This is a genomic window from Labrenzia sp. 5N (genome assembly GCF_012395805.1).
GTDB classification, from domain to species: domain Bacteria; phylum Pseudomonadota; class Alphaproteobacteria; order Rhizobiales; family Stappiaceae; genus Roseibium; species Roseibium algicola.
The window spans coordinates 112857-227177 of sequence record NZ_JAAZTM010000004.1 but is presented as its reverse complement, the minus strand read 5'-3'; the positions used below and the strand labels follow the sequence as shown (position 1 = coordinate 227177).

The following is a 114321-nucleotide window of genomic DNA, read 5'->3' as shown; positions in this document are numbered from 1 at the left end:
CTGCCCGGTGCCAGTACATCCGTGGTCACCGAACAGAGTTGGATGCAGAATTAGACTTCCTGAAGGTTGTCAGCAGCGGACTTGCCGGAGCGGCGGTCCTGGACAACTTCAAAGCTGACCTTCTGGCCTTCGACCAGGCTGCGCATGCCTGCGCGCTCTACAGCGGAGATGTGCACGAACACGTCGGCAGCGCCATCTTCCGGCTGAATGAAGCCAAAGCCTTTGGTGGTGTTGAAGAATTTTACGGTACCTACTGGCATAACGATTTCCTTTCAATCGGTCATGGTAGTTTGCGCGCCTCACGGTATGCGGGGCGGCGCGGTTAGGTCGACGTTGATGGGAAGATCGTTCAGAACACGGTAAACCGCGCAGTCACAAAGTTCGACAAACAATATCGATGAACGTTACCTAAGTTGAAACCGTGTCGAAAACAAGGCGCATTTCCTGTTTCTTTGAAAAGAATTTTTGCGACGATGTAACTTAGCAATAATAATTCGTTTTGATCCGATTTCAGGATCGTTTTGGCCGATGACCGGGCATATCGGCTGGGTGCAGGCCCAGGGGTAATAACGGAATTCCGGTTAATGGACGTAGAACCTGGCAATTGGCGAAGGCGCAGGCGGTAGTTCTGACAGGTTTGTTTTACCAGCCTTCTTTTAGGTGCTACAAAGACGCGAAGTGTTTTTCCAAAGTGAGTTCAGAGACATACATGTCCCAGGCGCTGGAAATTTCGCTCCTTGGGGAACTGCGCGTCAGGGCCATGGGGCAGGAAATTGTTCTGCCGGCCTCCAAGAAGGCACGGGCGCTACTTGCGTTTCTGGTTGCGACGGGGCGGCCGCATCGGCGTGAGCGATTGTGTGAGCTGTTCTGGGACCTTCCGGACGATCCAAAAGCGGCGTTGCGCTGGGCACTCAGCAAGCTGCGGCGGGCGGTCGATACGCCGGACCGGTTGCGCATCATCGCCGACCGCGAGCGCGTCCAGTTCGATGCTGAGGGCATCGGTATCGACATTCTCGATATTCACGCAAGGCTTCGGAACCAGGCAGGATTGCTTGGCGTCACCGAGCTTGAGGACATGGCAACGCGGCTCGGGAATATGTTGCTGGACGGCCTGGACGGTGCCGGGGACGAGGCTTTCGATGCCTGGCTGACGGCTGAACGCGAAGACGTCCATCTGGCACAGGTGGAAGTTTACAGGCGTCTGGCAACCCACAAGGATATTGGACCGGCTGCCAGTCGGAAGTGGCAGCGACTGTGGCTGGAAGCCGACCCGGAAGGCGCAGAGGCGCACCAGCGGATGCGAAGTGATACGTCGCCGGCAGGCCTTCAGCGGGTCACTTCGACCTCAGGTCTTTCGTCTGACCACGTCGTGCTTGCCGAGACGAGTTCGGCCGACCCGGCAGACAGGGTTCGCAAGGCCCGTGCCCATGCGCTCAGAGCGCAGAATATCGGATTTTGCGACGTGGCAGACGGCACCAGGATCGCCTATGCGAGCATCGGGTCCGGCCCACCTATTCTGAAGGCGGCCAATTGGCTGAACCACCTGGAGTTCGACTGGTCGAGCCCGATCTGGGGCAGAAGCTTTGCAGAGCTCTCCCGCGGCCGCACGTTGATCCGCTACGACGAGAGAGGCTGCGGTCTGTCCGATTGGGATGTGGACGATCTCGGGTTCGACGCCTTTGTCGAGGATCTTGAGGTCGTTGCCGATACCCTGGGGCTGGAGCGGTTTCCGCTGGTGGGTATTTCTCAGGGCTGTGCCGTGTCGGTTGAATACGCCGTGCGTCATCCCGAGCGCGTTTCCGGACTGATCCTGATCAGTGGGTATGCTGCCGGCTGGCGATATCTCGCCTCACCGGAGGAACAGGCCCGCCGCGAAGCGGTGATCACGCTGACGGAACTTGGCTGGGGAACGGATAATCCGGCCTACCGGCATATTTTCTCGCAAACCTTCATGCCGGATGCCAGCGCGGAAACCCTGGACTGGTTCGACGATTTTCAGCGTCAGACAACCTCGCCGAAAAACGCGGCGCGGTTTCAGGAAGCCTTCGGCCGTATCGATGTCCGGCATCGCCTCGGGCAGGTAAAGGCGCCGACAATCGTTTTGCACTCCAGATACGATCAGCGCATTCCGCTGGAACTCGGCCAGGCTGTTGCGGCAGGCATCCCGGGGGCGCAATTCGTGGCACTGGAAAGCCGAAATCACATTCTGGTCGATCAGGAACCTGCCTGGCAGGTGTGCCTTGGTGCCATCCATCGCTTTCTTGAAGAGAACGGCATCTGATTTTGGCTCTTGCCGGAGGCGCATTCCGGCGGGGCAGAGCCGGGATATGATCTCCGTGCTCTGCCCGCTTTGCCGGCAAATGTCTCCTGTCAGGCGAATGGTCAGCGGCTAATGAACGGAGAGGAGCACTGCAGGCGCGAGCCTTGCCCGGATTGGAACGTGTTGTCGGAAACACGATAGGAGTTGTAGCGGCCAAAGCACCAGTCGATATGCCGTGTCACAACCGCATCGCGAGCGCCAAAAGCCCATTGGTGCTGATAGCCCTTGTGGTTGCTTTTTCCATAGCCACCGGCAAAGGCGGCAGGGGCGAAGGTCGTGGTTGCCAGGGCTGCGGCGGCAACGGCGGTGAAGATGGTTTTCCTGAACATCTGGATCTTCCTTTGGCTTGGTGAAGGCGAAGTGGTGTTCGCCTGTCCCTCTTACCTAGGAGAGATCATTCGCCAGGGCCTGTGACGCGCGACACTGCCCCGACATCGGCTGTCTGATGACAGCCAGCGCGTCCCGAGTTCTGGCCAAAACGGCTCTCGTGTTCCTCACACGAAGTCCGCGACGTCCTCCAGGCCTTCCCGGTTTCGGATGATCAGCCAGCCTTCCTTGAGGTCGATCAGGTCTGCTTTCTGGAACTTGCGCAGGCACCGGTTCACTGTCTCTCGCGTATTGCCGATCATCTCTGCGATTTCCGACTGGGAGAGCGACAGTTTGGTCAGCGGCTTCTCTTCAGTGCCGGGAGCGGTCACGGTGATGCGGAGCAGAAGGCGGGCGAGACGTTCCGGCAGACCGAGAAAACCGATTTCCATCATCCGTTCGTCCGACCGGCGAACGCGCTGGCAAAGCAGCTCGATCAGCCGGATGGAAAGAGCCGGATCGCGATTGAGCACTTCAAGCAGAGACCTCCGTTCAACCACAACCAGCTTGCAGTTGGTCAAGGCGCGCACGTTTGCTGACCTCTCGCCGCCATCGAGCAGGGCAATTTCGCCGAAGATGTCGCCGGGATGCAGTTCCGACAAGGTAACATCGCGGGCGCTGGGCGTCGGCATGCTGACGCGCACCGAGCCTTCCGCAATTGCCATCATGCTTTGCCCCGGCGTTCCCATGTCGAAAATGATATCGCCTGCGGTGTAGCGTTTGACATGTGCGAAAGCGGCCAGATCCTTGCGGCTCTCGTCATCCAGCGCTTCGAAAATAAAGCTCTGTCCCAGGAGCTTTTCCTTATTCAAACTCTCTTCGGTAGCCATATTCTCTCTTTCTCGTGTGATGCGAGCACCAGTACAACGGTGGTTACAACGGTTGTTGTGTCATACCATGGTGGTATCTCACGGCGATGCCTTACCTAAAATTGACAAGCCTATCGGGATTGCAATGTCAACAAGACGATTGAAATTGGCCGGAACCCTGATCGGGTTGATGCTCGCAGCGTCCTCCACGGCCATGGCGCAAAATGTGAACGGCTGCGAACGCACACAGGTCCAGGATCCGCCCAGGACTGTGTTTCAGTGCGCGAACGGTCTCGTGATCGAAGCAGAAGCAGCCAGTGCTTTCAACATCGACACCGCCGCAGGCGCCACGCGCCCGGAAGACGTCGATCTCGAAACCGATGCGATGCTGATCGAGGTCGAGCCGGGCAGTGGCCCGTTCCAGGTGCGAACCCCTCACGCCATTGCTGCCGTTCGTGGCACGATCTACGCAGTGGATGTCGGGCCGGAGCGCACGTCAGTCTTCGTTTTGCGCGGTCACGTGTCGGTATCCCGGCCGGATGGCAGCGATACGGTGCTGCTCGCAGCCGGTGAAGGAGCGGACGTCGCCCCGGGCCTTCCCTTCGCACCGGCCACATGGTCAGCGGAAAGGGCCGCAGGGCTTATGTCCCGTTTCGGTCAATGAAACTGAAGCTCTACGTCTGTCTCGTGGTCCTGGCGATGATCGTCGGGGCCGTCTCGGCAGGCTCCCTGGCGTTGGGCCATGTTGCCGGACGGGCAAGCGTGCTTGACCGGCTGGAAACGGTGCTTCTCGATCTTCGTATCCATATCAAGGGGCCGCGCGAAGCGCCGCAGGATGTGGTGATCGTGGCCATCGACGATCAGACGGTGGCCGCAGCCGGTCACTATCCGGTCGACAGGGTGTTTCTGACCAAGCTGGTTGACCGGATCCGGGCCGCGGGCGCCAAGGCCCTGGCCATCGACATTCTGCTGATGGGGAAATCGAACGAGGCAGCAGACGCCGGCCTTGCGACGGCGCTTGCTTCTCTGCCTACGGTGATTGCGGCCGGTGGCCAGTTCCCGCTTGAAAGGGCTGCGGCGGTACTGGTACCGGCTCCCGAAACCGAGCTGCGTCCGTTTGAAGCCTTCGCGGAAGCAGCCAGCGTCGGCCTCGTCAATGTCTCGACCGATGCCGGCGGCACACCGCGACATATCCCTCTCATTTTCAAGACCGACCAGGGGCTGGCCCCCTCGTTTGGCATGCAGGCTGTTGCCAGGTTTCTGGGCGCGCCTCCATCAGTGACTGCGGAAGGTATCCGGATTTCCGGGCGAGTGCAGTCGCTGGACCTGCAGTGGCAGCAGCCACTGAACTATTATGGCAAGGGCGGCACCATCAGAACCGTCAGCGCGCAATGGCTTCTTCAGGACGCCGCAGCCGCCAAGGCCGCTCTTGGCGGTCGCCTGGTGCTTCTTGGTGTCACCGCTTCGGCTGTCGGCGACCGGTTTTCGTCTCCGTTCGACCCTATCCTGCCTGGGGTGGAAGTCCTGTCGACGGGGATTGCCAACCTGCTGGACGGATCGGTTCTGCTACGCGACAGCCGGGTCCGCAGCTTCGATGCACTCGCTGCCGTCTCCATTACGCTACTGGGCATGGCCGTTGTCGTGTTTCTGCCGCTGGCCAGCGCAACCATCGTTTATCTGCTGCTTTTGCTGGGCTGGCTGACCGTCGTCGTCATCTGCTTCAACCAGGGCATCTGGCTCAACGCGGCATTGCCGATTGCGGCAAGCGTGCCGCCGGTTGTCGCGCTTGCTGTGCTGCGTGAGGGTTTCGAGTGGTTCCGGGTGCGCCGGCTGGTGGCGGCCCGGGAGGCTCTCAGCCGGTTTCAGGCGCCGGATCTTGCTCGGCGCATTGCCGATGATCCCGGCTTTCTGCTGGTCCCGCGGGAGCAGCCGGTTGCGATCCTGTTCATTGATCTGGCCGGATACACCGCCCTTTCGGAAAAACTGGGTCCTGCGCGAACCCGGGATGTTCTGAAGGCCTTTCATACGCTAGTCGTCAATGAGGCCGCGCGCAACAAGGGTCTGGTACTGGATTTCATGGGAGACGGGGCGATGATCGGATTCGGCATTCCGGACGCCGGACCAAAGGATGCCGCTGACGCCTGTCGCTGTGCCTTTGATCTCGTCGGTGCCGTGCGTGGCTGGATCCTTGCCTCCGGGCTCGACGCCGAAATTCGCGACGTACGCCTTGGCGGCCATTTCGGTCCGGTGGTGTTGTCGCGTCTGGGGCATGAGAACCAGCAGCAGATCGCGGCAACCGGCGACTGCGTGAACGTGGCCAGCAGGCTGATGGAAGTCGGCAAGTCACGTGGCGCTTCGATCGTCCTTTCCACCGCCCTGACGAAAGCCGCCGAGGCAGGTGGTGAGATGTTGGGAATGCCACCACGCAGGGAAGCCGTCGCAATCAGGGGACGCGTGCAGGAGCTCGAAGTTGCGCTCTGGACAGCGGACGAAGCCATGCCGGAGCGGCGCGCGCATTCTGCGACATACTGAATGTGCGCTGGGCGATCCCGGTTGGCCGAAATGCGGACGGGCGGAAGCTTTCTGCCACCGCCCGTTTGCTCCACCGGCCATCTGCTTGAGGGTTGCTCCGGCCAGTGGTCTGTCCGTTTCTGCGGACATGATGTAAGTAGCCCGTCTGGCCCCCGGAGACATGTGACGGCCATCACAGGCAAAAAGGTCTTCAGCCAAAGATCGCGACTTGCGATGCCTCGCGCTTGGCTCCGGCCTTTCGAAGCTCGTTTGCAGGAAAAATCGTCCCAAGCAATCTCTTCAATTTTGTCAGGCTATGGCCTACCGTGTGCTCCACCGCGCAGGAACCTTTGAGTCGCCTGCGGCCGGATCTTTCCAACCGCATTTGAGACGAGACCCTTCATGGCACAGCTGCCGAATTCCCTTGAAGCCCGCGACACGGCATTCCAGCTCCATTCCTACGCCGACGCCCGCCGTCAGGAAGAGACAGGCGCATTGGTGATCGAGAAGGGCGAAGGCATCTATGTGGAGGATATCAACGGCAAGCGTTACATCGAAGGCATGGCCGGTCTCTGGAGCGTTGCCGTCGGCTTCGGTGAAAAGCGCCTGGTCGATGCGGCCGCCCGGCAGATGGAGAAGCTGCCCTACTACCACACCTTCACCTACAAGAGTCATGGACCGTCGATCGAGCTGGCGGAAAAGCTGGTCGAGATGGCTCCCGTGCCGATGTCGAAGGCCTATTTCACCAACTCCGGGTCTGAGGCCAACGACACGGCAATCAAGCTGATCTGGTACCGGTCGAATGCGCTTGGCCAGCCGGAGCGCAAGAAGATCATTTCGCGCGTGCGCGGCTACCACGGTGTCACCATCGCTTCGGCCAGTCTCACGGGCCTGCCCAACAACCACCGCTCGTTCGACCTGCCGCTGCCGCAGATCCTGCACACCACCTGCCCGCACTACCGGACCATGAAAAAGGACGGTGAAAGCGAGGCGGATTTCGCAAAGCGCTGTGCACAGGACCTGGAAGACCTGATCCTGGCCGAAGGCCCGGAAACGATCGCGGCCTTCTTTGCCGAGCCGGTGATGGGCGCCGGCGGCGTGGTCGTGCCGCCGGACGGATACTGGCAAGCAGTTCAGCCGGTTCTGAAGAAATATGACATTCTCTTCGTCGCCGATGAGGTGATCTGTGGATTTGGCCGGACCGGCAACATGTTCGGTACGGAAACCTACAATCTGCAGCCGGACATGATGACGCTCTCCAAGGCTTTGTCGTCGTCCTACCAGCCGATTTCCGCGCTGCTTATCAACGACACGGTCTATCAGCCGATCGCGGACGAAAGCCACAAGATCGGCGTGCTTGGTCATGGTTACACCGGCAGCGGGCACCCGGTTGCAGCAGCTGTTGCGCTTGAAAATCTGAAGATCATCGAGGAGCGCGATCTGGTTGGCCATGTCAGAGCCATCGCACCGACCTTCCAGAAACGCCTTGCCGGCCTTGCGGAAAATCCGCTGGTAATCGAGACGCGCGGCATCGGGCTGATAGGTGCCGCGGAACTGTCGCATGAGGCGCTTGCGGCAACGCCCGGCGCGCTCGGCGCGAAAACCAATGCAATGTTCCACGACAAGGGCCTGATTTCGCGCAACATGCTGGACGCCATGGCCTTCTGTCCGCCACTGATCATTACCGAAGCCCAGGTGAACGAGTTGTTCGACATCGCAGAAGCCGGTCTCAAGGCAGTTCAGGAAAGCCTGTGAGCGATCACTACTCCATCCTTGGAACAATCTCGGGCACCTCGGCCGACGGTATCGATCTGGCGTGGATCGAAACCGACGGCCGGACGGTTGCCCGGTTCGGCCCTGCGGAAACGGCGAGCTACCGGCCAGAGACAAAGCGCCGGGTGCTGGAAGCTGCTGCGCGCAAGGGAACCGGACGCGACGACTGGCCGGAAATCGCCGCTGCGGTAACGCGCGACCATGCCGAGGCGATTCTGGGGTTTCTGGCAACGCACGGTCTCGCGCCGGATGCCGTGGTTTTTCACGGCCAAACGGTCTGGCACGATCCGGCCAAGGGCGAAACGGTTCAGCTGGGTGATCCTCAGTCTCTTGCAACGGATCTCAATGTTCCGGTGATCGGCGACGTTCGCCTGGCAGATATGGTGGCAGGCGGGCAGGGAGCCCCTTTGGTGCCGGTCTATCACCAGGCGCTCGCCAAGACACTGGTTGGCGAAGACAAGGAGCCCTTGTGTTTCCTCAATATCGGTGGAGTTTCCAATCTTACCTATATTGAAGGCGACAAGCTGCTGGCGTTCGATATTGGACCGGGCAATGCCTTCCTGGACGATTGGGTCCGCAAGCACGGTGCTGGCGACTATGACGCGGGCGGGGCGATCGCGGCAAGGGGCACGGTCGATGAAGATCGTCTTCAGGCAGCGCTCACCCATCCGTTCCTGGTCGAGCCGGGTCCAAAGTCCCTCGACCGCTACAGTTTTTCCGGCGAATTTGCTGAAGGTCTTGGCCTGGAGGATGGCGCTGCCACCTTGCTCGCTTTCACGGCAGCCGCTATTGCCAGCGCGGAAAAGCTTTTGCCGCGGGTTCCTCGGCTTTGGCTGGTCTGTGGCGGCGGACGGCACAATCCTGTTCTGATGAAAGCCTTGGCGAAGCTTCTTGCGGGAGATGTCGTGTCGGCGGACGACTACCGGATCGACGGCGATGCCCTGGAAGCCCAGGCAATGGCATTCCTGGGCGCGCGTTTGAAAGCCGGTTTGCCAACCACCTTTCCAGGCACGACTGGTGTCAGCCAGCCGGTTGTCGGCGGTAAACTGTTTACGCCCGGCACCTGAGCGTGCGTAGCAAGGCGCTTCTCCCGGTAATCGCAAAAACGCTTCTCTTCCGGAAGACATTGTTTCGGAAGGTCAAGCGATCCGAAAGCTGCAATTGCTTGCGCGAACCCCAGCTTGCCGCTAACCAGACATCATGAACGGATCTGAAATCTACCACCGGCTGATCGGCCTCATTGAAGAGCGGGTCTTGAAACCCGGCGACCGATTGCGCGAGGCAGACCTGGCGGAAGAATTCGGCGTCTCCAGAACGCCGATCCGCGAAGGCCTGAAACGGCTTGAGGCCCAGGGCCTCGCCGTGCACGAGCCCAACCGTGGCATGGTGGTGCCGACCCTTGATCATGGCCAGATCAACGAAGTCTACTTCATGCGGGAAGTTCTGGAAGGAACGGCCGCCGGACTTGCCGCCAAGCATGCGTCAAAGCCGGAAGTGGAGATCCTGCAGGATCTGGTCAGCGCCGATCGCAAGCGCATTGCGGACAAGGACAGCCTGGTGCGCTCGAACCGGGAGTTTCACCGCCGCCTGTGCCTGGCCTCGCACAATCGCTATCTGGTCGACCAGATCGACCACCTGCGCCTGTCGCTCATCCTGATGGCGGGCACGACGCTGGATACGCCGGAACGGCGCGAAACGGCAGTCGAGGAACATGCCGCAATCGTTGACGCGATTTCACGGGGCGACTGTGCCGCAGCAGAAGCTGCTGCCCGGCTTCACATTGCGCACGCACACAAGACCCGGCTGCAGCAGATCTAATCAGCCGGTCAGCAGACCGTTTGCCGAGCGCGTTAACAACATCAGTGCCGCGACAACCAGAACGGTGAATGTCAGGGCCATGCCTGCAATCCGGAATCTGAGCGGCTCCGGTTCCTGGCTGACGCTGTAGGCGTGCAGGGCCCTGCCGGTGAAAAGACCCACCCCAAGAGCCCAGAGCAGCCAGGGCGTGGCACCCGTCAGCTCCAGAAGCAGCATGAGTGTCAGCCCCAGCGGGGTATATTCTGCAAAGTTGCCGTGGGCGCGCATGCGTCTTTGCAAACCGCCATGGCCGCCATCGCCGAGGCCGATGCGTTCGCTCTTGCGCACGCCGATCACCCGAACACTCAGAAAAATGTAAAGCAGCGTCAGCAGGCCCGCGAAAAGCGGGGTGATGTAAAGCGCCATGTCGGCCCCTTGAAAGAGAGAGCCGGCAGCGCAGGTTCTGGCCGCCGGGGATGTTCAGCTTACGCCGGGCGGGAAAAGGCGGATCAGCATTCCACGATATTGACGGCCAGCCCGCCCTTCGAGGTTTCCTTGTACTGCTCCATCATGTCCATGCCGGTCTGGCGCATGGTCTCGATGCAGCCGTCCAGCGGCACGAAATGCGAACCGTCGCCACGAAGCGCCAGAGAGGCCGCCGTGACAGCCTTGACCGCACCAAGGGCATTGCGCTCGATGCAAGGGACCTGCACCAAGCCTGCAATCGGGTCGCAGGTCATGCCGAGGTGGTGTTCCAGGGCGATTTCCGCCGCATTCTCGATCTGCTCGTTGGTGCCACCAAGCGCTGCGCACAAACCGGCAGCCGCCATGGCAGAGGCCGAGCCGACTTCGCCCTGACAGCCAACTTCGGCACCTGAGATCGAGGCATTTGCCTTGATGATGCCGCCAACGGCTGCCGCCGTCAGCAGGAAGGTCCTGATGCCGGCCTGATCCGCGCCGGGGCAGTGATCAAGGTAATAGCGGGTCACGGCCGGAATGACCCCGGCAGCACCATTGGTCGGTGCCGTGACGACACGGCCTCCGGCAGCGTTTTCCTCGTTGACGGCCATGGCGTAGACGCCGAGCCAGTCGACCACGTTGTGCTCGAAAGGCGGGTTCGTACGGCCTTCGCGAATGAGCTTCTGGTAGATATCTGCGGCGCGGCGTTTCACTTTCAGGCCGCCGGGCAGAATGCCGGTCTGGGAAATGCCGCGGTTGATACAGGAATCCATTGCCGACCAAAGACGGTCGATGCCTTCTTCCACTTCAGCCTGGGGTTTGTCGCTGCATTCGTTGCGCAGCTTCATCTCGGCAATGGAAAGCTCCGCTTCCCGGCCCATCTCCAGCATCTGTTTGGCGTTGGCAAAGGGAAATGGCACATCCTGCTTGGCAAGCTCGTTGACCGGTTCGTTGCTTGTCTTGCGCAATTCGGATTCGCTGACCACGAAACCGCCGCCGATGGAATAATAGACAAAGGTGTCGATGACGGCGCCGGCAGCATCCAGAAGATGGAAGGTCATGCCATTGGCGTGCAGCGCCAGCGGAGGGCCATAGTCGAAGATGACATCCCGGGACGGTTCGAAATGCAGCTCCGGCAGGCCGTCTATCTTCAGCTTCTTGGTCTGCTCCAGCTCTTCCAGCATCGGGTCGACCTTGTCCGGATCGATGGAATCGGGCCTTGCTCCCAGCAGGCCGAGACACACGGCCTTGTCCGTGGCGTGGCCCTTGCCGGTGAAGGCAAGTGAGCCATGCAGGGTGACGGTCAGCCGAGTCGCACGGTTTTCCGCGCCGGACAGGCCCCGCACCCGGTCAAGGTAACGGTGAACGGCAACCATCGGGCCCACCGTGTGAGAACTGGACGGCCCGATGCCGATTTTGAAAATGTCGAAGACGCTGATGAACATCTCTTGAACCGCATATGTCAGATGCACCGGCCCTGCCGGCGCTTTGAGGTCACGCTAACAGATAGCGCCCGGATGTCCTCCATTCAAACGGGCATTTTTGTGTTATTTGCGACATGCGGCTGAAACAGACGTTTTCCCGTGCGGGTTGGAACCGGATCAAACGGTTCGCGGAAACAGTTGTTTGCGAAATGCCCCTTTGATAGCGTGCCGCTTCCTTTCAAATGCAACTATCCGACACAAGAGCTACTCATGACCTCGCAGCACCCGGCCGACACGGCAGATGTTCTGGCTTCCAAAAAACAGGCGTTTCAGATCCCGGACGGGGTCATCTATCTGGATGGCAATTCGCTTGGTGTGCTGCCGAAACACGTGCCCGCCCGCATTGCGCAGGTAATCAACGAGGAATGGGGCAACAGCCTGATCCGGGCCTGGAACACCCACAGCTGGATCGACCTTCCAGCCCGCACAGGTGACCGCATCGGCAAGTTGATCGGCGCACCGGCCGGGACGGTCGTCGCCTGCGACAGCACTTCTGTCAATGTGTTCAAGGTCCTTTCCGCAGCCCTGGCGCTGCGGCCGGAGCGCAAGGTCATTCTTTCCGACAACGGCAATTTCCCGACCGATCTTTATGTCGCCTCCGGCCTGAAGCAATTGCTCGACAAGGGACATGAACTGAAGGTTGTCGATCCGGAAGCGGTGAAGGACGCCATTGATGAAGACGTGGCGGTGGTGATGCTGACGCAGGTCGACTACCGCACCGGCCGGGTTCATGACATGGCGGATATCACCCGCGCGGCCCATGAAGCAGGTGCCCTGGCGATGTGGGACCTTGCCCACTCTGCCGGTGCGATCCCGGTCGATCTTCACGGGGCTGGAGCGGATTTTGCCGTTGGTTGCGGATACAAGTATCTGAATGGAGGCCCGGGTGCTCCGGCATTTCTGTATGTCGCCCCCGAGCACCAGGACAAGGTCACCTCGCCGCTGACCGGCTGGATGGGGCATGAGGCCCCCTTCGCGTTCGATCTCGACTACAGGCCGGTTTCCGGCATCAGCCGGATGACGGTCGGCACGCCCGCCATTCTTGCGCTTTCGAGCCTTCATGCGGCCCTTGATGTCTTCGAGGATGTCGACATGGCGGACATCCGCCGCAAGTCCGTTTCACTCAGCGAGTTGTTCATCGCTGAAGTCGAGGCCAAGTGCCCGCAACTGGAACTGGCCAGCCCGCGGGATCCGAATGCCCGCGGCAGCCAGGTCTCGTTCCGCTTCAAGGAAGGTTACGCCGTCATGCAGGCGCTGATCGACCGCGGCGTGATCGGTGATTTCCGGGCGCCTGACGTGATGCGCTTTGGCTTCACGCCGCTGTACCTGTCGCATCAGGACATTGTCGACGCGGTTGAGATCCTGAAGGATATTCTGGATACGGAAAGCTGGAACCGGCCGGAGTTCAAGACCCGCGCAAAGGTCACATAGCTGCGACGCGAACCTGGGCCTGCAGCATGTCGATAAACTGCTGCTCGGGCACCGGTTTGGAATAGAGGAAGCCCTGGAAACGGTTGCAACCGTTTTCAGACAGCCAGGCCCGCTGTTCAACGGTTTCCACCCCTTCGGCGACAACGCTGGCATCAAGCGCTGATGCCAGCGACAGGATCAGCTTCACGATGGCACCGCCGGTGGCAATGTCGTTCATGAACATCCGGTCGATCTTGATACCGTCGATCGGATAGTTGTGCAGATAGGCAAGGTTTGAATAGCCGGTGCCGAAATCATCGATAACGATCCGGTAGCCGGCGGCTTTCAGCTTCGTCAGGGATTCGTAGGCATGCGGAATATCGCCAAGCAGAACGCTTTCGGTGATTTCCAGCGAGATGTCGTTCGCATTGCAGCCGGTTTCCTTCGGCAGGCTCTGCATGCGTGCAACAAAGGTGGGGTCCGAAAGCTGCTTGGGTGAGACGTTCATCGACAGCGGTACGGAAACGTTCAGCAGCTTGAGCCCGGACTGCATGTAGGCAACATTCCGGCTGACCCAGGTGCCGATCTCGTTGATGAGGCCCGTTTCCTCGGCAACAGGCACGAAGTCGTCGGGACTGACCAGGCCTTTTTCGGGGTGCTGCCAGCGCAACAGGGCCTCGGCGCCGACAACACGTTGGGTGCGGGTGCAGGCAATCGGCTGGTAATACAGCAGGAATTCATTCTCGCGGATTGCCCGTTCGAGATCCTTCTTCAGGGACATGTGCTTGTCCCGGAGTTTGCGCATGAATTCCTTGTAGCGGACGCATTTGTTCTTCCGCTCCGACTTGGCCTGGTAAAGCGCAAGGTCCGCATGACGCATGAGCTGGTCGATGTCCGTACCGTCGGCCGGATAATGGGCATAGCCGATGCTCAGCCCGACATGACGAGGCTTGCCCTCAATCAGATGCGGACTGGTAAAGGCCTGCAGCAGCGCCTGTCCGAACCAGTCCGGTCGCGGGCTTTCGGGCGAGGACAGGTGGCAGATCAGAAATTCGTCGCCGCCAAGCCGCGCGACAATGTCGTTGTTTCCGGCCAGATCCTTCAGTTTGGATGCAACAAGCTGAAGAAGATGGTCGCCTGCAGCATGGCCAAGCGTGTCGTTGACCATCTTGAAGTCGTCCAGATCCACGAGATAAAGCGTTGCGATCAGGTTGTTGTCCTTCGCAGTCTGCCTCACATGCGACAGGCGTTCCTTCAGATAGGTCCGGTTTGACAGCCCTGTCAGCGCATCATGGCTCGCAAGATACTGGGCGCGTTCCTTGGTCTGGTGAAGCTCCGTGACATCGATCTCGCTCAGCAGAAAGGCAGGCTTTCCTGTTACGGCGTCATGGCAGCGGCGGATGGTGATTTCGTGCCAGCGCAGGCCGTCGCTCGTCCGGACCTCCGCCACGAACTTGGTCGTGGCTTTTTCCGTGAGGACGCCCATCACGTTCTTGGCGAGCACCTGATCGATGAAATGATCCCACAAGGTGCACGCGAGATCGGTGCAGGCTGCCCTCGCGGCCGTGTTGCGGTAAAGAGGTTGCCCGTCTTCGGAGAACAGCGAGATCATCACCGTGGTGTGCATCAGCGCTTCGGCGCTTCGGAGCGTTTCCGGCTGTTGCTCGTGATGCGGACGGCCTTCGCATAGCAGCGCCATACGACCGTCATTCAGCCGGATGCCGCTCATGACAACCTGCAGGACCTGAGCCTTGCCATTCGGATAGAGTGTCCAGATCTCCGAAAAGCTCACGTCATGCTTGGTGAAATCCTGCTGGTACTGCCGCAGGCGCTGTTCCACCGAATGGGACATGTCCGAGCCCATGTCGCGTGCCCGCAGCTCTTCCAGCGATTCGGCATCGGTAATCTCAAGCGCCTTGCGATTGGCCCACACAATACATTTCTCGTCGAAATCGAAAATCCAGATACCGGTGTCGAGACGATCGTAAATCGAAAAGATCAGCTCCTGATCCACCCTGCCGTCATCGAGTGTAAAAGGCAGGGACGCTTTCCTTTTTTCGGTTGCCCGCTGCGTCTGGGAAAGATCGGACATGTGTGACAGGGTCGTTCTCCGGGATGAACGCATTCGAAATCAGAAATCATGACGGACGAAGCCGCCAGTTCGTGTCTGGCAACGCAAATTTGCAACTTTGCAGAAGTGTAAGGAACGTGAATATATCATTCAATTTAAAATCGGGAAAACCGCTGACAAACTTAACGAGATCTGGTGATACTTTCAGTTTCTGAATTTAGAATAGTGCCGATAGATAAAACTTGCATCAAACGCCAACAGATTGTTGTGCGACACCTTGGATGCCGGATTTGAGCTTTCCCCGATTGCAAAAGGCCGTATCGCGCTGGTTTTGCGCCAGCTGACTGCCTGTCGCCGGCGTGTCCGCTCAGCTTTACAACACTTGCCAGCCATGGTTGTTTCAAACTGTCTGAAACGCGGCAATTGCCCTTCAGCAGGATATTTCAAGATGACGGATCTGTTCGACATCACGCCGCCCGTGCGGCCGGGTATGGCGGTCTATCCCGGCGACGCGCCTTATCGCAGCTCCTGGACGGCGACGATCTCAGGAGACTGCCCGGTGAATGTCGGCGAGTTTTCCATGTCGAGCCATTGCGGAGCCCATGCCGATGCACCCCTGCACTACGACCCGGACGGTCTGACGATCGATCAGCTTGATCTACATGATTTCGTCGGACCGGCCCGGCTGATCGATGCACGCGGTTCTGGTCCGCTTTGCCAGCCCGAAGAGCTGGAAGCGTTCCTTGAAGGCTGCCCGCCCCGAGTGCTTGTGCGGCTTGCCGAAGAACGAGACGTTACGGTCTGGCCGGCAGGCTACAGGGCTCTGGCACCGGAAACCATGAGCCTGCTGGCGGACGCCGGTGTCAAGTTGGTCGGCGTGGATGTGCCCTCCGTCGACCCGGATCCTTCCGAAACCCTGCCCAGTCACGGGATCGCCCGTTCCCGTGACATGCTGATTCTGGAAAATCTTGCTCTTTCTGCGGTGGAACCCGGTGATTATGAGTTGATTGCGCTGCCAATGAAGTTAGAAGGGCTGGACGCCGCGCCGGTTCGGGCCATTTTGCGCCCGCTCCGCTAATCCCGGGAAACGGGAAAGCGCGGCCGGAATAAGAAAAAGACTGACCGTTGGGAGCGGCAAGGAGCGTGAATGCTGGAGCTTGATCAGCTCGTTATGGATTTCAGCGGATTCCGGGCGGTGAATGGCTGCTCGTTCCACGTCGAGGAAGGCAGTATCACCGGATTGATCGGCCCGAACGGGGCTGGCAAGACGACGCTTTTCAACCTGATCGCAGGGGCACTGCAACCGACAAGCGGACGCATCCGGTTTCTGGGCGAGGACGTCACCAGCCTGGCCAGCCATGAGCTGTTTCACAAGGGACTGGTGCGGACATTCCAGATCCCGCATGAATTTCACAAGCTGACGGCGCTGGAAAACCTGATGATGGTGCCGCCGTCTCAGCCGGGCGAAAGCCTGTTTTCCAATTGGCTCGCCTGGGGGCGGGTGAAGGCTGCCGAGGCCGAGGTCGAGAAAAAGGCCTATGAGACCCTGGCGTTCCTGGAGCTGACGCACGTCGCGCACGAGCCGGCCGGCAACCTTTCCGGTGGCCAGAAGAAGCTTCTGGAACTGGGCCGCACCATGATGACCGATGCCAGACTTGTGCTGCTCGACGAACCGGCGGCGGGCGTCAATCGCACCCTGCTTCGCAAGCTCGAGACCAAGATCGAGATCCTGAACAAGGAGCGCGGCTACACGTTCATCCTGATCGAGCATGACATGGAAATGATCGAGAAACTCTGCGATCCCGTTGTGTGCATGGCCGAGGGCAGGGTGTTGATCCAGGGCGATTTCCAGACCGTGCGGTCCAATCCTCAGGTGCTGGAAGCCTATTTGGGCGAAACCACGGGAGATGCCGCATGACAGCGCTTCTTTCCATGGACGGCATCACCGGAGGCTATGGTGACGCCGACATCCTTCAGGACGTCTCCATGCATGTGGATGCGGACGAGATCGTCGTCATCGTCGGCCCGAATGGTGCCGGCAAGTCCACAGCCATGAAATCCGTTTTCGGTCTCCTGACCATCCGCGGCGGTCGCATGCTGTTCGACGGCGACGACATCACCAGTTGGGCTCCCAACCGCATCGTCCAGCGCGGCATCTGCTATGTCCCGCAGGTCGACAACATTTTCCGCGAGATGTCGATCCACGAGAACCTGGAGATGGGCGGCTTCCTGAAGAAGGGTGACCTCAGCGCTGCCTATGACCGGGTCTACACCCTGTTTCCGGACCTGAAGGAACGCCGCAAGACGCTTGCAGGGTCCCTGTCGGGCGGGCAGCGGCAGATGGTGGCGATGGGCCGGGCGCTGATGCTCGATCCGAAGCTTCTGCTTCTCGACGAACCGACCGCCGGGCTTTCGCCCAAATACATGGAACAGATCTTCCAGATCTGCCGGGACGTGCGCGACACCGGTGTCGCCATTCTCCTGGTGGAGCAGCACGCCAAGCAGGCGCTTGCCTTTGCCGACCGGGGCTATGTCCTGGCCGCCGGCAAAAACCGCCACGAAGGTAGTGGTGCCGACCTCTTGGCCGACCGTGAAGTCGCCGAAATGTTCCTGGGGGGCTGAGCGGTATGGATTTTCTTGAGCTCATCAATTTCTACGTCATTCCGGGCATCGTGCTCGGCTCGATCTATGCACTTGGCGCCGTTGGCATCACGCTGATCTTCGCCATCCTGCGCTACGCCCATCTGGCGCATGGTGATCTGGCGACGCTTGGTGCCTTCATTGCGCTAGCGGTTGTCACCGGTCTTGGCGTCTCGCCACTGCTGGCCTTGCCGATCGCCATCATCGCAACCGCCGCCGTTGCCGTCGGCATCGACAAGGTGTTCTATGAACATCTGCGCGAGCGGCCGAAAATCGTCACCGTGATGGCCTCGCTCGGCATAGCGCTTATGATCCGCGCCGTGGTGCAGGTGGTCTGGGGTGTCGATACGGAAACCTATTCCCGCGGCATCGTCCGTCCGGAAAATTATTTCGGCCTGCGCATCCGTGACCGTGAAATCCTGACGGTCATCGCCATGCTCGCGCTTGTCGGCGGACTGCAGCTGTTCCTGACCCGCTCCAAGTGGGGCAAGGCCATGCGCGCCATGTCGGACAACCCCAATCTGGCTTTGCTCTCTGGCATCGACAACAAGAAGGTCGTGATGCTGACCTGGGTGATTGCAGGTGGTCTGTGTGCTGCCTCCGGTGTCTTCCTCGGCCTCAACACGGAACTGAAGTCGCTGATGGGCTGGCAGATGCTGCTGCCGATGTTCGCTGCCGCCATCCTGGGCGGGGTCGGCCGGATCGAGGGGGCCGTGCTTGGCGGGCTGATCGTCGGTATCGCCGAGGAGCTGTCGGTTCTGGTGATCCCGAGCGAATACAAGGCCGCAATGGCCTTCGCCATCCTGTTGTTCATGCTGCTTGTGCGCCCGACCGGGCTGCTCAAGGGCAAAGTGCTGTAAGGGGAGGGAGAAAATGGAATATCTCGGTCTTCTCAACTACGCCCTCTTCATGGCGATCTTCATCGGCATCTACGCGCTGCTGGCGCTGGGGCTCAACATTCAATGGGGCTTTGCCGGTCTGTTCAACGCCGGCATTGCCGGGTTCTTCGCAGTTGGCGCCTATACCTCCGCGATCCTGACGACAGAACATGCCGACGGCCGTATCGGCGGCTTTGACATGCCGTTCTTCGTCGGCTGGATCGGGGCAATGCTTGCCGCAGCTCTCGTGGCCTGGCCTATCGGCAAGATCTGTCTGCGGTTCCGGTCCGACTATCTGGCGATTGCCTCCATCGGGATTGCGGAAATCATTCGACTTGTGGTCAAGTCCGAACCGGTGCTGACCAATGGTGCCCGCGGTATTTCCGGTATTCCGCGCCCTGCGGCGGAGTTTCCGTCACTGGCGCAGGAAAGCGCCTACATGGCGTCTCAGGCTGCCTATCTTGCCATTGTCATCGTCGTTCTGATTGCGGCTTACCTGCTGGTCGAGCGTCAGTTCAACGCGCCCTGGGGTCGCATGATGCGCGCCATCCGCGACAATGAAGGCGCCGCCAAGGCCATGGGCAAGGATGTCGAGTTCCGCCGCCTGCAGGCCTTCATTTTCGGCTCGGCCCTGATGGGGCTGGGTGGTGCGCTGTTCGCGCATTTCAACCGCTCGATCACCCCGGAAGCCATCGACCCGATGGTCGCGACCTTCCTGGTCTGGATCATGCTGATCCTTGGAGGCTCCGGCAACAACCGCGGCGCCATTCTGGGAGCTGCGGTGGTCTGGATCATCTGGTCGATGTCGGAAATCGCAACTGACCGCCTGCCGACGGAATATGCCATCCAGGCCAAATATATTCGCCTGTTCCTGATCGGCCTGATGCTGCAGCTGGTGCTGCGCTTCCGGCCGGAAGGCCTGCTGCCGGAACCGCTGAGAGGCGACCGGCGTGCAACAAGATCCGGTGCGGATCACACTTAGGTCCGTTCCTCAGGCTAGCTTCCCGGTATCGGGAGGCGGAGCCTCGAAAATCCAAACTCCCGGCGAAGACCGGAATAATGAGGAGGTACTTTGATGAAAACCAAGATTCTCGCGCTTGCAGCCGGTCTGATGACCGCAACCGCGCTGGCATCCGTGCCGGCAAAGGCCGATGTCAAGATCGGCTTGCTCGGTGGCATCTCCGGCCCGATCGCAGCCATGGCTCCGGCCATGATCGACGCCGCGCAGCTGGCCTTTCAGCAGGTCAACGAGCAGGGCGGCATCGGCGACGGCGAAAAGCTGGTCGGTGTTGTCGGCGACAGCGCCTGCAATCCGCAGAACGGCACTGATGCCGCAACCAAGGCCGTGAACATCGAAGGCGTCATCGGCGTCGTCGGTCCGCATTGCTCGGGCGCGGTTCTGGCTGCAGCCGGTTCCGTTACCATTCCGGCTGGTATCACCATGATCACGCCGTCCGGCACCTCGCCGGAAATCTCCACCCTCGACGACAAGGGCACCGTGTTCCGCACCGTGCCGTCCGACGACTATCAGGGCCGTGCACTGGCACGTACCCTGAAGGAGCAGGGCTACGAGAAGGTCGCCGTCGCTTACCTCAACAACGACTACGGCACCGGTCTTGCCAACGCGTTCAAGGCGGAATTCGTCGATGAACTCAGCGGTGAAATCACGCAGTTCGCGGCGCATGAGGAAGGCAAGGCCTCCTACCGTTCCAACCTTGCCGAACTCGCCAAGGGCGGCGCGGACACGCTGGTGATCTTCGACTACGGCGACGGCACCGGCCTCACCATCCTGCGTCAGGCTCTCGAAAACGGCTTCTTCGACAAGTTCGTCGGCGGCGACGGCATGAAGTCCGAAGCAGTCATCAACGAGCTGGGTGCCGAAAACCTGGCCACGTTCGTTTCGTCCTCGCCGGTTGGCGAACAGTCCGAATCCCTCGACATCTTCAACGAAGCCTTCAAGGGCATCGGCGGCGATCCGGATGCGATCTTTGCCACCACGTCCTATGACGCGGCGTTCCTGCTGGCATTGGCGGTCGAAAAGGCCGGCGGCAAGAAGGAAGACGTTGCAGCGGCAATGGCCGAAGTCTCCAACGGCGAAGGTGAAGCGATCCGTCCGGGCGAGTGGAAGAAGGCCAAGGAACTGATCGCAGCCGGCACGGCCATCGACTACAAGGGCGCAGCCGGCGACCACAACTTCGATGAAAAGGGCGACGTCCCGGGCACCTACGCCCTTTGGGAAGTCGGTGCGAATGGCTTCGAAGTCCTGACCGAAATGAAATAAGCGACTTCGCAAGAAGCGTTTTTAAGAGACCGGCGACCTGAAAGGGTCGCCGGTTTTTCTGTTTCCATCGCTTCGGTTCCCGTCGTCATTCCGGACAAGCGAGGCAAAGCCGAACGCAGATCCGGAAACCAGACATATTTCGCGCTGAAAGCGCGGCTGCTTCCTTTTCTGTCAAACAAGAGTTCGCTCATGCTCACGCTTACGCGCTGGCTTCCGGATCGGCGTGCAGCATTGGCTGCGCTTGTCCGGAAAGACGGAGGGGCAGGGAAAACAAGCTCACATCTCCCTTACCCCCTCCCGAAATTCCCGCTATACACCCCGCCATGCGTGATCTGGATGTTCTTGTGCTTGGTGGCGGTGCCGCGGGGCTGATGTGTGCGATTGAGGCGGCAAAGCGCGGGCGCAAGGTGCTCGTGATCGACCATGCCAGAAACCCGGCGGAGAAAATTCGCATTTCCGGCGGAGGGCGCTGCAACTTCACGAATATTCATTGTTCGCCGGCTAATTTCCTCTCCCGGAACCCGAGGTTCTGCGTCTCCGCGCTGAAGCGCTATACCCAGCAGGACTTCCTGAAACTGGTCGAAAAACACCGCATTTCCTGGCACGAGAAGACACTCGGCCAGCTCTTTTGCGACAACAGCGCCAAGGACATCATTCGGATGCTGCTGGCCGAGCTGGAAGCGGCCGGCGGCATGTTACAGCTGGAAACGGACATCAAGGCGATTGAAAAGCCGGACGACCGGTTTTCCGTGTCAACGTCCAAAGGGCCGTTGCGGGCGGCATCGCTTGTTGTGGCGACAGGCGGGCCTTCGATCCCCAAGATGGGCGCGACTGGCTTCGGCTATGATCTGGCCAAGCGCTTCGGCCACAACGTGATTGCCCCGCGCGCGGCGCTGGTGCCGCTGACCTTTTCCGATACCAACAAGGAACTGTGCGGCCGGCTTGCCGGTGTCTCGGTGGATGCGGTCGTTTCGTTCCAGAAGACGTCCTTTCGCGAAGGCCTGCTCTTCACGCATCGTGGTCTGTCCGGGCCGTCGGTGCTGCAGATTTCGTCCTATTGGCAGGAAGGCAAGCCGATCTCGGTCAACTTGTCGCCTGAGGCCGACGTCTTCGAAGCCTTGCGGAGTGCCCGACAGGAGAACCCGAAACAGGATTTGAAGACCGCGCTGGGGGGACTGCTGCCCAACAGGCTGGCTGACGAACTTTCGCAGGCGTTTGCCCTGAAAGGCCGTCTGGCCGACCAGTCGGACAAGGTCCTGCGCCGGGCGGCAGAACAGTTGAACCGCTGGCAGCTGACGCCGGTCGGCACCGAAGGCTACCGCACGGCGGAAGTCACGCTTGGTGGCGTGAACACAAAGGAACTCTCCTCCAAGACCATGGAAAGCACGAAGGTGCCGGGCCTCTATTTCATCGGTGAGGTGGTCGATGTCACCGGCCATCTCGGCGGCTTCAATTTCCAGTGGGCCTGGTCGTCCGGTCATGCCGCCGGGCAGGTGGCCTGAGTTTCGTAATCATCAATTGGTAGAAGACTTTGCGCGGCGCAGCATTTTTTGATGATCGCCCCTCAAAGCTGGTTATAGTGGCTTGAAAGAAGGCTTGGAACCAAGCCGCTCTTTCACCGTTGCCTTGAGTGTCCTCTTCCCGCGGAAAAGGTCTGTGCCGGTGCGAAGTAACGGCAAATGGCTGACGTCCGGGGGGATGAATGAAGCGCGTAACGATCCACGATGTGGCCGAAACAGCGGGTGTCAGCCTGGCAACGGTTGATCGTGTCCTCAACGGGCGGCCGGGTGTCCGGAAGGTCACCATCGAAAAGGTCAAGCAGGCCGTCGAGGCGCTGAACTACAAACCGGATGTCTTTGCCGCCGGCCTTGCCAAGAAACGGGTCTACCGCCTGCACTTCCTCATTCCAAATGGCCCGAACGCCTTCATGGAAGACCTGACTCGCGAAGCGCTGTCCCACGCCGAAACCATGAGCGGTGACCGCATGCATGTGCATGTCGAGCCCATCGACGCCTTCGACGGGCACAGGGTGGCCGGTACGCTTGCGATCCTCGACCGCTCGCAGTGCGACGGTGTCGCGGTGGTCGCGCCCGCGTTCCCGGAGGTTCAGGCAGCCATCGACCGGTTGCAGGACAGGGGGGTGCCCGTCGTGACGCTGGTCTCCGATCATCCTTCCTCCAGCCGCCAGCATTTTGTCGGCATCGACAACGTCGCCGCCGGGCGCACCGCCGGACGGTTGCTAGGTCGCTTCCTGCCCAGATCCCCGGCCAAAGTCGCCATCATTGCCGGATCGCTTGGCCTTCGCGATCATGCGGAGCGCTATCAGGGCTGCCGGGCGGTCATAGAGCAGGACTATCCCCATCTGGAATTGCTGAAGGTGCGTGAGGGGAGGGACGACAACGCCCGCAATGCGGACCTGATGCGAAAGCTTCTTGCGGAACATCCCGATCTTGCCGGGCTCTACAATATCGGCGCGGGCAACCGCGGCACGATTGCGGCCCTGAAGGAAAGCGGCCGCAGCCAGGGCATCGTCTTTGTCGGACACGAACTGACGCCCTACACGCGCGAAGCGCTTCAGGACGACGTGCTGGATGCGGTGATCGCGCAGGACCCGGGTCACGAGATCCGCAGCGCCATCCGCGTCCTGAAAGCGCTTTGTGATGGTGTGCCAATCATCGAAGGGCAGGAGCGTATCGGCATCGATGTATTCCTGAAGGACAATCTGCCCGGGGATCTGGAGCCATCAGACACCGCCGGACGACCTGTCTGATCCCGGCAACGGGGCGTCTTTCCGGCATTCCTGCCTAAAAGTCGCCTCTCACACTCAAATTTTGAATTGACCTTTCAGATCGCGCACCTCATATCTATGGCATGCGTTTGACACAACAGACAAACTATGCCGTGCGCGCGCTGATGTACTGCGCCGTCAACCCGGACAAACCAAGCAAGGTCGCGGATATCGCGGCCAGCTTCGACATGTCCGAAACCCACCTGTTCAAGATCATGAAGGTTCTGGTCGATGCAAATCTGATCAAGACCATTCGTGGCCGGAACGGCGGGGTCATGCTGGCTCGTCCGGCAGAGAATATTTCGGTTGGCGAAGTTGTCCGCGCCGCCGAGGAAAGCTTCCTTCTTGCCGAATGTTTCGACAGTGGCCGCAAGGATTGCCCGCTCATCATGTCCTGCGGCTTCAATGGCCTGCTGCATGAAGCGCTCGAGGCGTTCATGGAAGTTCTGGACGGCAAGTCGATTGCCGACCTTTCGGAGGACCGCTTCGGCATGCGCGATCTCCTGAAGATCGAAATGACCAAGGCTCCGATCGCGGCCAACGCGTAAGGTTTTGTCGACATAAAAAGTTTCGAAGGCGCCACCATCCGGTCGGCGCCTTTTTCGTTTCGTATGTCTCGAACATGTGACGATTGGTCGGGAAAAGGAAAGGCATGCCACGCGACTTGCGCGGGCGCTCTCAAAGAAAAGGCCGGGCTGGCTTGCCGCTGAGGGAGAGGAGAGGGCGGTTGGCTGGCCTGGCATTTGTCACTCCGGTTGCCCGGAGGTCCTGTCTAATCCGAAACCAGAGGACGCGATTTCCGGTTCCGTTTCGATCAGGCATTGCCTTGATAGGAAAACTTGAGTATGAGTGTCAAGTATAAAGTTGAGTTTGAAACTCATCTTTTGATTCCGATGTCCCACCGCTCCGCTAAGAAGCTGATTTTTTGAACAGTTTCAGGAGCAACACAAAGGCCAAGGACCGATTGCGCGCAATGACACCGACCGCCAACAGCCAGAAGCACCGCCTCTCCCTGGGTTCCAGCAGCCGCGCTACGCGCGCCTTTGCGGCAACACCGCCGCGTGAGCAGAAATCGGAGCTCGACACGCGCGACCTGTTCAGCGGCCAGCGCCAGATCCAGATCCGCCACAACGACGAAACCTACCGTCTGTCGATCACCAAGCAGGGCAAGTTGATCCTGACGAAATGATTTTGCCGGGCTGACATCCCTTCCCTTTTGCGGGGAAGGGGTGCGGCAGAGGGAGCGCCCTCTCTATAGACTGCGATATGCCCGGCGCTCTCACCACAGCCTTTCGTTCTCCACCTTCAAGCCGTATCGATCAGAGCTTCTTCGGGTGCCGAATGGCGTTCGACGCGGATGGGTTGGCGCACGCCTGCGGCCTGGTGGAAATGTTCCAGCCGCCGGATGGTGGTGGGCGTCAGCATGTGGCCGCGGGACAGAACCAGTTCGTGACCGGTTTCGGTCAAGGCGTCGTCGATCAGCACATCACCCGGCCGCAGAGAGCGGATGTAGCATTCGGCAACAAGTCTTTTGCGCTCCTCCGGCACGTCATCCATCAGCGTTTCCTTGGCCAGCTCCAGCAGCATCGGATCGTATTTGCGCTTGTTGATGGTAAGCGCCTCGAAGGCCGCTGCATCCGGTCCGCTTTCCGGGCTTGCATACCACAGATCCGTCAAGAGCTTGAGGATGCGGGCAATCATCGGGATTTCCTTGCCCGTCGGCCCGTCCTTGGGGAAACCCGAGCCGTCGAAACCGCGGCCGGATAGAAACAGGTATTCGGAGACTTTCTCCAGTTGCGGTATGTTCTTCAAAAGATCCCGGGTCTGGTCCGGTGCCCGGTCCAAGATATTGCGCTCCTGCTCGGTCAGGCCGCGTGCGGCCCGGTAGCGGGCAAGGATCTGTTTCGGCAGCAACGCCTCGCCAAGCGGTGACAACATCACCGACATTTCCAGTTCCCAGGTTTTCTTCATCCCCAGGCGTTTGGCCAGCCGCAGGGCCTGTTTGCGAACCGTGCTCGTGCGCCGGAACGCTTCCGGGTGGAAGAGCGCCAGCATGTCGATCAACAACTTGACGGATCCGGCAAGTGTCCGCTCCAGCAGCGCGCGGTCCTTGGCGAGCTGAAAATGATGGGAAAGAGCTGTTTCCATGGCGCTGGCCAGATCTGTCGATTGACAGGGCTTTTCCAGATACATGAAGGCATGGGCCTCATTGAGCGTCTTTTTGATCGCATCTGCCGAGTTTTCCCGGGTCAGCATGACCCGCGCGGCTTGAGGCACAATGGTCTCCGCTGCTCGCAGAAAGGCCGTTCCGCCGCGGCCCGGCAGATTGAAACAGGAAAAAATGACGGCTGTGCCATGGTTCTGCTTCAGAAACTGCAATGCAGCTTCCGTTTCGGAAAAGCAGGCAACCCTCATGTGACTGCCGAACAGGCGTTCAAAGCCTGCCTGAACGTCCTTGTCCGGATCGGCAACGACTACCAGGTCCGTGCCTTTTTCCATTCACGGCTCCTTTCACAGGAAGCAGACCCGCCGGGAAAACTTCCGCAGGTACACCCCCTGGATGATATTCTCATGAGACTGATAACAAATACTTGCAATAATTCTCGACATACCAACACCGGCTCTGATGAAAATCGATGGTGGTCTTTGCCGCCCGCCTTGAACTATAAGGCCGCATGTTCGACGTCCTGATTGCCGGTGCCGGTCCGGCTGGCCTCTTTGCTGCGGAGCGCCTGTCCGAAAACGGGTATAGCGTTGTGGTTATCGACCGCATGCCCTCGCCCGCGCGCAAGTTCCTGATGGCTGGCCGCGGCGGCCTGAACCTGACCCACAGCGAAGACCTGACCGCGTTCCTCGCGCGCTACCGGCAGGCCGAACCCTTTTTGGCGCCCTTGATTCAGGAATTTCCGCCCGAAAGGCTGCGTCGCTGGTGCGAAGACCTTGGCGAAGAAAGCTTTGTCGGCAGTAGCGGACGGGTCTTCCCGAAATCCATGAAGGCCTCCCCCTTGCTGCGCGCCTGGTTGCGCCGGCTGGATGCCAATGGCGTCCGCCTGCTGACCCGGCATGCACTTTTTGCCATTGAAGGAGACGGACCGCTTCAACTCAGGACACGGGATGAAACTGCCGCCGAAGACACTGAAGGCGCCCTGCAATCCCTCACTGCACGTGCCTGCCTTCTGACCATGGGTGGTGCAAGTTGGCCGAAGCTCGGTTCCAACGCCGCGTGGGTGCCGATGCTGGAAGAACGCGGTGTTCGCATCAACCGGTTCCAGCCGGCAAATTGCGGCTTTCAGACCGGCTGGAGCGATTTCTTGAAAGAACGGTTTGCAGGTACGCCGCTCAAACGTATCGCCCTGTCCCATGGCGGGAAAAGGGTGCAAGGGGAGGCGGTCTTGACGGCTCAGGGCCTTGAAGGTGGTGCCGTCTACGCCTTGTCCGCCGAACTGCGCGAAACAATCAACGAAACCGGTTCGGCGACACTGCACATTGATCTGCGGCCGCAGGCCGGAATTGAGGAGCTGGCAGCGAAACTCTCAAGACCCCGGGGCAAGCAGTCTGCAGCCACGTTCCTCAAGAAGGTCCTTCGGCTGAGCCCCGTTGAAATGGCGCTGCTGCGCGAAGCCGGCGATGTCCCTTCCGATCCGGAAAGCCTCGCACGCTGCATCAAGGCCGTTCCCGTTGTTCTGGACGCGCCCTATTCCATCGACCGGGCGATCTCTTCCGCCGGTGGCATCGCGCTGGACGAACTGGACGAAGGCATGATGCTCAAGAAGATGCCCGGCATCTTTGCCGCTGGTGAAATGCTGGACTGGGAAGCGCCGACGGGCGGCTATCTGCTGCAGGCGTGTTTTGCGACAGGTGCCCGGGCAGCAGCCGGCATTGCGGCCTTTCTCCAAAGCTCGAAAGGAGAGCAAACAACATGACCGTGCTCTACATCGACGCCGATGCCTGTCCGGTCAAGGACGAAGCCGTTCGCGTGGGCGAGCGCCACAATGTTGAGATCAAGTTCGTTTCCAACAGCTGGATGCGGCTTCCCGAAGGCGATCTGATCGAGCGGGTTGTCGTTCCTGAAGGGCCGGACGAAGCCGACAACTGGATCGCGGAACGTGCGGTGGCGGGTGATGTTGTGGTGACGGCCGATGTGCCGCTTGCGGCACGCTGTGTGAAGGCGGGCGCTCTTGTCATCGGTCCGACAGGCAAGCCGTTTCGCGAGGATGCCATCGGCATGCGCCTTGCCATGCGGGATCTCAACACGCATCTGCGTGAAATAGGCGAGATCCGCGAAAGCGGGCCTGGCTTCACCAAGGCCGACAGATCGCGCTTTCTGAACCAGCTTGAGACCACCATGCGCGCGGCAAAGCGAATGTTGGCCTGATGCCGGCAGCGCCGGTTTTTGCTTGCCGGAGGCCCTTTTGATGCAAGCCAAGTAGCTACAGAGGCGGAGGCGTCCCGTTAGGTTGCTGGGTCGGATTGTCCTTGTGCTGTTTGAACTTCATGATCGCGCCCAGGGTAAAACCCAGATGTCCGAGTGTCATCACATTAGCGATCGGGGGATCATCCTCCCGGTGGCGACGGATAAGGGACTTGGACTTGCCGCCGAAATAGATGCTGACGCCTGCAAGTGCGTAGGCTTCGCCGCCTTCGCGCAGGGCCGCGCGCGCAAACAGGCTGGGTTGAAGCTGCGTATCACGTAGAGGTGCCCATTCGACGCCGAGCCCCCCGGATGCATCACCACCCGACACCCTGCCAGACACAGACAGGGCCAGGTTCTCGTCAGGATACCAGGTGAGTTTCGAGCCGGCCACGAACGTGGCATCGAGATCATATCTGAATTGACTGCGTCCGTTAGTTTCGATCGCGCGGCTGCCATCGGTCACCCCGACGACGCCCCCGAGTGTGATTGGACCCCAGTATCGCTCGGCCTCGACGCCAGCGGAAAACACGTCGACACCCTGGTAAGCGTCGAGATGGGAATACGAACCTTCAAGGCCGATCATGCCGGTTGACGGATCTCGCCAGAACAGATGTGCCCCGGCGCCGTAATAGGCGGATTGTCCTGCAAAGGGTTCATCGTAGCCACCGACACCGGCATCAAGCTGCAGGCCGAACCTGTGTCCGAGCGGCATCGTGATTGCGCCTTCCACACCTCCAACCGCGCTTCCGTCGGAACTGCCGCCAGTGACGGACATCTTGCCGCTGATCCCGTCTACGGCAGGTAGCGTCTGTTGTGAGTTTGCGGGCGTAATCGTCATGCACAGCGCAGTGAGCGGCAGCAGCACACCAAGGTATTTCGCAATCATGTGTTTCCCCCAGCCCGATCGGAAGAGATGTAGCGGAAGCGCCGAGGACATCTGGATGATCGGAAGGTATTTCTCCGTTCTAGGAAGACGGAGAAGACTTGAAAAACACAAGTAATTGCAATTTAAGATGATGTAAAACGCTCAATTCTAACCAATTCTTTCAGAGAGTCGGCGTTCCATCAAATAAGGATTCCAGTTATTGATCGCATTCAAACAAAAAACTCCCTGCAAGGAGGGGAGGAAACCCTTGCAGGGAGTGGCCGGTGGCCTTTTCAGGCCGGTTATGGCCCGGCGAAGTTGGAAACTGCCTTACTGGCAGAAGCGGTACTGTCCGGAATAGGACAGGAAGTAGCCGGTGTTCGGATTGAACGAACGATACTTGCGGCTGCAGTAATTGTACCAGGCCGGGCTCCACGGAGCCGGACGGTAGATGACCGGGGCCGGAGCCGGTGCCGGATAGTAGGCCGGTGGGGCCGGATAGTAGGCCGGGGGCGGAGCGACATAACGCGGTTGGGAAAGTGCTGACCCGAGGATCGCGCCGGCGGCAAGGCCGCTGGCGACGCCGACACCGACCTGCCAGCCCTTGGCGGCATGTGCGGGTGTGGCCTGAGAGGTCAGTGTGACGCCGGCAACAAGAGCCAGCGCAGAGGCGGTAACTGCAAACTTCTTGAACATGACGGTGTCCCTTCCAGTGTCGTGAGGCCCTGCTGTCCGCCTCAACTCATGAGACGAAACTAACCCGCCCCCCGGTCGGGCTCTGTGACTGGTGTCACAAGCTGTCACTTTGTCACCGAAACAGGATTTATCGGCTTTGTGGCCTCGGTTTGACCACTGCAAAAATCTTTCGCTTGCCGTAAGCGCCACCTGGACCTACATTATTCTCCATCGGTACGCGTTGTGCCGTACGGGACTGACGAAAGACCCGGTGAGACTGACTTCGGCAGGGCTCCATCAAGCGCTGCTCTGAATTTCCAAGCTTTCCGTTTCTTGTTGACTTCTCGTTTATCCGCGCCTGCCGGAAACGGGATGGCGCATCCAACCAGCGGAAAGGTTTCTCCATGCGCGAGAACGGCACCATTAAATTCTTCAACCATGACCGTGGCTTCGGCTTCATCACTCCGGAAAACGGTTCCAAGGACGTTTTCGTCCACATCACCGCATTCGAGCAGGCCGGTATCGGAACGCCCGTCGAAGGCGCGAAGATCTCCTTCGTTGCTGAAGACGACCGTCGTGGCCGCGGCAAGCAGGCTGCTCAGCTCGAGCTGCTCTAAGGTTTCAGGCTGCGGCCTCCGTCCGGGGACGGCTGGCGCGGATTGAACAACGAAAAACGGGACCGAAAGGTCCCGTTTTTTGTTTGTTTTTGAGGATGAAACCAAGCCTCGTATCTTCACCCACTCAGCGCTGTCTCGAGGGATGGGCGGCAACCTCCTGAACAAGTGGCCCATCCTTCGAGACGGGACCTGGCGGTCCTCCTCAGGATGAGGCTCAATGTGCGGAAAAACCCCAAATCACCGCACGCCTTACGCCATGCAGTCCAGCAGTTCCTTCTCGCCAATGACACCGACGATGGAGCCGCTTGCTTTCACGACGACCGGATCCTTGCTGGACTTTTTCAGCTGTGCGACTTCACGCACCGAAGCGTCGGCATCGCAGGTCAGGGCGCTGGCGAGCGAGCCCGGCAAGCTGCCGGGAGGCACCATGATGTCGCGCGCGCGCAGCACGTTCAGCGGGTTCATGTGGCTGACGAATTCAGCCACATAGTCGGTTGCCGGCGACTTGACGATTTCCTGCGACGTGCCCAGCTGGATCACCCGTCCACCTTCCATGATTGCGATGCGCGAGCCGATCTTGGCCGCTTCATCGAGATCGTGGCTGACGAAGATGATGGTCCGGTTGAGTTCCTTCTGCAGGTCGAGCAATTCGTCCTGCAGCTTGTCGCGGATGAGCGGGTCGAGAGCCGAGAACGGTTCGTCCATCAGCAGAAGCGGCGCGTCGGTCGCAAAGGCGCGAGCGAGGCCAACGCGCTGCTGCATGCCGCCCGATAGCTCGTGTACGTGCTTTTCGCCCCAGCCGTTCAGGCCAACCAGCTTGAGCTGCGCCTCTACCTTTGCGGCTCGCTCCTTTGCGGGCATGCCGGCAAGCTCCAGGCCAAAGCCGACGTTTTCCGCCACCGTGCGCCAGGGCAGAAGACCGAACTGCTGGAACACCATGCCGATCCGGTGCCGGCGCAATTCTCTCAGATCGTTTTCAGAGCAGGTTTCGGGATTGACGTAACGCTTGCCGTCATGAACCTGCACCTCACCCCGGATGACCGGGTTAAGTCCGTTGACGGCCCGGAGCAGCGTCGACTTGCCGGAGCCGGACAGCCCCATCAGTACGATGACTTCGCCTTCGTAGATGTCGAAGGTCGCACCGGCGACACCGAGGATCTGGCCGGTTTCTGCCTGGATTTCCTGACGGGTCTTGCCGGCATCGATCAGCGGCAGAGCCGTGTGAGGCTTTTCGCCGAAAACGATGTCGACGTCCTTGAAGGAAACGACAGCCGATTTGTTGGTCTCGCTCATCGTTTGCCCCCCTCTTCGGCGCGGAAGAAGCGGTCAAGCACGATGGCGATCAGGACGATACAGACACCAACTTCGAAACCTTGGGCGATATTCACCGTGTTCAGGGCGCGCAACGTCGGCACGCCGAGGCCGTCCGCACCGACAAGGGCGGCAATCACGACCATCGATAGCGACAGCATGATCGTCTGCGTCAGGCCAGCCATGATCTGCGGCAGGGCGTAGGGCAGCTCGATTTTCCAGAGCAGCTGCGATTTGGTGGCTCCAAAGGCCTTTCCGGCTTCGATCAGCGCGGTCGGCGTCGAGGAAACGCCGAGCTGCGTCAGGCGGATCGGTGCGGGAATGGCAAAGATGACGGTCGCGATGAGACCGGGCACCATGCCGAGACCGAATAGGATCAGTGCCGGGATCAGGTAAACGAAGGTCGGGATGGTTTGCATCAGGTCCAGCACGGGACGAAGTGCGGCGTAGAACCGGGGGCGATGCGCGGCCAGCACACCGACAGGCACGCCGACCACCATACAGACCACGGACGCGGCAACCACCAGCGCCAGGGTTTCCGTCGTTTCTTCCCAGTAGCCCTGGTTGATAATCAGCAGCAGGGAAATTGCCACGAAAGCCGCAAAGGAAATGGTCCTGTGGACCAGGTAGCCGATGGCGACGGCGACAACAACGATGACCAATGGATGCGGCGTCTGCAGCAACCAGAGGATTCCGTCTATCAGCGTTTCGAGAATTGCCGAGATTCCGTCAAACACCCAATAGGCGTTGTCGGTGAGCCAATCGACCAAGGTGCGCGCCCACGGCCCGATCGGCAGCTTGTGTTCTGTGAGCCAGTCCACGCCACTGCTCCGGTATTATTGTTCTTGGAAAACCAGTGGCGCCGGGCAGGAGACCCGCACCGGCGCCAGATTTTGGTCAGCGATCAGAGACCGAGAGCCCCTTTGACGGCCGCGAAACTGTCGCCGCCATCAAAAGTCTTCACGCCGACGAGCCAGTTTTCGAAGGTTGCCGGATGCTCCTTCAACCAGGCGGCTGCCGCCTTGTTGGGATCCTCACCCTCGATCAGGATGGCACCCATGATCTCGTTTTCCATGGGCAGCGAGAATTCCAGGTTTTCAAGCAGCTTGCCGACGTTCGGGCATTCCTTGACATAGCCGGCACGCACGTTGGTGTAGACGGTGGCTCCGCCATAGTTCGGGCCGAAAATGTCGTCGCCGCCTTCAAGATACTTCATCTTGAAATTGGCGTTCATCGGGTGCGGTTCCCAGCCGAGGAAGACAATGTCCGCCTCGCGGCGGTTTGCACGGGCGACCTGCGCAAGCATGCCCTGCTCGGAGGACTCCACCACTTCGAAGCCTTCCAGTTCGAAGAGGTTTTCATCGATCATGCCGATGATCAGGCGGTTGCCGTCATTGCCCGGCTCGATGCCGTAGATCTTGCCGTCGAGATCGTCCTTGAACTTGGCGATGTCCTGGAAGCTCTTCAGGCCTTTTTCGTAGGTGTATTCCGGAACGGCAAGCGTGTACTTCGCGCCTTCCAGGTTGGCCCGGACCGTTTCCACGGAGCCGTCTTCGCGATAGGCCTTGATGTCACCTTCCATGGTCGGCATCCAGTTGCCGAGGAAGATGTCGATGTCCTTGTTCTTCAGCGACGCATAGGTCACCGGAACGGACAGGATTTTAACTTCCGGCTTGTAGCCGAGCGCTTCTAGGACGACCGAGGTTGCGGCGGTCGTTGCCGTGATGTCAGTCCAGCCGACGTCGGAGAAGCGAACCGTCTGGCAGCTTTCCGGATCGTTTGCCAGGGCGGTTCCCGTGAGCATCAGCCCGAGCGCCAGGCCTCCAGCGAGTTTCGCTGCTACTTTCATATGTATACCTCCTATGGAAAGTCTGTTTTCTTGTTTTTCTGCAGGGCATGGGGTGTCAGTGTGGTTCTAACGCCCTCAGTTTCCTCTGCCCACAGCCTGCCTAACCTAGATCCAAACATCCACGGGAAAAAATTGCAAGTTTTCATTGATTGACTGATCAATTAAAAATAAAACTTGGATGTGAGACGAACGCGGCAAGGCGCATTCAGAGGCTCTTGAGAAGGCTTTTCCTTCTCCTTGACGCTGCTGCACCATGATCGTGACGATCGGTAACCGGACTTGTTCTTGTCCGGATGTGCCGCTGTCTGATCATCGCCAGAAACGCTGAGCCGAATTCTTCTCTCGCCCTGTGTCGGAGGTTGAAATGCCCAAGGTCGGAATGGAAGCGGAACGGCGGCGCAGTCTGATTGACGCGACGGTCGATGCCATACACGAACGCGGCTATAGCGACGTGACCATGGCGCAGATCGCAAAGCGCGCAGGCGTTTCCGGCGGTCTCGTGCATCACTATTTCGGCTCAAAGGACCAGTTGCTTGCCGCAACGATGCGCCATCTCCTGACCGAACTCGGCCGGGCGATCCGCGAGAGCCTGGAAAAGGCGGAGACCCCACGCGAGCGTATTTCGGCAATCATTGCAGGCAACTTTGCGGTCGACCAGTTTCAGCCCGCCGTGATCGCGGCCTGGCTCGCCTTCTACGTTCAGTCGCGTACCACCGACAGCAACAATCGTCTTTTGAATATCTATTCGGCAAGGCTTGCCTCGAACCTGACCCACAACCTGAGGGCCTTCATGCCTCAGGACGAAGCACGCCGGATTGCCGAAGGCACGGCGTCGATGATTGACGGCGTCTGGATCCGGCAAGCCCTGCGCGACGGCAAGACCGACCGGCCGGCCGCGATCGAGCTGGTCGAGGACTATGTGGAAACCCAGATTGCCGTCCACCTGGCGCGCAACACCAAGAATTGAGCAGCTAGGATCAACATGAGCGACCAGTTCGACTTCATCATCGTCGGAGCCGGATCCGCCGGCTGTGCGATGGCTTACCGCCTGTCGGAAGACCCGAGCAACAGGGTGCTTGTGCTGGAATTCGGCGGCACCGATGTCGGTCCGCTGATCCAGATGCCGGCTGCCCTGTCCTACCCGATGAACATGCCGCTGTATGACTGGGGGTACACCAGCGAACCGGAACCGCATCTGGAGGGCCGGCGCCTGGCCACACCGCGTGGCAAGGTGATCGGTGGATCGTCCTCCATCAACGGCATGGTTTATGTGCGTGGCCATGCCTGTGATTTCGACACCTGGGAAGAGATGGGTGCGAGCGGCTGGGGATATCGCCATGTGCTGCCGTACTACAAGCGCCAGGAGCACAGCCATGGCGGCCAGGACGGCTGGCGCGGCACCAACGGTCCGCTGCATGTCCAGCGCGGAACCAAGTGGAACCCGCTGTTCGACGCCTTCAAGACAGCCGGCGAGCAGGCGGGCTATGGCGTGACCGCCGACTACAATGGCGAGCGTCAGGAAGGCTTCGGCGACATGGAAATGACGGTCCATCGGGGCCGTCGCTGGTCTGCCGCAAACGCCTATCTGAAGCCGGCACTGAAGCGCGGTAACCTGACCCTGATCAAGGGGGCTCTCGTGCGCCGGATCCTGATCGAGGACAAGCGCGCGGTCGGTGTGGAATTCGAAACCGGCGGCGAGGTCCGCGAGGCAAAAGCTGCCCGCGAAGTGATCCTGTCGGCGTCTTCTATCAATTCGCCGAAGATCCTGATGCAGTCCGGCATCGGCCCGGCGGCGCATCTTGCCGAAATGGGAATTGACGTCGTGGCCGACCGGCCGGGCGTCGGTGCCAACCTGCAGGATCATCTGGAGCTTTATCTTCAGCAGGCCTGCACCCAGCCGATCACGCTCTACAAGCACTGGAACCTGTTCTCCAAGGCGGTGATCGGGGCCCAGTGGCTGTTCCTGAAGCAGGGTCTCGGTGCATCGAACCAGTTCGAAAGCTGCGCTTTCATTCGCTCCAGGGCGGGCGTGAAATATCCTGATATCCAGTATCACTTCCTGCCCTTCGCCGTGCGTTACGACGGACAGGCAGCAGCCGAAGGCCATGGCTTCCAGGCCCATGTCGGACCGATGCGCTCCAAATCGCGCGGCCGTATCAAGCTGACCTCCAGCGACCCGAAGGCCAAGCCGTCGATCCTGTTCAACTACATGTCCCACGAAGACGACTGGGAAGACTTCCGCACCTGTATCCGCCTGACCCGCGAGATCTTCGGCCAGGAGGCGTTTGCCCCCTATCGCGGCAAGGAGATCCAGCCGGGAGACAGTGTGCAGAGCGACGAGGACCTGAACGGCTTCATCCGCGAACACGTGGAAAGCGCCTATCACCCATGCGGCACTTGCCGGATGGGGGCGAAGGATGATGCCATGGCCGTGGTCGACCCTGAATGCCGGGTAATCGGCGTTGACGGGCTTCGTGTTGCCGACAGTTCCATCTTTCCGCAAATCACCAATGGCAATCTGAATGCGCCCTCGATTATGGTCGGGGAGAAGGCATCGGACCATATTCTCGGCAAGACCCCGCTGCCCGCGGCCAACCAGGAACCGTGGATCCACCCGGACTGGCAATCCAGCCAGCGATGATCCCCGGCAGACCAACGGCAGACACACAGACCAAGGAGCCAACCCATGCGCGCCCAACCGCAAGCGTCCCACTATGTCGGCGGCTCATATGTCGAGAGCCAGAGCGGCACTCCCTTTGACTCGCTGTATCCCGCAACCGGTGAAGTCATCGCGCAGATCCGCGCGGCCGACGATGCCGTGATCGAGGCGGCAATCCGCTCTGCCCAGGAAGGCCAGAAGGTCTGGGCGGCAACACCAGCAGCCGAACGCGGCCGCGTGCTGCGCCGGGCAGCCGAGATCCTGCGTGAAAAGAACCGGGAACTCTCCATTCTGGAAACGCTCGACACCGGCAAGCCCTTGCAGGAAACCCTGATTGCCGATGCTGCGTCCGGCGCCGACTGCCTGGAATACTTCGGTGGTCTGGCCGCAACGCTTACCGGCGAACATATCGATCTGGGCGGCTCCTTCGCCTACACCAAGCGCGAACCGCTCGGCATCTGTTTCGGCATCGGCGCCTGGAACTATCCGATCCAGATCGCCTGCTGGAAGTCTGCTCCCGCACTCGTTTGCGGCAATGCCATGATCTTCAAACCCTCGGAAGTCACCCCGCTGAGCGCCTTGAAACTGGCGGAGGCCTTTACCGAGGCCGGTCTACCCGCTGGTGTCTTCAACGTGCTTCAGGGCTTTGGTGATGTCGGTGCAAAGCTGGTCGCTCATCCGGCCATTGCCAAGGTTTCGCTGACCGGCTCTGTCCCGACCGGCGCCAAAGTGGCAGCCCTTGCGGGTGAGCATCTGAAGAAGACAACGCTGGAACTTGGAGGCAAGTCCCCGCTGATCGTGTTCGAGGACGCTGACATTGAAAACGCGGTGTCCGCCGCGATCAATGCCAACTTCTATTCCACTGGGCAGATCTGCTCCAACGGGACGCGCGTGTTCGTTCATGAAGCGATCAAGGAAGCCTTTGTGGCACGGCTCGCTGAACGCACCGCCAAGGCCGTTCTCGGTGATCCGCTGGACGAGGCAACCAATATTGGTCCGCTTGTGTCCAAACAGCAGCTCGACAAGGTGCTCCACTACATGCAGATCGGTCAGGAGGAGGGCGCCCGGCTGGTGTGCGGCGGTGGTTCAGCCTCTGTCGCAAGCTTCCCGGACGGCTATTTCGTGCAGCCGACCGTCTTTGCCGACGTGAAGGACGACATGCGCATTGCCCGCGAGGAAATCTTCGGCCCGGTTCTGAGCGTGCTCGACTTCACCGATGAGGACGACGTCATCGCCCGCGCGAACGACACCGACTTCGGCCTTGCCGCGGGCGTTTTCACCAGGGACATTCAGCGGGCGCACCGGGTGATCGACCAGTTGCAGGCAGGCACCTGCTGGATCAACACCTACAATCTGACCCCGATCGAAATGCCTTTTGGCGGCTACAAGAAGTCGGGCATCGGCCGCGAGAACGGCCATGCCGCGATCGAGTACTATAGCCAGACCAAAAGCGTTTACGTGGAAATGGGCGGTGTAGAGGCGGCGTTTTAAGGCGCTGCTTCTCGTTCCACCTAGAACAGGTTGACCAACCTTCGAAGCGGCGTTTCCTGCTTCTTCAGGATAGGGCTGGCGTGTGTGGTACGTTCAAGCTGCCTGTCACTCCATGCGTCTTTATCCTGAGAAGCCGCGCAAGCGGCGTCTCGAGGGTTGGGCCGGTTCTCCTCGATGCCCAGTTGCCCTTGGGTCGATGTTTCCCTTGGGCCAATTTAGGGCATTTCCTACCATTCGGTTTTTTGCCGATTGAAGTTTGATCTCCGGCGCCCGAGATATTAGCCAGAGCGTTTCACGGAGCCCCGATGAACAAAGCCTTTCTTGACCCAGCCCCGCGCACATACGCGCCTCATGTCTATCTGCTTGCCCGTTCCAGCAGAGGCCCTTCCTGTGCGCCGGAGACACTCAGTATCGACCAGCTGAATTCGTGGCTCTTGCATGAAGCGACGCGGATCGATGATGTCATGCTGATGTTCGAGGAGTTCATGTGGCGCTGCAAGGCTGCAGGCCTCGCAATCGACCGGGCAACGTTGCATATCGGTACCCTGCATCCGCGCGTCATCGGTTTTTCCTGGGTCTGGAACAGTCAGGATTATTTCTGCGACGAGGTTGCCGCAGATGCCAACGCGACCAAATCGGAAGCCTTTACCCGCAATCCGCTTTTCCACGTCATCAACGAAGGCCAGACCATCAAGGTCGATCTGGAAAGCGAGGAAGGCGCCAATTCCGCTCCGCTGATGCGCGAACTTGCCGATCAGGGATACACGACCTATGTCGCCCTGCCGCTCAGTTCCTCACACGAAAAGCGGAATGCCATGACCTTGGCAACCCGCAAACCCGGTGGGTTTCCTCCGGCGGAAAAAGACCTGATCCGCAATCTGATCGACCTTTTGGCGCTGCACATCGAGCGCCACATCGTTCAGCGGATTGCCCGCAACGTTGCCGACACCTATCTCGGGCCGATCGCCGGACAGCGCGTGCTGGATGGCGAGATCAAGCGCGGTGATGGCGAGGCCATCAAGGCAGTGGTCTTCATGGCCGACATGCGCGGCTTCACTCAACTCGCCGACAGGCTGAGCGGACCGGAAGTGACGGCTATCCTCAACGCCTATTTCGACAGGATCTCGGATGCCGTGCTCAACCACGGCGGCGATATCCTGAAGTTCATGGGCGACGGCATTTTGGCCGTGTTCGATCAGAAGACATTTGGTGAAACAGCGGCGGCGAATGCGGCGGTGAAGGCCGCGAAGGCTGCACTGGAGGCCATTGACGAGCTGAACCGCAATCCGCCCGAGGATCTTCCCGACCCGATCCACTGGCACCCCCTGAAGATCGGTATCGGCCTTCACCGGGGTGAAGTCTTCTTCGGCAATGTCGGTGGTGAGGAACGGCTCGACTTCACGGTGATCGGACGCGCCGTCAATGAGACCAGCCGGGTGGAATCCCTGTGCAAACCCCTCGGCCGCGCCTTGCTCCTGACAGAACCGGTACGCGCTGCTCTTTCCGGCGACCTCCAGACCGGTCTCAATGCCATGGGCGAACATGCCCTGCGCGGCGTCGGCAAACCGGTTGCCATTTTTGCAGCCTAGTATGGAACGACTCGGCAAGACCGATGCAGGTCCGGTGAGGGGGCTGCGACAACAGTAACGCGCAGCTCGTGCCTCAGTCCGTTTTGGTCCTGTCCAGCAACTCGGCCTCATAGGCCTTGGCGACGCGCAGGAAGCGGGCGTGGGCGTAGTTCATGGCCAGGATAAAGCCCCACCAGCCGTATTTGCGGTACTTGCGCACGAAATAGGCCTTGAAGAAGCTCACCGGAAATTCGGTCAGGAGGCGGCTTTTCGGCAGCTTGCGGCCGCGGGCGCGCATGTCGTCCACCTGCATGCCCGAGTAGCGATTGTATTTGCCAACCTGAAAATCCAGCGACCGGATGGACCGGTGCGCCATGATGCCGGAAAGGTTCGAGATGCGCGCGCCTTCCTCGGGCCGGACCGTGTCATGAACCGTCGAGGCAGAGAACCGGCCCTTGCGCCGGTCGTAGAGGCGGATCTGATGATACCCGTAGGCCCAGGGGGCAGGGTCGGTTTCATGGGCATAAAGATCGCGGATCATGATGCGCCAGCCATCGGCGTCCGCGTAACTGCCGTCTGCGAATTTGGCTTTGATTTCCGCGGCGAGGCCCGGCGTCACCTCTTCGTCGGCATCCAGATTGAGCAGCCAGTCGTTGCGGCACTGGTCTTCGCCGAAACGCTTTTGCGGACCGTAGCCAGGCCAGTCGTTGCGGATGACCCGCGCGCCAAGTTGTTCGGCCACGGCGACAGTTTCGTCCGTTGATCCGCTGTCGATGACGATGACCTCATCCACCCAGCCGATGACACTTTCGATCGGTCGGGCGATCCGGTCGGCCTCGTCACGGGCGATGATGAAAACGGAAACGGGCAGGCGGTCGGTCATGAAAGGTCCGGCGTTGGTTTGCTAGGCCGGAAATGCTCCGGCGCGACTATTTAGCCGTGCCGGAGCCCGAATTGAAGGCGCGAAATCAGGATTTCACGCGGGCAAACAGAGCATCGAGGCCATGAAGCGCAATCGTGGCGCCCTCCAGCGTGCCGTTGAAGCCGGGTGCATTGAGGTTTTCCAGCTCAAGTCCGTTCAAGGTGACGGTGGCCGGCTCGGTGCCGAGGTTAAAGGCACACAGCACGGTCTCACCCTGATGGCTGCGGGTGAAGACCAGCGTGTTGTCCTGGCTGTCCAGAAACACCATGTCGCCCTTCTTCAAAGGCTCCTGGGCCTGCCGCCAGGCATAGAAGGCCCGGTTCCGGTTCAGGATGGAGCTTTCGTCCTTGTCCTGTTCGAAGGCGGCAAGCGCCAGATGATCCTGTGCGACCGGAAGCCAGGGCTCGGCTTCGGAGAAACCGGCGTTGCTGTTGTCTTTCACCCACGGCATTGGTGTTCGGCAGCCGTCGCGGCCCTTGTATTCCGGCCAGAAGCGAACGCCGTAGGGATCCTGCAGCTTTTCAAAAGGAACTTCAGCCTGCGGCAGGCCGAGTTCCTCGCCCTGGTAAAGGCAGGGGGTGCCGCGCAGCGAAGCGCAGAGGGCGGTTTCAAGCGGTGCAAAGCTGCCAATGTCCAGATCCTCGCCCCAGCGGCTGGCGACCCGCTTCACGTCGTGGTTCGACAGCGCCCAGGAAGCCCAGCCGGAGCCGATGCCGGCGTTCATCTCTTCCACGATCTTGCGGATGTAGGGCGCCGAATGTTGAGGCGTCAGCAGGTCGAAGCTGTAGGCCATGTGAATGCGCTTGCCGGCTTCCGTATAGGACGCCGTCAGTTCCACGGCCTGTCCGTCTGCGCCGATTTCACCGACGGACGTCGTGCCCGGATATTTGTCCAGGAGCGCGCGCAGCTTCTCAAGAAACAACAGGTTTTCCGGTTGGGTCTTGTCATAAAGGTGATCCTGATAGCCGTAGGGGTTGGTCGGATCGACGGTGGACGGCATTTCAGTCGCGCTCAGGGGTGGGTTGTCCCGGAGCTGCTTGTCGTGGAAATAGAAGTTCACCGTGTCGAGACGGAACCCGTCGACACCGCGGTCGAGCCAGAACCTGGCGGCAGCCAGAACCGCGTCCTGAACCTCCGGGTTATGGAAGTTCAGATCCGGCTGGCTGGTCAGGAAATTGTGCATGTAATACTGGCGCCGGCGGCTGTCCCATTCCCAGGCCGGGCCGCCGAAGATCGAAAGCCAGTTGGTCGGCACCGTGCCGTCCGGCTTGGCGTCGGCCCAAACGAACCAGTCGGCCTTGGCATTGTCGCGTGACGAACGGCTTTCGACAAACCATGGATGCTGGTCGGAGGTGTGCGAAATCACCAGGTCGATGATCACCTTCAGGCCGCGCGCATGAGCGGCAGCCAGCATGCGGTCGAAATCGGCAAGCGTGCCGAACATCGGGTCGACATCTTCATAGTCGGAGACATCGTAACCGAAATCATCCATCGGCGAGGTGAAGAAAGGCGACAGCCAGATGGCATCGACGCCCAACGAGGCAATGTAGTCCATGCGTTCGCTGACGCCGTTGAGGTCGCCTATGCCATCACCATTGGTGTCGTTGAAGGAGCGCGGATAGATCTGGTAGATCACCGCTCCACGCCACCAATCCGGGTCATTCTTCATGTCTGACGGCACATCAGCCTCCAGGCCCGTTTCGGCTTCTTCGAACATTGCCGGTTGTCTCCGTTCCGCTTCTGAGGCGGTCTTAATGGGTTTCAAAGCGCTTTGAATGGCTATATCCAGCGCCTTCTCAGGTCAAGTGAACAGTGTTGAAAAAGTCGTTCGGCAATTGCTTTCGGTAAGCGATGTGTGAATTGCGTCGCACATGTGGAACGGGGAGGATGAGCACATGCAAAAACCGGCCCTGCGAGGCAGGACCGGTGGAGCTACTGAAAAGGAACGAAACACGATTTTGTCCGGAACGCGCTTTTCCTACATGGCTTAAGTGACAGGGGTGTGACCATCTCAATCGGTTTGCCTGCCACGGGCCTCGCTGAAGACGGAAGCCCCCGACATGCTGCGCCTGCGCGGCCAAACTGGTGTTATCTCTTTGGACTAACTTATTTAAGTAACTGAAATAAAACATGGAAAAATATTGTTATGACGTTTAGGTCAGTTTCTTCTTGCAAAGCAACATGGAAGCTGGAACTGTCCCCGCACACAGAACTTACGTAAGATGGAGGGCCCCTCGCACGGACAAGAGATCCGGCGGAAATCGGGTTTCATCTTGCGGGCAAAAAACCTGGAGGAAGTGTCATGACGGCAGCCATGGTGGGTTGGGCACACATGCCCTTCGGCAAGCATTCGGAAGAGACGGTTGAAAGCATGATCGTCAAGGTGGCGGTCGATGCCATCAAGGACGCAGGTATCGAGCCGGGAGATGTCGACGAGATCCTGCTTGGTCATTTCAATGCCGGTTTCTCGGCACAGGATTTCACCGCTTCGCTGGTGCTGCAGGCCGATCCGGCGCTGCGCTTCAAACCGGCAACCCGTGTCGAAAACGCCTGCGCCACCGGCTCTGCGGCGGTGCATCAGGGTGTGCGCGCCATTGCTTCGGGTGACGCCCGCTTCGTGCTGGTCGTCGGTGTCGAGCAGATGACCACGACGCCCGGTCCGGAAATCGGCAAGAACCTGCTCAAGGCCTCCTATCTGAAGGAAGAAGGCGATATCCCGGCAGGCTTCGCCGGCGTCTTCGGCAAGATCGCCGACGCCTACTTCCAGAAGTACGGCGACCAGTCCGATGCCCTGGCCAAGATTGCGTCGAAGAACCACAAGAACGGTGTTGGCAACCCCTACGCCCAGATGCGCAAGGACCTCGGTTTCGACTTCTGCCGCGCAGAGTCCGAAAAGAACCCCTTTGTCGCCGGCCCGCTGAAGCGCACCGACTGTTCGCTGGTGTCCGACGGTGCCGCCGCACTCGTCCTGACCGATCCTGCAACGGCTCTCGGCATGAAGAAGGCGGTTGCCTTCCGCGCGCTTGCCCACGTGCAGGATTTCCTGCCGATGTCGAAGCGCGACATCCTGAAGTTCGAAGGCTGTTCCAAGGCCTGGGGTCAGGCACTCGGCGATGCCAATCTGGCACTGGACGATCTGTCTTTCGTCGAGACCCACGACTGTTTCACCATTGCAGAGCTGATCGAATATGAAGCCATGGGCCTGACCAAGGAAGGCGAGGGTGCTCGCGCCGTGCTGGAAGGCTGGACGGAAATGGGCGGCAAGCTGCCGGTGAACCCGTCCGGTGGTCTGAAGGCCAAGGGCCATCCGATTGGCGCCACAGGTGTCTCCATGCACGTGCTCACTGCGATGCAGCTGACCGGCACTGCCGGCGAAATCCAGGTGAAGAACGCCGAGATCGGCGGCATCTTCAACATGGGGGGGGCCGCGGTGGCCAACTTCGTGTCCGTGATGCAGGCGATGAAGTAATCGGCAGGCATTCTGCGTCTGAGAATGTTTTGGAAGAGGGCGGGAAATCGCCCTCGTTTTTTTTCGCGAGATCCGGCATTTTCTTACGCGATGACATATTCGGAAAAATCGTTGGCCGGGCTGGATCGGGTGATCGGCTGCTCGTTTTGCCTTACTCCGCAGCGTTTGCGATTGCCGAGTAGAGATCCGGATCCGTCAGTTCAGGCGGAGAAACCGGTGCGCCACCGCCTTCGCCGACGTAAGTATCCGCCACGCCGTAGATGAAGACCCCGCCCGCCTTGCGCTTTGCGATGGCGACCCGCTCGATCAACTGAAAGTCGCCCGTTTCGCAGTTGGCGTAACTTGTATAGATCGGTTTGCCGTTCTCGTTGATCCGTTCGGAACCTGAGGTGAATTTGCCTTCCGCGCATTTCTTCTGGCTGTCGGCAACAATAAGCGACATCAGTTCTTCTTCCGACTGGTAGCTACCCGCCGGAAAAATGTGCGCCACAATCGTGCGTACGTCGTTGGTGGCAACGGCATGAAGGCCGTTCAGATCTTCTTCGCGCTGTCCGTCGGGAATAAGCTTTAGCCCGGAAAGACCTGCGCTGCCCATCAGGTTGAACAGGGCCTGGGTCGCTTCGATGGCAAGTTGCGGGTCGGTCGCCGAACTGGACGCCGCCGCTTCGTCCTTGGTGGGGGCGGAATGTCCGAGGCCACCTTGAGAGCTGGCGCCTGCAGCGCCGGCAATGGGTACCGCACCGTACCGTGCGATGTTCTGCTCCACGCATTTGGCAAGACGTGCCATCAGGCGAGAGGTGCCTGTGAGGCGGAATTCGTAATTGTAGGTGCCATCTCGAACGTAAAGTGTCCGTCCGCGGCGAAATCGGGTGATGATGTAGCCGCCTCTCGGCATTTGCATGCGCGCCAGATTCTTCGACGTCGCCTTGGCTACGCCGCTCTGCCAGGCGCCCCGGTCGATGCGATACTGAAGCGCAATATCCGCGCCGACCTTCATGTTCCACTGAAGCGCCGAAAAGCCGATGGCCCAGTTGTAGTTGGTGTCGAGCTGGACATATAGCGTGATGCCGCTGTGGTAGCTCACGGACGCGACACAGGTCGAAAATGCGCCGGTCTGATCATCAGTGAAGGCACTGCCATTCCAGCCGCCGCTTTGGAAGTTTTCAACAACGGCTGCATGGCTAGTTCCGAAGCTGCCGAAGAGCAAAAGACCTGCGGAAACCCCGGCGGCAACCAATGAATAAACAAGACGCATCATACCCCCTCTGATGCCACAGCGGCCGTGTCCCAGCCGTCTGGAAAGGCTAAGTGATTTCCTTTGCGGCATCAAGAATGACGCACGCTTGCCCGGAAGGTTGAATGCCGTCGCAAACGACGGCTGAACGGGGTGTTCACTGACCGTTGGAACAGGAGAAAAACTCTTTCAACCGGACCAGGCCCGTTGGAAATTTTTCCTCGCAAAAATCACTCTGACCGGCCGCCGGGAATTGAAATTGGCCAAATCAGAGGATTGCAAAAAACTATTCCGCTTCTGTTTCCAGCTTTGAAATCCGGTGCCCGGCGCAGGCATGGGCTGCCGATTACATTAGACCCATCAAACTGGGACTGGAGACCCTGACGATGACTAGCCGTGGTGGCGACACTCTGAAAACACTGAAAAAGCCGGAAGACCGGCTCGACGTGTTTCCGGCCTTCATGAAGGTTGCCGGCCGGCGTGTGCTCGTTGTCGGGCACGGCGGTGAAGCTACTGCAAAGGTTCGTCTCCTGGGTGAAACCAACGCCCGGATCGTCGTCGTTTCCAAAATTGTCGAACCGGATCTGCAGGAGGCTATTGACCTCTTCGAGACCGAGCATCTTGCCGAGGATTTCCAGCCTGGTCATCTGAAGGACGCCGCTCTGGTTTTTTCCGCACGCGAAGACTGGGACCTCGACAAGGTTGTTGTCGATGCGGCACGGGCGCAGGGCGTTCCAGTCAATGCGGTCGACAAGCCGGAACTGTGCGACTTCTACACCGGTGCCCTGGTCAATCGCGCACCGATCGCCGTTGCGATAACCTCGACCGGTGTCGGTCCTGTCCTGTCGCGCCACATCCGCGCGCGCATTGAAGCCATGCTGCCGCGTTCGACCGGCGAGCTGGCGCGTCTTGCCGAAAGTTTCCGCGATGCCGCAACCAAGGTGATCCGCGACGGGGGGCTGCGCCGCAGTTTCTGGGCGCGCTTCTTCTCCGGTTCGGTCGCAACCAATCTCTATGCAGGCAAGGCTGATGTCGCCCGTTCCGAGGCGCAGCGGTTGTTGAATTCGATGGCGGACGAACCCGGTTTTGTCTGGCTTGTCGGTGCCGGGCCGGGCGCGGAAGACCTGTTGACCCTGCGCGCGCAGCGCCTGCTGCAGGAAGCCGACGTCATCGTTCACGATGCGCTGGTGCCGGCAAATGTCGTTGCCATGGGCCGCCGTGATGCGGAGCGCATTTCAGTGGGCAAGCGCAAGGGCGCTCATTCCGTGCCACAGTCCGAAATTTCCGAGCTCCTGGTCGAGCTTGGCCGCAAGGGCTTGAAGGTCGTGCGTCTGAAAGCTGGAGATCCGATGATCTTTGGCCGTGCGGCAGAAGAAATGGAAGCGCTTCGCGAAGCTGGTATCGGCTTTGAAATTGTTCCAGGCGTCACGGCAGCCTTCGCCGCGGCGGCGTCAGCCCAGATCCCGCTCACGTTGCGCGGTGTCGCCTCCAACCTGGTTTTCGCAACCGGCCACAATGCCAAGTCCGAAACCCTGCCGGATTGGGCTGGGCTGGCACTTAAGGGCGCGACGGTGGCTGTCTACATGGGCCGAACCGTGGCGGCTGCCGTTGCCGAGAAGATGATCGGCGCGGGCCTGAAACCTGAAACACCGGTTGCCGTGATCGAGAATGCGGCACACCCGGACGAACGCCAATTTGCCGGAACCCTGTCCGAACTCGCGGTGCTGTCGAACCGCGCGGAGATCGACGGACCGGTTCTGATCGTGATCGGCGAGGCCGTGGGCCATGCCGCAATGGACAAGGCCGAACCCCTGGCGCCGCAGCTCGCCGCCCGGGTTGTAGCCGCCTGAACTTGAAGAGAGTGGACGCACATGAAAGTCATCACCGCCAACCGCCTTTTGAACGGCGATGTTGTCTGGCTCGCGGAAAACGGTTCCTGGGTCGAGCGCATTACGCTGGCTAAGGTTTATGACGGCAAGGAAGCGGTCGCGGCAGCCCTGGCCGAAGGTCTTGAGGCCGAGAAGAACCAGAAAGTCGTTGGTGTCTACGAGATGGACGTGACCGTGGAAGAGGGCGTCATCGTACCGGTGCGCCTGCGCGAAAAGATCCGGGCAACCGGCCCGACCACCCACCCGGAACTGGGCAAGCAGGCCCAGGCGGTTTCCGCCTGAAACAACAATGAAGGGCAGGGCAGCGCCTTCCATGGCAGCGCTCGCTGAGGAGAGATTGAGACATGTACCGTTACGACGAATTTGACGCGAGCTTCGTGAACCAGCGTACCGAGCAGTTCAAGGACCAGGTCCGCCGCCGTCTGGCTGGCGAGCTTTCCGAGGACGAGTTCAAGCCGCTGCGCCTGATGAACGGTCTCTATCTGCAGCTCCATGCCTACATGCTGCGCGTTGCCATTCCCTATGGCACGCTCAACGGCCGGCAGATGCGCAAGCTCGCCCATATCGCCCGCACGTACGACCAGAGCTACGGCCACTTCACCACGCGCCAGAACATCCAGTTCAACTGGCCGAAACTGGAAGATACGCCGAAGATCCTGGAAGAGCTGGCAGAAGTCGAGATGCATGCCATCCAGACGTCGGGCAACTGCATTCGAAACGTGACCGCGGATCACTTCGCCGGTGCTGCGGCCGACGAGATCGCCGACCCGCGCCCCTATGCGGAAATCCTGCGCCAGTGGTCATCGCTGCATCCGGAATTCTCGTTCCTGCCGCGCAAGTTCAAGATCGCCATCACAGGCGCACCGAACGACCGTGCTGCCGTCCAGGTTCACGATATCGGGCTGCAGCTCGCACGCAACGATGCCGGTGAGATCGGGTTCGTGGTCTTCGTCGGTGGCGGACTTGGCCGTACGCCGATGATCGGCCGCAAGGTGCGCGACTTCCTTCCCGAGGAAGATCTGCTTGCCTACTCGGAAGCGATCCTGCGCGTCTATAACCGCTACGGCCGCCGCGACAACAAGTACAAGGCCCGCATCAAGATCCTGGTTCATGAAACCGGGCTGGACGAACTGAAGGCGGATATCGAGGCCGAATTCGAAAAGATCCGCTTCGGGGTCCTGCGTCTGCCGGACGAGGAAGTGCGCCGCATCGAAGCCTATTTTGCTCCGCCTCCGCTGGAAGTGGGCAATGCGACCTCGGCTGCCGTTGAAACACGCAAGGCGGCGGATGCAGCCTTTGCCCAGTTCACGGCGCATAACCTCAACCCGCACCGGGTGCCTGGCTATACCTCCGTCACATTGTCCATGAAGCCGATCGGCGGCATCCCGGGTGATGCGTCGGATGAGCAGATGGACGTGATCGCGAACCTTGCCGAGAAATACGGTCATGACGAGATCCGCATCAGTCACGAGCAGAACGTGATCCTGCCGCATGTAAAGCTGGACGACCTGCCGGCGCTGTTCGACGAGTTGGTGGCCGCGCGTATCGCGGAAGGCAATGCCGGTCTGATCACCGACATCATCGCCTGCCCGGGCATGGACTATTGCGCCCTGGCAACCGCCCGCTCCATTCCGGTTGCGCAGCGGATCTCCGAACGCTTCGGTGCTGCGGAACGGCAGGCCGAGATCGGTGAGCTTAAGATCAAGATCTCCGGCTGCATCAACGCCTGTGGTCACCACCATGTCGGCCACATCGGCATTCTCGGCCTGGAGAAGAAGGGCGAGGAATTCTATCAGGTGACGCTTGGCGGCTCCGCCAACGAAAACGCGTCCATTGGTGAAATCGTCGGCCGCGGCTTCTCGTCTGAAGAAGTGGTCGATGCCATCGAGAAGCTGGTCGATACCTATCTCGGCCTGCGGAACGGCAAAGAAGAGACCTTCCTGGAAGCCTATCGCCGGGTTGGGGAGGATCCCTTCAAGGAGGCCCTTTATGGCGCTGCATGAGACATTCAGCCTAGGTGTTGATCCGGAGCTGGGCTTGCAGGCGGAAGTCGCCGCACTCAACGCCCAGTTCGAGGATGCAACCGCGGACGACGTCCTGAGGGCGGCCATCCGCCACCAGTTCGCCGGTGGCATTGCCATGGTCTCCAGCTTCGGGGCCGATTCCGCAGTGCTCCTGCATATGGTTGCCCAGATCGACCCTTCGACGCCGGTCGTATTCGTGGACACGGTCAAACTGTTTCCGGCCACGCTGCTCTATCGTGATGAGCTGATCGAGAAGCTCGGCCTGACCGATGTCCGCACCCAGAAGCCGAACAAGGATGATCTCTCCAGGGAAGATCCCGCGGGCATGCTCTGGATGAGCGATACCGACGCCTGCTGTCATATCCGCAAGGTGGTGCCGCTGGCCGAGGCCTTGAACGGGTTCGAAGCCTGGATTTCCGGCCGCAAGCGGTTCCAGAGCGCAAGTCGCTCCAGCCTGGAGTTCTTCGAAATCGACGAAGGCCGGGTGAAGGTCAATCCGCTGGCGGACTGGACGGCTGCAGAAATTCTGGATTATGCCAAGACCCATGATCTGCCGCCGCATCCGCTGGTGGCGCAAGGCTACCCCTCCATCGGCTGCCTGCCCTGCACCAGCAAGGTTGCCCCCGGCGAGGACCCCCGGGCTGGACGTTGGCGTGGCCAGGACAAGACGGAATGCGGCATTCACTGGCCGACCCATGGCAAGGAAGTTGACGGCAGCGGTATCTGACCGCTGCCGATAGAGGATTTTGAGGACGCAAAGAATGGCAACGATTTTCAAGGACGGCGATTTCGTCGAGGAAAGCTGGGCGCGGACAGATGCCGAAACCGGCACTGCTGTCGAAGGCGATGCGCTTGTACCGATGACCGTGTTTCTCATCGACCCGGATGCATATCTGGCACGAGACGGCAAAACCGCCGTCATCGTCGAGGCTGGTGACGATGTCGAGCTGATCGAAAATTATCTCGACCGGCTGGCACTGGTTGCCGTCGACTTTCCGAGCTTTTCCGATGGCCGCGGCTTTTCCGCAGCCCGCATCCTGCGTGAGCAGATCGGCTACAAGGGTGATATCCGCGCGCTCGGGAAATACATTCTCGACCAGGTGCCGCTGGCACGCCGCTGCGGTGTGTCGACGTTCGAGATCTCCAAGCCGGAAGTGCTGAAAGCCCTGAAAGCCGGTGAATGGCCCGAAGTGACCAAATATCTGCAGCCGGTCGGCACGGTCGATGAAATCCCGGAAGGAACACGCCCGTGGGCGCGCCGCTCCCACCGGGACCTGGCGGTCGCTGCGGAGTAAGCTGATCGGGGCTGCCCGTCTTGCGCCAATGGTCGTAGGCCGGCGGCACAAAATTCGAACGAGCGTTTCAGGGGACCTCGCAAGGCGGGGTCCCCATTTGTTTGCGAGCTGCCATCCTTGCAAGAGGCCGTCGGCATCGCCGAAGACGTCAGGCGCTCGCCCATGGTCTTTTGCTGTCGAAGGAAAAGGTGAAACCGAACCACGGCAAGTGTTTTGCCTGTCCAATTTGTGTCAGCAACCGGAATGCAGTTCGTCAGTGGATTGAAACATCCGGTTACAGGCTGTGAATCGCATTGTCACAAGACTGACTTATTATACGTCATATGGTCTGGCGGCAAAGTGATTTGCCGGCGAACCGGCACTGGCGCACGAGGCAATGTGGCGTCGAAACGGGGATACCGGGGCATTGCCAATTGTTTCCCGAAATCCAATACCGCAGGCCGGTTCCGGTCCTCAGCAGGAATGTCGCTCAATGGCCGTTACTCGCACCCTCGAAACGCTCTTCGATCTGAGGAAGCCCGCAGTAAAGACCAACAAGGTGCTCGTGGTCGGGGTCAGTTCAAAGCGATCGCTCGGCCTGGCAATCGGCGAGCACATGTATCAGAACGGTTGGGAAACCGTGCTGACGTCGCGCCGGCCGGAAAAGCTGTCTGCCAAAACGCCACATCACGACATCCGTTTCCTGGACTATCCGCAGTCCATCGACGCGATTGACGATCTGACCGACCTGACCGGCATGGTGTTCTGCCTGGCCAAGACCGACATCGGCGAAGCCGGACAGAACGGTCTGCTGGGGACGAGCGAAGAGAACTTTCTGAAGACGATCAGCACCAGCTGTTATGCCTTCATAGCCCTGGTGCGGGAGGTGCAGCGGCGCAACCCGAACCTCAGATCCGTTGTTGCCCTGACCTTCCTGGGCGGTGAGCGCGTGGTGCCCGGCTACGAGGTCCTGGGTGTCGCAAAGGCTGCACTGGAACACTCCGTGCGGGCGCTTGCGGCGGAACTTGGCCATGAGAATGTCCGTGTGAACGGTGTTTCCGCCGGCGCGGTCCCGACCACGTCATCGCGCGTCCTGCCCGACTTCCGCAAGGTTCACGAGGTTCTCTCACGGCAGTCGTTCCTGCGCCGTGGTGTCACTGCAGAGGAAGTTGCCGGAGCTGCTGCCTATTTGCTCAGTGATCTTTCCGGCGGAATGACGGGTGAGATCCTGCAGGTCAACGGCGGCCTGCGGCACACGGTCCTCTAAGATGGTGGCTGGTGCGGCGTCGTGGTCTTTTCGTGATGCCGCATGTCGTTCAGCCTAATCGAAGTCAACGCTCCACGTGAACTTAATGCAAAACATCCGCGCTCCGGAAGTTAATGCATACTTTGTGCTTGTGTTTTTATTGGTTCGTTAGATAAACACCCTCACCATGCCTCAGATGGATCAAGGGATTCGGTTGCCGAAACCTTCCGAAACAAAGGGCGCACTTCGGGAAATTGCGGAACGTCCGACGGCGAATGCCTGAATTATTTTAATTCGAGCTGTCGCAGATGGAGAGAACAGTGGTCGCGAATTTATACGGAAAGGACGGTGTCCTGGAGCGGGTCGCAAGGCCTGAAATGCGCGTACCATTCTTGCTGGGCCTGGTGGTGTTCCTGGCTTGCATCTTCGGCATTCTTACCCGGCCGACCGGGTTCCTGGCAGCAGTATGGCCGGCCAACGCAATTCTCCTCGGACTGCTGGTTCGTTTGCCGAAATCGGCTTGTTGGCAGAGCTGGGTTGCTGCTGCCGTAGGTTACCTGGCAGCGGATCTTCTGACAGGAGCGACGCTCGAAAAGGCCGTGCTGCTGAATGCGGCCAACATGGTCGGGGTGGCTGCCGGGTATCAGGTCTATAAATATTTGCCCGCGTCCTCCGTTCGGCTGCAACAACCGTTGGCCCTTCTCCATCTCGCAGTGGCTTCGGCTATCGCAGCTTCCGTGGCAGGGCTTGTCGGTGGCATCGCAAATCCGATCCTCTTCGGCGGAGGTGTCATTCCCGGCTGGATATTCTGGTCGACGACCGAGCTGGTCAACTACATCTCCTTCCTGCCGGTTATCCTGTCGGCACCGAAGCTGGAAGGAACATTGCCGGACTTTTCCGGTCTGCTGGCGCGGTTGAGGCAGGAAAAACGCGCGCCGCTGATCCTGCTGCTGATCTCCTGTATTGCCGGCGCAGTCGTCGGAGGGCCTGGCGCCATTGCGTTTCCGGTTCCGGCGCTCTTGTGGTGTGGTGTCGTCTATCCGGTCTTTCCGACAGCTATACTGACGTTGTGCATTGGCGTGTGGGGTCTCGTCATCCTGTCAAACGGGCTTGGCGACAGCAGCTCCCTGCAGCTCGACGTGATGACGCTCATTTCCATCCGGCTCGGCATTTCCCTTGTCGCACTGGCGCCTATCATGTTGTCCTGCGTCACGCAGAGCCGGAATGCGTTGCTGGTCCGTCTGCAATATCTTGCCACGCACGACCAACTGACCGACGTGCTCAACCGCAATGCCTTCCGCGAGGAGGTCTCTCGCAGTCTCTCCCTTGGCATGAATGGCTTTGCCCTGCTGATGGTCGACCTCGATCATTTCAAGTCGGTCAACGACACTTACGGACACGCAGCCGGTGATACCGTACTGGTCAGCTTCGTGCGGCGCGTGCAAGGCACGCTGCGGCCGGACAGTCTTCTGGGTCGTATGGGCGGCGAGGAATTCGCCATCATGATTCCGAACAGCCAGATCATGGACGCAGTGGCGGAAGCCGAGAAAATTCGGCAAAGCGTCTGCTGTGAGCCGGTTGCCGCAGGAGACGGAAAACTGGTTCGCGTTACCGCAAGCCTCGGCGTCGTCGCTGTCGAACACGACAATGCAGCCTGTCTTGATACCCTGTTGGCCGAAGCAGACCGGCTTTGCTACCAGGCGAAGGAACGCGGTCGCAACCGCGTGGAGCACTGCGGAGCGGCATAGGGTTTTCGGACAGGCGGCCGTCAGACTTCCTTATTTCTGGTCAGGTAAAGCAGTTGGGGGAAGATTTCCTCCAGCGCCGGGTCTCGTCCGGTTTCCGCATTGGCCGTATAGAACTGCCGATTTGCCTTCAGATTGGCGTAGCCGTGAATGAACGCCCAAAGCATTGTTTCAACGGAAGTCCGGTGAACGGGGTTCTCGCAATTCTCCGGTGAAAGTCCTTCGGAGACCTCCCTTAGAACCGCATAGGCTTCGCGGCTGGCCGGCTGAAGCTCCGGATAGATGTCGAGCTGTCGTTCCATGGAGAACATCAGCCGGAACAGATGCGGGTTCTCTTCAACGAAGGCGATGTAACCGCGGGCGCTTGCGAGTATCTGTTCACGGGCGTCGTTGGACGCATCCGCCATATGCCGGCGCATCGTGCCCGCAAACTGCCGGAAGCCTTCCGTCGCGATGGCTGCCTGCAGGACGGCAAGATTGGCAAAGTGGTTCTTCGGCGCTCCATGGGAAACGCCGGCACGGGCGGCGCACGCCCGCAGCGACAGGGCCTCAAGTCCATCTTCGCGCAGAATGTCCAGCCCTGCCTGGATCAGGGCCTCTTTCAGATTGCCGTGGTGATATTTCGGGTCGCTCAGGCCTTTTTCCTCCATAAGTAGACACTGTCAACATTTTCGTTGACGGCTGAAAATTCCGCATATAGACAGTGGCAACATTGCTGGGGTCGCAATGCAGAAGGGTTGTCTTATGTCGTCTAAGTGTTATGTGCGGACTACCGTCCTTGCAAGTCTCGCGCTTGTCGCATGTCCTGCCATGGGGGAGGAACAGAAGGACTGGAGCGTACTGGTTGGCGCTGGTCCCTTCTTCGGTCCGGAATATCTGGGCTCCAAGGACTACGGTTTCGTTCCCGGCATCATCGCGTCTGTGCAAAAGGGGCCTTATTTCGTCAAGTTCAACGGATTGACGGCGACCGCCAACGTGCTGCCTTTCGACAGCTTTTACGCCGGGCCGCTTATTGGCTACGGCACGGGCCGCAAGGATGTGTCCGACAATGTTGTCGACAAGCTTCCCGATGTTGACGAGGAGCTCTGGGTTGGTGCCACGGCAGGAGGTGGCTACGCCGGTTTGCTGCTTGATCGCGATTCACTTGGTGCCAGTGTCGAGATTGCCCATGACGTCATCGGCGATAGCGGCACAACGGCCACATTCAGCCTGGGTTACGAAATCAACGCGACCCAGCGTCTGGCTTTCGGCCTCGATGTCTCCACGACCTTTGTCGACGGCACCTATGCTGACGCCTACTATTCCGTGACCGCAAAAGGCGCGGCCGCAACCGGTCTCAAGGAATACAAGGCCGACGCAGGCTTCAGGGACGTGAGCGTGGATGTTTCGTCAAGATTTGCCGTAACCGAAAACTGGGGCGTCGGTGGCCTCGTCGGCGGGTCGGTGCTTCTCGGCGGCATGGCTGATAGCCCGATCGTTGAAGACCGGGGAGAGGCGCTCAACGGCCATGGCGGTCTGTTTCTCTGGTACAAGTTCTGATCGGCGGTCTGCACGGAAAGCTGCTCTGACGCGGTCAAACTGTGCCGGAACCTGTCCCGGTAAAACCACGAAGCGCACCAGCGCCAGAACGGTCATCGGTTGCATCAGTGGCTTCGTCAGCCAGAATTTTTGAAAGGTTATCGCGGGCCGCGTTCCACCAGGCGTGCCCCGGCACAAGGCCGGGGCTGCTGAAGGTTCAAGCGGCAGGCGCAATCACGCGTCTGTCGGCTCTTCGTATGTGATCAATGCGATCACGCCTCCGAGCGGGTCGACAATCGTTGCCATGCGGCCGACGTTTGGAATGCTCATCGGTTCCATTGCAATCGTCGCACCAAGCGCACGGGCTTTTTCGACACGCGCATCGACACTGTCGACAGTCACATAGGGCAGCCAACGGGGACTTTCAGTTTCCATGGATGGGAAGCCGCCGATCATGTTTTCATTGTTCATGATCATGGTGTAGGGGCCTACGCCCACATCCACGGTTTTTGTGCCCCAGCCGAGCAGGTCGGAATAGAAGGCCTGCGCCTTGGCACCGTCAGCGCAATGAAGTTCCATCCAGCTGAACGCGCCATGTGTTTGCGACGGAGTGCTCATGTCTTTCATCCTCTGTGTTGAAAACAATTGCCTGGCAGTGCCAGGTGATCAGAGGACGGCGGGCGACAGGCAGACCCGACAGGGGGGTAAAAAATATTTTGGTCTGGCAGGATCTGAACAAAACGAGGCTCGAAACAGATCTATTGTCCGCCAGAAACCTTCATTTTCCGACGGATATGGTCGCGATCGACATCGGTTCCCGCAAATTCCAGCGCTTTGCGGTAAGCGGCCTGAGCCTCTTCAGCCAGGCCCAGTTCTTCCAGAAAGGTAGCGCGGACAACATGAAAGTTCGGGTAGCGCTCCAGAGAGCCGGCCAGTTGCTCCAGGCGGCACAAGCCGGCCTGTGCTCCGTTCAGCTTTGCCTGGACCACGGCGCGGTTGAGCGCCACAACCGGTGAAGGCCGGATATGTTCCAGGGCACGGTAAAGCCGGTCGATCTCGACCCAGTCGGTGGTTGCGTAGGTCGCAGCCTGGGTGTGGGTCGAGGCAATGGCTGCCTCGATCTGAAAGGGGCCGGGCCGCGCCTTGCGCAAGGCGGCCTCAAGCAGAATGTTGCCTTCGGCGATCAGTTTCCGGTCCCAAAGCGAACGGTCCTGGTCTTCCAGCGTTACGGCAGCGCCGCTCCGGCTCAGCCGGGCCTTGCGGCGGGAATGCTGGATCAGGCAAAGGGCCAGCAAGCCGCGCAGTTCCGGTTCTTCGGGAAACAGCCGAACGATCAGGCGGGCCAGGCGGATCGCTTCCTCACACAGGGGCTCGCGGATCAGTTCTTCACCCTGTGACGCGGCATAGCCTTCGTTGAAGATCAGATAGATGGCATTGGCTACGGCGGAAAGTCGCTCGGCACGGGCGGTTCTGTCCGGCTCCTCATAGCTCAGTTTGGCCGCCTGCAGCCGTTTCTTCGCACGCGTGATACGCTGTTCCATGGTCTTGGCCTGTACCAGAAATGCACGGGCAATCTCCTCCACACCAAGACCAGCGACAATTTTCAGGGAAAGGGCAATCTGCTGGTCCCGGCGCAGCACCGGGTGGCAGCAGGTAAACAGAAGACGCAGGATGTCGTCCCGGTAGACGGCATGATCCAGCGATTGGGTCAGCTCGTCTTCCGGGTGCGGGCCTTCGGGAAGAGGCTCGAGATCATCCGGTGAGGTGAGGGTTTCCTTTTTGCGTTTCCGCAGCGTATCGATGCCGGCATTGCGTCCGGCTATGATCAGCCAGGCAACCGGATCCGCCGGCATCCGGTCGGGTGACCACGCCTTGAGCGCTTTCAACGAGGCGTCCTGAAAAGCATCCTCGGCAAGGTCAATGTCGCCGAAGACGCGGTTGAGCGCTGCCAGGACGCGCGGGCGGGCAGCCCTAAGATGCGCTGATAACCAGGCGCTCGGCATTCTTGAAATCGGCTCCCTCGAAGAATTCCACCGGACGAATTTCGATGCGGCCATGATCCAGCGGCAGGATCTTCACCGCCTCGATGGCGTCCTCCAGTGTCGGGCAGTCGATCACGTAAAAGCCCATGAACTGCTCTTTCGTTTCGGCAAAAGGCCCGTCAGTGACAATAAAGTCGTCCTTGTCCTTGTTGATCGTGACCGAGGTTCCCGTCGACATCAACTTGGTTGCAACGGCGAAGGAGTTGTTTGTCTTGGTGTGTTCGTGAAAGGCGCCGTGTTTCTGATAAACGGTGGCAAGCTCTTCCGGTGGCAGAGCGTCAATGAAATCTTCGCTGGCGTAAATCAAAACGGAAAAAAGCATGTGGGTCCCTCCGGTTGCTTGGATTGATACCCAAGGAACGTGCAGGCGCGAGCTTATCCGACAGCCGACCGAAAAAAAGTGAAAACTTGCCCGCGATCGGGACATGGCCTGGCCGAAAGGGAGAGTTGCCGGCCGTTAAGCCGGGCAACTCCAGTCCGTGTGATCTTCTAGGCGTTGCCGATGAGAACGCCTGCGGCAAAGACCAGAGAACCACCGAGGACAACCTGGAAGGCCGCCCGCAGAAACGGTGTTTCCATATAGCGGTTCTGGATCCATGCGATCGCCCACAATTCGATGAAAACGATGAATGCGGCGACAGTTGTCGCTGTCCAAAATTCGGGAATGAGATAGGGCAGGGCGTGACCAAGGCCGCCGAGGGCGGTCATGATGCCCGAGGCGAGGCCGCGCTTCAGTGGTGATCCGCGTCCCGAGAGCACGCCGTCGTCATGGGCCGCTTCCGTAAAGCCCATGGAAATGCCCGCCCCGACGGAGGCCGACAGGCCGACCAGGAACGTCTGCCAGGTATCCTGCGTCGCGAAGGCGGCGGCAAAGATCGGGGCCAGCGTTGATACCGAGCCATCCATCAAACCCGCAAGGCCCGGCTGGACGTAGGTCAGGATGAATTGCCGGCGTTCGGTCTGGCGCTCCTGTTCCTGCACGTCGTCGGGCGTGTGTTTGGCTCCAAGGCGCTGGGCGAGACTCTCGTGGCCTTTCTCGGCAACCGCAAGATCGCCCAGTAGCTTGCGGGTTCCTGCGTCCGAGGTGCGCTTGGCAGCTTCGGTGTAGAAGCGATAGGCCTGCGCCTCCATTTCCTCGGCCATGGCACGGACCTTCTCCAGCCCGAGGGGGCGCACCAGCCAGTCGGGCTTGCGGTCGTAATAGCCGCGCACATGTTCCCGGCGTATGAGAGGGATCGTTTCGCCGAACCGAGCCCGGTGCTGTTCGATCAGTCTCCGCCGGTGCTGGTTTTCCTCTGCGGCCATGTCGTCGAAGACCTTGGCCGATTGCGGATACTGGTCACGCAGACCATCGGCATAAGCCTTGTAGATGCGGGCATCGTCCTCCTCGGAGGAAATCGCAAGCGCCAGGATTTCCTGTTCGGAAAGGGATGAGAAATCCCGCTTTCCCAGTCTGAAAACACGTCCGAACATCAATGCCTCTCACCCAGGATTACCATTTTGCAGGTGGACCGCCTTCAGGCAGGCAGCACGCCGGCCCCGAGCCGGTTCGATCACCGATCAGGTTATATTCGGATGTTAGCAAATTAAGAGAAGCCGAACCGATGCCAAGATGACGCATGTTTCATCGTCCCCGCAACCGGTTCGGCTGTCGGTGTCAGCCTATCCAGCCGTCACGCTTCAGGACCTGATAGGTCTCGTCGAGGGTTTTCTCGGCGGTCTTCACCAGTATATCCGCCTCCTCGTGGGTCAGGACCAGCGGCGGCGAAATGATCAGGCTGTCGCGCACCGCGCGCATGACCATGCCGTTGCCGAAGGAAATGTCGCGGCAGATGGTGCCGGCCGTGCCGACGTCCTTGAACGGTCGATGCGGATTTTTCTTGTCCGGCACCAGTTCCAGTGCACCGACAAGGCCGGTCATGCGAGCTTCGCCGATCAGAGGGTGATCGCCCAGCTTCAGCCAGCGTTCCTTGAGATAGGGACCGATATCGGTCTTGACGCGCTCGACCAGGCCTTCGCGCTCGATGATTTCCAGGTTGGCGAGTGCAGCCGCGGCGCAGGCCGGGTGACCGGAATAGGTGTAGCCGTGGTAGAACTCTTCACCCGAAAGCATCAGGCCTTCGGCCACGCGATCGGACACCATGACACCGCCCATCGGCAGATAGCCGGACGTCAGGCCCTTGGCGATGGGCATCAGGTCCGGCTTCATGCCGTAGTGGGTCGAGCCGAACCATTCGCCGAGACGGCCGAAGCCGCAGATGACCTCGTCGGAAACGAAGAGGATATCCCGTTCGTCGAGAATACGGCGGATTTCCGGCCAATAGGTCTCCGGCGGAATGATGACACCACCGGCGCCCTGGATCGGTTCGGCGATGAAGGCCGCAACCTTGTCCTCACCGATCTCGTCAATGGCTTCTTCCAGTTTGCGCGCGGCAAAGACGCCGAACTCTTCCGGGCTCATTTCATGGCCTTCACCGAACCAGTAGGGCTGGTCGATGTGATGCACGCCCGGAACCGGCAAGCCGCCCTGCTGGTGCATGCCCTTCATGCCGCCGAGGCTGGTGCCGGCGAGCGTCGAGCCGTGATAACCGTTCCAGCGGCCGATGATCACCTTCTTGTCCGGCTTGCCCATCTTGTCCCAATAGGTGCGGACCATGCGGAACACGGTGTCGTTGGCCTCGGACCCGGACGAACAGTAGAACACCCTGTTGATGTGATCGGGTGCCAGTTTCGCCAGCTTTTCAGACAAGGCAATCGCAGGCGGATGGGTCGTCTTGAAGAACGTGTTGTAATAGGACAGCTCGTTCATCTGCTTGTAGACCGCATCCGCAATCTCCTTGCGGCCATGGCCAACCTGCACACACCACAGACCGGCCATGCCGTCGAGGATCCGGTTGCCTTCCGAATCCGTCAGCCAGATACCGTCGGCATGGGTGATCACCCGGCTGCCTTCCTGGTTCAGCGACTTCATGTCGGAAAAAGGATGCCAGTGATGGGCGGCATCGAGCTCCTGAAGGGCCTTGGTCGGATAGATGTTGGAATGGGCCGTCATTGGCGAACGCTCCGGATAGTGACAGACGGGATCAGACGTTGAGCAGCAGGTATTCCCGCTCCCAGGGGCTGATCACGGACATGAAGGTTTCAAATTCCTCGTATTTGATCGCGCGGTAGGTGGCGACGAACTGTTCGCCGAACACCTCGATCATCTCGTCGGATTTTTCGAACTTGGCCAGCGCCTCTGGCAGACCTCGCGGCAGGGACTTGGACCGTTCCGAGCAGTCGTCGGATTTAGGGGAATCCGGCTTGAGCCCGTGGACCATTCCCAGGTACCCGCAGGCAAGGCTTGCGGCGATCGCGAGATACGGGTTGACGTCGGACCCCGGTACCCGGTTTTCCAGACGGCGTGCCTGGGCGTTGGAATAAGGCACACGCAAACCCACCGTGCGGTTGTCGTAGCCCCAGTAGACATTCACCGGTGCCGTCGAGGTCTTGGAGAACCGGCGATAGGAATTGACGAAAGGCGCCATGATGCAGGTGACCCGCGGAAGGAACCGCTGGTGACCGGCGATAAACGACAGGAACGCCTGTGTTTCCTCGCCGTTTTCATCCGCGAAGATGTTGAGGCCGGTTTCCTTGTCGACCACCGACTGGTGGATATGCATGGCCGAACCGGGCTGGTTCGACATCGGCTTCGACATGAAGGTGGCATACATTTCGTGACGAAGCGCGGCCTCTCGGATGGTGCGCTTGAACAGGAACACCTGGTCAGCCAGGGCCAGCGGTTGGCCATGGCGCAGGTTGATTTCCATCTGCGCTGCGCCTTCCTCGTGGATCATCGTGTCGATCTCGAGGCCCTGCTGTTCCGACAGGTCGTAGATGTCGTCGATCAGGTCGTCGAATTCGTTCAGCGCGGAAATCGAATAGGACTGCCGGCCGACTTCCGGACGGCCGGACCGGCCACGCGGCGGCTCAAGCGGATAGTCAGGATCCGTGTTCGGACGGACGAGGTAAAACTCGATTTCCGGCGCCACGACAGGTTCCCAGCCCTTGTCCTCGTAGAGTTTGAGAACACGCTTCAAGACATTGCGCGGGGCGGTCTCGACCGGTGCACCCTGCCGGGTGACGGCATCGTGGATCAGCTGCGCGGTCGGGTCGCTTTCCCAGGGCACGGTGGTAAGGGTGCTGTAGTCGGGCTTGAAATAGAGATCGCCGTCGATGGGGTTGTGCTGAAACCAATCGTCGTCGTCCGGATAATCGCCCGAGATCGTCTGTGCGAAGATCGAAGCAGGCATCGTCATCACCGGGCCGGAGAAAAACTTGCCAGTCGGCATCATCTTGCCGCGGGCAACACCGGCAAGGTCCGGAACGATGCATTCGATATCCTGGATGTTGCGCGCGTTGAGCCAGTCACGGGCCGCATCGACATCCGGAACGCCGCGCAGGCTGTCGATCGGATTTTCGCTTTCGCTGGCAGGCGTTTCAGCAGTCACAAGAAGCTCCAATGGTTTTGGCACTTTGGCCGGGGCAGGGAAGGCCATTTGGACGGCAAACAGGGGCGTTATCAAGTGCCTGTCTGCATGGGACTGTCCCGGGTCGGAGAAATCATTTTGTGATCACAAAATGACATGGCTTTCAAAAAGGATCAACCGCCTGATGCATTTGACAGGATTTCCTTGCCGAGAAGCCCCATGCCGTCGGCAATATCGGCCGCGATCGCAGCCCGCAGTGCAGCGCCGTCCTGATCTTCGATCGCGCGGATGGCTTCCTTGTGACGGTCCTCAAGACTGGCAGTGCCGACCCGTCCGTAAACCGTACGCATGAATGGCGCGAACTGCAGCCAGAGACTGTCGATCAGCGGCAGCAGAACCTTGGATCCGGACGCTCTGTAAATGCGGAAGTGAAAGGCGTGGTTGAGCCGCATGTAGGCTTCTGCATCGCCACTTGTGAGCCGCTCGTCGATGTCGTCATCGATCGATTGAAGGTCCTTTGCATCCTTGGATGTCAGGTGCGGCAGGGCCAATTCGGCCAATTCCGGTTCCAGAAGCAGTCTTGCTTTCAGCACCTCGTCGAAGCGGGCCGGGGTCATGTCGGGTATCTGTACCCGGCCGTTCGGTTTCACCTCGAGAGCGTTTTCTGCCGCAAGCCGTTGCAACACTTCGCGCACTGGCATCGGGCTGACGCCAAGTTCTGCGGCAAGCCCCCGGATTGTCACGGCTTTTCCAGGTATGAACCGGCCTGTAAGCAGCCCGGACCGGACGGCGTTGTCGACCTGCCCACGGGTTGCGCCACGGGACGTGGAGGGGCCGCTGGCCTCCTTCACGGGGCCGGATTGCAAAGCGGATTGCCGAAGGGCCAAAGACGTCCTCCCGAAAAAGTCAAACGGTCAATTTATGCGATCCCGCTTGACAGCGTTTTCCGAAAGTGATCACATTTTTGAAAAGGACGCAAACAAAAGCTGCCGGCTGCCGCAGGAGTGCGGACGGCTCAGTCCAGCAAGACGCAGGGGCGTAAAAACTCTAAATGAACGAGCTTCCCCACCAGATCCTCGAGCATCCGGCGCTGCCCGGCTGGAAGACGGACTTCGAGGCCTTCATGGCCGCCCATCCCGATCTTGATACGCTCGAGGTCATTCTGCCCGATACCAACGGCGTGCTGCGCGGCAAGTGGTTGCCGGGCAAGGCGCTCGAAAAGGTATTCGAGGGCGGCGTGGCCTTTCCCTATTCGCTTTACGGTCTTGATGTCTGGGGGCGCGAGGTCGAGGCCACCGGCATGCATCTGGAAACGGGTGACAAGGACGGTGTCTGCTGGCCGATCCCCGAAACGCTGAAGCTTGTTCCCTGGACCGACCGCAAGACCGCCCAGGTGCTTTTGTCCATGTACGATCGGGACGGCGATCCGTTCCTGGCGGACCCGCGTCACGTTCTGGAAAACATGGTCGACCGGCTGAAGGACGAATTCGGCGTGACCGCCACCTGCGCCTTCGAGTTGGAATTCTATCTGTTCGAGGAAAGTGACGGCGACTGGACGGAGCAGCCCAAGCCGCTGTTCTCCACCCATCTCGGCCCTGCCCGCCAGAACATGTACGCGCTGTCCGACCTGGAGGCCTTGCTGCCGGTGGTGGACGATCTGCGGAAGGCCTGCGAGGTTCAGGGCATTCCGGCGGACGCCGCGGTTTCCGAAGCCGCGCCTGGCCAGTTCGAACTCAACCTGCACCATCGTCGCAATCCGCTGCTGGCGGCCGATGACGTTGTCATGCTGCGCCGCCTGGTGGCAGGTGTCGCCCGCAAGCACGAACTCAAGGCGTCCTTCATGGCCAAGCCTTTCGTGGAATGGCCCGGCAACGGCATGCATGTGCACGTGTCCATGGAAGACGATAACGGCAATTTGTTCGCGGATCCGGAAACCGGCGCAGACCGGCTGGGATATGCCATCAACGGTCTTTTGAAGACCATGCCGGAAGCTCTGTTGCTGTTCATCTCAACCTTCAACGGTTTCCGCCGGATGCAGCCTGGCTCCTATGCCCCGGCCTCCATCTGCTGGGGCTACGACAACCGCTCCGTGGCGTTGCGCGTTCCTGCCTCGACACCGGAAGCTGCCCGTGTCGAACACAGGATCGCAGGCGCCGACGCCAACCCCTATCTTGTGCTGACAGGCATCCTCGCCGGCATGATGGAAGGCCTCAGGCTGAAAAAGGATCCGCCTGCGCCCGTGACCGGCAATGCGTATGAGAAACGCAAGAAGCGACTGACCCCCTGGATGGACGAAGCCATTGATGCTTTTGAAGCCTCCAAGCTGATGAAACAGGCGGTCGGAAAGGAAATGCACAAGGTACTTACCGAGATCAAACGGGAGGAACTGAACGAATTTGGGCGGGAGATCTCATCGCTTGAGCGACAGACGTATTTGTGATCGGCTGCTGCCCAAAATCGACGCTGGACAAAAACCGGCGCCATAGCCAATCTGCGGGACAGACAAGACGCAAACAGCGCAAATGTCCATTTGCATTCAGGCACTAGGCCACCAAAGGGCCACTGACAAAACTCTGAGGGGAGTTCTCAAATGACGTTTAAATCCATGTTGACCGGGGTCGCCGTTCTCAGCCTGATGAGCGGTGCTGCATTCGCCCAGGACAAGGTCGTGAATGTCTACAACTGGTCCGACTACATCGACGAGACCATCCTGGAAGACTTCACCAAGGAAACCGGCATCAAGGTTGTCTACGACGTGTTCGACAGCAACGAAGTGCTGGAAACCAAGCTGCTGGCAGGCGGTACCGGCTACGACGTCGTCGTTCCGACCGGAACCTTCCTGGCCCGCCAGATTCAGGCCGGTGTTTTCTCTGAACTCGACAAGTCCAAGCTGACCAACCTGTCCAACATGTGGAAGGACATCGAGGCACGCGTCGACAAGTATGATCCGGGCAACAAGCACTCGATCAACTACATGTGGGGCACCACCGGCTTCGGCTACAATGTCGACAAGGTGAAGGCCGCGCTCGGCGACAACCCGCCGGTGGACAGCTGGGATCTCCTGTTCAAGAAGGAGAACATCGAGAAGCTGAAGGATTGCGGCGTGTTTATCCTGGACGCTCCGACCGAACTGATCCCGGCTGCCCTCAACTATCTGGGTCTCGATCCGGACAGCAAGGACCCGGCGGAAATCGAAAAGGCCGGTGAGCTCCTGATGTCGGTTCGCCCGTACATCCAGAAGTTCCATTCTTCCGAATACATCAACGCTCTTGCCAATGGCGATATCTGCCTTGCGGTCGGCTGGTCCGGTGACGTTCTGCAGGCGCGCGACCGTGCGGCGGAAGCCGACAACGGCGTGACCGTCGAATATTCGATCCCGAAAGAGGGCGCGCTGATGTGGTTCGACCAGATGGCGATCCCGGCCGATGCTCCGCACAAGGAAGAGGCGCACGAGTTCCTGAACTACATCATGCGTCCTGAAGTGATGGCGAAGGCTTCCAACGTCGTCTACTACGCCAACGGCAACAAGGCGTCGCAGGAATTCCTCAACGAGGACGTGATCGGGGATCCGGCGATCTACCCGACCGAGGAAGCGGTGAAGAACCTCTACACCGTCACCCCCTATCCTCCGAAGGTGAACCGGGTCGTGACCCGCACCTGGACCTCGGTCAAGAGCGGCCAGTAAGCGAACACGAACACCGCCGGGCCCTTTCCAAGGGTCCGGCGATTTAGTCTTGGGAAGGTCTCTTAGGGGTGGGAGATTGTTTTGGCGAAGAAATCGATTGGACCGGTGCGTCGGGCCTACAGCCCGTGGGACGATCCGGACAAGACACCGTTTATCGAATTCCGGAATGTCACAAAGAAGTTCGGTGATTTCACCGCGGTCAAAGACCTGTCCCTGAAAATCTACGAGCGCGAGTTTTTCGCGCTGCTTGGTGGCTCGGGCTGTGGCAAGACCACCTTGATGCGCATGCTGGCGGGTTTCGAGACACCGACATCAGGGCAGATCTTTCTGGATGGCCAGGACCTGGCCGGAATTCCGCCCTTCAAGCGTCCCTCCAACATGATGTTCCAGTCCTACGCGCTGTTTCCGCACATGAGCGTCGAGAAGAACATTGCCTTCGGTCTGAAGCAGGACAAGTTGCCGGCCTCGGAAGTTGAAGCGCGCGTGTCCGAGATGCTGCGACTGACCAAGCTGGAACAATTTGCCAAACGTCGTCCGCACCAGCTCTCCGGTGGCCAGCGCCAGCGCGTCGCGCTGGCTCGCTCGCTCGCCAAGCGCCCCAAGGTGCTGCTGCTGGATGAACCGCTCGGCGCGCTTGACCGCAAGCTGCGTGAGGAAACCCAGTTCGAGCTGATGAACATTCAGGAAGAACTGAAAATGACCTTCCTGATCGTGACCCACGACCAGGAAGAAGCCATGACAGTGGCCGATCGTATTGCCGTCATGGACAAGGGAGAACTTGTGCAGGTTGCGACCCCGGCCGAAATCTACGAAGCGCCCAATTCCAAGTTCGTTGCCGACTTCATCGGCGACATCAACCTGATCGAAGCCAACGTCATCGAGAAGTCGGACGTCGGTACGAAGCTGCGTTCGGTCGCGGACAACTTCTCCATCGAAAGTGATCAGGTGACCGACGCCGCCGTCGGCGATCGGGTCTGGTATGCCATTCGTCCGGAAAAGGTCCGCATTGCCCAGGGGCGCCGCGAAAAGGGCGTCCCCAACAGGATCGACGGCGTTGTCTGGGACATCGCCTACCTGGGGGACATGTCGATCATCCATTCGAAAGTCGGTGACGACGACGGCGATACCTTGCGTGCGACCTTCGCCAATGTCTCGCGCATGGTCGAAAACCCGATCACCTGGGATGACGAGGTCGTCATGTCTTTCGACCGGGACGCCGGCGTCATTCTAAAAGGGTAGGAGGAAACGATGTCCGACGTACACGTTCCCGCTCAACCCAAACGGACGCTCGGCGGCTGGCTGCTGATTTCGGTGCCATACATCTGGCTGCTGATCTTTTTTCTGGCGCCGTTCCTGATCGTCTTCAAGATTTCCCTTTCGCAGGTGGCCGTCGCCATTCCGCCCTATGTGCCGACCTTCGATCTGGCAGAAGGCTGGAACGGTATCTGGGAAAGCGTCTCGGAATTCTCCTTCGAGAATTATGTCTGGCTGACGGAAGACGACCTCTACTGGAAATCCTATCTGTCGTCGGTTGTCATCGCGGCTATTTCAACGCTTCTGACGCTCATCATTGGCTACCCGATCGCCTATGGCATGGCACGCAGTCCGCAATCCTTGCGTCCGACGCTGTTGATGCTGGTGATCCTGCCGTTCTGGACCAGCTTCCTGATCCGCGTCTACGCCTGGATCGGTATCCTGAAAAACGAAGGCCTGCTCAACCAGCTTCTCCTGATGCTCGGCATCATCGACGAACCGCTGGTGATCATGAATACCAACATCGCGGTCTTTATCGGCATCGTCTATTCCTACCTGCCGTTCCTGGTTCTGCCGCTTTATGCCAGCCTGGAGCGGCTGGACGGCAGCCTTTTGGAAGCCGCCGAAGACCTTGGATGCCCACCCTGGAAGGCCTTCTGGAAAATCACCGTGCCGTTGTCGCTGCCCGGTGTCATCGCGGGGTGTTTCCTGGTGTTCATTCCCGCCGTCGGTGAATTCGTCATCCCGGATCTTCTTGGCGGGTCCAACACCCTGATGATCGGCAAGACGCTCTGGGTCGAGTTCTTCAACAACCGCGACTGGCCGGTGTCTTCTGCGGTTGCCGTGATCCTTCTGATGATCCTGGTGGTTCCGATCGTGCTCTTCCAGAACCAGCAGCAGAAAATGTCGGAGAGAGATGGATGACGCGCGGCCCGACCTGGTTCAACATCACCTCGCTGGTGGTAGGCTTTTCGTTCCTTTACCTGCCCATCGTGCTGCTGGTGATCTACTCCTTCAACGAGAGCCGTCTGGTGACGGTCTGGGGCGGCTTCTCCACCAAGTGGTACGCGTCGCTGCTGCAGAATGATCAGTTGCTCGATGCGGCCTGGGTGACCCTGCGGGTTGCCTTTGCGTCGGCCACACTGGCAACGATCATCGGCACCATTGCTGCACTTGTGCTGGTGCGGTCCGGACGCTTCGTCGGCCGGTCTCTGTTTTCCGGCATGATCTTCGCGCCGCTTGTGATGCCGGAAGTGATCCTCGGCCTGTCGCTGCTGCTGCTGTTCGTGGCCATGGACTATACGCGTGGTTTCTGGACAGTGATGCTGGCGCATACCACCTTCGCCAGCTGTTATGTGGCCGTTGTCGTCCAGTCGCGTCTGGTCGGCTTCGACAAGTCGATCGAGGAAGCCGCAGAAGACCTCGGCTGCCCGCCGGTGAAAACCTTCTTCCTGATCACCTTGCCGATCATCCTGCCAGGGGTCATTGCCGGCTGGATGCTGGCCTTCACCTTGTCTCTGGACGATCTGGTGATCGCCAGCTTCACCACGGGACCAGGCGCCACCACGCTGCCAATGAAGATCTACTCACAGGTGCGCCTTGGCGTGACACCGGAAATCAATGCGGTCTGTACCATTCTCGTTGCTCTGGTCACCATGGGCGTGATTGCCGCCTCCATTGCGACCAAGCGGCAACAGGCGCAAAAGGAGCGGGACGAAAGGGCGGCCTTTGGCGCGGAAGGGTGATGATTTCCGAAGCTTCCAGAAGTCGGTGATATTGTGTAGACAATACTGAATTTTAACAAAACCATGCCTATTTTACGGTCGGGCGGTACACTTCATTGGTGTGTCCGGGCCGATGGTTTTTATTGGGGTATTGCGAGTGATGGCATTGCGGGAAACAGAGCATCTACTGGCTCTGGAAAGCAGCGCTATTTCCCGGATAAAGGTTCGTGAACTCGAAGCTCCAACGCTTTCGGATATGAGCGGTCTTTGGTCTTCGTTGAAGGGCGGCGTGGTGTCGACGCCGTTTCAGACACCGGAGTTTCTTGCAGCTTTGCAGGAAACCAAACTGAAGACAGGTGATTACCGATTTTCAGTGGGCGTTTTCGCGGAGCAAGGCGAGGAAGCCTCTCCCTGTATGCTGTTGCCGCTGGTGCGGTTCCAGCGTGGCCCAATCCGGGTCGTTGGCATGCCGGATTTTGGTCTCGCCGATCAGAATGCACCGGTTCTTGGTGCAGGATGCCGGGCCTCCAAAGAGTGCCGGGTTGCAATGATCCGGGCATTTTTTGAGCGTCTCCACGATGCGGATATCGTCGACATACATAAACTGCATGGCCGGATCGACGCCCGGGAAAACCCATTGAACTTCATGCCGGAAACCATTTCCCAGAACAGTTCCCTTCTCCTCGATCTTCGCGATGGAGAGGGGTCGGACAATTGGTGCGGCAAGTCCATCTACAAGAAGACCAGATCCAAATTTCGCAGGCTCGTGAAGGAAGGTGTCAGCCTGGTTGAGGCTGAAACGCCTGAAGAGCGAACTGAATTGTTCAAGACACTTGCGGCGCAGCGCAGCGACAGGTTCCGACAGCTCGGGCGGAAAGACAGTCTGGAACGTGAAGACCGTGCTGACTTCTACATCCGCCTTGCGCAGATGGAAGCTTCGTCCTCGCCTTTCAGGGCCATCGCGCTGAAGTGCGGAGAAGAGACCGTTGCGGCCATGGTGTTGATGATGTCTGGTTCCCAGGCGACCGCCGTGCTGGTGTCCATCGGGGATCCGCGGTGGCACGCCTTTTCACCGGGCATGGTGTTGTTTGCCAAGGCGATACAGCACGCTGCGCAAACCGGTGTTCGCTGGTTCAGCTTCGGCACAGGACAACAGGAATACAAGCAGCGGTTCGGTGGGGTTGAGCAACCTTCCCGACGTCTTCTTATGCCACTCAGCACGCGTGGACGGCTCTTTGTCGGTGCCCGTGAAGCGCATCGTGCCGCTCAGGATATGCTTCAGATCGCGTTGCGCAGGAATGGGGTGGATACGTGACGGAGATGTCGGGCGTGGCAGGAAAGGAGACCTTCCGCGGGCAGGTGGCTGGGCAGAAGCTTCATGTTGTCTGGCATGAGAAGCCCGGCGCGGACCTTTTGCACTCGCTTTGGGCTTCACTACCCGGCGGAGCCATATGTTCGGCGTTTCAGGCACCGCGGTTCGTCGAGTGCTTTTTTCAGGAAATGGCACCTGCTGCCTGCGACACTTTCGGAGTGCTTGCCGCTTATCGCGCCGGTTTGCAGGACCCGCTTGCATTGCTGCCGTTGATCCGTTTCAGGAAAGGTCCGGTTCGCATCGCATCCACTCCCGACCTCGGCGTGGCAGACCAGAACGGCCCGGTATTGAGCGAGGCGCTCGCAAGCGAAGGCGATGAAACGGTGCAGGCGGTCATGTCCGCCATGATCGAAGCCATCCCGGGTGCCGATGTGGTGGACATCAAGAAACTGCACGTATCGATAGGCCGAGCTGATAATCCCTTCTTTGTGCATCCAAATGCGAGCCCGGAAAGCAGCAGCCTCTTTCTGGAAACTGACGCCCTGCTCGCCGCCGGGGCCAAATCCGGGATAAGTATTTACAAGAAGGCAAGGGTCAACTTTCGCAAGCTCCAAAGCGAAGACGTTCAGTTGGTCGAAGCAACGACCCCTGAAGAGCGTGTGAAAATTCTCGAAGCTCTGATCGTCTCCAAGGAGGAGCGTTTCAAAGCACTCGGCCGCGCCAATTCCATGAAACAGGACAACCGGGAAAACTTCTATCGCGCCCTGGCGGCCCAAGCGGGGCAGGAAAATCCCCTGAAGGTTCTGGCGTTAAGGTCCGGTCACGACGCCATCGCCGTTGTTGCGATGTTGGTGGAAGATGGCTACGCCACCCTTATTCTGATTTCGATCGGGGCGGAGCAATGGCACCGGTTTTCACCTGGCATGGTGGCACTGGTCCAATCGATCTATTGGGCGCGGGACAATAACATTCGGGTCTATGGTTTCGGTACGGGTCACCAGGGTTACAAAAGCAGGTTCGGCGCCACGGAACAGCCGACACGACGCATGCTTTTGCCGCTTACGGTGAAAGGTCACGCGGCGATTACTGCCCTGAAGGCAAAACGGAGTTTCCAGGAAACCGTTGATCGCTGGAAACATCGGAAAACCGCTCAGACAGCCTGATCGGGAAATGTTATCCCGCTCGCGGTGGCCGGATCAGGTAGATGACCAGCCAGATCGGCACGACGATGAAGGCGCCCAGGATCATGTTGGGAATGGCCCAGTCCCGAAACTCCAGCAGATAGATCCAGAGCTCCAGAGGGCTCATGCCGACGGAGCCCAGAATGTCCTGCGCGGTGATGTTCACGAAGGAAAGACCCGCGCCGACGAGCAGCGAGATGACCGCGATCTTGAAGAATGTCGACAGAAACGGGAACACGGTGCGTAGTGTCTCTCAGTAGGCTCAAGGTATCCGGTGCGCTGGAGAGTGGCGGTAACGCTCCGCGAACGGTGCCCAATTCTTGCCGTTAAGGATTTACAAACCATAAACAACTTGCCGGAAACCGCCCAAACCCGCGCTGCAACGGCAGTTTGGCGTCGGGCAAAGTGACGCAAATCGATTAAGTGACGGGCCATTCATGTTTTTCGCTGCAACGCGGGAAAGAGCTCTTGACCCGGTCGAACCAAGCGGCGAATGTGCGCCTCACGCATGTAGCGGTCTTAAACGGGAGTGAAACATGAACAAAATTTATCCGGACGCAAAGGCCGCCCTCGAGGGGCTGACCTTTGACGGCATGACGGTGATGGCCGGCGGGTTCGGCCTCTGCGGCATTCCGGAAAATCTGATCGTGGCGCTCCGGGATTCCGGAGCCAAGGACATTACGGCCATTTCCAACAATGCCGGTGTCGATGACTTTGGCCTCGGTCTTCTGCTGCAGACCCGCCAGATCAAGAAGATGGTTTCGTCCTACGTGGGTGAAAACGCGACCTTTGAAAAGCAGTACCTGAACGGCGAGCTTGAGCTTGAATTCAATCCTCAGGGCACGCTGGCCGAACGCATTCGCGCTGGTGGCGCAGGCATTCCGGGCTTCTACACCAAGACCGGCGTCGGTACGCTGATTGCCGAAGGCAAGGAGCACAAGGACTTCAACGGCGAGACCTACATCATGGAAACCGGCCTCGTGGCCGATGTGTCGCTGGTCAAGGCCTGGAAGGCCGACAAGGAAGGCAACCTGATCTACCGCAAGACCGCGCGTAACTTCAATCCGATGATGGCAACCGCCGGCAAGACCTGTGTCGTGGAAGTCGAGGAGATTGTCGAGATCGGTGAACTCGATCCGGACAACATCCACACCGCCGGCATCTTCGTCGACCGTATCATCGTCGGCAGCCACGAAAAACGTATCGAAAAGCGCACCACGCGCGCAGCCTGAGGGAGAAAACATCATGGCCTGGACTCGTGATGACATGGCAAAGCGTGCCGCGCAGGAACTGGAAGACGGCTTCTATGTGAACCTGGGCATCGGCATTCCGACGCTGGTATCCAACTATATTCCGGAAGGTGTCCATGTGACCCTCCAGTCGGAAAACGGCATGCTCGGCATGGGCCCGTTCCCGACTGACGACGAGGTTGATGCAGACCTCATCAACGCCGGCAAGCAGACCATCACCGAATTGCCGCAGACCAGCTACTTCTCGTCTGCCGACAGCTTCGGCATGATCCGTGGCGGTCATATCGACTTGTCGATCCTGGGCGCTATGGAAGTGTCCGAGGGCGGCGATCTCGCCAACTGGATGATCCCTGGCAAGATGGTCAAGGGCATGGGCGGGGCGATGGATCTCGTCGCCGGCGTCAAGCGCGTGGTGGTGATCATGGATCACACCTCCAAGGCTGGCGATCCCAAGCTTCTGAAAGAATGCTCGCTACCGCTTACCGGCGTGAAATGCGTTGATCGCGTGATCACCAATTTCGGTGTCTTCGATGTTGTCGAAGGCGGCCTGAAGGTGGTTGAACTCGCTGACGGCGTAACGCTGGATGAGGTCAAGGAAAAGACCCAGGCAACGCTTCAGTCATAAGGCAAGATGCGCGCTTCGGCGTCGTTTTAAATCAAGGTGTCTGCGGTCTCGCAGGCACCTTTTTTCATGGCCGCTTCACCCAGCTCGTCGATTTTTTCAATAAAAACAGACTGTTTGAACGTGTCGCAGGCGCAATTTGTCCCGAATTGGAACCAATTCGTAGAATTGGCGAGGAAAATTCCAAATTCGTTAATAGATCGAATTGCGAATAACCCGCATAAATCAAGCATAGATAACCCGTTATCCTTTAAAAGCCGGGAAAGTCGATTTTCCGGCTAAAGAACAGATCAGTGTTTACGCGATCTGGTCGTCGGCATTTACCTTCTTCAATCCACCTTCAAGACTTGTTCTGTATGGTGTTCAGGTATTCGCAAGGGGTGTTTGGCGTGCCTGGAACGCATGGGACTGTCTCAAAGCTGATAAAAGTCCTGTCGACCTGGCTGCCCAGCCTGCGCACCCGCTTTGTCTTGCTGGTGGCCGGCCTGTTTCTGGCGCTCTCGGTCGTGATGATCATGGTGGCGAGCTACCTGGACCTGCGGGACGAGGAGCAAAGGGTAGTCTCGGACGCGCGGGCCATTGGGGCGACCGTCAGCCGACTGGCCGTACCGCATCTGACCAACCACCACTATCTGATCCTTGAACAGGAACTGGAAAGCATTGCCGGCAGCGGCGTGGTCGAACTGGCGCAGGTTCACGATCCTGCGCGTGCGGTCACTATCGACAGCGATCCGGACACGAGCTACTTCGACGAAATGGACCAGCATCCGCTGATCACGCTGTCGCTGCAAACCGGGCTCGATCAGATCCGCCAGACCGGAGACAGGATCGAAATAGCCTTGCCAGTGCGCGAGACGGTAGACAGCCCGGTTCTCGGGGTTGCGCTGGTGTCGGTCAAACGTCTTCAGGCCAACGGCATGCTGTTCGCCATCTGGGGACGGAACATCGTCATTACCCTGGTGCTCCTGATATTCTGTATTCCCGTGACGTTTCATTTTGCGGAAAATTTCGTCCGGCCGATCAAGGCGCTGACCCAGACCGCCCACACGGTCAGTGCCGGCAATTTCGACGCGCCTTTCCCAGTCGAACGAACCGATGAGATCGGTGTTCTCGCCCGCGCCTATCGAGACATGGTCGGAACCATTCGGAACAACATGGCCCGCATCCACGAACTTGCCTATGTGGACCCGGTCACGCGGCTGCCGAACCGGGAGAGCTTCCGTCAGCATTTCAATTCAAACATGCAGCTTGCGGACGGCACGCCGGTCCGGATGGCCGTTCTGTTTATTGACCTTGATCGCTTCAAGCGGGTGAATGACAGCTACGGACACGATCATGGCGACGCACTGTTGAAGGAAGTGGCGGCGCGGCTGCAACGCTTGCTGAACTCCTCGGACAAGGTTGCGGCAGGCAAGGCGGCTTTTTCACCACTTGTCGCCAGGCTCGGCGGCGATGAGTTTGCCATCGTCCTGCCTGCTGAAAAGCCCATGTCCAACGTCTACACACTTGCGGACCAACTGGTGCAATGCGTCGAGCAACCGCTGGAAATCAACGGTCTGACAATGGCCGTTGGGGCCAGTATCGGCGTCTCGACCTATCCGGATGACGGCGAGGACTACACCGCTATCCTGAAGAACGCGGACATTGCCATGTATGCGGCCAAGCGAACCGGCGGCAACCGTGCATGCTTCTTCGACGAGATCGAACGCGATTCCCGCTCTCACGAACGCATTCGTCTGGAAGCGGAACTTAAACGGGCCCTTCTGGCGGACGAGATCACCATCGCCTTTCAGCCCAAGATCGATTGCGCCACGTTGAGAGTGGTTGGTGCCGAAGTGCTGGCCAGGTGGGACCATCCCGAACGTGGCCTGTTGGCACCGGGGTGTTTCATCGATGTTGCCGAAGAAAGCGATCTGATCACGCGCCTGGGTGACAGGGTGCTGGAACTGGCCTGCCGCCAGGGTCGGGTCTGGCTCGATCACGGTCAACGTCTGCCGCTGGCGGTGAATGTTTCCATTCGCCAGCTTGAAAAGCCGGGCTTCACCGCCCGCGTCCTCGACATTCTGGAAATCACGGGCTTTCCGGCCGAGCTGCTGCAGCTCGAGGTGACGGAGACCGTTGCCATGGGGGATCCGGAGCGAATCTCGGAGGCGGCAAAGCCACTTCTGGAAGCCGGCATTACCTTTGCGATAGACGATTTCGGCACTGGCTATTCAAGTCTGGCGCATCTTCAGCGTCTTCCGTTCAACACCTTCAAGATCGACCGAAGTTTCATCAGTGGTCTTGCCGATGACCATCACAGCCGCTCGATCGTTCAAACAATTCTGGCAATGGCGAAAAGCCTCAATTACGAGGTTGTCGCCGAAGGCGTCGAAACGGAAGAACAACACGTTTTCCTGGCTGAGAACGGCTGCACGACTGCGCAAGGCTTCCTGTTCGCGCGGCCGATGCCGGCAGAACATTTCGAAGCCTGGTCAAAGGCATTTCTGATGGATGGCAACCATCCGCGCCTGGCCGCCGGAGCACAGCCGAAAGATGGCAGCACGTTCGCCGCGTAAGGCAATTCGACGTTGACACGAACCGGCCTTACTCCGCCGCCTCGGTCTTCCGGCGTTCGGCAAGGGGGCGGATTGCGGCAAAGTCCTGATCGGTCAGCGTTTCCTTTGCAAGCAGCAATGAAGCCCCTTCGTCCAGTTCGCCGCGATGGCTGTTCAGGAGCGCCTTGGCGCGCTGGAAGGCAGCTTCCACCCTTTGCTTGATGGCAAGGTCGATCTCCCGCTGGGTCTGTTCTGAAACCTCGGCAACGTCTCCGGCAGGCTGGCCGAGAAAGTTCTGGCGCTGGGTGGAATAGGCGCGATTGCCAAGGTCGGGATCCATGCCGTATCGCATGACCATGTCGCGGGCGACTTCGGTCACTTTCTGCAGGTCGTCGGAAGCACCGGTAGAGATCTCGTTGAAGACAATCTCCTCAGCCGCCCGGCCGCCCATCAGGACAGCCATGCGGTTTTCCAGGTCGAGAGAGGACAACAGGAAACGATCCTCGGTTGGCCGCTGCATCGTGTAGCCGAGCGCGCCGATGCCGCGCGGGATGATCGAGATCTTGTGCACCGGATCACAGCCTTCCAGGTTGGCGGCAACCAGGGCATGGCCCATTTCGTGGAAAGCGACGGTTTTTCGTTCCTTGTCCGACAGGATCCGGCTGCGCTTTTCCAGTCCCGCAATCACCCTCTCCACTGCCTCGTTGAAGTCCAGCAGGGTAACGGCATCCGCCTGCCGACGTGTTGCCAGGAGGGCCGCCTCGTTGACCAGCGTCGCAAGGTCGGCGCCGGAAAACCCTGCTGTCAGCTGGGCCACCTGATCGAGGTCGATATCTGCGGCCAGCTTGATCTTTTTCACGTGGACATCGAGGATCGCGCGCCGGCCGATCTTGTCCGGCCGGTCGACCAGCACCTGCCGGTCGAAGCGCCCGGCGCGCAGAAGGGCGGGATCGAGGATCTCCGGCCGGTTCGTCGCTGCCAGCAGGATGATGCCGCTGGACGGATCAAACCCGTCGAGCTCGGTCAAAAGCTGGTTGAGCGTCTGTTCCTTCTCGTCATTGGTGCCCATCGGGCCTGAGGCACGTGCCCGGCCAAGTGCGTCCAGCTCGTCGATGAAGATGATGGCAGGGGCGGCCTTTCGGGCCTGCTCGAAGAGGTCGCGAACCCGTGCGGCGCCGACGCCGACGAACATCTCCACGAATTCGGAGCCGGAGATAGAGAAGAACGGCACACCGGCTTCACCGGCCACGGCGCGCGCCAGAAGTGTCTTGCCTGTGCCTGGAGGGCCAACCAGCAGGATGCCCTTGGGCACATGCGCCCCCAGACGGCCATAGGAAGCTGGTTCCTTCAGGAAATCGACAATCTCCTTCAGTTCCCGCTTGGCTTCATCCACTCCGGCGACATTCTGAAAAGTGACTTTCACGTCCTTTTCGACAAATACCTTCGCCTTTGACTTGCCGACCGTCATCATGCCGCCAAGACCCTGTTTTTCGGCAAACCGGCGGATGAAGAACATCCAGAGGCCGAACAGCAGCAGGACCGGCAGCACCCAGGAGAGGATGTCGCGAATGAAGGTGTTCTGGACGACGCCGGTGTATTTGACGTCGTACTTGCTGAGTTCGTCGGCGAGCGGAACCTCGACGCGCGTAGTGACGAAATACTGCTTGCCGTCCTTCAGTTCCGCCTTGAACTTGCCTTCGATGAAGTTCTCCTTGACGGCAATCTCCTCGATCTTTCCGTCCTTGAGGTACTGCTCGAACTGGCTGTAGGGGATCTGCTCGACGGTCTTGTAGGTGGTCCACCAGCTTTGGAACATCAGCACCAGCATCATGGCAATGAAGGCGTACCAAAGGTTTATCTGGTGTTTCTTTTCCATCGTGAAACTGTCCCGGCAATTGTCTGAACTATGCCGCCATTGACGCGGTTCGCCCGGAGGCTGTCAAGGCACGAGGTGGGCACGAGGTGGGCACGAGGTGGCATGGCTGCCCTGGTTCAGACGACCGGCTCCAGTTGCCGCTTGGACGTTTGCGTGCGGAAGGACGAGGCGCTGGAACGGGCGAGGTAGATGACCGGGATGAGACCGACCAGAACGATGGCAAGCGAGGGCAGGGCCGCTTCGCCAAAGGCTTCGCGCGAGGCGGCCTCGAACACGGTCGTTGCCAGGGTTTCGAAATTGAACGGGCGCAGGAGAACCGTTGCCGGCAGCTCTTTCATGCAATCGACGAAGCTGAGCAGGGCTGCGGACAACAGCACCGGCTTCAGGATCGGCAAGTGGATCTGCGTCAGGGTCTGACCGCTGTTGCGGCCAAGCGTGCGTGCCGCCATGTCGAGATGAGGTGTGATCCGGCCGAAACCACCTTCGACCTGGCCGTAAGAAACTGCAAGGAAGCGAACCACATAGGCAAACACCAGGCCGGTGCCACTCCCCAGCAGTAGCAGGCCGGTGTTGATACCGAACCAGGCTTCCATGCGGGCATCCAGGAAATTGTCGAAGCCGGCCAACGGCACCAGAATGCCGATGGCGAGAACGGTGCCCGGAATGGCGTAACCGATCGAGGCAAGCCGGACGGCAAACTTCAATGGGCCCCTGGGGTTGAGACGCAGGGCATAGGCCAGGGCAACGGAAATGAGCACGGTGATCAGTGCTGCAATGGCAGCGAGGCTGAGGCTGTTCCAGACAGCATCCAGAAATCCGCTGTCCCAAAAACCTTCCAGGCGCCGGCTGGCCAGGTCTGCAAGCAGCAGGCCAGGAACCACAAAGCCGACAAAGACCGGCGTCAGGCATAACAGCAACGCAAGCGCAGCCTGCCAGCGTCCAAGTTCGAAGCGTGTCGGTGGCCGGTGCTTAGAGCCACCGCCGCTGTCGAAACGCTGTTTGCGCCGCCCGAACCGTTCCAGCCACAATAGCAGGAACACCATCACCAGCATGGCAAGCGCGAGCTGGGCTGCGCCACCGAGGCTGGAACGGTGCAGCCAGGTGTCATAGACGGAAAAGGTCAGGGTCTTCACGCCGAAGAATGTCACCGCGCCGATATCGTTGAGGCACTCCATCAAGGCAAGCGAAATGCCGATGACGATGGCGGGGCGTGCCAATGGCAGGGCGACACGAAAGAACAGCCCGTAAGGCGAAGCGCCAAGGGTACGCGAGACATCCAGCGTCGAGGCGGACTGGATCAGAAAGCTCGCCCGGGTCGTCAGATAGACATAAGGGTAAAGCACCGCCCCCATGACGAATATGGCGCCGCCCAGTGAGCGAATTTCGGGAAACCAGTAGTCTCTGGACGTCTTGAAACCGAAAAGCGTGCGGATCAGGCTCTGGACCGGCCCGGTATAATCGAGCACTTCGACATAGGCGAAGGCGACGATATAGGTCGGCACCGCAAGGGGCACCAGAAGAGCCCAGTCGAGGACCTTTCTTCCCGGGAAATTGCACATCGTCACGAGCCAGGCCGTGGCAACGCCGGTGATGCCTGTGGTCAGGCCGACCCCGAGCATCAGCAAAACCGTCGTCTGCAGGGAGCCAGGCAGAACCGTTGTCAGAAGGTGGCCCCAGACTTCGCCCGTCGGTGTCAGCGCGATCCACACGATCGCCGCCAGTGGCAACAGCACCAGCGTGGCAATCGCCAGCGATGCAATTTGCCAGAAACGGTCAGCAAAAGTGAGGGTGGGCGTGCGCAGCAAGGCCTGTCATTTCTTTGAGAATGGTTCGCAGGAAGCTCTATAGGCAAAACCCGGAAAATGCAAAAGCCAAGAGATCCCTAGGCGTGACCTGAATTTTTGCGGTGGTTTTATTTTCGTCATGCCATGGCCCGACCATGACATCCATGCCGTTGAGGATCGGATCGACGTCACATCTGAATTTGTCGACAGGGAACGGCATGGATTGCCGGATCAAGTCCGGCCATGACGGGCCCCAGAATAGTTTGAAAGTCCGCCTTCCTAGCTCTCAACAGAAAAGCGCCGCAAAATGCGGCGCCCGTCTTTTTTGTCGATATGGCCTCAGGAGGCCGGGCCGTCATCAAAGCCGACTTCGTCGATCAGCTCGCTGGCGGTCTTGCGGTTCTTGGCAATGTCGGCGAGTGACAGGGTGTCTTTCTTGAACTCGCCCCAGCTTGCAACACGCTCGGAAACCGCGACGCCCGGTTTGACCGGATATTCATGGTTGGTTTCGGCGTAGATCTGCTGCGCTTCATCGGAAGACAGGAACTCGATCAGCTTGACCGCATTGTCCTGGTTCGGTGCGTTCTTCGTCAGGATGACGCCGGCAACATTCACGTGGCTGCCACGGTCGTCGGTGTTCGGGAACAGGATGCGGACGCTGTCGGCCCAGGTCTGCTGGTCCGGTTCCTTCTCGTTGGTCTGCATCAGGCCCATGTAGTAGGTGTTGCCGAGTGCGATGTCGCATTCGCCGGCGAAGATGGCCTTGACCTGGGCGCGGTCGTTGCCGGCAGGCTTGCGGGCCAGGTTGTCGCGAACGCCTTCAAGCCACTTTTCGGTTTCTTCCGCACCATGATGGGCGACCATCGAGGCAACCAGTCCGACGGTGTACACATGCTGACCGGAGCGGGTGCACAGGCGGCCCTTCCACTTCGGATCGGCAAGTTCCTCATAGGTGATGCTGTCCTGGTCGACGCGTTCCTTGGAAGCGTAGATCACGCGGGCACGGTTGGTCAGGCCGATCCAGTGGCCTTCCGGATCGCGGAATTCTGCCGGAACGTTTGCATTGACGATTTCAGAAACAACCGGCTGTGAAATGCCGAGCTGCTTGGCACCGTCCAGGCGCCCGATGTCGACGGTCAAGAGAACGTCGGCCGGAGAGTTGGCGCCTTCTGCCGCAATACGCTCGCCCAGGCCTTCAGCCGCAAAGACCACGTTGGTCTTGATGCCGGTTTCCTTGGTGAATGCGTCGAGCAGCGGCTCGATGAGGTAAGGCTGACGATAGGAGTAGATGTTCACTTCCCCGTCGGCAAATGCGGGTGCAGCGGTAAGGGTTGCCGAAGACAGCAGGGCAGCGCCTGCCAGGATGCGGAAAGTGGAATTCATGTAACTCTCCCGTTGATATGGTTCTTGTTGCTCGGACGCGGGGTCCGAAGCTTGCCGGGAATATGTCGTTAGCAGGGCTTCAAGTCAATAAATCTAGCAAAATCAATACTTTAGAATGATTCAAAACTAACTGGAGGATTGCATTCCACTATTTTGCCGAAAACCGGTGAGAATACAGGAGTTTAAGACTCGACTTTAGGTCTGATGGTCATTGAAGCTTGCTTTGAAAGACTGATCACGAACGCGTTACCGGCTGGCGTGAAAAACTGTCACACCCAGGCAAGCGCCTGCCGCAGGAAGGCTGTGCCATTGCCTGGCTGCCAGACGCCGTGCGCCATGATCACCCTTTCCGGTGACCAGGCAAGGATCCTGTCCCGGCAGGTTCGGGCCTTTCGGCGGTCGAAAAAACTCAGCCGCCATTCCAGGGGCGCATAGCCCTTGCCTTCGACAATGCCCCATAGACCGGCAATCCAGCGCTGCCAGGGTTTCCAGTGCCGGTGCAAAAAACCTTGCGAGAAATGCTCGCTGAGATCGGCCAGGATAACGGTTGCCGAGGGCCGGTGCAGAAACACCAACTCGTCCATCACCGGAGAACCGGAAAAGCGCACCATGTCGATGACGCCTTCGAATGCATCTGGCACCGCTTCGTCCAGCGCCGGTTCGAAGGCGAGATCCGTACGCTTGGCAATGGTGCTCTGTGGTCCCCAGAGCCTGGCCTCCGGCCAGGCCGCCTTCCAGTCCTGCAGAAAGAGATGGTGGATCTTGTTGGGACTGACGAGATGTGTCGGGGTTCCAAGGGCATCGATCTGCTGCCGAACCGCCGGCGTCAAGGCGATGGGTGACCAGACCCACAGCTTGCCGGACGGCAGGCGAATGATCACACAGCGGGTCGGGTAACAAAATCCGTAAAAGGAGACAGTGTCCCCTTCAAGGATCCAGATATTGCTGTCGACTTCAACCAAGGCGCTCTCCTGTCGGGAGCCCGGCATTACTCCGAAAGCACCCGCTGTGTCGGGAAGATGATTTCCACCAGGGTGCCCTGATCCGGCGTGGAATCGATATGGAAGCTGGCCCGGTTGGCTTCCACCAGTGCCTTGGTCAGCGGCAGGCCAAGCCCGGTTCCACCGCCGCGGCTGGAGGTATGCAGTTGCCGGAACGGCTCAAGCGCCGCAGCCAGCTGCTTGGCTGTCATGCCGGTGCCGGTATCGCGAACTCGCAGCGCGACTTCGCCGTTGCTTTCCAGCGCCGTCGACAGGATCACCTGCCCACCGGACTTGTTGTATTTGATCGCGTTGGACAGAAGGTTCAGCACGATCTGGCGCAGTGACCGCGGGTCAGCCACGACATCGGGCACGGATTCCGGCAGGCTGGCACGGATGATGACACGCTCCCGGTTGGCCTGCGGCTGCATCAGGGCAACGCATTCGTTGATGACGTCGTTGGTCGAGACGGCGGAGAACTTCAGATCCAGCTTGCCCGCCTCGATCTTGGACAGGTCCAGGAGATCGTTGATCAGGCTCATGATGTGCGAGCCGGATGTGCGGATATCCTTGAGATAGTCCTTGTAGCGGTCATTGCCGATCGGGCCGAAGCGCTCTTCCATCATGACTTCCGAAAAGCCGATGATCGCGTTCAGCGGGGTGCGGATTTCGTGACTGATCTTCGCCAGGAAATCGGACTTCTGAGAGCTGGCGTTTTCAGCCTGGCGCTTGGCCTGGGTCAGCTCTTCTTCTGCCGTCTTCCATTGGGTGATGTCGCGCAGCACCGCACAGTATTTGACGTCGTCCTTGTTGCCGCTGATCCGGCCGATGGTCATGAACAGCGGGATGAGCCCGCCGGTCGGAACCTTGCCGAGCACTTCGCGGCCATCGTTCAGGATCGAGGCAACGCCGTTGCGCGACAATCCGTCCAGGTAGTCGGCCGCCGCCCGGTGGCTTTCGGGCGCCAGGAAATCCGTGAAGGGCGCTCCGATCATGTCGGACCGGTTGGCGCTGAAAAGCGCCTCCGCGGAGCCGTTCACTTTCAAGATCGTGCCGTTCTGATCAAGCACGAGAACGCCGTCGGTCGCCGTTTCCAGAATGGTGTCCATCTCGGCGATCTGGTTTCGCGCGCTATCAAGTTCCGAGCGGACTTCCGCAAAGAAGTTCGGCGAAGACGGAGCAGCGGTCGCAGGTGTCGGCTTGGCCTTGCGTTCGGTGATGGAAATCATCAGACCGCGCGTGCCGTTCCACGGAACGGAATGCATATGAGCGTCGACGTTGAGGACACCGCCATCCGACAGGCGCATCTTCATGGTCTCGTCGACTTCACCATCCATGCCTTCGGCGTCCGGCAGCTCTTCCGCATCGTCGATGAAAAGGGCTTCCAACCCGCCGGCCTCGGAGAGCGCGGTGATCGACTTGTAGCCAAGCATGCTCAGCAGCGCCTTGTTGGCGTAGAGAACTTCCCGGTCATGGGCAATGGCGATGCCGATGGGCAGGCGGTCCAGGAGGCTCGGGTCGATAGGGCCGGCTTCCGGAACTTCGGGTGGCAGCTCTTCGACCGGTTCCACCGGATCGGGCGCATCGAAATCTTCAAGGTCGCCCTCCAGCCGTGCTCCAAGGGCTTCGGCGATCTTGCGAAAGGCCTGACGTTCGGGCCGGGAAAGACCGGAGGTATCCACCGGAACAACGCGCGGTTTCACCGTTGCGAGCGGGATGACCTGGCCTGTCGGTTTCGGTTCGGCCGGCTCATCGGCGTCGGCGGTTTCGGCAGCCTTGTCCTCGCTCTCGAAGGCAGCGGTTTCTTCGAAGAACTCGCGCTCTTCAGCCGCATCGTCCGTTTCCAATGACGCAGCCACGGCTTCGATCTCGCGGTCTTCCTCCTCAACAAGATCGAAATGGGTGTCTTCAAAGGCAGGCTCGGGCTCGAACAGATCTTCGTCGCCAGCCGAAGCCTCATAGGTTCCCGTTTGCTGGTCCTCGTCACTTTCGGCAGTTGCGACGGCTGTGGACGACAAGTCGTCGTCTTCCGGGGCCGTGGGGTCTTCTTCTTCCTCAAAGAGGTCGCGAGACTTCTTTTCCGCCTCTTTGTAAGCCTTGGCGAGCGACTTGACCGCGCTTTCGATTTCAGCCGGTTTCAGCGCCGCTGGCCCGGAGATACCGGTTGGTTCGGCACTCGCTGGAGTGGGCACTGCAACGGCTGTGTTGGTGTCCCCTGTCTCTTCGCCGGTCAGCTCGTCGCTCGCAGCATAGTTCTCACTGTCGGCGTCCGCTTCGTTTTCTTCTGCCAGTTCAGTGTCGTCATCATCGATGGCGGTGTCTTCGCTTGCTGTGTCGCTGACCTCGTCTTCAGGGTCTTCGTCATCAGCTACTGCATCAGCGTCATCGACGACTGTTCCCGGCGCATCGCCCGTTTCGTCGGTTGCAGTTCCGGTGTCCTCAGTGCTTGCGCCGTCTTCAGGAGCGGTTTCATCACTGCCGGAGACGGGCTGGTCTTCGGCGGTCTCCGGAACGTCGCTTTCCTCGGGAAGAGCATCGTCTTCCGGCGCATCTTGCAGACCGGATTCCAGAGCCTTGAACTTGCTGTCGAGAGCTGCGCCGGGCAGATCGTCGAAATCCTTGTCGGCATCCGGGGCAACGTCCTCTGGAGACGTGTCTGCTTCAAGGTGTCGGGTATCCGCCTTGGCGGGCGCGTCTGCCTTTGCCGGCGGGTCTGCCGGGCGCTGCGGGGCCTTGCCGGTGAACTTTGCCAGGGACCCGACGAGAGCAGCCGCACTTGCGCCAAGAAAGGTCTTGCCCGCGAAAGAATCCGGTTTTGCCGGCTTCAATTCCGCAAGCTTGGCTGCTGCCTCCGCGGTTGCCTGCTGCTCTGCTGCGTCTGGTGAACCAGCTTCATCGGTACCAGCCTCAACAGTCGATGTATCTGTCGTTTCATCACCTGTTTCAGAGCTGACGTTTTCATGTCCGTTGTCATCGCCCGCGGTGGCAATGACGTCTTCCACCTCTGGCGTCACGGGCACATCGGCAGCTTCGGTACCGCGCGCGCCTTCCAGCAGCGTTTCTGCGGCGTGGCTGGCTTCGTCTTCCGCAAGTGTGTCGCGTCCGGTTTCGTCCCTGTCAGTGTCAATGTCAGTGTCGGATGCCCCGACAACGGCCAGCGTCGGGCCGGAGGGCTGGCTGCCATGCTCCGGCACGGCATCTGCGGTCCGGCAAACTCCGAAGCCGCGATAGCCTTCGAATTTCCGGTTCCGGTCAAAGGCGGGCAGGGCGGCCATATCGACAGGTACGCGCAGGTCCGCGCCGGAGACCGGCCAGTCGATTGTCTTTCCGCTCCAGGTGTCGCGTCGGTCAAGTGCCCGCGCAATATGGCCACGGGGATCGAGATCGAAAGCGTCGGACACTTCCTTCCAGGTCAGACCGATAATGTCGGTTGAGGAAGGGCCAAGAACTTCGGCAAACTCGTCGGACAGAAAGGTGAAGCGCTGGTCGATGTCCATCTTCCAGGCAAAGCGCACAGGTCTGCGCCGTGGCTGAAAGACAAAGCCGTCCCCACCTTCCGTTGCAGCGTCATCAGAGGTGTCTTCGGCCACGACTTTGGCGGTCGTCTCCTCAAGGACATTTTCCTCGAGGTCGAGTTCTTCGAGGCCGTCGTCCTCTTCAGCATCGGCCGAGACGTCTTCTGCCGTCTCGCCGTCGTCGTCTTCAATCTCTTCCAGGTCGGACAACGCGGCTTCAAGGTCCGCCTCTCCGGCATCCATCGGGGAGATGTCGTCTGAGGTGACAACACCAGCCGCAATGGATTGCTCACTGGCAGCCAGGTCGTCGAGGTCTTCCTCAACAGGTTCTTCAACGGGTGGGGCAGGAGCGGCCTGCGTTGCGGCCATATCGTCAGCGGTTTCAAACTCGTCTTCGTCGGCCCGTACCCAACCGGCGTCGTCCTCACCGGTCTGGGAAACTGTTTCCTCGTCCGCGGACGAAGTGTCAGCGGCAACTGCAGCTCCGGCGGCAACTCCTGCGGCCAGCAGCCCGGCTTCAATTGCTGAGGCGTCCGCTTCTTGCGCATTTTCAGGGCTGTCTTCCCTGGCTTCAGTGCCGGGATCCGCCAGAGGCAGGTTTTCCAGGACCACCAGCTTCTGGCGGTCCGTCACCTTCAGAACAACGCCCTCATGAAAGTCACCATCGAGTTCCAGAGGACCGAAAAGCGCCGTCTGTCCGTCCGGCAGGTCGAGGTCTTCCGGTGTTCCCTTCAGTTCGCCAAAACAGCCTTCCACCGAACCGGCATCCGTCACGAACACGGTGGCATCATCGGCACGCAACATCTGTGCAAAAGCCGGCACCGGGTCCTTCGTCATGGACAGACCCTTGTCACCGCACACAATCAGGGCAGCGGCTTCACCGTTTTCCAGTTCGATACGCATGCACTGACAGGTCAGCAGCATGACCCTGAGACCCCGGTAAAACCGCAGCCGGTCGATGCTGAACTTGTCTGTAGGGCCGGATTCGGCAATGCGGGCGATATGCGGACGGGCGGGTGAGCGCTCGAGCGACGTCAGGTTGGCCAGGTCGGCTACGGACTGTGCGGAGAAAAAGGAAGCACCGGCAGCATTCGCCCATAGAATACGCGCCCCGTCGGCCGACCAGAGCCAGGCTGCCCTTTTGTCGGCGACAAGCTGAACCAGATCATCCATGGCAGTCAGTTCCAGGAATGATAGGGTTTGTTCGTCCATGGCTCTGCTCCAAACTGGTCTGCAACACCGGTTGACGGGTGCGTGGCGGCCGGATTTGCCCAAAGTGGTAAACACTCCGTTAATACAAGCAATCTCCAACACAGTCCACGTAAAGCAAGGTTGCTAAAGGGGTTACATGAAGGCGTGGTTAATCCGACCGGACAAGTTTGCCGGAATGCCATCGTCGTGTTACGAATTTTTGGCATGGAAGGATTTCAGGATACCCGCCTGACATCTTTCGTCGACCTGAGGAGCGCCGACATGAGCACAGACAAGACCGGTTTTGAAATTCCCGACCAGATGCGCGATTTCGCGGAAAAGAGCGTCGACCAGGCCCGCAAGGCCTTTGACGACTTCATGGGCGCGACCCACAAGGCTGTCAGCAATGCGGAAGACAGCGCGAATGCGGTTCAGGCCGGTGCTGCGGATGTGAACAAGAAGGCGCTGAACTATGCCGAAGAGCATGTCGATGCGGCTTTCAAGTTTGCGCAGGAACTGGTCAAGGCGCAAAATGTCGAGGACATGATGAAGCTGCAGCAGGACTATCTGCGCCGGCAGATGGAGTCCCTCGGCGAACAGGCGCGCGAGTTTTCCAACTCGGCGACGAAGGCCGTTCAGGACGCGGCCAAGGCCACCCAGAAAAAATAATCCGGCCGGCATTTTTCCTTGCGCAGGGCACCAGAGCCCCGCGCAAGGTGTCACAAGTGTTTCATTGAATATTTCCTGCTTTGGTTGTAGTGTTTTTCCGGTCCTGATTGCCTGTTTTCGTCTTCCCTTGTCCAGCCAATGGCTTACCGACAAAGGGCTGCAGTCCGCTCCGCTTTTTGCAGAACGGAACCGACGAAACACCAGAAATCCCCGACGGCAAGTTTGTTGTGCAGTGCAAAAAAATGTTGCAATGCAGCACGGCATGCACTATGTAGTGTTTGCGGATGACGACAGGGTCCGCCGGCACACGTATCGGCGGAATGAACTTGCACCAATGATCGCATCCGGACTCAAGGAGATGAGATCATGACTGACACCACAACCACTGCTCCGGCAAAGCCGGCGCCGAAAGCTCGCACCACCAAAGCCAAAACCGCTGCTGCTGGTGTAGCTTTCCCTGACTTCGAGGCTTTTGCTATGCCGAAAATGGAAGTTCCGGCCATGTTCCGTGAAGCAACCGAAAAAGGCATCGAGAACGCTCGCGAAGCCTATGCAAAAGTGAAAAACGCTGCTGAAGACGCAACCGACCTGATGGAAGACACTTTCGAGACTTCCCGCCAGGGCGTTGTCGAATTCAACCACAAGGCCGTTGATGCTGCCAAAGCCAACGCCGACGCAACTTTCACTTTCGTGAAGGACATCATGTCTGCGAAGAGCCTGGCTGAAGCTATCGAGCTGCAGTCCACGTTTGCTCGCCAGCAGTTTGACGCTCTGAGCGCCCAGTCCAAGGAAATGCACGAACTGGCTACCAAGCTCGGTACCGACGTTTCCGCACCGGTCAAGGAAGCGTTCGAGAAGTCCTTCAAGGACATCAAGGTCAACTAATCCGGCATCCTGCCGTCCGCAGTCACCTGATTGCGGTTCGGCAGGGCCATGCCGATGACATCGGCAAACGGTTGTTATGCCCGGGGCAACGCTCCGGGCATTTGCTTTTCAACAGCTCGAAAATTTCCGCAAATTCCCGCTTGCGGGTTGGAAAAAACGAGTTTAGAAGACGCCCTTGCAAATGGCGGCACGGGTCAGTATGGTCCGCGTCACCTCACGCCTTTAAGCAGACGTAGCTCAGTTGGTTAGAGCGTCGGATTGTGGCTCCGAAGGTCGGTGGTTCGAATCCACTCGTCTGTACCATTTCCCCTCTTCATGAACTTTCAGAATTTTTTTGGAACGCAAGTCAATCTTGCTGCAATTGCTTCGGCTTGAGCGCTGCAGTAAAGGGTTCCAATAATGCTGCGACTGCACTGCAGGTTGCGCACCTACAGGCAATCAAAGACCGACGAAGCCGCAATGCTTGGCTGATCTTTCTTCGCATAATCTAGATCGTTTCATAGCCTGTAATCTTAACTGGGAAACAGACTTACCTCAAAATACAGAAATTTGGGCTGAGCAGATCAACCATATGGCGTGAAGTCTGGTTGCAATACCTTAAGTCGCTCGAATACACTGAATTGCGGTGTCAATGAATTGTACCTGAGTGTGTGATTACCCATGATCATCCGAATCCTCATGATCTTTTTGGTCACCATCCTTCCTTCTGTGGGAAAAGCCGAACTTAGCTACAATTCGGGAGAGGGGGACGATGGTCTGAGGTTTGTTGTTATCGAGGGTACCTTCACACCCAGTGATGACCTGTCCGAATTCGAGAAAGTCATTCGTTCTTTCAATCCCAATGTGATCGGCTTTGACAGCGACGGCGGGAACATTTTCAAGGCGATGGAACTTGGTCGGATCATCAGATCAAACGGTTTGGCCACGATACAACTCCGCCAGCTTGAATGCGCTTCTGCCTGCGCCCTGGCATTCATGGGAGGCCGATCTCGATATGCTGAACCGGGTTCCATCGGGGTGCACAAGTCTTCGTTCTCGCCAACAACTCCTTTCAACAAGGAGGAGGCTGTTTCTGCTGTTCAGGACGTCACTGCGGACATCATTGGGTACATGGTAGAGATGGGAGTGAACCCTGCACTCTTGCAACTCGCATTCAAGACAGAAGCGAATGACATTCGATATCTCTCTGGGCAGGAGATGGCTAATTTTGGAGTTACTTTGTCTGAGGGTGCCACTGACACGGCGGCAATCTCCAAGCCTTCAAGCGAAGCAAAGCCGTATGTAGCATCACGACCTTCCGTTTCGACAAGTCCGAAGCAAATTGAGCCGAGCAGAGCTACCATTCCCGTTGCTCGTTCTGGACGTGTCCGACACCCTAAGGGTTCAGTTTTAATGAAGGCGTCACCTAACGGGAAAGCTCATAGCTTACGTCGCTTCACAAATGGCGTTTCTGTGCAAATCACAGGTGAGGAAGACCGCTGGTATCGTGTGACTGTTGCGGGCGTAACTGGGTATATGCACCATACGTGGATACGAGTTGATCAATTCGATGCCACGCCTGGCGAACTTAGGCTCATTCAAGTCAAGAGTTTCGACAACATCGACGAAGCGGTTAGCTACGCAATGGCCAGAGATCTCCCTTTGGCGGTCTACCTTGCGACCAACGGATGGTATGCGGTGACGATCGCTAAGCCGTTGGATAAAGAGCAAGCCCTCTATTTCACCAAGGGGTTGAAAAAAGAGGGCGCCATCCCGAGCGATAGTTTTGTGACTATGGGCAATACCTATGTGATGAAAATATGTTGCGGGACAGGTTCGTCATACGGAGAAGCCCCAAGTGCGGCTGGATACGGCAAGTAGATATCAGGTCACCTTTGAAGCAGGCTGTTGCCGCTCCTAAAGTCCACTCGCACATTTATCGACAGGCGTCGTTGGCCTCATTGAGCGTGCCCAACATGTTTTAAATAGGCTGCCTGTGTGCTGGTATACCCCTGACCTGATCGACGTGCTCAAGCCCTTTTTATGGATTTGACAACAAGAAACGGATAGTTCGGCTCGGCCCGATCATGACACCTGTCGCTCGGACGCTGGCTTATGCCGGGTCCAATGACAGACAGGAGAAAACGTCATGGAACTCGAAAACAAGTCGATCATCATCACCGGGGCAAGCAGCGGGATCGGGGCTGCTGCAGCGACCCTTTTTGCGGCCGAAGGAGCAAATGTCATCCTCGGTGCCAGGCGTTCCGCGGAACTTGAGGCTGTGGCTTCCAAAATCCGTGAAGCCGGCGGCACGGCCGTTTTCCTGGAGGGCGACGTCAAGGACGAAGGCTATGCCGCGGCACTGGTCGATCTTGCCTTGAAGGAGTTCGGGCGACTGGACGGCGCCTTCAACAATGCAGGCATTGTCGGTGCCATGGAGCCGGTCCCGGACATGGGTATCGGCAACTGGAACGAGGTCCTGACTGTCAACCTGACAGCGGCGTTTCTGGCTGCAAAAGCGCAGATACCGGTCATGAAGAAAACCGGCGGTGGCTCGATCGTCTTCACATCGTCATTTGTTGGTTTCAGCAACGCGGGCATGCCCGGCATGGGCGCTTACGCGGCTTCCAAGGCCGGTCTCAACGGCTTGGTGCAATCACTTGCCTCCGACCACGCCGCGGAGGGTATTCGGGCTCATGCCCTGATGCCGGGTGGCACAATTACACCGGCCGGTGGCGAAGGGAATCCGGACGTCTTGGCGTTCATTGCAGGTTTGCACCCCATGAAACGCATGGCCGACGCAAGGGAGATCGCACAGGCAGCGCTTTTCCTGCTGTCCGACCGCGCAAGTTTCATGACGGGCAGCCCGACGATTGTCGATGGCGGCATGTCCATTCGGCTGACCTGACCGGACGCTTTGCCACAAGGCGGACCGCCGCCTTGTGGCAAATCCCGGACCGCCTGGTTTAGGCAACGGTACACGTTCAACAGGCTTGAACGGAGCCTTCGCTCCGTCCCTTGCCCGGAAATTCAAATATGCCCGCGGCTCGGAAAACGGGTCGCTGAAGAGCCCGATTTGAAGGTAAGGACCGGAGTGCACGCTCGTGAAGCCGGTGACAGGATTGGCGAAGTTGACGACAACAATTTCGGGAAGACGCACCAATGGAAGCCTTGAACGACAATCAGACCAAGCTGCCCCTGGCAGAGGACCCTCGGTGGGCGCGCATAGCAGCCCGTGACAAGACCGCAGACGGCCAGTTCTGGTATTCGGTGACGACGACCGGTGTCTATTGTCGTCCGTCGTGCCCTTCGCGCCTGGCCAATCCGAAAAACGTACAGCTTCACACCACGCTCGAAAGCGCCCGGGCGACCGGTTTCAGGGCGTGCAAGCGCTGCAAGCCGGAGGGCTTGCCTGCCGGTGCCGAGAATGCAGCTATTGTCGCAAAAGCCTGCCGCATCATTGAAGGCAGCGAAGAAGAGCCGTCACTGGATGATCTTGCTCGTTCCGTCGGCCGTAGCCCCAGCTACTTTCACCGGGTGTTCAAGGCGGCAACCGGGCTAACGCCAAAAGACTATGCGTCAGCGCATCGGGCCAACAAGGTCCGTGATGGACTTGGTTCCGGCATTACGGTGACCGAGGCAATCTATGACGCAGGCTTCAATTCCAGCGGACGGTTCTATGAAAAATCCACCGGGATGCTGGGTATGACACCCACCCAATACCGTGCCGGCGGAGCCGACGAGGAGATCAGGTTCGCGGTTGGCCAGACGACGCTTGGTGCCATTCTGGTCGCGTCCAGCAAGAAAGGCGTTGTGTCGATTCTTCTCGGAAGTGACCCGGGGGATCTGGTCCGGGATCTGCAGGACCGGTTTCCCAAGGCAACACTGCTTGGGGCGGATCGCGACTATGAAGGTCTGGTGGCCCGGGTGGTGGGCTTCGTCGAATGTCCAAAGATCGGTCTGGACCTGCCTCTGGATGTCCGCGGAACCGTCTTCCAACAAAGGGTATGGCAAGCTCTTCAGGAAATCCCTGCCGGAGAAACGGTCTCCTATGCCGAGATTGCCCGGCGTATCAAGGCACCCAAGGCATCACGGGCAGTTGCCCGGGCTTGTGCTGCCAACAAGCTCGCAGTGGCAATCCCCTGCCACCGTGTGGTTCGAACCAGCGGTACACTTTCCGGCTACGCATGGGGGGTGGAGCGCAAGCGCGATCTCATCGAGAGGGAGAAACGGGCATGAGAAAGCTTACCGCCGACGAGGATCGTTCGAATGCTTTGGCGACCTCCGTAGGGGCTCGGGTCGCCGGTTATGACTGGGCCGCGATCCACGAAGAGTTGAACGGTTTCGGCTGTGCCACGCTGCCTCAGCTCTTGTCGCCCGGGGAATGTCGTGCCCTTTCGTCGCTTTATACCGAGGAAGAACATTTCCGAAGCCACGTCGTCATGGCGCGGCACGGCTTCGGCAAGGGGGAATACCGCTATTTCAAATATCCGCTGCCGGATATTCTGGGTGGATTGCGGACCGCCCTTTATCCCCGCTTCGCCGGTCTTGCCAACAGGTGGAACGAGACCATGGGCTTCGATCAACGATTTCCGGCTACCCATGACGCGTATCTGGAGCAATGCCACAAGGCGGGTCAGGTCCGGCCGACCCCTCTGTTGCTGCAGTATGGCACCGGCGACTTCAACTGCCTTCACCAGGATCTTTACGGCGATCTGGTGTTTCCGATTCAGGTCGCGATTTTGCTATCGGAACCGGACAAGGATTTCTCGGGGGGCGAGTTCTGCATGACCGAACAACGCCCGCGCATGCAGAGCCGCGTTGAGGTTGTCAGCCTGCGCCAAGGGGATGCCGTGGCCTTTGCCGTTCACAACCGGCCGGTCCAGGGAACGAAAGGTAGTTACCGCGTGAACCTGCGCCACGGCGTGAGCCGTGTGCGCTCCGGCACGAGACACACCGCAGGGATCATCTTTCACGACGCGAAATAGACACCTGCTCTGTGCTTGGCGAGCCGTCTTGAAGTTTGATGGTACCCGGCAGCAGGTTGATAGCTGCCGAAGCGCGATCATGTCTTCCTGAAAGACTTGATGAGCAGGATAATGGCGCTGCAGCCGAGAAGGACGCCTGCGATGAAACACATCAATGGAGCCAGCAGGCCAAAGTCCGCCTTGAGCGCCTCGTAGTTCTGGTTGCCGTACTTGAAGAGGGCGGACATCATCCAGAGGAACAATATTGCTGTGATCAGGCGGCCGTAGTTCATCCGTGCCCTATCGCTGTTTTGAATGAGAACGGAGTAACCCTTTTTCCGTTAAAGGTGAGTGTCGTTTCTCGGATAAAGTGTAGGCTGAGCTGCAGGCAGAAGATACCAGGGGCTCTGATACGGTGAACGGAGGGACGGCCGGTTCTCCCAAGAAATCAGGCCTTTCTGACGGTTCACGGGCCGGGAGGCCGTTGTGTGTCATGCGGGACTCTGTCTGAATGAAAGCACCTGATCTCTAAGGAGCATGCAATGTCCTATCACGATGCCCCCGGCCTTGGCCGCCGTCTGGTCCGTTTGCCCGGTCAGCTGCTTCTGGCGCTCGTGAATGCGACGGCGCTGCTTGTCATTGCAGCCTGCGTGCTGTCGCTCCTTGTGTTGAACAGGGTCGATACAGCGGGCGAACGTATCGCCGGCAATGTGACAGAAGCCGCGCTCGCCCGGTTGCAGGTCTCTCCGGGCGAATTCAAGTCCCGGATCGAAGCGCTCGACGGCAAGATCACCACGCTTGCTGCGCAACTCTCTGATCCCGACCTCAGGGATCATTGGGAAGTGGCGCAGCAACTGAAGGAGCTCAATCGGAACCTTGCCGACATCAGGCTGGCGGCCGTTGGTCTGAGCGCAGCTGGTCCGGAAATCACCGACACCGCTTTCGAACAGGCCGGCGACATGCTGACCGGTGCGCTCTACACCTTGCGGGGGTGCGAGACGGCGCTAGAGGACGGCGAGCCTTCGAGCTGAGCATGTTTCTTTTCGCTTAGGCCTGAAACACATCCGCCCATTCAGGGTGCTTGCGCCGCTGCGCATTCACATAAGGACACAGCGGCACGATCTTCACCTGCTTGCGACGGGCGTCATCAACAAGCCTTTCCACCAGTGCCTTGCCAACCCCCATGCCACGCATGCTGTCCGGCACACCGGTGTGATCGGCAATGATCAGGTGTTCGTTGACAATGGAGAAGGTCAGTTCGGCCGGCTCGGTGATCCCGCCCACCTTCGCCACATAGCGGCCTTTGCTGCCATCCTGTTCCAGGGTGATGTCGGGGGAAGTTGTCTCTACCATTGTCGGTCTCCTGAAGTGGATGAAAGCAATTGCTCTGATCCTGTGTTCAATCGGGTTGTTCGTTTCCAGGGAAGTACATGGGGATGGGGCGGGAACAATCCCGCCCCAATTCGTATCAGGCTGCCAGGTCGAACAGCAGGAATTCGGCATTCTCTCTGGCTGTCAGCGAGATTGCGCCTGTCTGAAGCAGACCGAGACCGTCGCCTGCGGAAAGCGGCTGGTCGTTGACGCTGATCTTGCCTTTCACCAGTTGCAGCCAGACCTTCCGGCCGGGACGGATGTCGAAGGCCAGGCCGCGATCCGCGGACAGAAGCGACGCGTAGAGATCGACATCCTGGTGAATGGTAACGGATCCGTCCCGCCCGTCGCGCGATCCGATCAGGCGCAGCGCATCGCGGCGGCCGTCTTCCGGAAAGGCCTTCTGCTCGTAGCTTGGCGAGATCCCGTCAGCTTCAGGAACGATCCAGATCTGCAGGAAGTGGACCGGATCCGTGTCCGAGTGATTGTACTCACTGTGACGGACACCGGTGCCGGCGCTCATGCGCTGCAGTTCTCCCGGCCGGATGACTGAGCCCGTACCGAGCGAATCCTTGTGTTCCAGACCACCGGAAACGACATAGGAGATGATCTCCATGTTCTGATGCGGGTGGGTCGGGAAGCCGGCACTGGGGGCAACACGGTCCTCGTTAATCACCCGCAGGGCACCGAAACCGATGTGGTTCGGGTCAAAATAGGACCCGAAGGAGAACGTGTGCTTGCTCTTCAACCAGCCGAAATCGGCATCGCCGCGAGCATCCGAAGGACGGAGTATCTGGTTCAAGGTTCAATCCTTTCCCAATCTCTGGCACGGGAATGTCCGTGCGCTGTTGGGCCTAAGATTGCCATTGGGGGATTGTTTTACAATTCTGCCAAATCTGGACAATTAGTCATCGATTTTTGAACAATTCCCTATTGAACAGCCTTGGGAGCTTCGGTCCGGGTCCGGTTTCGTTCCGCGATCTGTTTCGATACGCCGCCGTTCACTGTTGTGGGCTTTCCGGAAGGATCGAAAGCGGACTTGAATGTGAAGGCCGCGGGCGTGGGGCCCGCGTCGCCCAGGCGTTCGAAACGGTCGATCGCCTCCACCCAGTCCGGTTGGTGGCCTTCCGGCACCCACCACAGAGCATAGGCGGGGTAGGCGTGGTCTTCGCGCATGAAGTCCGGGCCCTTTTTCAGGATCTCGGCGTGCGGCCCTCGGTAGACGGCGGCAAGCGCTGATTCCAGGTCTTGCCAAAGCGAGATGGTGGAGGGTGCCCAGCCGTCGCCATTGTCCTGCCAGTACCTGGGAAAAACCTGCTCGCCCCAGCTGTCCGGTCCCGGTTCGTCTTCATAGCCGGAGCGGGCGACGAAACCCTCGGCTCGTTCTATCGCGGCCCACACAAGCGGCTCGGCCTGGTGAAAGGGTTCCACAACCGGGTGGTCGGCCCGCGTACGGAATTGGCCGAATGTATAGAGCGCAAGCCAGTGACCGTTCATGCTTCCTCCCTGCCTGAATGACACCCGGCAGAGACTGGCTGCAATTCACCCGTGTCGCAAGAGGTTGCAAGCGTCGCAAAACAGATAGTCCGCGCATGTGGCTGGAAAAATTCGCGCAGCTGGTCTAAGCGCTGGATGAAGACTTTGGTGGCCGGCATCAGCTCGGCACCGGCAACGAGGATAATCGCGTGGAAGATCTCAGCCTTTTCTCCCTTGGCCTTCTGGCTGTTGCGCTGCTGGCAACCGGGCTTGTGGCCGGGATCATTGCAGGCCTGCTCGGTGTCGGTGGCGGCATCGTCATCGTGCCGGTGCTCTATTACATGTTTACGGCCCTGAAGATCGACCCGTCGGTACTCATGCATGTGGCCGTGGGAACGTCGCTCGCAACCATTCTGGCGACCGGCACGTCGTCGGCGCGCGCCCACTACAATCGTGGCAGCGTCGACATGGATCTCCTGAAACGCTGGTGGTGGGCGATCGCTCTTGGCGTCATCGCCGGGGGAACGCTCGCGGGGAACATTTCGGGTGGCGCACTGACGCTGGTCTTCGGGATTGTCGCTCTGGCCGTGTCGGCCAACATGATGTTCCGCAAGGATGGCTCCCATCTGGCCGACAAGCTTCCCGGGTCTCCGATCAAGGAAACACTGGGTTTCCTGATTGGCGGGATCTCGGTGATGATGGGCATTGGTGGTGGAACGCTCGGCGTTCCGACATTGACCCTTTTCAATTATCCGATCCGCAAGGCGGTTGGCACCGCGGCGGCCATCGGCCTCATCATTGCCGTTCCGGGCACCCTGCTGTCGATCTTCTTCGGCTGGGGCGAGGAGGGGCGCCCGCCGTTCTCGCTCGGATATGTCAACCTGATCGGCTTCTTCCTGATCATTCCGGCCAGCACCCTTGCTGCACCCTGGGGCGCGAAGATCGCCCATGCCATCGATCCGTCGAAGCTCAAGCTCGTGTTCGCGCTGTTCCTCGGTTTTACCGGCCTGCGCATGATCTACGGCGTCGTGTTCTGACCCGTGGCCTGGTCCCGGCTACAGGATCGCTGATGGGTAAATCAAAAGGTTTCATTGGTTCTGAGGCGATTTATCAGCAATACTGACCTTTCTTTGCGGGGGCTGCCCGCCGCCTGACACTCTTGGACAGACATGTTGAACAAAAATGTGACCCTCAGCCTGCAAGGCTGCGTGCGGGGCGCCACGATGTGCATTCCGGTTTCCCCGGGCATCATTGCGCTTGGACTGGTCTTCGGAACGGTCGCCGCGCAAAAGGGGCTGACCTTCCTCGAAACGATCATGATCAACTCGCTGGTCTTCGCCGGCGCCAGCCAGTTTGTCGCGATGGAAGTCTACAGCGATCCGCTCAATTATGCTCTCGTCGTGGCGATGATCGGGGTTACCGCTGCCGTCAACATGCGCATGCTGCTGATCGGCGCGAGCCTGCGGCCCTGGCTCGGCCAGGTGCCGGCCTGGCAGACCTATCCTTCCCTGTTTCTGCTGACGGACCTCAACTGGTTGCTGGCCTTGTCGGAATACGACAAGGGCACGCGCGACTGGGGGATCTATCTCGGCAGCGGTCTTTTCACCTGGTCGGTCTGGTCGCTTTCCGTCGTTCCGGGCTATTTCGCAGGCAGTCTTGTGTCGGACCCGAAGGTCTATGGCCTCGATGTGGTTCTGCCGGCTTTCTTCGCTGCACTGCTCGTGCCGCTCTGGAAAGGCAAGCGCCAGACAGTCAGCTGGCTGTTCGCCGGCGGTATCGCCGCGCTGACCTGGTATCTGGTCGGTGGCTACTGGAGCATTTTCACCGGTGCCATCGCCGGTGCTTTCGCGGGGGCCTATCTCGATGACTGAGGGAGCATTCACCGCCGACCCGATCTTTGTCCTGGCCGTGCTTGGCATGACGGCGGTCACTTATGCCCTGAGGGCGGGTGGATACTGGGTCATGGGCCGGCTGCCCATCACGCCGCGGGTGCGCCGCGGTCTGGAGGCCTTGCCGGGCGCGATCATCGTTTCCACCATTCTTCCCATCGTGTTGAAGGGCGGGCTTGCCGTGGCGCTGTGCCTTGTCGTTGCTGCAGCGGCGCAGGTGACCCTGCGCAAGGAATATGTCGCCGTCTTCTGTGCAGCCGGAGCCGCGGCAGCCCTCAGGGCTGCCGGCCTGTAGTCTACTGGCGGTTCAGGATTTTCCGCACCTGTCCGGCGGTTTCGTCGACATTGCTGCCCGCGTCGATTTCCACCCAGTTCATCTGGCCGAGGTCGTAGCCAAGCTGGGTATCGACAACGTCAGCGTTTGCGTCCGAGGCATCGTCCCCGCGCGCGGAGACCCGGGCTTTCAGGATGTTTGCCGGCGCAGTCAGCCACAGGCCGCAGAAACCGCATTCAACATTATTCGCGATGGCCTCGATACGGTCCCGTTCGCTCTCGGCGGCAAAAACCGCATCGAAGATTGCGGAGTGACCCGCTGCGAGGACGGTCTGAATGGTGTCGTCCAGCGCGTGGTAGACCTTCTGGGACGCCTCCAGCGTATAGGCTTCCGCCGGCGCCTTTTCCGTTTCTTCAATGCCCAGAAGGCGCTTTCGCATCACGTCCGTGCGCAGCACGCGCGCGCCGGGTGCCCGGCCAATGCCGGGGGCAATTTCGTAGGCAAGCGTGGTCTTGCCGGTGCCGGAAAGGCCGCCGATGGCAACCAGTTGTGGGCGTGAGGGATCCAGAAAGTTCACTGCGTGGCGGAAATAGGCCTGGGCCTGGTCGCGCTCACGTTGTTTTTGGTTCGGGTCCGACTGGTTGAGAGCGGAGCTGGCCGCGATCTTGGAGCGGATCGCCGCGCGCATCATCAGGTAGAAGGGCAGGGCTGCCAGGCCCTCCGAATGCGTGTCCAGGCGGCTCTTGTCCATGTAGCGGTTGAACACCCGGTTGGCCGCACGCTGTTGACCCCGGTCCCACAGGTCCATCAGCAGGAAGGCGAGATCGTAAAGAACGTCGCCGGTAGCAATCGCATCTGAAAATTCAACCGCATCGAACAGGACCGGGGTGTCATCAACCATGACGATGTTGCGAAGGTGGGCGTCTCCGTGGCAACGACGGACAAGGCCCTGTTCGCCCCGGCGCAGGATCAACTCGTGCAGAGCCGACAAGACAGTGCGGGAAGTCTCGGTCAGATGCCGGACCGCCTCGGCTTCGAACAGATCGGGGTGCTCGCGAAAGGCGGCGTCGTTCTGCTCCACATAGCTTGCAAGCTCCGCGTAGAAGCCGTTGCCCTGCCGTAGTGGCGCGGCGTCATGAGCAGTCACCATCATGTCCGCCAGCCTGTCCGTCAGGTTGTCCGGAAGCGAGCTGGTTCCAGCGACGGAGTCCAGTTCGTGCTGTCGCTCGAACCGGTTCATTTCAACTGCCCATTCGATGGGCTCTCCAGTGCCGCCAAGATCCAGCGTGCCATCTGCCTCCCGCGTCACAGGCAAGGCCTGCCGGTAGATCTGAGGTGCGTTCGGCTGGTTGTAGGTTATTTCCGCCTTGCAGGCTTCTTCGCGCAAGGGCAGCGTCGAATAATCGAGAAAGGGAAACTTGACCGACCGTTTGACCTTGTAGGCCTTGCTGCCCACCAGAAAGACGATATTGGCATGGGTGTCGATCCGCTTCACCTCGGGCCGTGCCGGATCGTCGGACGGAAGGCTGCCGAGGAACTCGAGCGCCTGGTTCTGGGTTTCGGCCTGATCCATCTTCCGTCCCTTTTGCTGACACGTGGCAATACATGCCTCACATGCAAACGACCCGGTTTGATCCTTCTCAATGTGAGGTGCCCCGGATGTGGCACAAATAAACCGGATTGTCAGTAAAGGAGGGCCCCATGAGCGACTATCCGGCTTTGAAGAAGATCAGGTTGAACCTGGCCAGAACCAAGGATTTCCCGCAAGGTTCGGCGAACCACGGTTATGAATTCACCGCTCCGCTTGACGAAACCGGCCATATCGACGCCGGTCTTTGGAAGAAGCAGCGCGACCATTGCCGTGTGCGGCGATTCTGGGGCGCCGAGGAAGAGGAAGTCGGCCACCTCATCCACCGTCCGGGTGGCTCCTGGGCATTCCATTACGATATCGACGGCGAGGACGACGACGAGGCGGGCTACCGTTTCGGCGCTCATGCCTTCAACCCGGGTGAATACGTCTCCATCAAGGACGAGGATGGCGAGATGCACACCTTCCAGGTGGTGACGGTTCAGTCGATCTGAGATCAGCTTCCCATAACAAGACATAACAACGAATGGGGGCAGGGGTGCCGGGAAACCGGTGCCCCTTTTTGTTTGCAGCGCCGATGCTTACCGGCAAGGCTGGCCATGACATGAGGCCCATCCTTCGAGACAGCGCTTCGCGCTTCCTCAGGATGAGGACTGTGTGTGGCACAATCAGGCGGCCTTACAACACATTAAACCTCATCCTGAGGAGCGCGCTTGGGCGCGTTTCGAAGGATGGGCTGCAAGTCCGTTGTCGGAGATATATTATTCTAAATCGGAATGACCCCATTGCCAATTAATCTGATTTTCGCCTCTAACAGGCGGGATTTTCATACGCTATAGAATGAACAGATCATCTTTCTCGTAAGGACCCGGAACATGGACCAGAAGACCGGCGGTGAATTGTTGGTGGAGGCGCTGGAGCGCCACGGGGCAGAGCGCGTGTTCTGTGTGCCCGGCGAAAGTTACCTTGCCGTGCTCGATGCGCTTTACGATGCGTCGATCCCGGTCACGGTCTGCCGCCAGGAAGGTGGGGCTGCAATGATGGCCGATGCCTGGGGCAAGCTCACCGGCAAGCCGGGCATCTGCATGGTGACCCGCGGTCCCGGGGCCACCAACGCTTCTGCCGGTGTCCACGTGGCGGCGCAGGATTCCACGCCGATGATCCTGTTCATCGGACAGATCGAGCGCGGCATGCGCGAGCGTGAAGCGTTCCAGGAAATCGACTACCGCCAAATGTTCGGTGGCATCGCAAAATGGGTTGCGGAGATCGATCACGCGGATCGCGTACCGGAGTTCATTTCGCGCGCCTACCATGTCGCCACGTCCGGCCGTCCGGGACCGGTGGTTCTGGCGCTTCCGGAAGACATGCTGGTCGAAAAGGCAGATGCCCCGCAGCCGCCTGCGTGGACCCAGGTCGAAACGCATCCGGGCCTCACCCAGATGGCGGACCTGCAGAAGCGCCTTTGGGCGGCCGAGCGGCCGATCGCCATTCTGGGCGGCAGCCGCTGGTCGGAAGAGGCCGTCGCCGGCTTCACCCGCTTTGCCGAGCGTTTCGACCTGCCGGTTGCCTGCTCGTTCCGCCGCCAGATGCTGTTCGACAACCTGCATCCGAACTATGCCGGCGATGTCGGCATCGGCATCAATCCGAAGCTGTTGGCACGGGTCAAGTCCTCCGATCTGATCCTGCTTGTCGGTGGCCGCTTGTCGGAAATGCCGAGCCAGTCCTATTCGCTGCTCGACATTCCCTCTCCCACGCAGCAACTGGTTCATGTCCATCCGGATGCCGAGGAACTCGGCCGGGTCTACCGGCCGGCGCAGGCAATTCATGCCAGCCCGACTGCCTTCTGCAAGGCGGCCGAAGGCCTTCAGCCGCCGTCCGAACTGAAAGGCGCAGGCGAAGCGGCCAAGGCCCATCAGGATTATCTGGACTGGTCCGGTGCCCGGCCACAGGTGCCCGGCAACCTCCAGATGGCCGGCGTCATGGAATGGCTGGAAGCCAACCTGCCGGAAGATGCGGTCTGCACCAATGGGGCCGGCAACTACGCCACCTGGCTGCACCGCTTCCACCGGTTCCGTCGCTATGCCACCCAGGCAGCTCCGACGAGCGGTTCCATGGGGTATGGCCTGCCGGCAGCCGTTGCCGCCAAGCTTGCCTTTCCGGAACGCGAAGTCGTCTGTTTTGCAGGCGATGGCTGCTTGCAGATGACCATGCAGGAGTTTGGCACCGCCTGTCAGGACGGCGCCAACATCATCGTGCTTGTGATCGACAACGGCATGTACGGCACCATCCGAATGCATCAGGAACGCACCTATCCTGGCCGTCCGTCGGCAACCAAGCTGGTCAATCCGGATTTCGCAGCGCTTGCCCGCAGCTATGGTGCCTTCGGTGAGACGGTCGAGACGACAGACGCTTTCGGTCCTGCATACGAACGTGCCCGTGCCGCCGGCACACCCGCAATCCTGCATCTGAAGCTGGACCCGGAAGCCATTACCCCGGCCGCAAGCCTCAGCCAGATCCGCGCGGCGGCACAGGGCAAGTAAAAAGCCCAGCCTTGAACGAAAAAAGCACGCCCGTTACCCGGGCGTGCTTTTCATTTATAGGGGGCTTCGATGCCTACCTCAGCACCTGCGGCAGCCACAAGGTGATGATCGGAAAACAGACCAGCAGGATTACGCGCAGGATCTCGGCACAGAAGAACGGTGCAACGCCCTTGAAGGTCTCGATCATCGGCGTTTCCCGGTCGAGCGAGGAGATGACGAAGACATTCATGCCGACCGGTGGCGTGATCAGGCCGAGTTCGACCACGATCAGGGCGAGTACGCCGAACCAGATCTTCAGGTCTTCCGTGCTCATGCCGAAGCCTGCCCCTTCCGCTCCCTGGTAGATGCCGCCGTTGATCTCGACCAGAACCGGCCAGAAGAACGGGATCACCAGCAGGATCATCGACAGGCTGTCCATCAGGCAGCCGAGCAGGATGAGCGCGATCAGCAGCAGGATCAGAACCGTCATCGGTTCGAGCCCGGAGTTGGCGATCCAGGAAGCGGTTTCCTGAGGCAGGCCAACGCGGGACATGAAGATCTTGAGGAGTTCCGCCCCAAGGATGATCAGATAGATCATGCCTGAAGTGGACGCGGTTTCCTTGAGCGCCTGAATGAAGTCGTGGCCGGACAGCTTGCGCTGCAACAGTCCGAACAGCAGGACCAGAAAAACGCCGACGGCAGCTGCCGGTGTCGGGTTGAAGAACCCGAAGTAGATGCCGCCGATGACCAGCCCGAAGATGATCAGCACCGGGATCATGCCGGCAGTCGCCTCCAGGAATTCCTTGCGGTCGGCAACACCTCCCTTGGGCCCGGCTTCCGGCTTGATGGTGACATAGAGGGCGATGGTCAGAAGGAAGAGAACCACTGCCAGCAGGCCTGGCAGAAATGCTGCCATGAACATGGTGACGATGTTTGCTTCCACGATGATGGCATAGATGATCAGGACCACCGAGGGCGGGATCAGGATGCCGAGCACGCCGCCCGCGGCGAGCGTTCCCGTCGCCAGCGCACCGGAATAATTGTAGCGCTTGAGTTCCGGCAGGGCGACCTTGCCCATGGTGGAGGCGGTTGCAAGCGACGAGCCGCAGACCGCACCGAACCCGGCGCAGCCGGCGATGGCCGCCATGGCCGTGCCGCCGCGCAGCCAGCCGAGCCAGGCATTCGCCCCCCGGAACAAAGCCTGGCTCAGGCCGGTCTTCGAGGCGATCGCCCCCATCAGGACGAACATCGGCACGACGGAAAGGTCGTAGATGGAGAACTGGCCGTAGGCGAGGGTCTTCAACTGGCTGAGGACGAGGGCGGGGCCGTTCAGCATCATGGTGCCGACACCGCCGACAAGGATCATCGCATAGGCAATGGGCATGCGGATCGCGATCAGGGCGATCAGCACCACGAGAGCGCCAAGCCCGAGGACAAGTGCGTCCGTCATTCTAGTGGTGTCCTCTCGACAGCGCGGTCATGTCCTGCAGCAGCGTGACCAGCGCGGCCAGTGCCAGCAGCGCAAGCGATATCAGGATCGGCACGAAGGCCATCCAGTGCGGGATCTGCAGGATGGTGGTTGTGTAGTCGTAGTCCTTCTGGTCCAGCATGCCGTAATACATGCGCCAGATCAGCAGCAGCGCGAACACAAGGGCAACCAATGACCCGAGCAGGGTGAAGAAGGCAATCACCCGTCTGGACGCGCCGGCGGTGAAGATGTCTGCCGAGACGTTTGCACCGACAAGCTGGCAATAGGGCAGGAACGCGAAGACCGCGATGGCCACGCCCATTTCGGTCAGCTCGAAATCGCCCGGAAAAGGTGTGCCGAAAACCGAGCCGATGATCGACAGCATGTTGACAGCGACGACCAGTAACAGCACGCCGCCGCCAAGGAGGGCCCAGAGCGTTATCAGGCGGCTGGCAGCCCCGGTGAACCCGGAGCTGCTGGCTTTGAGAGTGTTCGACATCAGTTGGCCGAGTGGCTGGCCACCGCTGCGCGGGCCTTTTCAACCAGCGCGGCACCGTCGATACCCTTTGCGGAGACTTCCTCGACCCAGCGGTCGGCAACGGGGGCCAGCGCCTGACGGAAAGCTTCGGTCTCTTCCTCGGTCAAGGTGATGTGCGTGTTGCCCGCCTTGGTGGCCAGACCGATCCCGAAATCATCCGATGCAGCCCAGATTTCGCCAACCTTCACGATCCACTCGGGACCGGAAGCATCACGAAAGGCCTTCTGAATGTCTTCCGGCAGACCATTCCAGCGTTCCTGGTTCATGGAAACCTGGAAGGTGGTGGTGCCGAAACGCTCCTTGTCGACGCCTTCGATCTGGTATTCGGTCTGCTCCTGGATCTTCAGCGGCGGAATGATTTCCCACGGAATGAACGCGCCGTCGATAACACCCTTCTGCAGCGCAGGCGGCAGTTCCGGAACCGGCATGGCGACCGGCGAAGCGCCGAGCGCCTCGATCACCCAGGCACCTGTTCGGGTCGGGATGCGGATCTTCTTGCCGGCGAGGTCTGCCGGGGAGTGAACTTCCGTGTCGCGCATGTGAATGGCCTGGCCGGCGTGCACATGCAGGAACATCACTTCAACGCCCTTGTACTCGTCCTTCAGGTCCGTTTCGTACAGATCCATCAGCGCCTGGTTTGTGGCCGCCGGATCGTTGGTGTGAATGCCCGGAAGTTCGAACACCTCGGTGCGCGGGAAGAGGCCAGGCGTATAGCCGTTCACGGTCCAGACCAGATCGACCACGCCGTCACGCACCTGGTTGATCAGCTCGGGCGGACGGCCGCCAAGCGTCATGGCCGGATAGATTTCGATATGGACCTTGCCACCGGAATTTTCTTCCACCTGCTTGGCCCACGGCACCAGCATCTGCGTGTGCGCAGGGGCTTTCTCGCCCAGGAAGTGGTGCAGCTTGAATTCGTAATCGGCCGCGCTTGCGGACGATGCGCCGGCGGCGATCATGGCAGCGGCCAGAAACGCGTTCTTGAGAATGCTCATGTTGTCTCCTCCCATCGGAAGCTCTTGTCGACTCCCGGTCTGTAACTTGCTGGCCAACCTTCAATGTGTGCGATCGTGGAACGCCCTTCAACGAAGTCGGAAGACCTTTCAGGCGCACCTCTTGCAGATTTGCGGCCAGCAGGGAACGTAGCTCCGCGATCATCTTCACTAATTAGTTTGGTAATGTAAAATGAGATAATAGCCATTATACTTTCCAATTTTGGAAAGAAAATTCCTTGTTCCCATAGCCGTTTTTTATCGTCTAGGGTGCGCGTCAAAGCAGACGCGAAGGCGGCGGTTCGCGGAGGGGCTCCTTTCCCGCAAGAGCCTGAATTGCCTCGAAAATTCTGCATTCTGCATCCAAAAGGAACATGGGAGGACGGCATGGCCGACAGGATGGACAGCACCACGATTACCGCAGGTGGAGCGGTGTTCGGCAAGTTGAAGGCGCTCGGTGTCGACTATGTCTTCGCAAATTCCGGCACAGATTTTCCACCAATCATCGAGGGACTGATCGAGGCAAAACAGAACGGGCTCGACCTTCCGGTGCCGATCACGGTGCCGCACGAACATGTTGCCGTCGGTATGGCACACGGCTTTTACCAGATTTCCGGCAGGATCCAGTCCGTCATGCTGCACACCAACGTGGGGCTCTCCAACGGCATTACCGGCGCCATCAACGCATGGTGCGATCAGGTTCCCGTGCTGATGATGTCCGGTCGCACGCCGGTGATGGAAGCCGGCCGCTTTGGCGCGCGAACGGTGCCGATCGGCTGGGGACAGGAAATGTTCGACCAGACCGCGCTGATCCGCGAAGTCACCAAATGGGACTACGAGTTGCGTTTTCCCGAGCAGATCGCGGATCTCTTCGACCGGGGCTGGGCCATTGCCAATTCCACGCCCAAGGGCCCCGTCTATCTCAGCCTGCCGCGTGAAGTTCTGTGCGAGCAAACTCCGCCGGACGGCCTTGATACCCCGTCGAAACAGGCCCCGGTCATCGCAGCGCCGGATCCCTCGTCACTCAAACGGGCAGCAGACCTGCTGGCCCAGGCCAAAAGCCCGCTGATCATCAGTCAGCGAGGAGCCGGATCGGAAGAAGCCTTTGCGGCCCTCGGACGGTTCCTGACGGACTGGGCCCTGCCGCTGTCGCACTATTGGGCAAACCAGCTTTCCGTGCCCCTGTCGCACCCGATGCAGGTCGGTGCGTCGCCGGAAGCCCTGCTTGCCGAGGCGGACGTGGTGCTGGTGATGAACTCTCTGGCACCCTGGTGGCCGGACAAGGTCGCCCTTCGCGATGATGTCACCGTGATCCAGCTCGGGCCGGATCCCCTGTTCACCCGCACGCCGATCCGCAACTTCCAGGCGGATGTGACCCTGGCAGGAGAAACCGCGCAAACGCTGCTGGCGCTGATTGCCGAAATGCAGAGCCGTCCGCGTGACGAAGCCGTTTTGAACGCCCGCAGACATCGTATTGCCGAACTGTCGTCCGCCAATCGTGCGGAGGTTGTCGCCCGGGCCAAGCGCGGCAACGCCGGCCCGATGAGCAAGGACTGGGTCAGTCTTTGCCTTGGCCGCGCCATCAAGGGGCGGAAGGCCACAATCTTCCACGAGCTTGGTTGTCCGCTCGAGCCGCTCGACCTGGAGCAACCGAACAGCTACTTCCAGGAACCGCATTCCGGGGGGCTAGGATGGGGTCTCGCAGCGGCGCTTGGCGCACAGCTTGCCGACCGCGACCGGCTGGTCTTCGCAACCATCGGCGACGGCAGCTACATGTTCGCCAACCCGACGGCCTGCCACATGGTTGCCGAGGCGCATGAGCTGCCGGTGATCACGCTTGTGCTGAACAACGAGGAGTGGGGCGCGGTGCGTCACTCGGTGGTGGGCACTTACAAGGATGGTCTTGCCAGCAAGGCCAACGATGTGCCGCTGACGTCCCTTCGGCCAAGCCCGGATTTCACCAGAACCGCGGAAGCCAGCCGCGCCTACACCGAAACGGTGACGGAAGGCGACGCGCTGCCGGCAGCGCTGGAACGTGCCATCAAGGTGGCGACGGAGGAAAAGCGCCAAGTTCTGCTCAACATCGCCATCGCGCGGGCTTGAGGCGCGGGTTCAATTGATCGGAAGAATAAGAAAATCAAGGGACGATTATCTTGTTTTTCCGAAAGGAGCTCTTCGGACATGCCCCGTGGTCCGGCTTCGAAAGGCAGGTCATAGTTCCCGGTAACTGGTTTTGTTGAAGAAGAAGGTTGGCCGTGTCCCAGTCCATGCCCCCAAGATCCTATTACGCGCCGACCGGTGGTCATCCCGGTCAGGAAACACTCCTGACAGACCGGGCTGTCTTTACCGATGCCTATGCGGTCATCCCGAAAGGCACCATGCGTGACATCGTCACCAGCTATCTGCCGTTCTGGGACAAGACCCGCCTGTGGGTGCTGTCGCGCCCATTGTCAGGTTTTGCCGAAACCTTCTCGCAATATATCGTTGAAGTGTCGCCGGGTGGCGGCGCTGACCGGCCGGAGACAGACCCTTCCGCCGAAGGCGTGCTGTTCGTTGTCGAAGGCGAAGCTGTTCTGACAGCCGACGGACAGCGATACGACCTGAGGCCCGGAAGCTACGCCTTCCTGCCGCCGCAAACCGACTGGAGCCTGAAGAACACAGGCAGTGAACCGGTGCGGTTCCACTGGGTCCGCAAGGCGTTCGAGCCTGTTGAAGGCCTGGAGCGACCGACACTTTTCGTCACTCACGAAAACGACATCGAACCGCGGGCAATGCCCGGCACGGACGGCAAATGGGCGACGACCCGCTTCGTCGATCCGGAAGACGTGCGCCACGACATGCACGTCAACATTGTCACCTTCCAGCCGGGTGCCGTCATCCCGTTTGCGGAAACCCATGTGATGGAACACGGGCTTTATGTCCTGGAAGGCAAGGCGGTCTATCGCCTCAACCAGGACTGGGTCGAGGTGGAAGCCGGCGACTACATGTGGCTGCGCGCCTTCTGCCCGCAGGCCTGCTATGCCGGTGGCCCGGGCCCGTTCCGCTACCTCCTCTACAAGGACGTCAACCGCCACATGAAGCTGCAGGCGGCAGGCCGTTTCGAGGCCGGTTCCCGGCAGAGCTTCCGCAGCGCCGCGGAGTAAAGAGAAAAGCCCCTTCCTCCTTGCACCCTCATCCTGGCACCCTCATCCTGAGGAGCCGCTTCAGCGGGGTCTCGAAGGATGGGCGGCACACTCCGGAACAAGCGGCCCATCCTTCGAGACGGACCTGACGGTTCTCCTCAGGATGAGGGAGAGGGCGGGATTGGCCGCTTCAGGGTGTGGGTGTAACGAACTCCTCTGGATCGGGTCGGGAGTGAAGCAAGCGTTCTCATTCCACGGTCTTCGTTTGCGGCGGAGCGATTTCGCCGCCGAGGGCGGCGGTCAGTGCAGCGGCCGCCGCCTTCACTGCTTCTGCGAAAGGCGCGATCCTGTCCGGGCTGACCCGGCTGGTCGGGCCCGAGACGGACAGCCCGGCGACAGCTTCGCCATAGTGATTGAATACGGGTGCCGCAATGCAGCGCATTCCGAGGTTCTTTTCTTCCCCGTCGATCGAGAACCCGCGTGCACGGATCGCTTCCAGATCCGCGGCCAGCAGGCCCGCGTCACACAATGTGTGCTCGGTGAAGCGTTCCCGGTCGGTCTGCTTCAGGATACGCTTGCATTGGTCCTCGTCCATGAAAGCCAGAAGCGCCTTGCCGATGCCGGAGGCATGCAGCGGCGACAAGGTGCCGGGCGGGAAGAAGGCGCGAATGCTTTCGTGGGTTTCGACCTGGCTGACAAACAGCACCTGGTCCGCCTGTGCCACACCAAGATTGGCCGTTTCCCCTGTCTGCTCCATCAGGGAGCGCAGGACAGGACGCGCCCGTTCCACCAGACTGGTACGCCTTAAAAATCGTGCGCCGATGATGAAGGCGCCCGGACCTATGTGCCAGAGCTGCTGCGCCTGGTCGAATTCCACCAGGCCACGTGTCTCCAGCGTGAACAGGATGCGATAGAGCGTTGCCGTGGATTCTCCAAGCTGATCCGACAGGGCTGAAAGAGAGACGCCGGACTGGGTGCTTAGATGCTCGAACACCGCCATTGCCCGGTCGAGCGACTTGATGGTGTTCTGTTCGGTCTTGTCGTCCCAGGCACGCGGTCGCCCACGGGCGCGTCTGGTGGCGGAACTATCGGATTTGAGATCTGTCATCAGCTCATTTTTTCGGAATTTGAAAAATCAATTCACCATATGAAAAATATAACATACTGACAAGATTGGCAATTTGTACAAAATCTATTTTTGAAAAAATATTTTAAAAAAATTGCGGAGCTCCGCCCCTGCACGGTACCGTTTCTCAAAATTCATAAGAGGAAACGGCCATGAGCTTCCAAAATCCTGTTTTCATTCCCGGCCCCACCAACATGCCGGAAGCGCTCCGCAGAGCGTGCGACATGCCGACCCTGGACCATCGCTCGCCGCTGTTCGGTGAGATCCTGCAGCCCGCGCTTGCAGGCGTCAAAAAGGTGCTGAAGACGGAAACCGCCGAGGTATTCCTGTTTCCGTCGACCGGAACCGGCGGCTGGGAAACCGCGATCACCAACTGCTTGAGCCCCGGCGACAAGATCCTGGCTGCCCGCAACGGCATGTTCAGCCATCGCTGGATCGACATGTGCCAGCGCCACGGCCTGAAGGTTGAGGTTGTCGAGGCAGCCTGGGGCACGGGGCTGCCGGCAGACCGCTACGAGGAAATACTCGCCGCGGACACAAACCACGAGATCAAGGCGGTGCTGGCAACCCACAACGAAACCGCGACCGGCGTCAAATCGGACATTGCCGCGGTGCGCCGCGCGCTGAATGCCGCGAAGCACCCGGCGCTGCTCTTTGTCGATGGCGTCAGCTCGATTGCCTCGATGGATTTCCGCATGGACGAATGGGGTGTCGATGCCGCGGTCACGGGCTCCCAGAAAGGCTTCATGTTGCCACCGGGGCTCGCCATCATCGCCCTGTCGCCAAAGGCACAGGCCGCCGTTGAAAGCGCCCGGTTGCCGCGCACCTTCTTCGATGTTCGCGACATGATGAAAGCCTACGCCAACAACGCCTATCCCTACACGCCGGCCGTCGGCCTGATGAACGGGTTGAAGCAGAGCTGCGACATGCTGCTGGCAGAGGGCCTCGACAATGTCTTTGCCCGGCACCACCGCATTGCAGAAGGCGTGCGCGCCGCGGTCCGGGCCTGGGGCCTGGAGCTTTGTGCGCAGACACCGGACGTCTATTCGGATTCGGTCAGCGCGATCCGTACGCCTGAAGGCTTCAATGCCACCGGCATCGTTACCCACGCCGCCGCGAAATACGGCGTCGCCTTCGGTGTCGGCCTCGGAGAGGTCGCAGGCAAGGTGTTCCGTATCGGCCATCTGGGCAGCCTCACCGACGTCATGATGCTGTCGGGGCTGGCGACTGCCGAAATGGTCATGGCCGATCTCGGCCTCGACATCCAACTGGGCTCCGGTGTTGCGGCCGCCCAGGAAGTCTATCGCAGCGACAGCGCCATTGCCTCGAAGGAAGCCGCATGAAAACCGACGCCCTGACCCAGTACATCCCGACTCTCGAGGACATGCTCGTCGCGCATGAGCGCATCAAGCCGCATATCCACCGGACGCCGGTTCTGACCTCCTCGTTCCTGAACGAGCTGACCGGTGCGGAACTGTTCTTCAAATGCGAGAACTTCCAGAAGGCAGGTGCCTTCAAGGTGCGCGGTGCATCCAACGCCGTCTTCGGTCTGGACGAGGAAACCGCCAAGGCCGGTGTGGCGACCCATTCCTCCGGCAACCACGCACTCAGCCTGTCTTATGCGGCTGGCCGGCGGGGCATTCCGTGCCACGTGGTCATGCCGAGAACGGCGCCACAGGCCAAGAAGGATGCCGTTCGTGGGTACGGCGGCATCATCACCGAGTGTGAACCGTCCACTTCCAGCCGCGAAGCGGTCTTTGCCGAGGTTGAGGCCCGGACCGGAGCGGAGTTCGTTCATCCCTACAATGACCCGCGTGTCATTGCCGGTCAGGGTACGTGTTCCAAGGAATTGATGGAGCAGACAGATGGTCTTGATGCGGTTGTCGCACCGATCGGCGGTGGCGGCATGGTCTCAGGTACCTGCCTGACCCTGTCGAACCTGGCGCCCGAAGTGAAGATCTTTGCTGCCGAACCGGAGCAGGCAGATGATGCTGCCCGCAGTTTCAAGGCGGGTCACATCATTGCCGACGACGCTCCGGAAACTGTTGCCGACGGGCTGAAGGTGCCGCTCAAGGAGCTGACCTGGCACTTCGTCTCGAACCACGTCACCGACATCCTGACCGCGTCGGAACAGGAAATCGTCGACGCCATGCGTCTGATCTGGGCGCGGATGAAGATCGTCATGGAACCGTCTTCCGCCGTGCCGCTGGCAACGATCCTGAAGAACAGGGACGTCTTTGCCGGCAAACGCGTCGGCATCATCATCACCGGCGGCAATGTCGATCTCGGCAAGCTGCCCTGGAGCATCCTGCGTTCCGAGGACCGCAGCTAAGATGCTCCATCGCTCTAAAAACGATCAACTTTTCAGCTTTCGGATGAATTCCGAAAGCTGGTTGATCTGGAATGCCTGAGCCATTTGGAGAAGAAAAATGAACGCACAAACCGGATTTGAAAAGCTCGAAGTCGGCTTCGACATTCCCGCCCTTCCGGGCATGGACGAGGCCGATATCCAGACGCCTTGCCTGGTGCTCGATCTCGATGCACTGGAGCGCAACATCAAGAAGATGGGCGACTACGCCAAGGCCCACGGCATGCGTCACCGGGTGCATGGCAAGATGCACAAGTCGGTCGATGTCGCAAAGCTGCAGGAACGGCTCGGCGGTGCTGTCGGGGTCTGCTGCCAGAAGGTTTCGGAAGCCGAGGTCTTTGCCCGTGGCGGTATCAAGGACATCCTGGTGTCGAACCAGGTTCGCGACAAGGCCAAGATCGATCGTCTGGCCCGGCTGCCCAAATTTGGCTGCCGCACCATCGTCTGTGTCGATGATCTTGCCAATGTTTCCGATCTGTCTGAAGCCGCTGCCAAGCACGGCACCACGCTGGAAGTCTTCATCGAGATCGATTGCGGTGCCGGTCGCTGCGGCGTTACCACGAGCGAGGCGGTTGTCGAAATTGCCAAGGCAGTGGACGCGGCAAGGAACCTGAAGTTCAGCGGCATCCAGGCCTACCAGGGCGCCATGCAGCACATTGACAGCTATGAAGCCCGCAAGGACAAGCTCGACATTGCCATTGCGATGGTCAAGGACGCCGTCGAGGCGTTGAAGAAGGAAGGCCTGGAGCCGGAACTCGTTTCAGGTGGCGGCACGGGCTCCTACTATTTTGAATCCAATTCTGGCGTCTACAACGAGCTGCAATGCGGTTCCTATGCCTTCATGGATGCAGACTACGGCCGCATTCTCGATAAGGACGGCAAGCGCATCGACCAGGGGGAATGGGAAAACGCCTTCTTCATCCTGACCCAGGTGATGAGCCACGCGAAAGCCGACAAGGCGATCTGTGATGCGGGTCTCAAGGCCCAGTCCGTCGACAGCGGTCTGCCGTTCATCTACGGCCGCAACGATGTCGAATACATCAAGTGCTCGGACGAGCACGGTGTCATTGCCGACCCGAGGGGTGTTCTGCAGGTGGGCGAGAAGCTGAAGCTTGTGCCCGGCCACTGCGACCCGACCGCCAACGTCCACGACTGGTATGTCGGCGTGCGGGGCGGCAAGGTCGAGACGGTCTGGCCGGTCTCGGCCCGCGGCAAGGCTTACTGAAGTTACGACTTAAGGCCTCCCCTTCGTCATCCCGGCCAAGCGCAGCGCGAGCCGGGACCGGAGAGCCACCTGGTCTTCGGGTTTAACCCGATACGCCCCGGCTCACCGATCCCGGATCTCCGCTACGCTGCGTCCGGGATGACGATGGAGGGTTTGGCATTAAGTGCGCAAACGAACACCAACACCTCATCCTGAGGAGGGCAGACAAGCCCGTCTCGAAGGATGGGCCAAACACTCCGAGCGAGCCACCCATCCTTCGAGATGGTGCGTTGCGGCTCCTCAGGATGAGGTTGGGGGGAAGACGATGTTTTGCTGGAGACACACATGATCATCGTTCCTGAAAAGGAAATCGCCGGCCTGATAGGCCGCCAGGAATCCTTTGACGCTGTCGAAAGCGTCTTTGCCGCCATGGCGGGCGGGGCGGCCTATAATTTTCCGGTTATTCGCGAGGCAATCGGTCATGCCGATGCGCTATACGGGTTCAAGTCCGGCTTCGACCGGTCCTCGCTGGCACTCGGCCTGAAATCCGGCGGTTACTGGCCGGGCAACATGGCAAAGGGCCTGACCAACCACCAGTCGACCGTGTTCCTGTTCGATGCCGATACCGGCAAGGCGAAGGCCGTCGTCGGCGGCAACCTGCTGACCGCCCTCAGAACAGCGGCAGCATCTGCGGTTTCCATCAAGCATCTGGCACGCAAGGACGCGAAGGTGCTTGGCATGATCGGAGCCGGCCACCAGTCGGCTTTCCAGATGCGGGCAGCGGTCGAACAGCGCGATTTCGAGAAGGTCCTCGGCTGGAACCTTCATCCGGAGATGCTGGTGCGTCTGGAGGAAACGGCGAACGAACTCGGTCTGCCTTACGAATCCGTCGATCTGGCCAGGCTGGGTGCGGAAGCCGACGTGATCATCTCGATCACTTCCAGCTTCGATCCGATCCTGATGGAAGAGCATGTTTCGCCGGGCACGCATATCGCGTGCATGGGCACCGATACCAAGGGCAAACAGGAAGTCGATGTTGCGCTTGTTGCCAAGGCAAAGCTCTTCACGGATGAAGTCGCTCAGTCAGCGACGATCGGTGAATGCCAGCATGCGGTGGCCAGCGGAATTGTCTCTGAGGACAATATAATTGAGATCGGCGCGGTCATTAATGGTAATCATCCAGGCAGGACGTCGCAGAGCGATATCACCCTCTTCGACGGTACCGGCGTCGGCCTTCAGGATCTTGCCGTGGCATCCGCCGCGGTCGATCTGGCGATCCAGAAGGGCGTCGCGATCGAAGTGGATTTCTAGACGGACCGTGGAAAATGCGGATTGTGATCAACGGGTTCGGCCGGATCGGCCGGACCCTCTTGCGTCAAGTGCTGAAGCTTCCGGAAACGGAACGCATCGAGGTGGTGCGGATCAACGATATCGCACCGCTTGAGACCTGTGCCTATCTCTTCAAGTATGACAGCGTCTTTGGCCCGTGGCCGGGCGAAGTAACAGCGGGCGAGGGCACCTTGACGGTAGACGGACGCGAGATCATCTTCTCCGCCGAACCCGATTTGTCTCTCCTTGATCTTTCCCAGGTGGACGTGGTGCTGGAATGCACCGGCAAGGCCGACACGCGTGAGATTGCGGAACGTGGCCTGAAAGCCGGCGCAACCAACGTGTTGATTTCAGGCCCCTCCCAGGCCGCCGACATCACCCTGGTGCTTGGCGCCAACGAAGACCAGCTCGGCGACCACCGCATCGTCTCCAACGGTTCCTGCACCACCAATGCCCTCGCTCCGCTGCTACGCGGTCTTGATGATGCCATCGGCATCAAGAGCGGGCATATGACGACCATCCATTGCTACACCGGCAGTCAGCCGATGGTGGACGCCCCGAGGGGGCCGCTGGAGCGCAGTCGTGCCGGCGGCGTCTCCATGGTGCCGACCACCACCAGCGCCACCAAGCTTGTCGGCAAGGTTCTGCCGCAGCTTGAGGGCAAGATCAGCGGCGCTGCGGTCCGGGTGCCAGCGATCAGCGTTTCCGCGGTCGACCTGACCGTGACGCTCGCACAGCCCGTGAAGGCTCCCTTCAACACCAGGCTGCTCGAGATCTTTTCCGGCAATCCGGTAATCGGCTTCGTGCAGGACCATGTAGTGTCCACGGACATGCGTGCGCGGCCGGAATCCCTCGTCATACACCTGCCCGAAACGCTCGAGGCCAATGACTACCAGGTACGTATTTTCGGCTGGTATGACAACGAATGGGGCTTTTCCGCACGCATGATCGACATGGCACGGCTGATGGCGGGGCGGTAGGGACACAATTTCTCCTCCATCGTCATTCCGGATCTGCGTCCGGCTGCGTCTCCCTTGTCCGGAATGACGGAAGGGGAAATTTCCAACTACTGAAACGCCTGAAATTCTTCCCTGCAGACCCCCTCCATCGTCATCCCGGCCAAACGAAGTGCGAGCCGGGATCGGGGCCCCACAGGACCGGGGTCTTTTACGTTGCATATCGACAAACTTGGAATCTCCGCTGCGCTGCGTCCGGGATGACGTGCAAGAAGTCATAAAAAAAGGGCCGCTCACGCGGCCCTTTCTCATACAGGTATGGCTTGTCCTTACGCGGTTTCTTCCTTCGGCAGGGAGCCGCGTCCGTGGCCCGAGAGACCGCCGGAGACCTCTTCGGTGGATTCGTCGGAGAGTTCTTCCGGCAGCACCAGGTTGAGGA

The 114321-nt window shown here is 59.6% G+C and carries 101 protein-coding genes and 1 tRNA gene (1 of these 102 cut by a window edge); 63 read left to right on the top strand and 39 right to left on the bottom strand.

All coding sequences use genetic code 11. The features are described 5' to 3' along the window. Positions 1 to 50: 50 nt before the first annotated feature. Positions 51 to 260: a cold-shock protein gene (locus HEP89_RS04095; RefSeq protein WP_023002246.1), complete on the bottom strand. Its 210-nt coding sequence runs from the start codon at positions 258 to 260 to the stop codon at positions 51 to 53. A 449-nt stretch (positions 261 to 709) separates the two neighbouring features. On the opposite strand from HEP89_RS04095, the gene HEP89_RS04090 reads away from it, so the two are divergent. Next, the gene (locus HEP89_RS04090; protein WP_168691387.1) at positions 710 to 2281 is read left to right on the top strand and encodes an alpha/beta hydrolase; all 1572 of its coding nucleotides are present in this window, start codon (positions 710 to 712) and stop codon (positions 2279 to 2281) included. 101 nt (positions 2282 to 2382) lie between these two features. Here HEP89_RS04090 and HEP89_RS29970 read toward each other — a convergent pair whose 3' ends face one another. After that, entirely contained in the window at positions 2383 to 2649 is a 267-nt protein-coding gene (locus HEP89_RS29970) for a BA14K family protein (protein WP_023002244.1), read from the bottom strand. 165 nt (positions 2650 to 2814) lie between these two features. Continuing rightward, positions 2815 to 3516 carry a Crp/Fnr family transcriptional regulator gene (locus HEP89_RS04080; RefSeq protein ID WP_023002243.1) on the bottom strand — a complete coding sequence of 234 codons (702 nt, stop codon included), beginning with the start codon at positions 3514 to 3516 and terminating at the stop codon, positions 2815 to 2817. 124 nt (positions 3517 to 3640) lie between these two features. On the opposite strand from HEP89_RS04080, the gene HEP89_RS04075 reads away from it, so the two are divergent. The 5 genes from HEP89_RS04075 to HEP89_RS04055 all read left to right on the top strand — a co-directional run bounded on the left by HEP89_RS04075 (position 3641) and on the right by HEP89_RS04055 (position 9597). Continuing rightward, positions 3641 to 4159: a FecR family protein gene (locus HEP89_RS04075; RefSeq protein WP_075284314.1), complete on the top strand. Its 519-nt coding sequence runs from the start codon at positions 3641 to 3643 to the stop codon at positions 4157 to 4159. After that, on the top strand, positions 4156 to 6027 hold the full coding sequence (locus HEP89_RS04070; RefSeq protein ID WP_168691386.1) for an adenylate/guanylate cyclase domain-containing protein: 1872 nt from the start codon (positions 4156 to 4158) through the stop codon (positions 6025 to 6027). The genes HEP89_RS04075 and HEP89_RS04070 overlap by 4 nt, the downstream gene beginning before the upstream one ends. A gap of 381 nt (positions 6028 to 6408) precedes the next feature. Next, positions 6409 to 7761, top strand: coding sequence for an aspartate aminotransferase family protein (locus tag HEP89_RS04065; RefSeq protein ID WP_077290837.1), 1353 nt, complete (start codon positions 6409 to 6411; stop codon positions 7759 to 7761). Further along, positions 7758 to 8846 (top strand): anhydro-N-acetylmuramic acid kinase, encoded by a 1089-nt coding sequence (locus HEP89_RS04060; RefSeq protein ID WP_168691385.1) that lies wholly within the window; start codon positions 7758 to 7760, stop codon positions 8844 to 8846. Before HEP89_RS04065 ends, HEP89_RS04060 begins: the two co-directional genes overlap by 4 nt. Positions 8847 to 8979: 133 nt before the next feature. After that, positions 8980 to 9597, top strand: a complete 618-nt coding sequence (locus tag HEP89_RS04055) for a GntR family transcriptional regulator (RefSeq protein ID WP_023002238.1) — start codon at positions 8980 to 8982, stop codon at positions 9595 to 9597. Here HEP89_RS04055 and HEP89_RS04050 read toward each other — a convergent pair whose 3' ends face one another. Beyond that, positions 9598 to 10002, bottom strand: coding sequence for an MAPEG family protein (locus HEP89_RS04050; protein WP_168691384.1), 405 nt, complete (start codon positions 10000 to 10002; stop codon positions 9598 to 9600). A gap of 83 nt (positions 10003 to 10085) precedes the next feature. Further along, positions 10086 to 11480, bottom strand: a complete 1395-nt coding sequence (locus tag HEP89_RS04045) for an L-serine ammonia-lyase (RefSeq protein ID WP_152508478.1) — start codon at positions 11478 to 11480, stop codon at positions 10086 to 10088. 249 nt (positions 11481 to 11729) lie between these two features. On the opposite strand from HEP89_RS04045, the gene kynU reads away from it, so the two are divergent. Beyond that, on the top strand, positions 11730 to 12950 hold the full coding sequence (kynU, locus tag HEP89_RS04040; RefSeq protein ID WP_152504684.1) for a kynureninase: 1221 nt from the start codon (positions 11730 to 11732) through the stop codon (positions 12948 to 12950). Here the strand turns inward: kynU and HEP89_RS04035 are convergent. After that, positions 12943 to 15021: a bifunctional diguanylate cyclase/phosphodiesterase gene (locus HEP89_RS04035; protein ID WP_055657546.1), complete on the bottom strand. Its 2079-nt coding sequence runs from the start codon at positions 15019 to 15021 to the stop codon at positions 12943 to 12945. The genes kynU and HEP89_RS04035 overlap by 8 nt on opposite strands. Positions 15022 to 15448: 427 nt before the next feature. Here HEP89_RS04035 and kynB point away from each other — a divergent pair, with 427 nt between their 5' ends. From kynB to HEP89_RS03985, 10 genes are all read left to right on the top strand, one after another. Next, the gene (gene kynB, locus HEP89_RS04030) at positions 15449 to 16078 is read left to right on the top strand and encodes an arylformamidase (RefSeq protein WP_168691383.1); all 630 of its coding nucleotides are present in this window, start codon (positions 15449 to 15451) and stop codon (positions 16076 to 16078) included. Positions 16079 to 16147: 69 nt separating this feature from the next. Then, complete coding sequence (locus tag HEP89_RS04025) at positions 16148 to 16918, top strand: ABC transporter ATP-binding protein (protein WP_168691382.1); 771 nt, start codon at positions 16148 to 16150, stop codon at positions 16916 to 16918. Beyond that, positions 16915 to 17622, top strand: coding sequence for an ABC transporter ATP-binding protein (locus HEP89_RS04020; RefSeq protein ID WP_023002231.1), 708 nt, complete (start codon positions 16915 to 16917; stop codon positions 17620 to 17622). The genes HEP89_RS04025 and HEP89_RS04020 overlap by 4 nt, the downstream gene beginning before the upstream one ends. Before the next feature lie 5 nt (positions 17623 to 17627). Beyond that, on the top strand, positions 17628 to 18500 hold the full coding sequence (locus tag HEP89_RS04015) for a branched-chain amino acid ABC transporter permease (protein WP_023002230.1): 873 nt from the start codon (positions 17628 to 17630) through the stop codon (positions 18498 to 18500). A gap of 13 nt (positions 18501 to 18513) precedes the next feature. After that, positions 18514 to 19500 (top strand): branched-chain amino acid ABC transporter permease, encoded by a 987-nt coding sequence (locus tag HEP89_RS04010; protein WP_023002229.1) that lies wholly within the window; start codon positions 18514 to 18516, stop codon positions 19498 to 19500. Between the two features lie 93 nt (positions 19501 to 19593). Then, positions 19594 to 20799: an ABC transporter substrate-binding protein gene (locus tag HEP89_RS04005; protein ID WP_055657548.1), complete on the top strand. Its 1206-nt coding sequence runs from the start codon at positions 19594 to 19596 to the stop codon at positions 20797 to 20799. A 323-nt stretch (positions 20800 to 21122) separates the two neighbouring features. Beyond that, entirely contained in the window at positions 21123 to 22301 is a 1179-nt protein-coding gene (locus HEP89_RS04000; protein WP_168691381.1) for an NAD(P)/FAD-dependent oxidoreductase, read from the top strand. A 200-nt stretch (positions 22302 to 22501) separates the two neighbouring features. Beyond that, a complete protein-coding gene (locus HEP89_RS03995; protein ID WP_168691380.1) occupies positions 22502 to 23569 on the top strand; it encodes a LacI family DNA-binding transcriptional regulator in 1068 nt (355 codons plus the stop codon). Between the two features lie 101 nt (positions 23570 to 23670). Next, positions 23671 to 24135 (top strand): Rrf2 family transcriptional regulator, encoded by a 465-nt coding sequence (locus tag HEP89_RS03990; RefSeq protein WP_075283567.1) that lies wholly within the window; start codon positions 23671 to 23673, stop codon positions 24133 to 24135. Between the two features lie 425 nt (positions 24136 to 24560). Continuing rightward, a complete protein-coding gene (locus tag HEP89_RS03985) occupies positions 24561 to 24776 on the top strand; it encodes a hemin uptake protein HemP (protein ID WP_062491931.1) in 216 nt (71 codons plus the stop codon). A gap of 116 nt (positions 24777 to 24892) precedes the next feature. Here HEP89_RS03985 and HEP89_RS03980 read toward each other — a convergent pair whose 3' ends face one another. Then, positions 24893 to 26086, bottom strand: coding sequence for an HD domain-containing phosphohydrolase (locus tag HEP89_RS03980; RefSeq protein WP_168691379.1), 1194 nt, complete (start codon positions 26084 to 26086; stop codon positions 24893 to 24895). Between the two features lie 176 nt (positions 26087 to 26262). Here HEP89_RS03980 and HEP89_RS03975 point away from each other — a divergent pair, with 176 nt between their 5' ends. Beyond that, positions 26263 to 27510, top strand: coding sequence for a TIGR03862 family flavoprotein (locus HEP89_RS03975; protein WP_168691378.1), 1248 nt, complete (start codon positions 26263 to 26265; stop codon positions 27508 to 27510). Next, positions 27507 to 27962 carry a YaiI/YqxD family protein gene (locus HEP89_RS03970; RefSeq protein WP_077290824.1) on the top strand — a complete coding sequence of 152 codons (456 nt, stop codon included), beginning with the start codon at positions 27507 to 27509 and terminating at the stop codon, positions 27960 to 27962. Before HEP89_RS03975 ends, HEP89_RS03970 begins: the two co-directional genes overlap by 4 nt. Positions 27963 to 28017: 55 nt before the next feature. Here HEP89_RS03970 and HEP89_RS29660 read toward each other — a convergent pair whose 3' ends face one another. Beyond that, entirely contained in the window at positions 28018 to 28887 is an 870-nt protein-coding gene (locus HEP89_RS29660) for a hypothetical protein (RefSeq protein WP_197923136.1), read from the bottom strand. Between the two features lie 309 nt (positions 28888 to 29196). Continuing rightward, a complete protein-coding gene (locus HEP89_RS03960) occupies positions 29197 to 29562 on the bottom strand; it encodes a BA14K family protein (protein WP_023002219.1) in 366 nt (121 codons plus the stop codon). Between the two features lie 383 nt (positions 29563 to 29945). Between HEP89_RS03960 and HEP89_RS03955 the strand changes: the two genes are divergently transcribed. Further along, complete coding sequence (locus HEP89_RS03955; RefSeq protein ID WP_006934329.1) at positions 29946 to 30158, top strand: cold-shock protein; 213 nt, start codon at positions 29946 to 29948, stop codon at positions 30156 to 30158. Positions 30159 to 30407: 249 nt separating this feature from the next. Here HEP89_RS03955 and choV read toward each other — a convergent pair whose 3' ends face one another. The 3 genes from choV to HEP89_RS03940 form a co-directional block, all read right to left on the bottom strand. Next, the gene (gene choV / locus HEP89_RS03950; RefSeq protein ID WP_062490422.1) at positions 30408 to 31451 is read right to left on the bottom strand and encodes a choline ABC transporter ATP-binding protein; all 1044 of its coding nucleotides are present in this window, start codon (positions 31449 to 31451) and stop codon (positions 30408 to 30410) included. Further along, positions 31448 to 32290, bottom strand: a complete 843-nt coding sequence (gene choW / locus HEP89_RS03945; RefSeq protein WP_055657561.1) for a choline ABC transporter permease subunit — start codon at positions 32288 to 32290, stop codon at positions 31448 to 31450. The genes choV and choW overlap by 4 nt, the downstream gene beginning before the upstream one ends. Positions 32291 to 32373: 83 nt before the next feature. Then, a complete protein-coding gene (locus tag HEP89_RS03940) occupies positions 32374 to 33318 on the bottom strand; it encodes a choline ABC transporter substrate-binding protein (protein ID WP_023002216.1) in 945 nt (314 codons plus the stop codon). A 364-nt stretch (positions 33319 to 33682) separates the two neighbouring features. Here HEP89_RS03940 and betI point away from each other — a divergent pair, with 364 nt between their 5' ends. The 4 genes from betI to HEP89_RS03920 all read left to right on the top strand — a co-directional run bounded on the left by betI (position 33683) and on the right by HEP89_RS03920 (position 39057). Next, the gene (betI, locus tag HEP89_RS03935; RefSeq protein WP_023002215.1) at positions 33683 to 34285 is read left to right on the top strand and encodes a transcriptional regulator BetI; all 603 of its coding nucleotides are present in this window, start codon (positions 33683 to 33685) and stop codon (positions 34283 to 34285) included. Between the two features lie 15 nt (positions 34286 to 34300). Then, entirely contained in the window at positions 34301 to 35959 is a 1659-nt protein-coding gene (gene betA / locus HEP89_RS03930) for a choline dehydrogenase (protein WP_152504677.1), read from the top strand. A gap of 45 nt (positions 35960 to 36004) precedes the next feature. Further along, entirely contained in the window at positions 36005 to 37468 is a 1464-nt protein-coding gene (betB, locus tag HEP89_RS03925; RefSeq protein ID WP_152504676.1) for a betaine-aldehyde dehydrogenase, read from the top strand. 305 nt (positions 37469 to 37773) lie between these two features. Beyond that, entirely contained in the window at positions 37774 to 39057 is a 1284-nt protein-coding gene (locus tag HEP89_RS03920) for an adenylate/guanylate cyclase domain-containing protein (protein ID WP_023002212.1), read from the top strand. Between the two features lie 73 nt (positions 39058 to 39130). On the opposite strand, the gene HEP89_RS03915 is transcribed toward HEP89_RS03920, so the two are convergent. Further along, positions 39131 to 39919, bottom strand: a complete 789-nt coding sequence (locus HEP89_RS03915) for a glycosyltransferase family 2 protein (protein ID WP_168691377.1) — start codon at positions 39917 to 39919, stop codon at positions 39131 to 39133. A gap of 85 nt (positions 39920 to 40004) precedes the next feature. Next, on the bottom strand, positions 40005 to 41675 hold the full coding sequence (locus HEP89_RS03910) for an alpha-glucosidase family protein (RefSeq protein ID WP_168691376.1): 1671 nt from the start codon (positions 41673 to 41675) through the stop codon (positions 40005 to 40007). Between the two features lie 585 nt (positions 41676 to 42260). Here HEP89_RS03910 and HEP89_RS03905 point away from each other — a divergent pair. After that, positions 42261 to 43427, top strand: a complete 1167-nt coding sequence (locus tag HEP89_RS03905; RefSeq protein WP_023002209.1) for an acetyl-CoA acetyltransferase — start codon at positions 42261 to 42263, stop codon at positions 43425 to 43427. A gap of 151 nt (positions 43428 to 43578) precedes the next feature. On the opposite strand, the gene HEP89_RS03900 is transcribed toward HEP89_RS03905, so the two are convergent. Continuing rightward, entirely contained in the window at positions 43579 to 44685 is a 1107-nt protein-coding gene (locus HEP89_RS03900; RefSeq protein ID WP_168691375.1) for a hypothetical protein, read from the bottom strand. 362 nt (positions 44686 to 45047) lie between these two features. Here HEP89_RS03900 and cysG point away from each other — a divergent pair, with 362 nt between their 5' ends. The 7 genes from cysG to HEP89_RS03865 all read left to right on the top strand — a co-directional run bounded on the left by cysG (position 45048) and on the right by HEP89_RS03865 (position 52842). Then, positions 45048 to 46511 (top strand): siroheme synthase CysG, encoded by a 1464-nt coding sequence (gene cysG / locus HEP89_RS03895; RefSeq protein ID WP_168691374.1) that lies wholly within the window; start codon positions 45048 to 45050, stop codon positions 46509 to 46511. A 21-nt stretch (positions 46512 to 46532) separates the two neighbouring features. After that, positions 46533 to 46832 carry a DUF2849 domain-containing protein gene (locus HEP89_RS03890; protein WP_023002204.1) on the top strand — a complete coding sequence of 100 codons (300 nt, stop codon included), beginning with the start codon at positions 46533 to 46535 and terminating at the stop codon, positions 46830 to 46832. Between the two features lie 62 nt (positions 46833 to 46894). Then, on the top strand, positions 46895 to 48553 hold the full coding sequence (locus tag HEP89_RS03885; RefSeq protein ID WP_023002203.1) for a nitrite/sulfite reductase: 1659 nt from the start codon (positions 46895 to 46897) through the stop codon (positions 48551 to 48553). After that, positions 48540 to 49301: a phosphoadenylyl-sulfate reductase gene (locus HEP89_RS03880; RefSeq protein WP_023002202.1), complete on the top strand. Its 762-nt coding sequence runs from the start codon at positions 48540 to 48542 to the stop codon at positions 49299 to 49301. The genes HEP89_RS03885 and HEP89_RS03880 overlap by 14 nt, the downstream gene beginning before the upstream one ends. A gap of 34 nt (positions 49302 to 49335) precedes the next feature. Continuing rightward, positions 49336 to 49869: a DUF934 domain-containing protein gene (locus HEP89_RS03875; protein WP_023002201.1), complete on the top strand. Its 534-nt coding sequence runs from the start codon at positions 49336 to 49338 to the stop codon at positions 49867 to 49869. Between the two features lie 472 nt (positions 49870 to 50341). After that, positions 50342 to 51115, top strand: a complete 774-nt coding sequence (locus HEP89_RS03870; RefSeq protein WP_023002200.1) for an SDR family oxidoreductase — start codon at positions 50342 to 50344, stop codon at positions 51113 to 51115. Between the two features lie 299 nt (positions 51116 to 51414). Beyond that, positions 51415 to 52842: a sensor domain-containing diguanylate cyclase gene (locus HEP89_RS03865; protein WP_168691373.1), complete on the top strand. Its 1428-nt coding sequence runs from the start codon at positions 51415 to 51417 to the stop codon at positions 52840 to 52842. A 20-nt stretch (positions 52843 to 52862) separates the two neighbouring features. Here HEP89_RS03865 and HEP89_RS03860 read toward each other — a convergent pair whose 3' ends face one another. Then, complete coding sequence (locus tag HEP89_RS03860) at positions 52863 to 53489, bottom strand: TetR/AcrR family transcriptional regulator (RefSeq protein WP_168691372.1); 627 nt, start codon at positions 53487 to 53489, stop codon at positions 52863 to 52865. A gap of 94 nt (positions 53490 to 53583) precedes the next feature. Here HEP89_RS03860 and HEP89_RS03855 point away from each other — a divergent pair, with 94 nt between their 5' ends. Continuing rightward, a complete protein-coding gene (locus HEP89_RS03855; RefSeq protein WP_168691371.1) occupies positions 53584 to 54378 on the top strand; it encodes a MipA/OmpV family protein in 795 nt (264 codons plus the stop codon). Between the two features lie 213 nt (positions 54379 to 54591). On the opposite strand, the gene HEP89_RS03850 is transcribed toward HEP89_RS03855, so the two are convergent. The 7 genes from HEP89_RS03850 to HEP89_RS03820 form a co-directional block, all read right to left on the bottom strand. After that, positions 54592 to 54975 carry a VOC family protein gene (locus tag HEP89_RS03850; RefSeq protein WP_168691370.1) on the bottom strand — a complete coding sequence of 128 codons (384 nt, stop codon included), beginning with the start codon at positions 54973 to 54975 and terminating at the stop codon, positions 54592 to 54594. A 140-nt stretch (positions 54976 to 55115) separates the two neighbouring features. Further along, positions 55116 to 56360 carry an RNA polymerase sigma factor gene (locus HEP89_RS03845; RefSeq protein ID WP_168691369.1) on the bottom strand — a complete coding sequence of 415 codons (1245 nt, stop codon included), beginning with the start codon at positions 56358 to 56360 and terminating at the stop codon, positions 55116 to 55118. Further along, on the bottom strand, positions 56329 to 56721 hold the full coding sequence (locus HEP89_RS03840; RefSeq protein WP_023002194.1) for a YciI family protein: 393 nt from the start codon (positions 56719 to 56721) through the stop codon (positions 56329 to 56331). Before HEP89_RS03840 ends, HEP89_RS03845 begins: the two co-directional genes overlap by 32 nt. A 167-nt stretch (positions 56722 to 56888) precedes the next feature. Then, positions 56889 to 57872 (bottom strand): iron exporter MbfA, encoded by a 984-nt coding sequence (mbfA, locus tag HEP89_RS03835; protein WP_075283584.1) that lies wholly within the window; start codon positions 57870 to 57872, stop codon positions 56889 to 56891. Positions 57873 to 58056: 184 nt separating this feature from the next. Beyond that, the gene (locus tag HEP89_RS03830) at positions 58057 to 59451 is read right to left on the bottom strand and encodes an aspartate aminotransferase family protein (RefSeq protein WP_023002192.1); all 1395 of its coding nucleotides are present in this window, start codon (positions 59449 to 59451) and stop codon (positions 58057 to 58059) included. Positions 59452 to 59482: 31 nt separating this feature from the next. Beyond that, the gene (locus HEP89_RS03825; protein ID WP_031269805.1) at positions 59483 to 60889 is read right to left on the bottom strand and encodes a glutamine synthetase family protein; all 1407 of its coding nucleotides are present in this window, start codon (positions 60887 to 60889) and stop codon (positions 59483 to 59485) included. A gap of 152 nt (positions 60890 to 61041) precedes the next feature. Further along, on the bottom strand, positions 61042 to 61719 hold the full coding sequence (locus HEP89_RS03820) for a GntR family transcriptional regulator (protein ID WP_055657586.1): 678 nt from the start codon (positions 61717 to 61719) through the stop codon (positions 61042 to 61044). Between the two features lie 200 nt (positions 61720 to 61919). On the opposite strand from HEP89_RS03820, the gene HEP89_RS03815 reads away from it, so the two are divergent. The 7 genes from HEP89_RS03815 (at position 61920) to HEP89_RS03785 (ending at position 70006) form a co-directional block, all read left to right on the top strand. Then, complete coding sequence (locus HEP89_RS03815; RefSeq protein ID WP_023002189.1) at positions 61920 to 63308, top strand: glutamine synthetase family protein; 1389 nt, start codon at positions 61920 to 61922, stop codon at positions 63306 to 63308. Between the two features lie 150 nt (positions 63309 to 63458). After that, positions 63459 to 64553 (top strand): polyamine ABC transporter substrate-binding protein, encoded by a 1095-nt coding sequence (locus tag HEP89_RS03810; protein ID WP_031269801.1) that lies wholly within the window; start codon positions 63459 to 63461, stop codon positions 64551 to 64553. A gap of 81 nt (positions 64554 to 64634) precedes the next feature. Continuing rightward, positions 64635 to 65792 (top strand): ABC transporter ATP-binding protein, encoded by a 1158-nt coding sequence (locus HEP89_RS03805; RefSeq protein WP_168691368.1) that lies wholly within the window; start codon positions 64635 to 64637, stop codon positions 65790 to 65792. Positions 65793 to 65801: 9 nt separating this feature from the next. Further along, the gene (locus HEP89_RS03800) at positions 65802 to 66731 is read left to right on the top strand and encodes an ABC transporter permease subunit (protein ID WP_055657590.1); all 930 of its coding nucleotides are present in this window, start codon (positions 65802 to 65804) and stop codon (positions 66729 to 66731) included. Continuing rightward, positions 66728 to 67552 carry an ABC transporter permease subunit gene (locus HEP89_RS03795; protein ID WP_023002185.1) on the top strand — a complete coding sequence of 275 codons (825 nt, stop codon included), beginning with the start codon at positions 66728 to 66730 and terminating at the stop codon, positions 67550 to 67552. Before HEP89_RS03800 ends, HEP89_RS03795 begins: the two co-directional genes overlap by 4 nt. Before the next feature lie 139 nt (positions 67553 to 67691). Further along, entirely contained in the window at positions 67692 to 68846 is a 1155-nt protein-coding gene (locus HEP89_RS03790; protein WP_168691367.1) for a GNAT family N-acetyltransferase, read from the top strand. A gap of 14 nt (positions 68847 to 68860) precedes the next feature. After that, entirely contained in the window at positions 68861 to 70006 is a 1146-nt protein-coding gene (locus tag HEP89_RS03785; RefSeq protein WP_168691366.1) for a GNAT family N-acetyltransferase, read from the top strand. Between the two features lie 10 nt (positions 70007 to 70016). Here the strand turns inward: HEP89_RS03785 and HEP89_RS03780 are convergent, their stop codons facing one another. Beyond that, positions 70017 to 70262, bottom strand: coding sequence for a DUF6460 domain-containing protein (locus tag HEP89_RS03780; RefSeq protein WP_006940008.1), 246 nt, complete (start codon positions 70260 to 70262; stop codon positions 70017 to 70019). A gap of 298 nt (positions 70263 to 70560) precedes the next feature. On the opposite strand from HEP89_RS03780, the gene HEP89_RS03775 reads away from it, so the two are divergent. The 3 genes from HEP89_RS03775 to HEP89_RS03765 all read left to right on the top strand — a co-directional run bounded on the left by HEP89_RS03775 (position 70561) and on the right by HEP89_RS03765 (position 74454). Then, positions 70561 to 71256, top strand: a complete 696-nt coding sequence (locus HEP89_RS03775; RefSeq protein WP_023002182.1) for a CoA transferase subunit A — start codon at positions 70561 to 70563, stop codon at positions 71254 to 71256. 13 nt (positions 71257 to 71269) lie between these two features. Then, a complete protein-coding gene (locus HEP89_RS03770) occupies positions 71270 to 71899 on the top strand; it encodes a CoA transferase subunit B (RefSeq protein ID WP_023002181.1) in 630 nt (209 codons plus the stop codon). Positions 71900 to 72285: 386 nt separating this feature from the next. After that, the gene (locus tag HEP89_RS03765) at positions 72286 to 74454 is read left to right on the top strand and encodes an EAL domain-containing protein (RefSeq protein ID WP_168691365.1); all 2169 of its coding nucleotides are present in this window, start codon (positions 72286 to 72288) and stop codon (positions 74452 to 74454) included. A gap of 28 nt (positions 74455 to 74482) precedes the next feature. On the opposite strand, the gene ftsH is transcribed toward HEP89_RS03765, so the two are convergent. The 5 genes from ftsH to HEP89_RS03740 form a co-directional block, all read right to left on the bottom strand. Next, on the bottom strand, positions 74483 to 76309 hold the full coding sequence (ftsH, locus tag HEP89_RS03760) for an ATP-dependent zinc metalloprotease FtsH (protein ID WP_168691364.1): 1827 nt from the start codon (positions 76307 to 76309) through the stop codon (positions 74483 to 74485). A gap of 116 nt (positions 76310 to 76425) precedes the next feature. Continuing rightward, the gene (locus tag HEP89_RS03755; protein ID WP_152504661.1) at positions 76426 to 78114 is read right to left on the bottom strand and encodes an iron ABC transporter permease; all 1689 of its coding nucleotides are present in this window, start codon (positions 78112 to 78114) and stop codon (positions 76426 to 76428) included. Positions 78115 to 78432: 318 nt separating this feature from the next. Beyond that, positions 78433 to 79476, bottom strand: a complete 1044-nt coding sequence (locus HEP89_RS03750) for a Fe(3+) ABC transporter substrate-binding protein (RefSeq protein ID WP_168691363.1) — start codon at positions 79474 to 79476, stop codon at positions 78433 to 78435. 269 nt (positions 79477 to 79745) lie between these two features. Next, complete coding sequence (locus tag HEP89_RS03745) at positions 79746 to 80438, bottom strand: DUF4336 domain-containing protein (protein ID WP_081713402.1); 693 nt, start codon at positions 80436 to 80438, stop codon at positions 79746 to 79748. A 26-nt stretch (positions 80439 to 80464) separates the two neighbouring features. Next, positions 80465 to 85183: an ATP-binding protein gene (locus HEP89_RS03740; RefSeq protein ID WP_168691361.1), complete on the bottom strand. Its 4719-nt coding sequence runs from the start codon at positions 85181 to 85183 to the stop codon at positions 80465 to 80467. Positions 85184 to 85444: 261 nt separating this feature from the next. On the opposite strand from HEP89_RS03740, the gene HEP89_RS03735 reads away from it, so the two are divergent. The 7 genes from HEP89_RS03735 to HEP89_RS03705 all read left to right on the top strand — a co-directional run bounded on the left by HEP89_RS03735 (position 85445) and on the right by HEP89_RS03705 (position 91683). After that, the gene (locus HEP89_RS03735; protein WP_031269792.1) at positions 85445 to 85831 is read left to right on the top strand and encodes a phasin; all 387 of its coding nucleotides are present in this window, start codon (positions 85445 to 85447) and stop codon (positions 85829 to 85831) included. Positions 85832 to 86197: 366 nt separating this feature from the next. Beyond that, positions 86198 to 86716 carry a phasin gene (locus HEP89_RS03730; protein ID WP_023002171.1) on the top strand — a complete coding sequence of 173 codons (519 nt, stop codon included), beginning with the start codon at positions 86198 to 86200 and terminating at the stop codon, positions 86714 to 86716. A gap of 226 nt (positions 86717 to 86942) precedes the next feature. Continuing rightward, positions 86943 to 87019 (top strand) — tRNA-His (locus HEP89_RS03725). 357 nt (positions 87020 to 87376) lie between these two features. Beyond that, a complete protein-coding gene (locus HEP89_RS03720) occupies positions 87377 to 88576 on the top strand; it encodes an SH3 domain-containing protein (protein WP_168691360.1) in 1200 nt (399 codons plus the stop codon). Between the two features lie 268 nt (positions 88577 to 88844). Next, complete coding sequence (locus HEP89_RS03715; protein ID WP_075284606.1) at positions 88845 to 89603, top strand: SDR family oxidoreductase; 759 nt, start codon at positions 88845 to 88847, stop codon at positions 89601 to 89603. 254 nt (positions 89604 to 89857) lie between these two features. Then, a complete protein-coding gene (gene ada, locus HEP89_RS03710; RefSeq protein WP_168691359.1) occupies positions 89858 to 90934 on the top strand; it encodes a bifunctional DNA-binding transcriptional regulator/O6-methylguanine-DNA methyltransferase Ada in 1077 nt (358 codons plus the stop codon). Next, entirely contained in the window at positions 90931 to 91683 is a 753-nt protein-coding gene (locus HEP89_RS03705) for a 2OG-Fe(II) oxygenase (RefSeq protein WP_168691358.1), read from the top strand. Before ada ends, HEP89_RS03705 begins: the two co-directional genes overlap by 4 nt. Positions 91684 to 91760: 77 nt before the next feature. Here the strand turns inward: HEP89_RS03705 and HEP89_RS03700 are convergent, their stop codons facing one another. Further along, positions 91761 to 91955, bottom strand: coding sequence for a hypothetical protein (locus HEP89_RS03700; protein ID WP_168691357.1), 195 nt, complete (start codon positions 91953 to 91955; stop codon positions 91761 to 91763). 249 nt (positions 91956 to 92204) lie between these two features. Here HEP89_RS03700 and HEP89_RS03695 point away from each other — a divergent pair, with 249 nt between their 5' ends. Next, a complete protein-coding gene (locus HEP89_RS03695; RefSeq protein ID WP_168691356.1) occupies positions 92205 to 92693 on the top strand; it encodes a hypothetical protein in 489 nt (162 codons plus the stop codon). Between the two features lie 16 nt (positions 92694 to 92709). On the opposite strand, the gene HEP89_RS03690 is transcribed toward HEP89_RS03695, so the two are convergent. The 3 genes from HEP89_RS03690 to HEP89_RS03680 form a co-directional block, all read right to left on the bottom strand. After that, a complete protein-coding gene (locus HEP89_RS03690) occupies positions 92710 to 93015 on the bottom strand; it encodes a GNAT family N-acetyltransferase (RefSeq protein WP_023002164.1) in 306 nt (101 codons plus the stop codon). 115 nt (positions 93016 to 93130) lie between these two features. Continuing rightward, positions 93131 to 93835 (bottom strand): pirin family protein, encoded by a 705-nt coding sequence (locus tag HEP89_RS03685; RefSeq protein WP_168691355.1) that lies wholly within the window; start codon positions 93833 to 93835, stop codon positions 93131 to 93133. 128 nt (positions 93836 to 93963) lie between these two features. Then, positions 93964 to 94530 carry a DUF3291 domain-containing protein gene (locus HEP89_RS03680; protein WP_168691354.1) on the bottom strand — a complete coding sequence of 189 codons (567 nt, stop codon included), beginning with the start codon at positions 94528 to 94530 and terminating at the stop codon, positions 93964 to 93966. Between the two features lie 188 nt (positions 94531 to 94718). Here HEP89_RS03680 and HEP89_RS03675 point away from each other — a divergent pair, with 188 nt between their 5' ends. The 3 genes from HEP89_RS03675 to HEP89_RS03665 all read left to right on the top strand — a co-directional run bounded on the left by HEP89_RS03675 (position 94719) and on the right by HEP89_RS03665 (position 96693). Beyond that, on the top strand, positions 94719 to 95546 hold the full coding sequence (locus HEP89_RS03675; protein WP_023002161.1) for a sulfite exporter TauE/SafE family protein: 828 nt from the start codon (positions 94719 to 94721) through the stop codon (positions 95544 to 95546). Between the two features lie 132 nt (positions 95547 to 95678). Continuing rightward, the gene (locus tag HEP89_RS03670) at positions 95679 to 96380 is read left to right on the top strand and encodes an AzlC family ABC transporter permease (RefSeq protein WP_023002160.1); all 702 of its coding nucleotides are present in this window, start codon (positions 95679 to 95681) and stop codon (positions 96378 to 96380) included. Then, on the top strand, positions 96373 to 96693 hold the full coding sequence (locus tag HEP89_RS03665; RefSeq protein WP_023002159.1) for an AzlD domain-containing protein: 321 nt from the start codon (positions 96373 to 96375) through the stop codon (positions 96691 to 96693). The genes HEP89_RS03670 and HEP89_RS03665 overlap by 8 nt, the downstream gene beginning before the upstream one ends. Before the next feature lies 1 nt (position 96694). Here the strand turns inward: HEP89_RS03665 and HEP89_RS03660 are convergent, their stop codons facing one another. Then, on the bottom strand, positions 96695 to 98245 hold the full coding sequence (locus HEP89_RS03660) for a bifunctional aminoglycoside phosphotransferase/ATP-binding protein (RefSeq protein ID WP_168691353.1): 1551 nt from the start codon (positions 98243 to 98245) through the stop codon (positions 96695 to 96697). 128 nt (positions 98246 to 98373) lie between these two features. Between HEP89_RS03660 and HEP89_RS03655 the strand changes: the two genes are divergently transcribed. Together HEP89_RS03655 and HEP89_RS03650 are read left to right on the top strand one after the other, a co-directional pair. Beyond that, a complete protein-coding gene (locus HEP89_RS03655) occupies positions 98374 to 98754 on the top strand; it encodes a hypothetical protein (protein WP_055657628.1) in 381 nt (126 codons plus the stop codon). Positions 98755 to 99135: 381 nt separating this feature from the next. Next, positions 99136 to 100800 (top strand): thiamine pyrophosphate-binding protein, encoded by a 1665-nt coding sequence (locus HEP89_RS03650; protein WP_168691352.1) that lies wholly within the window; start codon positions 99136 to 99138, stop codon positions 100798 to 100800. A 73-nt stretch (positions 100801 to 100873) separates the two neighbouring features. Here HEP89_RS03650 and HEP89_RS03645 read toward each other — a convergent pair whose 3' ends face one another. Genes HEP89_RS03645 through HEP89_RS03635 form a run of 3 tightly spaced genes read right to left on the bottom strand, consistent with a single transcriptional unit; the run spans position 100874 to position 103780 of the window. After that, positions 100874 to 102229, bottom strand: coding sequence for a TRAP transporter large permease subunit (locus HEP89_RS03645; protein WP_023002155.1), 1356 nt, complete (start codon positions 102227 to 102229; stop codon positions 100874 to 100876). A 1-nt stretch (position 102230) separates the two neighbouring features. Next, positions 102231 to 102746 carry a TRAP transporter small permease subunit gene (locus HEP89_RS03640; RefSeq protein ID WP_023002154.1) on the bottom strand — a complete coding sequence of 172 codons (516 nt, stop codon included), beginning with the start codon at positions 102744 to 102746 and terminating at the stop codon, positions 102231 to 102233. Next, positions 102746 to 103780 carry a TRAP transporter substrate-binding protein gene (locus tag HEP89_RS03635; RefSeq protein WP_168691351.1) on the bottom strand — a complete coding sequence of 345 codons (1035 nt, stop codon included), beginning with the start codon at positions 103778 to 103780 and terminating at the stop codon, positions 102746 to 102748. The genes HEP89_RS03640 and HEP89_RS03635 overlap by 1 nt, the downstream gene beginning before the upstream one ends. Positions 103781 to 104164: 384 nt before the next feature. Here HEP89_RS03635 and HEP89_RS03630 point away from each other — a divergent pair, with 384 nt between their 5' ends. Beyond that, on the top strand, positions 104165 to 105880 hold the full coding sequence (locus HEP89_RS03630) for a thiamine pyrophosphate-requiring protein (protein WP_197923135.1): 1716 nt from the start codon (positions 104165 to 104167) through the stop codon (positions 105878 to 105880). Positions 105881 to 106044: 164 nt separating this feature from the next. Beyond that, positions 106045 to 106920: a bifunctional allantoicase/(S)-ureidoglycine aminohydrolase gene (locus HEP89_RS03625; protein ID WP_168691666.1), complete on the top strand. Its 876-nt coding sequence runs from the start codon at positions 106045 to 106047 to the stop codon at positions 106918 to 106920. A gap of 226 nt (positions 106921 to 107146) precedes the next feature. Here the strand turns inward: HEP89_RS03625 and bhcR are convergent, their stop codons facing one another. After that, on the bottom strand, positions 107147 to 108007 hold the full coding sequence (gene bhcR / locus HEP89_RS03620; RefSeq protein WP_062491919.1) for an HTH-type transcriptional regulator BhcR: 861 nt from the start codon (positions 108005 to 108007) through the stop codon (positions 107147 to 107149). Between the two features lie 170 nt (positions 108008 to 108177). Between bhcR and bhcA the strand changes: the two genes are divergently transcribed. From bhcA to HEP89_RS03595, 5 genes are all read left to right on the top strand, one after another. Continuing rightward, the gene (gene bhcA, locus HEP89_RS03615) at positions 108178 to 109368 is read left to right on the top strand and encodes an L-aspartate--glyoxylate aminotransferase BhcA (RefSeq protein WP_168691350.1); all 1191 of its coding nucleotides are present in this window, start codon (positions 108178 to 108180) and stop codon (positions 109366 to 109368) included. Then, a complete protein-coding gene (gene bhcB / locus HEP89_RS03610; protein ID WP_168691349.1) occupies positions 109365 to 110357 on the top strand; it encodes a beta-hydroxyaspartate dehydratase BhcB in 993 nt (330 codons plus the stop codon). Before bhcA ends, bhcB begins: the two co-directional genes overlap by 4 nt. A 97-nt stretch (positions 110358 to 110454) precedes the next feature. Continuing rightward, positions 110455 to 111618 carry a 3-hydroxy-D-aspartate aldolase BhcC gene (gene bhcC / locus HEP89_RS03605; RefSeq protein WP_168691348.1) on the top strand — a complete coding sequence of 388 codons (1164 nt, stop codon included), beginning with the start codon at positions 110455 to 110457 and terminating at the stop codon, positions 111616 to 111618. A 324-nt stretch (positions 111619 to 111942) separates the two neighbouring features. Beyond that, the gene (gene bhcD / locus HEP89_RS03600; protein ID WP_168691347.1) at positions 111943 to 112908 is read left to right on the top strand and encodes an iminosuccinate reductase BhcD; all 966 of its coding nucleotides are present in this window, start codon (positions 111943 to 111945) and stop codon (positions 112906 to 112908) included. A 14-nt stretch (positions 112909 to 112922) separates the two neighbouring features. Then, positions 112923 to 113906, top strand: a complete 984-nt coding sequence (locus HEP89_RS03595) for a glyceraldehyde 3-phosphate dehydrogenase NAD-binding domain-containing protein (RefSeq protein WP_168691346.1) — start codon at positions 112923 to 112925, stop codon at positions 113904 to 113906. A gap of 305 nt (positions 113907 to 114211) precedes the next feature. On the opposite strand, the gene HEP89_RS03590 is transcribed toward HEP89_RS03595, so the two are convergent. Continuing rightward, positions 114212 to 114321: the 3' end of a nucleobase:cation symporter-2 family protein gene (locus tag HEP89_RS03590; protein ID WP_023002143.1), read on the bottom strand. The gene runs 1327 nt beyond the window's last position; the window shows 110 of its 1437 coding nt (coding positions 1328-1437); its start codon lies off the right edge, out of view — the gene reads right to left on this strand; it ends in the stop codon at positions 114212 to 114214.

Excerpts from the sequence above, each read along its gene's own strand:
- HEP89_RS03640 (WP_023002154.1), bottom strand. The coding sequence starts at position 102,746 with ATGTCGAACACTCTCAAAGCCAGCAGCTCCGGGTTCACCGGGGCTGCC.
- HEP89_RS04090 (WP_168691387.1), top strand. The coding sequence starts at position 710 with ATGTCCCAGGCGCTGGAAATTTCGCTCCTTGGGGAACTGCGCGTCAGG.
- HEP89_RS04055 (WP_023002238.1), top strand. The coding sequence starts at position 8,980 with ATGAACGGATCTGAAATCTACCACCGGCTGATCGGCCTCATTGAAGAG.
- HEP89_RS04000 (WP_168691381.1), top strand. The coding sequence starts at position 21,123 with ATGCGTGATCTGGATGTTCTTGTGCTTGGTGGCGGTGCCGCGGGGCTG.
- HEP89_RS03860 (WP_168691372.1), bottom strand. The coding sequence starts at position 53,489 with ATGGAGGAAAAAGGCCTGAGCGACCCGAAATATCACCACGGCAATCTG.
- HEP89_RS03670 (WP_023002160.1), top strand. The coding sequence starts at position 95,679 with ATGTTGAACAAAAATGTGACCCTCAGCCTGCAAGGCTGCGTGCGGGGC.
- cysG (WP_168691374.1), top strand. The coding sequence starts at position 45,048 with ATGACTAGCCGTGGTGGCGACACTCTGAAAACACTGAAAAAGCCGGAA.
- HEP89_RS04005 (WP_055657548.1), top strand. The coding sequence starts at position 19,594 with ATGAAAACCAAGATTCTCGCGCTTGCAGCCGGTCTGATGACCGCAACC.
- HEP89_RS03790 (WP_168691367.1), top strand. The coding sequence starts at position 67,692 with ATGGCATTGCGGGAAACAGAGCATCTACTGGCTCTGGAAAGCAGCGCT.
- HEP89_RS03735 (WP_031269792.1), top strand. The coding sequence starts at position 85,445 with ATGAGCACAGACAAGACCGGTTTTGAAATTCCCGACCAGATGCGCGAT.
- HEP89_RS04095 (WP_023002246.1), bottom strand. The coding sequence starts at position 260 with ATGCCAGTAGGTACCGTAAAATTCTTCAACACCACCAAAGGCTTTGGC.
- HEP89_RS04080 (WP_023002243.1), bottom strand. The coding sequence starts at position 3,516 with ATGGCTACCGAAGAGAGTTTGAATAAGGAAAAGCTCCTGGGACAGAGC.
- HEP89_RS03730 (WP_023002171.1), top strand. The coding sequence starts at position 86,198 with ATGACTGACACCACAACCACTGCTCCGGCAAAGCCGGCGCCGAAAGCT.
- HEP89_RS03660 (WP_168691353.1), bottom strand. The coding sequence starts at position 98,245 with ATGGATCAGGCCGAAACCCAGAACCAGGCGCTCGAGTTCCTCGGCAGC.
- HEP89_RS03690 (WP_023002164.1), bottom strand. The coding sequence starts at position 93,015 with ATGGTAGAGACAACTTCCCCCGACATCACCCTGGAACAGGATGGCAGC.
- HEP89_RS04050 (WP_168691384.1), bottom strand. The coding sequence starts at position 10,002 with ATGGCGCTTTACATCACCCCGCTTTTCGCGGGCCTGCTGACGCTGCTT.
- HEP89_RS03995 (WP_168691380.1), top strand. The coding sequence starts at position 22,502 with ATGAAGCGCGTAACGATCCACGATGTGGCCGAAACAGCGGGTGTCAGC.
- HEP89_RS03625 (WP_168691666.1), top strand. The coding sequence starts at position 106,045 with ATGCCCCCAAGATCCTATTACGCGCCGACCGGTGGTCATCCCGGTCAG.
- HEP89_RS04075 (WP_075284314.1), top strand. The coding sequence starts at position 3,641 with ATGTCAACAAGACGATTGAAATTGGCCGGAACCCTGATCGGGTTGATG.
- HEP89_RS03775 (WP_023002182.1), top strand. The coding sequence starts at position 70,561 with ATGAACAAAATTTATCCGGACGCAAAGGCCGCCCTCGAGGGGCTGACC.
- HEP89_RS03595 (WP_168691346.1), top strand. The coding sequence starts at position 112,923 with ATGCGGATTGTGATCAACGGGTTCGGCCGGATCGGCCGGACCCTCTTG.
- HEP89_RS03875 (WP_023002201.1), top strand. The coding sequence starts at position 49,336 with ATGGCAACGATTTTCAAGGACGGCGATTTCGTCGAGGAAAGCTGGGCG.
- betB (WP_152504676.1), top strand. The coding sequence starts at position 36,005 with ATGCGCGCCCAACCGCAAGCGTCCCACTATGTCGGCGGCTCATATGTC.
- HEP89_RS04015 (WP_023002230.1), top strand. The coding sequence starts at position 17,628 with ATGGATTTTCTTGAGCTCATCAATTTCTACGTCATTCCGGGCATCGTG.
- bhcR (WP_062491919.1), bottom strand. The coding sequence starts at position 108,007 with ATGACAGATCTCAAATCCGATAGTTCCGCCACCAGACGCGCCCGTGGG.
- HEP89_RS03800 (WP_055657590.1), top strand. The coding sequence starts at position 65,802 with ATGTCCGACGTACACGTTCCCGCTCAACCCAAACGGACGCTCGGCGGC.
- HEP89_RS29660 (WP_197923136.1), bottom strand. The coding sequence starts at position 28,887 with ATGATTGCGAAATACCTTGGTGTGCTGCTGCCGCTCACTGCGCTGTGC.
- HEP89_RS03680 (WP_168691354.1), bottom strand. The coding sequence starts at position 94,530 with ATGAACGGTCACTGGCTTGCGCTCTATACATTCGGCCAATTCCGTACG.
- HEP89_RS04045 (WP_152508478.1), bottom strand. The coding sequence starts at position 11,480 with ATGTTCATCAGCGTCTTCGACATTTTCAAAATCGGCATCGGGCCGTCC.
- HEP89_RS03915 (WP_168691377.1), bottom strand. The coding sequence starts at position 39,919 with ATGACCGACCGCCTGCCCGTTTCCGTTTTCATCATCGCCCGTGACGAG.
- HEP89_RS03705 (WP_168691358.1), top strand. The coding sequence starts at position 90,931 with ATGAGAAAGCTTACCGCCGACGAGGATCGTTCGAATGCTTTGGCGACC.
- HEP89_RS03880 (WP_023002202.1), top strand. The coding sequence starts at position 48,540 with ATGGCGCTGCATGAGACATTCAGCCTAGGTGTTGATCCGGAGCTGGGC.
- kynB (WP_168691383.1), top strand. The coding sequence starts at position 15,449 with ATGACGGATCTGTTCGACATCACGCCGCCCGTGCGGCCGGGTATGGCG.
- HEP89_RS03955 (WP_006934329.1), top strand. The coding sequence starts at position 29,946 with ATGCGCGAGAACGGCACCATTAAATTCTTCAACCATGACCGTGGCTTC.
- betA (WP_152504677.1), top strand. The coding sequence starts at position 34,301 with ATGAGCGACCAGTTCGACTTCATCATCGTCGGAGCCGGATCCGCCGGC.
- HEP89_RS03645 (WP_023002155.1), bottom strand. The coding sequence starts at position 102,229 with ATGACGGACGCACTTGTCCTCGGGCTTGGCGCTCTCGTGGTGCTGATC.
- HEP89_RS03985 (WP_062491931.1), top strand. The coding sequence starts at position 24,561 with ATGACACCGACCGCCAACAGCCAGAAGCACCGCCTCTCCCTGGGTTCC.
- HEP89_RS03815 (WP_023002189.1), top strand. The coding sequence starts at position 61,920 with ATGAACGAGCTTCCCCACCAGATCCTCGAGCATCCGGCGCTGCCCGGC.
- HEP89_RS04035 (WP_055657546.1), bottom strand. The coding sequence starts at position 15,021 with ATGTCCGATCTTTCCCAGACGCAGCGGGCAACCGAAAAAAGGAAAGCG.
- HEP89_RS29970 (WP_023002244.1), bottom strand. The coding sequence starts at position 2,649 with ATGTTCAGGAAAACCATCTTCACCGCCGTTGCCGCCGCAGCCCTGGCA.
- bhcB (WP_168691349.1), top strand. The coding sequence starts at position 109,365 with ATGAAAACCGACGCCCTGACCCAGTACATCCCGACTCTCGAGGACATG.
- HEP89_RS03635 (WP_168691351.1), bottom strand. The coding sequence starts at position 103,780 with ATGAGCATTCTCAAGAACGCGTTTCTGGCCGCTGCCATGATCGCCGCC.
- HEP89_RS03970 (WP_077290824.1), top strand. The coding sequence starts at position 27,507 with ATGACCGTGCTCTACATCGACGCCGATGCCTGTCCGGTCAAGGACGAA.
- kynU (WP_152504684.1), top strand. The coding sequence starts at position 11,730 with ATGACCTCGCAGCACCCGGCCGACACGGCAGATGTTCTGGCTTCCAAA.
- HEP89_RS03885 (WP_023002203.1), top strand. The coding sequence starts at position 46,895 with ATGTACCGTTACGACGAATTTGACGCGAGCTTCGTGAACCAGCGTACC.
- HEP89_RS03740 (WP_168691361.1), bottom strand. The coding sequence starts at position 85,183 with ATGGACGAACAAACCCTATCATTCCTGGAACTGACTGCCATGGATGAT.
- ada (WP_168691359.1), top strand. The coding sequence starts at position 89,858 with ATGGAAGCCTTGAACGACAATCAGACCAAGCTGCCCCTGGCAGAGGAC.
- HEP89_RS03870 (WP_023002200.1), top strand. The coding sequence starts at position 50,342 with ATGGCCGTTACTCGCACCCTCGAAACGCTCTTCGATCTGAGGAAGCCC.
- HEP89_RS03940 (WP_023002216.1), bottom strand. The coding sequence starts at position 33,318 with ATGAAAGTAGCAGCGAAACTCGCTGGAGGCCTGGCGCTCGGGCTGATG.
- mbfA (WP_075283584.1), bottom strand. The coding sequence starts at position 57,872 with ATGTTCGGACGTGTTTTCAGACTGGGAAAGCGGGATTTCTCATCCCTT.
- HEP89_RS03910 (WP_168691376.1), bottom strand. The coding sequence starts at position 41,675 with ATGTTCGAAGAAGCCGAAACGGGCCTGGAGGCTGATGTGCCGTCAGAC.
- HEP89_RS03990 (WP_075283567.1), top strand. The coding sequence starts at position 23,671 with ATGCGTTTGACACAACAGACAAACTATGCCGTGCGCGCGCTGATGTAC.
- HEP89_RS04020 (WP_023002231.1), top strand. The coding sequence starts at position 16,915 with ATGACAGCGCTTCTTTCCATGGACGGCATCACCGGAGGCTATGGTGAC.
- HEP89_RS03770 (WP_023002181.1), top strand. The coding sequence starts at position 71,270 with ATGGCCTGGACTCGTGATGACATGGCAAAGCGTGCCGCGCAGGAACTG.
- HEP89_RS03715 (WP_075284606.1), top strand. The coding sequence starts at position 88,845 with ATGGAACTCGAAAACAAGTCGATCATCATCACCGGGGCAAGCAGCGGG.
- bhcA (WP_168691350.1), top strand. The coding sequence starts at position 108,178 with ATGAGCTTCCAAAATCCTGTTTTCATTCCCGGCCCCACCAACATGCCG.
- HEP89_RS03840 (WP_023002194.1), bottom strand. The coding sequence starts at position 56,721 with ATGCTTTTTTCCGTTTTGATTTACGCCAGCGAAGATTTCATTGACGCT.
- ftsH (WP_168691364.1), bottom strand. The coding sequence starts at position 76,309 with ATGGAAAAGAAACACCAGATAAACCTTTGGTACGCCTTCATTGCCATG.
- HEP89_RS03900 (WP_168691375.1), bottom strand. The coding sequence starts at position 44,685 with ATGATGCGTCTTGTTTATTCATTGGTTGCCGCCGGGGTTTCCGCAGGT.
- HEP89_RS03890 (WP_023002204.1), top strand. The coding sequence starts at position 46,533 with ATGAAAGTCATCACCGCCAACCGCCTTTTGAACGGCGATGTTGTCTGG.
- HEP89_RS03695 (WP_168691356.1), top strand. The coding sequence starts at position 92,205 with ATGTCCTATCACGATGCCCCCGGCCTTGGCCGCCGTCTGGTCCGTTTG.
- HEP89_RS03795 (WP_023002185.1), top strand. The coding sequence starts at position 66,728 with ATGACGCGCGGCCCGACCTGGTTCAACATCACCTCGCTGGTGGTAGGC.
- HEP89_RS03630 (WP_197923135.1), top strand. The coding sequence starts at position 104,165 with ATGGCCGACAGGATGGACAGCACCACGATTACCGCAGGTGGAGCGGTG.
- HEP89_RS04025 (WP_168691382.1), top strand. The coding sequence starts at position 16,148 with ATGCTGGAGCTTGATCAGCTCGTTATGGATTTCAGCGGATTCCGGGCG.
- HEP89_RS03920 (WP_023002212.1), top strand. The coding sequence starts at position 37,774 with ATGAACAAAGCCTTTCTTGACCCAGCCCCGCGCACATACGCGCCTCAT.
- bhcD (WP_168691347.1), top strand. The coding sequence starts at position 111,943 with ATGATCATCGTTCCTGAAAAGGAAATCGCCGGCCTGATAGGCCGCCAG.
- HEP89_RS03655 (WP_055657628.1), top strand. The coding sequence starts at position 98,374 with ATGAGCGACTATCCGGCTTTGAAGAAGATCAGGTTGAACCTGGCCAGA.
- HEP89_RS03665 (WP_023002159.1), top strand. The coding sequence starts at position 96,373 with ATGACTGAGGGAGCATTCACCGCCGACCCGATCTTTGTCCTGGCCGTG.
- betI (WP_023002215.1), top strand. The coding sequence starts at position 33,683 with ATGCCCAAGGTCGGAATGGAAGCGGAACGGCGGCGCAGTCTGATTGAC.
- HEP89_RS03960 (WP_023002219.1), bottom strand. The coding sequence starts at position 29,562 with ATGTTCAAGAAGTTTGCAGTTACCGCCTCTGCGCTGGCTCTTGTTGCC.
- choV (WP_062490422.1), bottom strand. The coding sequence starts at position 31,451 with ATGAGCGAGACCAACAAATCGGCTGTCGTTTCCTTCAAGGACGTCGAC.
- bhcC (WP_168691348.1), top strand. The coding sequence starts at position 110,455 with ATGAACGCACAAACCGGATTTGAAAAGCTCGAAGTCGGCTTCGACATT.
- HEP89_RS03850 (WP_168691370.1), bottom strand. The coding sequence starts at position 54,975 with ATGAGCACTCCGTCGCAAACACATGGCGCGTTCAGCTGGATGGAACTT.
- HEP89_RS03905 (WP_023002209.1), top strand. The coding sequence starts at position 42,261 with ATGACGGCAGCCATGGTGGGTTGGGCACACATGCCCTTCGGCAAGCAT.
- HEP89_RS03855 (WP_168691371.1), top strand. The coding sequence starts at position 53,584 with ATGTCGTCTAAGTGTTATGTGCGGACTACCGTCCTTGCAAGTCTCGCG.
- HEP89_RS03750 (WP_168691363.1), bottom strand. The coding sequence starts at position 79,476 with ATGAATTCCACTTTCCGCATCCTGGCAGGCGCTGCCCTGCTGTCTTCG.
- HEP89_RS03810 (WP_031269801.1), top strand. The coding sequence starts at position 63,459 with ATGACGTTTAAATCCATGTTGACCGGGGTCGCCGTTCTCAGCCTGATG.
- HEP89_RS03700 (WP_168691357.1), bottom strand. The coding sequence starts at position 91,955 with ATGAACTACGGCCGCCTGATCACAGCAATATTGTTCCTCTGGATGATG.
- HEP89_RS03720 (WP_168691360.1), top strand. The coding sequence starts at position 87,377 with ATGATCATCCGAATCCTCATGATCTTTTTGGTCACCATCCTTCCTTCT.
- HEP89_RS03980 (WP_168691379.1), bottom strand. The coding sequence starts at position 26,086 with ATGGAAAAAGGCACGGACCTGGTAGTCGTTGCCGATCCGGACAAGGAC.
- HEP89_RS04065 (WP_077290837.1), top strand. The coding sequence starts at position 6,409 with ATGGCACAGCTGCCGAATTCCCTTGAAGCCCGCGACACGGCATTCCAG.
- HEP89_RS03830 (WP_023002192.1), bottom strand. The coding sequence starts at position 59,451 with ATGACGGCCCATTCCAACATCTATCCGACCAAGGCCCTTCAGGAGCTC.
- HEP89_RS03845 (WP_168691369.1), bottom strand. The coding sequence starts at position 56,360 with ATGCCGAGCGCCTGGTTATCAGCGCATCTTAGGGCTGCCCGCCCGCGC.
- HEP89_RS03650 (WP_168691352.1), top strand. The coding sequence starts at position 99,136 with ATGGACCAGAAGACCGGCGGTGAATTGTTGGTGGAGGCGCTGGAGCGC.
- HEP89_RS04070 (WP_168691386.1), top strand. The coding sequence starts at position 4,156 with ATGAAACTGAAGCTCTACGTCTGTCTCGTGGTCCTGGCGATGATCGTC.
- HEP89_RS03975 (WP_168691378.1), top strand. The coding sequence starts at position 26,263 with ATGTTCGACGTCCTGATTGCCGGTGCCGGTCCGGCTGGCCTCTTTGCT.
- HEP89_RS04010 (WP_023002229.1), top strand. The coding sequence starts at position 18,514 with ATGGAATATCTCGGTCTTCTCAACTACGCCCTCTTCATGGCGATCTTC.